The 115,343-nt window shown below is 49.1% G+C and carries 106 protein-coding genes (1 of these 106 running past the window's edge); 20 read left to right on the top strand and 86 right to left on the bottom strand.

What is annotated here, in order from left to right:
- The 31 genes from L6H65_RS10070 to L6H65_RS09925 all read right to left on the bottom strand — a co-directional run.
- Window positions 1–15 carry the beginning of a flavodoxin family protein gene (locus tag L6H65_RS10070; protein WP_236341060.1) on the bottom strand. Its footprint begins 522 nt before the window's first position, so the window shows 15 of its 537 coding nt (coding positions 1–15); the start codon lies at window positions 13–15; the stop codon falls past the left edge of the window.
- A 56-nt stretch (window positions 16–71) separates the two neighbouring features.
- Window positions 72–1,328, bottom strand: coding sequence for an ATP-grasp domain-containing protein (locus tag L6H65_RS10065; protein ID WP_236341058.1), 1,257 nt, complete (start codon window positions 1,326–1,328; stop codon window positions 72–74).
- A gap of 47 nt (window positions 1,329–1,375) precedes the next feature.
- On the bottom strand, window positions 1,376–2,590 hold the full coding sequence (locus L6H65_RS10060) for an MFS transporter (RefSeq protein ID WP_236341056.1): 1,215 nt from the start codon (window positions 2,588–2,590) through the stop codon (window positions 1,376–1,378).
- The gene (locus L6H65_RS10055; protein ID WP_236341054.1) at window positions 2,580–3,518 is read right to left on the bottom strand and encodes a transketolase family protein; all 939 of its coding nucleotides are present in this window, start codon (window positions 3,516–3,518) and stop codon (window positions 2,580–2,582) included. Before L6H65_RS10055 ends, L6H65_RS10060 begins: the two co-directional genes overlap by 11 nt.
- On the bottom strand, window positions 3,515–4,315 hold the full coding sequence (locus L6H65_RS10050; RefSeq protein WP_236341052.1) for a thiamine pyrophosphate-binding protein: 801 nt from the start codon (window positions 4,313–4,315) through the stop codon (window positions 3,515–3,517). The genes L6H65_RS10055 and L6H65_RS10050 overlap by 4 nt, the downstream gene beginning before the upstream one ends.
- Window positions 4,316–6,169: a M20/M25/M40 family metallo-hydrolase gene (locus tag L6H65_RS10045; RefSeq protein ID WP_236341049.1), complete on the bottom strand. Its 1,854-nt coding sequence runs from the start codon at window positions 6,167–6,169 to the stop codon at window positions 4,316–4,318.
- Window positions 6,169–7,209, bottom strand: a complete 1,041-nt coding sequence (gene argC / locus L6H65_RS10040) for an N-acetyl-gamma-glutamyl-phosphate reductase (RefSeq protein WP_236341048.1) — start codon at window positions 7,207–7,209, stop codon at window positions 6,169–6,171. Before argC ends, L6H65_RS10045 begins: the two co-directional genes overlap by 1 nt.
- A gap of 5 nt (window positions 7,210–7,214) precedes the next feature.
- Window positions 7,215–8,537 carry a DegT/DnrJ/EryC1/StrS aminotransferase family protein gene (locus L6H65_RS10035; RefSeq protein ID WP_236341046.1) on the bottom strand — a complete coding sequence of 441 codons (1,323 nt, stop codon included), beginning with the start codon at window positions 8,535–8,537 and terminating at the stop codon, window positions 7,215–7,217.
- The gene (locus tag L6H65_RS10030; RefSeq protein WP_236341044.1) at window positions 8,534–9,196 is read right to left on the bottom strand and encodes a degT/DnrJ/EryC1/StrS aminotransferase; all 663 of its coding nucleotides are present in this window, start codon (window positions 9,194–9,196) and stop codon (window positions 8,534–8,536) included. The genes L6H65_RS10035 and L6H65_RS10030 overlap by 4 nt, the downstream gene beginning before the upstream one ends.
- 24 nt (window positions 9,197–9,220) lie before the next feature.
- Window positions 9,221–10,132, bottom strand: coding sequence for a RimK family alpha-L-glutamate ligase (locus L6H65_RS10025; protein ID WP_236341042.1), 912 nt, complete (start codon window positions 10,130–10,132; stop codon window positions 9,221–9,223).
- 10 nt (window positions 10,133–10,142) lie between these two features.
- A complete protein-coding gene (locus L6H65_RS10020) occupies window positions 10,143–10,316 on the bottom strand; it encodes a lysine biosynthesis protein LysW (RefSeq protein WP_236341033.1) in 174 nt (57 codons plus the stop codon).
- Between the two features lie 64 nt (window positions 10,317–10,380).
- On the bottom strand, window positions 10,381–12,054 hold the full coding sequence (locus tag L6H65_RS10015) for an ABC transporter substrate-binding protein (protein ID WP_236341031.1): 1,674 nt from the start codon (window positions 12,052–12,054) through the stop codon (window positions 10,381–10,383).
- 58 nt (window positions 12,055–12,112) lie between these two features.
- Window positions 12,113–13,033: an oligopeptide ABC transporter permease gene (opp4C, locus tag L6H65_RS10010; protein ID WP_236341029.1), complete on the bottom strand. Its 921-nt coding sequence runs from the start codon at window positions 13,031–13,033 to the stop codon at window positions 12,113–12,115.
- 111 nt (window positions 13,034–13,144) lie between these two features.
- Window positions 13,145–14,095 carry an ABC transporter permease gene (locus L6H65_RS10005; protein ID WP_236341027.1) on the bottom strand — a complete coding sequence of 317 codons (951 nt, stop codon included), beginning with the start codon at window positions 14,093–14,095 and terminating at the stop codon, window positions 13,145–13,147.
- A gap of 29 nt (window positions 14,096–14,124) precedes the next feature.
- On the bottom strand, window positions 14,125–15,180 hold the full coding sequence (locus L6H65_RS10000; RefSeq protein ID WP_236341024.1) for an ABC transporter ATP-binding protein: 1,056 nt from the start codon (window positions 15,178–15,180) through the stop codon (window positions 14,125–14,127).
- A complete protein-coding gene (locus L6H65_RS09995) occupies window positions 15,177–16,190 on the bottom strand; it encodes an ABC transporter ATP-binding protein (RefSeq protein ID WP_236341017.1) in 1,014 nt (337 codons plus the stop codon). The genes L6H65_RS10000 and L6H65_RS09995 overlap by 4 nt, the downstream gene beginning before the upstream one ends.
- 379 nt (window positions 16,191–16,569) lie before the next feature.
- Window positions 16,570–17,898 carry an LLM class flavin-dependent oxidoreductase gene (locus tag L6H65_RS09990; RefSeq protein ID WP_236341015.1) on the bottom strand — a complete coding sequence of 443 codons (1,329 nt, stop codon included), beginning with the start codon at window positions 17,896–17,898 and terminating at the stop codon, window positions 16,570–16,572.
- A 1,062-nt stretch (window positions 17,899–18,960) separates the two neighbouring features.
- Window positions 18,961–19,503 carry a GNAT family N-acetyltransferase gene (locus L6H65_RS09985; RefSeq protein WP_236341006.1) on the bottom strand — a complete coding sequence of 181 codons (543 nt, stop codon included), beginning with the start codon at window positions 19,501–19,503 and terminating at the stop codon, window positions 18,961–18,963.
- 76 nt (window positions 19,504–19,579) lie between these two features.
- Entirely contained in the window at window positions 19,580–20,074 is a 495-nt protein-coding gene (locus L6H65_RS09980; RefSeq protein WP_236341004.1) for a DinB family protein, read from the bottom strand.
- A gap of 16 nt (window positions 20,075–20,090) precedes the next feature.
- Window positions 20,091–21,257 carry an amidohydrolase gene (locus L6H65_RS09975; protein WP_236341002.1) on the bottom strand — a complete coding sequence of 389 codons (1,167 nt, stop codon included), beginning with the start codon at window positions 21,255–21,257 and terminating at the stop codon, window positions 20,091–20,093.
- A gap of 99 nt (window positions 21,258–21,356) precedes the next feature.
- Window positions 21,357–22,361 carry an LLM class flavin-dependent oxidoreductase gene (locus L6H65_RS09970; RefSeq protein ID WP_236341000.1) on the bottom strand — a complete coding sequence of 335 codons (1,005 nt, stop codon included), beginning with the start codon at window positions 22,359–22,361 and terminating at the stop codon, window positions 21,357–21,359.
- A 19-nt stretch (window positions 22,362–22,380) separates the two neighbouring features.
- Entirely contained in the window at window positions 22,381–23,133 is a 753-nt protein-coding gene (locus L6H65_RS09965; RefSeq protein ID WP_236340998.1) for an amino acid ABC transporter ATP-binding protein, read from the bottom strand.
- On the bottom strand, window positions 23,130–23,840 hold the full coding sequence (locus L6H65_RS09960) for an amino acid ABC transporter permease (RefSeq protein ID WP_236340978.1): 711 nt from the start codon (window positions 23,838–23,840) through the stop codon (window positions 23,130–23,132). The genes L6H65_RS09965 and L6H65_RS09960 overlap by 4 nt, the downstream gene beginning before the upstream one ends.
- Window positions 23,837–24,625 (bottom strand): amino acid ABC transporter permease, encoded by a 789-nt coding sequence (locus tag L6H65_RS09955; protein WP_236340976.1) that lies wholly within the window; start codon window positions 24,623–24,625, stop codon window positions 23,837–23,839. Before L6H65_RS09955 ends, L6H65_RS09960 begins: the two co-directional genes overlap by 4 nt.
- A gap of 57 nt (window positions 24,626–24,682) precedes the next feature.
- A complete protein-coding gene (locus L6H65_RS09950) occupies window positions 24,683–25,483 on the bottom strand; it encodes a transporter substrate-binding domain-containing protein (protein WP_236340974.1) in 801 nt (266 codons plus the stop codon).
- Between the two features lie 187 nt (window positions 25,484–25,670).
- Window positions 25,671–26,552 (bottom strand): LysR family transcriptional regulator, encoded by an 882-nt coding sequence (locus L6H65_RS09945; protein ID WP_236340972.1) that lies wholly within the window; start codon window positions 26,550–26,552, stop codon window positions 25,671–25,673.
- 252 nt (window positions 26,553–26,804) lie between these two features.
- The gene (locus L6H65_RS09940; RefSeq protein ID WP_236340963.1) at window positions 26,805–27,326 is read right to left on the bottom strand and encodes a GNAT family N-acetyltransferase; all 522 of its coding nucleotides are present in this window, start codon (window positions 27,324–27,326) and stop codon (window positions 26,805–26,807) included.
- Between the two features lie 30 nt (window positions 27,327–27,356).
- Window positions 27,357–27,818: a GNAT family N-acetyltransferase gene (locus L6H65_RS09935; protein WP_236340961.1), complete on the bottom strand. Its 462-nt coding sequence runs from the start codon at window positions 27,816–27,818 to the stop codon at window positions 27,357–27,359.
- A 17-nt stretch (window positions 27,819–27,835) separates the two neighbouring features.
- Window positions 27,836–27,964: a hypothetical protein gene (locus L6H65_RS26565; RefSeq protein ID WP_290370364.1), complete on the bottom strand. Its 129-nt coding sequence runs from the start codon at window positions 27,962–27,964 to the stop codon at window positions 27,836–27,838.
- Window positions 27,965–28,046: 82 nt separating this feature from the next.
- On the bottom strand, window positions 28,047–28,259 hold the full coding sequence (locus L6H65_RS09930; RefSeq protein WP_236340958.1) for a DUF3006 domain-containing protein: 213 nt from the start codon (window positions 28,257–28,259) through the stop codon (window positions 28,047–28,049).
- A 15-nt stretch (window positions 28,260–28,274) separates the two neighbouring features.
- Window positions 28,275–29,318, bottom strand: a complete 1,044-nt coding sequence (locus L6H65_RS09925) for an MBL fold metallo-hydrolase (RefSeq protein ID WP_236340956.1) — start codon at window positions 29,316–29,318, stop codon at window positions 28,275–28,277.
- A gap of 232 nt (window positions 29,319–29,550) precedes the next feature.
- Here L6H65_RS09925 and L6H65_RS09920 point away from each other — a divergent pair, with 232 nt between their 5' ends.
- Complete coding sequence (locus L6H65_RS09920) at window positions 29,551–30,366, top strand: DUF2935 domain-containing protein (RefSeq protein ID WP_236340949.1); 816 nt, start codon at window positions 29,551–29,553, stop codon at window positions 30,364–30,366.
- A gap of 71 nt (window positions 30,367–30,437) precedes the next feature.
- Here the strand turns inward: L6H65_RS09920 and L6H65_RS09915 are convergent, their stop codons facing one another.
- Together L6H65_RS09915 and L6H65_RS09910 are read right to left on the bottom strand one after the other, a co-directional pair.
- The gene (locus L6H65_RS09915; RefSeq protein ID WP_236341299.1) at window positions 30,438–30,704 is read right to left on the bottom strand and encodes a DUF4132 domain-containing protein; all 267 of its coding nucleotides are present in this window, start codon (window positions 30,702–30,704) and stop codon (window positions 30,438–30,440) included.
- 53 nt (window positions 30,705–30,757) lie between these two features.
- Window positions 30,758–31,279 (bottom strand): hypothetical protein, encoded by a 522-nt coding sequence (locus tag L6H65_RS09910; RefSeq protein WP_236340947.1) that lies wholly within the window; start codon window positions 31,277–31,279, stop codon window positions 30,758–30,760.
- 384 nt (window positions 31,280–31,663) lie between these two features.
- Between L6H65_RS09910 and L6H65_RS09905 the strand changes: the two genes are divergently transcribed.
- The 7 genes from L6H65_RS09905 to arsC all read left to right on the top strand — a co-directional run bounded on the left by L6H65_RS09905 (window position 31,664) and on the right by arsC (window position 38,879).
- Window positions 31,664–32,758 carry an endospore germination permease gene (locus tag L6H65_RS09905; RefSeq protein WP_236340945.1) on the top strand — a complete coding sequence of 365 codons (1,095 nt, stop codon included), beginning with the start codon at window positions 31,664–31,666 and terminating at the stop codon, window positions 32,756–32,758.
- Window positions 32,755–34,227, top strand: coding sequence for a spore germination protein (locus tag L6H65_RS09900; RefSeq protein WP_236340943.1), 1,473 nt, complete (start codon window positions 32,755–32,757; stop codon window positions 34,225–34,227). The genes L6H65_RS09905 and L6H65_RS09900 overlap by 4 nt, the downstream gene beginning before the upstream one ends.
- Entirely contained in the window at window positions 34,224–35,363 is a 1,140-nt protein-coding gene (locus L6H65_RS09895) for a Ger(x)C family spore germination protein (protein ID WP_236340941.1), read from the top strand. The genes L6H65_RS09900 and L6H65_RS09895 overlap by 4 nt, the downstream gene beginning before the upstream one ends.
- A gap of 217 nt (window positions 35,364–35,580) precedes the next feature.
- Complete coding sequence (locus L6H65_RS09890; RefSeq protein WP_236340939.1) at window positions 35,581–36,447, top strand: pentapeptide repeat-containing protein; 867 nt, start codon at window positions 35,581–35,583, stop codon at window positions 36,445–36,447.
- Window positions 36,448–36,793: 346 nt separating this feature from the next.
- On the top strand, window positions 36,794–37,108 hold the full coding sequence (locus tag L6H65_RS09885; protein WP_236340937.1) for an ArsR/SmtB family transcription factor: 315 nt from the start codon (window positions 36,794–36,796) through the stop codon (window positions 37,106–37,108).
- Window positions 37,109–37,128: 20 nt separating this feature from the next.
- Complete coding sequence (locus L6H65_RS09880) at window positions 37,129–38,421, top strand: arsenic transporter (protein WP_236340929.1); 1,293 nt, start codon at window positions 37,129–37,131, stop codon at window positions 38,419–38,421.
- 35 nt (window positions 38,422–38,456) lie between these two features.
- Window positions 38,457–38,879, top strand: coding sequence for an arsenate reductase (thioredoxin) (gene arsC, locus L6H65_RS09875; RefSeq protein WP_236340927.1), 423 nt, complete (start codon window positions 38,457–38,459; stop codon window positions 38,877–38,879).
- Window positions 38,880–38,998: 119 nt separating this feature from the next.
- On the opposite strand, the gene L6H65_RS09870 is transcribed toward arsC, so the two are convergent.
- On the bottom strand, window positions 38,999–39,490 hold the full coding sequence (locus L6H65_RS09870; RefSeq protein ID WP_236340917.1) for a DUF6985 domain-containing protein: 492 nt from the start codon (window positions 39,488–39,490) through the stop codon (window positions 38,999–39,001).
- A gap of 117 nt (window positions 39,491–39,607) precedes the next feature.
- Window positions 39,608–41,161 (bottom strand): hypothetical protein, encoded by a 1,554-nt coding sequence (locus tag L6H65_RS09865; protein WP_236340915.1) that lies wholly within the window; start codon window positions 41,159–41,161, stop codon window positions 39,608–39,610.
- A gap of 196 nt (window positions 41,162–41,357) precedes the next feature.
- Here L6H65_RS09865 and L6H65_RS09860 point away from each other — a divergent pair, with 196 nt between their 5' ends.
- A complete protein-coding gene (locus L6H65_RS09860) occupies window positions 41,358–41,849 on the top strand; it encodes an NUDIX hydrolase (RefSeq protein WP_236340913.1) in 492 nt (163 codons plus the stop codon).
- 184 nt (window positions 41,850–42,033) lie between these two features.
- On the opposite strand, the gene L6H65_RS09855 is transcribed toward L6H65_RS09860, so the two are convergent.
- On the bottom strand, window positions 42,034–42,753 hold the full coding sequence (locus L6H65_RS09855) for an alpha/beta fold hydrolase (protein WP_236340911.1): 720 nt from the start codon (window positions 42,751–42,753) through the stop codon (window positions 42,034–42,036).
- A 498-nt stretch (window positions 42,754–43,251) separates the two neighbouring features.
- Window positions 43,252–44,037, bottom strand: coding sequence for a helix-turn-helix domain-containing protein (locus L6H65_RS09850; RefSeq protein WP_236340905.1), 786 nt, complete (start codon window positions 44,035–44,037; stop codon window positions 43,252–43,254).
- Between the two features lie 213 nt (window positions 44,038–44,250).
- On the opposite strand from L6H65_RS09850, the gene L6H65_RS09845 reads away from it, so the two are divergent.
- The gene (locus L6H65_RS09845) at window positions 44,251–44,751 is read left to right on the top strand and encodes an SMI1/KNR4 family protein (RefSeq protein ID WP_236340899.1); all 501 of its coding nucleotides are present in this window, start codon (window positions 44,251–44,253) and stop codon (window positions 44,749–44,751) included.
- Window positions 44,752–44,882: 131 nt separating this feature from the next.
- On the opposite strand, the gene L6H65_RS09840 is transcribed toward L6H65_RS09845, so the two are convergent.
- From L6H65_RS09840 to L6H65_RS09830, 3 genes are all read right to left on the bottom strand, one after another.
- On the bottom strand, window positions 44,883–50,888 hold the full coding sequence (locus tag L6H65_RS09840; RefSeq protein ID WP_236340897.1) for a toxin TcdB middle/N-terminal domain-containing protein: 6,006 nt from the start codon (window positions 50,886–50,888) through the stop codon (window positions 44,883–44,885).
- A 39-nt stretch (window positions 50,889–50,927) separates the two neighbouring features.
- Window positions 50,928–54,440 carry a Tc toxin subunit A-related protein gene (locus L6H65_RS09835; RefSeq protein ID WP_236340895.1) on the bottom strand — a complete coding sequence of 1,171 codons (3,513 nt, stop codon included), beginning with the start codon at window positions 54,438–54,440 and terminating at the stop codon, window positions 50,928–50,930.
- A 202-nt stretch (window positions 54,441–54,642) separates the two neighbouring features.
- Window positions 54,643–55,599 carry a DMT family transporter gene (locus L6H65_RS09830; protein ID WP_236340893.1) on the bottom strand — a complete coding sequence of 319 codons (957 nt, stop codon included), beginning with the start codon at window positions 55,597–55,599 and terminating at the stop codon, window positions 54,643–54,645.
- 276 nt (window positions 55,600–55,875) lie between these two features.
- On the opposite strand from L6H65_RS09830, the gene L6H65_RS09825 reads away from it, so the two are divergent.
- Entirely contained in the window at window positions 55,876–57,216 is a 1,341-nt protein-coding gene (locus L6H65_RS09825) for an aminotransferase-like domain-containing protein (RefSeq protein WP_236340891.1), read from the top strand.
- Window positions 57,217–57,257: 41 nt separating this feature from the next.
- Here L6H65_RS09825 and L6H65_RS09820 read toward each other — a convergent pair whose 3' ends face one another.
- On the bottom strand, window positions 57,258–57,566 hold the full coding sequence (locus L6H65_RS09820) for an MGMT family protein (RefSeq protein WP_236341297.1): 309 nt from the start codon (window positions 57,564–57,566) through the stop codon (window positions 57,258–57,260).
- Window positions 57,567–57,747: 181 nt separating this feature from the next.
- Window positions 57,748–58,299: a dihydrofolate reductase family protein gene (locus L6H65_RS09815; RefSeq protein ID WP_236340883.1), complete on the bottom strand. Its 552-nt coding sequence runs from the start codon at window positions 58,297–58,299 to the stop codon at window positions 57,748–57,750.
- 77 nt (window positions 58,300–58,376) lie between these two features.
- On the opposite strand from L6H65_RS09815, the gene L6H65_RS09810 reads away from it, so the two are divergent.
- Window positions 58,377–59,285 (top strand): helix-turn-helix transcriptional regulator, encoded by a 909-nt coding sequence (locus L6H65_RS09810; protein WP_236340881.1) that lies wholly within the window; start codon window positions 58,377–58,379, stop codon window positions 59,283–59,285.
- A gap of 133 nt (window positions 59,286–59,418) precedes the next feature.
- Window positions 59,419–60,609, top strand: a complete 1,191-nt coding sequence (locus tag L6H65_RS09805) for an MFS transporter (protein WP_236340879.1) — start codon at window positions 59,419–59,421, stop codon at window positions 60,607–60,609.
- A 79-nt stretch (window positions 60,610–60,688) separates the two neighbouring features.
- Here the strand turns inward: L6H65_RS09805 and L6H65_RS09800 are convergent, their stop codons facing one another.
- The 6 genes from L6H65_RS09800 to L6H65_RS09775 form a co-directional block, all read right to left on the bottom strand.
- Window positions 60,689–61,792: a DUF4179 domain-containing protein gene (locus L6H65_RS09800; RefSeq protein ID WP_236340871.1), complete on the bottom strand. Its 1,104-nt coding sequence runs from the start codon at window positions 61,790–61,792 to the stop codon at window positions 60,689–60,691.
- The gene (locus tag L6H65_RS09795; RefSeq protein ID WP_307728321.1) at window positions 61,789–62,322 is read right to left on the bottom strand and encodes a sigma-70 family RNA polymerase sigma factor; all 534 of its coding nucleotides are present in this window, start codon (window positions 62,320–62,322) and stop codon (window positions 61,789–61,791) included. Before L6H65_RS09795 ends, L6H65_RS09800 begins: the two co-directional genes overlap by 4 nt.
- A gap of 253 nt (window positions 62,323–62,575) precedes the next feature.
- Entirely contained in the window at window positions 62,576–63,370 is a 795-nt protein-coding gene (gene murI / locus L6H65_RS09790; RefSeq protein WP_236340868.1) for a glutamate racemase, read from the bottom strand.
- A gap of 175 nt (window positions 63,371–63,545) precedes the next feature.
- Window positions 63,546–64,256: an MORN repeat-containing protein gene (locus L6H65_RS09785; protein WP_236340866.1), complete on the bottom strand. Its 711-nt coding sequence runs from the start codon at window positions 64,254–64,256 to the stop codon at window positions 63,546–63,548.
- A gap of 115 nt (window positions 64,257–64,371) precedes the next feature.
- A complete protein-coding gene (locus L6H65_RS09780; protein WP_236340864.1) occupies window positions 64,372–64,674 on the bottom strand; it encodes a hypothetical protein in 303 nt (100 codons plus the stop codon).
- A gap of 348 nt (window positions 64,675–65,022) precedes the next feature.
- Window positions 65,023–65,841, bottom strand: a complete 819-nt coding sequence (locus L6H65_RS09775; RefSeq protein ID WP_236340862.1) for an SPL family radical SAM protein — start codon at window positions 65,839–65,841, stop codon at window positions 65,023–65,025.
- A 322-nt stretch (window positions 65,842–66,163) separates the two neighbouring features.
- Between L6H65_RS09775 and L6H65_RS09770 the strand changes: the two genes are divergently transcribed.
- Together L6H65_RS09770 and L6H65_RS09765 are read left to right on the top strand one after the other, a co-directional pair.
- Complete coding sequence (locus L6H65_RS09770; protein ID WP_236340853.1) at window positions 66,164–66,808, top strand: PadR family transcriptional regulator; 645 nt, start codon at window positions 66,164–66,166, stop codon at window positions 66,806–66,808.
- Between the two features lie 6 nt (window positions 66,809–66,814).
- On the top strand, window positions 66,815–68,623 hold the full coding sequence (locus L6H65_RS09765) for an ABC transporter ATP-binding protein (protein WP_236340851.1): 1,809 nt from the start codon (window positions 66,815–66,817) through the stop codon (window positions 68,621–68,623).
- A gap of 365 nt (window positions 68,624–68,988) precedes the next feature.
- Here L6H65_RS09765 and L6H65_RS09760 read toward each other — a convergent pair whose 3' ends face one another.
- The 5 genes from L6H65_RS09760 to L6H65_RS09740 form a co-directional block, all read right to left on the bottom strand.
- Entirely contained in the window at window positions 68,989–70,272 is a 1,284-nt protein-coding gene (locus L6H65_RS09760) for a hemolysin family protein (RefSeq protein ID WP_236340840.1), read from the bottom strand.
- 195 nt (window positions 70,273–70,467) lie between these two features.
- Entirely contained in the window at window positions 70,468–71,112 is a 645-nt protein-coding gene (locus L6H65_RS09755; protein ID WP_236340838.1) for a DUF1266 domain-containing protein, read from the bottom strand.
- A gap of 18 nt (window positions 71,113–71,130) precedes the next feature.
- Window positions 71,131–73,011 (bottom strand): tetratricopeptide repeat protein, encoded by a 1,881-nt coding sequence (locus tag L6H65_RS26775; protein WP_236340836.1) that lies wholly within the window; start codon window positions 73,009–73,011, stop codon window positions 71,131–71,133.
- A gap of 174 nt (window positions 73,012–73,185) precedes the next feature.
- Entirely contained in the window at window positions 73,186–74,886 is a 1,701-nt protein-coding gene (locus L6H65_RS09745; protein WP_236340834.1) for a molecular chaperone HscC, read from the bottom strand.
- Window positions 74,887–75,032: 146 nt separating this feature from the next.
- Complete coding sequence (locus L6H65_RS09740; protein ID WP_236340832.1) at window positions 75,033–75,596, bottom strand: histidine phosphatase family protein; 564 nt, start codon at window positions 75,594–75,596, stop codon at window positions 75,033–75,035.
- A 155-nt stretch (window positions 75,597–75,751) separates the two neighbouring features.
- Here L6H65_RS09740 and L6H65_RS09735 point away from each other — a divergent pair, with 155 nt between their 5' ends.
- On the top strand, window positions 75,752–76,099 hold the full coding sequence (locus tag L6H65_RS09735; RefSeq protein ID WP_236340830.1) for a hypothetical protein: 348 nt from the start codon (window positions 75,752–75,754) through the stop codon (window positions 76,097–76,099).
- 97 nt (window positions 76,100–76,196) lie between these two features.
- Here the strand turns inward: L6H65_RS09735 and L6H65_RS09730 are convergent, their stop codons facing one another.
- The 10 genes from L6H65_RS09730 to L6H65_RS09685 form a co-directional block, all read right to left on the bottom strand.
- Window positions 76,197–76,559: a hypothetical protein gene (locus L6H65_RS09730; RefSeq protein WP_236340828.1), complete on the bottom strand. Its 363-nt coding sequence runs from the start codon at window positions 76,557–76,559 to the stop codon at window positions 76,197–76,199.
- A gap of 72 nt (window positions 76,560–76,631) precedes the next feature.
- Window positions 76,632–77,927, bottom strand: a complete 1,296-nt coding sequence (locus L6H65_RS09725; protein ID WP_236340826.1) for a DUF4129 domain-containing protein — start codon at window positions 77,925–77,927, stop codon at window positions 76,632–76,634.
- Window positions 77,924–79,018, bottom strand: a complete 1,095-nt coding sequence (locus L6H65_RS09720) for a DUF58 domain-containing protein (protein WP_236340823.1) — start codon at window positions 79,016–79,018, stop codon at window positions 77,924–77,926. The genes L6H65_RS09725 and L6H65_RS09720 overlap by 4 nt, the downstream gene beginning before the upstream one ends.
- Window positions 79,019–79,058: 40 nt before the next feature.
- Window positions 79,059–80,021 (bottom strand): AAA family ATPase, encoded by a 963-nt coding sequence (locus L6H65_RS09715; RefSeq protein WP_236340821.1) that lies wholly within the window; start codon window positions 80,019–80,021, stop codon window positions 79,059–79,061.
- 290 nt (window positions 80,022–80,311) lie between these two features.
- Window positions 80,312–80,644, bottom strand: coding sequence for a hypothetical protein (locus L6H65_RS09710; RefSeq protein WP_236340819.1), 333 nt, complete (start codon window positions 80,642–80,644; stop codon window positions 80,312–80,314).
- 142 nt (window positions 80,645–80,786) lie between these two features.
- Window positions 80,787–81,236 (bottom strand): hypothetical protein, encoded by a 450-nt coding sequence (locus L6H65_RS09705; RefSeq protein WP_236340817.1) that lies wholly within the window; start codon window positions 81,234–81,236, stop codon window positions 80,787–80,789.
- Entirely contained in the window at window positions 81,214–82,488 is a 1,275-nt protein-coding gene (gene serS, locus L6H65_RS09700) for a serine--tRNA ligase (RefSeq protein ID WP_236340815.1), read from the bottom strand. The genes L6H65_RS09705 and serS overlap by 23 nt, the downstream gene beginning before the upstream one ends.
- A gap of 350 nt (window positions 82,489–82,838) precedes the next feature.
- The gene (locus L6H65_RS09695) at window positions 82,839–84,647 is read right to left on the bottom strand and encodes an ABC transporter ATP-binding protein (protein ID WP_236340813.1); all 1,809 of its coding nucleotides are present in this window, start codon (window positions 84,645–84,647) and stop codon (window positions 82,839–82,841) included.
- A 44-nt stretch (window positions 84,648–84,691) separates the two neighbouring features.
- A complete protein-coding gene (locus L6H65_RS09690; protein WP_236340811.1) occupies window positions 84,692–86,440 on the bottom strand; it encodes an ABC transporter ATP-binding protein in 1,749 nt (582 codons plus the stop codon).
- Window positions 86,441–86,814: 374 nt separating this feature from the next.
- Window positions 86,815–87,348: an ADP-heptose synthase gene (locus L6H65_RS09685; RefSeq protein WP_236340809.1), complete on the bottom strand. Its 534-nt coding sequence runs from the start codon at window positions 87,346–87,348 to the stop codon at window positions 86,815–86,817.
- Between the two features lie 190 nt (window positions 87,349–87,538).
- Here L6H65_RS09685 and L6H65_RS09680 point away from each other — a divergent pair, with 190 nt between their 5' ends.
- A complete protein-coding gene (locus tag L6H65_RS09680; protein ID WP_236340807.1) occupies window positions 87,539–88,537 on the top strand; it encodes a YpdA family putative bacillithiol disulfide reductase in 999 nt (332 codons plus the stop codon).
- Here L6H65_RS09680 and L6H65_RS09675 read toward each other — a convergent pair.
- From L6H65_RS09675 to L6H65_RS09625, 11 genes are all read right to left on the bottom strand, one after another.
- Window positions 88,513–89,031 carry a hypothetical protein gene (locus L6H65_RS09675; RefSeq protein WP_236340797.1) on the bottom strand — a complete coding sequence of 173 codons (519 nt, stop codon included), beginning with the start codon at window positions 89,029–89,031 and terminating at the stop codon, window positions 88,513–88,515. The genes L6H65_RS09680 and L6H65_RS09675 overlap by 25 nt on opposite strands.
- 52 nt (window positions 89,032–89,083) lie before the next feature.
- Entirely contained in the window at window positions 89,084–89,371 is a 288-nt protein-coding gene (locus L6H65_RS09670; protein ID WP_236340795.1) for a hypothetical protein, read from the bottom strand.
- Window positions 89,372–89,462: 91 nt separating this feature from the next.
- Entirely contained in the window at window positions 89,463–91,769 is a 2,307-nt protein-coding gene (locus tag L6H65_RS09665; protein ID WP_236340793.1) for a thiamine pyrophosphate-dependent enzyme, read from the bottom strand.
- A 34-nt stretch (window positions 91,770–91,803) separates the two neighbouring features.
- Window positions 91,804–92,814, bottom strand: coding sequence for a 2-oxoacid:acceptor oxidoreductase family protein (locus tag L6H65_RS09660; protein WP_236340783.1), 1,011 nt, complete (start codon window positions 92,812–92,814; stop codon window positions 91,804–91,806).
- Window positions 92,815–93,040: 226 nt separating this feature from the next.
- Window positions 93,041–93,478, bottom strand: coding sequence for a ferritin-like domain-containing protein (locus tag L6H65_RS09655; RefSeq protein ID WP_236340774.1), 438 nt, complete (start codon window positions 93,476–93,478; stop codon window positions 93,041–93,043).
- A gap of 195 nt (window positions 93,479–93,673) precedes the next feature.
- Window positions 93,674–94,585, bottom strand: a complete 912-nt coding sequence (locus tag L6H65_RS09650; RefSeq protein WP_236340772.1) for a polysaccharide deacetylase family protein — start codon at window positions 94,583–94,585, stop codon at window positions 93,674–93,676.
- A 218-nt stretch (window positions 94,586–94,803) separates the two neighbouring features.
- Window positions 94,804–95,487 carry an MOSC domain-containing protein gene (locus L6H65_RS09645; protein WP_236340770.1) on the bottom strand — a complete coding sequence of 228 codons (684 nt, stop codon included), beginning with the start codon at window positions 95,485–95,487 and terminating at the stop codon, window positions 94,804–94,806.
- Window positions 95,488–95,721: 234 nt separating this feature from the next.
- A complete protein-coding gene (locus L6H65_RS09640) occupies window positions 95,722–97,380 on the bottom strand; it encodes an amino acid permease (protein ID WP_236340768.1) in 1,659 nt (552 codons plus the stop codon).
- Window positions 97,381–97,450: 70 nt separating this feature from the next.
- Window positions 97,451–98,041 carry a response regulator gene (locus tag L6H65_RS09635; protein ID WP_236340766.1) on the bottom strand — a complete coding sequence of 197 codons (591 nt, stop codon included), beginning with the start codon at window positions 98,039–98,041 and terminating at the stop codon, window positions 97,451–97,453.
- Between the two features lie 90 nt (window positions 98,042–98,131).
- Window positions 98,132–98,743, bottom strand: a complete 612-nt coding sequence (locus L6H65_RS09630; protein WP_236340764.1) for a DUF3298 and DUF4163 domain-containing protein — start codon at window positions 98,741–98,743, stop codon at window positions 98,132–98,134.
- 85 nt (window positions 98,744–98,828) lie between these two features.
- Window positions 98,829–99,554 (bottom strand): phosphonate ABC transporter ATP-binding protein, encoded by a 726-nt coding sequence (locus tag L6H65_RS09625; protein WP_236340762.1) that lies wholly within the window; start codon window positions 99,552–99,554, stop codon window positions 98,829–98,831.
- A 148-nt stretch (window positions 99,555–99,702) separates the two neighbouring features.
- Between L6H65_RS09625 and L6H65_RS09620 the strand changes: the two genes are divergently transcribed.
- Window positions 99,703–99,924: a hypothetical protein gene (locus L6H65_RS09620; RefSeq protein ID WP_236340753.1), complete on the top strand. Its 222-nt coding sequence runs from the start codon at window positions 99,703–99,705 to the stop codon at window positions 99,922–99,924.
- 71 nt (window positions 99,925–99,995) lie between these two features.
- On the opposite strand, the gene L6H65_RS09615 is transcribed toward L6H65_RS09620, so the two are convergent.
- Window positions 99,996–100,133: a hypothetical protein gene (locus L6H65_RS09615; protein WP_236340750.1), complete on the bottom strand. Its 138-nt coding sequence runs from the start codon at window positions 100,131–100,133 to the stop codon at window positions 99,996–99,998.
- 125 nt (window positions 100,134–100,258) lie between these two features.
- Between L6H65_RS09615 and L6H65_RS09610 the strand changes: the two genes are divergently transcribed.
- The gene (locus tag L6H65_RS09610; RefSeq protein WP_236340748.1) at window positions 100,259–101,011 is read left to right on the top strand and encodes an HAD family hydrolase; all 753 of its coding nucleotides are present in this window, start codon (window positions 100,259–100,261) and stop codon (window positions 101,009–101,011) included.
- A 263-nt stretch (window positions 101,012–101,274) separates the two neighbouring features.
- Here L6H65_RS09610 and L6H65_RS09605 read toward each other — a convergent pair whose 3' ends face one another.
- The 11 genes from L6H65_RS09605 to pdhA all read right to left on the bottom strand — a co-directional run bounded on the left by L6H65_RS09605 (window position 101,275) and on the right by pdhA (window position 113,936).
- On the bottom strand, window positions 101,275–103,704 hold the full coding sequence (locus tag L6H65_RS09605) for a DNA topoisomerase 3 (protein ID WP_236340735.1): 2,430 nt from the start codon (window positions 103,702–103,704) through the stop codon (window positions 101,275–101,277).
- 12 nt (window positions 103,705–103,716) lie between these two features.
- The gene (locus tag L6H65_RS09600) at window positions 103,717–104,835 is read right to left on the bottom strand and encodes a hypothetical protein (protein WP_236340733.1); all 1,119 of its coding nucleotides are present in this window, start codon (window positions 104,833–104,835) and stop codon (window positions 103,717–103,719) included.
- Between the two features lie 45 nt (window positions 104,836–104,880).
- Window positions 104,881–105,216 (bottom strand): hypothetical protein, encoded by a 336-nt coding sequence (locus L6H65_RS09595; RefSeq protein WP_236340731.1) that lies wholly within the window; start codon window positions 105,214–105,216, stop codon window positions 104,881–104,883.
- Window positions 105,217–105,316: 100 nt separating this feature from the next.
- Entirely contained in the window at window positions 105,317–106,804 is a 1,488-nt protein-coding gene (locus L6H65_RS09590; RefSeq protein WP_236340729.1) for a glutamate synthase subunit beta, read from the bottom strand.
- Window positions 106,805–107,020: 216 nt separating this feature from the next.
- Window positions 107,021–107,527, bottom strand: a complete 507-nt coding sequence (locus tag L6H65_RS09585; protein WP_236340727.1) for a dihydrofolate reductase — start codon at window positions 107,525–107,527, stop codon at window positions 107,021–107,023.
- Window positions 107,528–107,553: 26 nt separating this feature from the next.
- Entirely contained in the window at window positions 107,554–108,348 is a 795-nt protein-coding gene (thyA, locus tag L6H65_RS09580; protein WP_290370360.1) for a thymidylate synthase, read from the bottom strand.
- Window positions 108,349–108,415: 67 nt separating this feature from the next.
- On the bottom strand, window positions 108,416–108,904 hold the full coding sequence (locus L6H65_RS09575; RefSeq protein ID WP_236340711.1) for an acyl-CoA thioesterase: 489 nt from the start codon (window positions 108,902–108,904) through the stop codon (window positions 108,416–108,418).
- Between the two features lie 99 nt (window positions 108,905–109,003).
- Window positions 109,004–110,419 carry a dihydrolipoyl dehydrogenase gene (gene lpdA / locus L6H65_RS09570; protein ID WP_236340703.1) on the bottom strand — a complete coding sequence of 472 codons (1,416 nt, stop codon included), beginning with the start codon at window positions 110,417–110,419 and terminating at the stop codon, window positions 109,004–109,006.
- A 4-nt stretch (window positions 110,420–110,423) separates the two neighbouring features.
- Window positions 110,424–111,770, bottom strand: coding sequence for a dihydrolipoamide acetyltransferase family protein (locus L6H65_RS09565; RefSeq protein WP_236340701.1), 1,347 nt, complete (start codon window positions 111,768–111,770; stop codon window positions 110,424–110,426).
- Between the two features lie 67 nt (window positions 111,771–111,837).
- Window positions 111,838–112,815, bottom strand: coding sequence for an alpha-ketoacid dehydrogenase subunit beta (locus L6H65_RS09560; protein WP_236340699.1), 978 nt, complete (start codon window positions 112,813–112,815; stop codon window positions 111,838–111,840).
- 53 nt (window positions 112,816–112,868) lie between these two features.
- Window positions 112,869–113,936, bottom strand: coding sequence for a pyruvate dehydrogenase (acetyl-transferring) E1 component subunit alpha (gene pdhA / locus L6H65_RS09555; protein ID WP_236340698.1), 1,068 nt, complete (start codon window positions 113,934–113,936; stop codon window positions 112,869–112,871).
- A 284-nt stretch (window positions 113,937–114,220) separates the two neighbouring features.
- Between pdhA and L6H65_RS09550 the strand changes: the two genes are divergently transcribed.
- On the top strand, window positions 114,221–114,958 hold the full coding sequence (locus L6H65_RS09550) for an alpha/beta hydrolase (RefSeq protein WP_236340697.1): 738 nt from the start codon (window positions 114,221–114,223) through the stop codon (window positions 114,956–114,958).
- Window positions 114,959–115,343 lie beyond the last annotated feature (385 nt).

The raw sequence follows: 115,343 nt of genomic DNA, 5'->3' as shown, positions 1-115,343 counted from the left end.
TACTGCGATTCCCATGTGGTATCAGCCTCTTTTCATCATGTTGAGTCCCTACAAACCTGAGCGTTGCTTAATTAAGCAATCTCCGCTTCATGCTGCTGATAGATTACTTTCAGGCTGTCGACTAGAGCTATTGCCAGAGCTTTCGCTTCCTCAGGAGTTTCACCCTTGGTAATGATATATCCTAACCGGTCATCCGAGCTTCTTGGTATTGAGACAGGATCACCGGGAGAGACAGTGACGTGTGAACGGACGACATTATCGTGAAGACTTAACGCTTCAAGGCCTTCTATACTTTCGAATATCCCATCCCGATCTGCGGTCACATAAGCAATCGATGCCGCCCGATGCTGCCGCTTGTCAATTGCTATCGGATTATCCAAGTAGTAGTTAACCGTTGCCTCAAAAATTTCCACCCCGAACGCTTGCACCAACAAATCCGAAGAAATGTTGTCCCCTCCCGGCCTGCCGTTCACCTCAATAATACGCGGTCCCGTGCTGGAGAGCTTCACCTCCACATGACTCGGACCATTCTTAATCCCAATCGCCGCCAGCGCATCAACAGCCGTACGAACAATATCCTCCTCCTGCTCCGTATAGGAAGGTGTCGGCAGCGTGTGAACAATCTCCACAAAATAAGGCAGTGGCGATGTGATTTTTTCAGTAACAGCCGAAAAAATCGGCTCCCCCTCTCTCAAGAACAGCTCCACGCTAAACTCCGGTCCATCCAAATACTCCTCAATCAAATATTCTTCACGGACCTTAAAATCCATATAAGTCACTTTGAATGCAATGATGATTTCCATCGCTTCCCGCAGCTCGTTAACGTTGTTAATAAAGTACACATTCTGGCTGCTCGCGCAATTCGTTGGCTTTAGCACAATCGGATAACCGATCTCTTCCGCTGCTGCTGCCGCTTCTTCATAGGTTCTCACTTTCTTGAATCTCGCGCTAGGTACACCATGTTCCGCATAAGCTTCCCGAGCCAAATCCTTATTCCTGGCCTTCAGTGCCGCTTCATAGGGCAGTCCTCTGAGTCCAAGCCGTTCGGCTGCCTTCGCCGTCACGTGGGAGGCGTAATCTGTAGCAGGAATGAGCGCATCCAGTTGATTCGCATAGGGAGATTGAATGATCGCTTGATAGAGCGATTCTTCATCCCGGATATCAGCCACAATCAGATCATGATAGATGCCTTCATATCCATATTTCTGCGGATTGTCCTTGGAAGAAACAATCGCAATGACCCGATGTCCTTGCTCAAAAGCGACTCTGGCGAAACTAACGCCATAGAAACTCGGTTCAACAAAAGCGACCGTTTTGACCGTCGTCATATTTTCCCCTCCTAAAAGTTTGTGGAACAAACTTACTTCGTAAGCCTCTACGCTTCCAGCGTTTTCTGTTGCGGTTCCCTGCTGTTCAACACGTAATACACAACAAGTCCGATGAGCATCAAGCCGCTCATACAGACAAACCCCCAGCCTGGAGAGTAGCGATCGATTACTACGCCGAGCCCTGTGGCCGAGACGGTCTGCAGGAGCAGGGAAATCGCCATCCACACTGAAGTTGCCCGCCCCATGTATGTCTTCGAGACTGATTTCATCAGCGTTGTTGTTATTAGAATGCGTAGTGAGGAGTTCGTCAGACCGATCAATACGCTGCCTGCATATAAAATGAGAATCATGGTGTTGAACGCAACCGCCGCCAGAGTCAACACGGAAATCAGGAACACCAAGAGGATCGTTCCGTTCTGCGACAGCTTCTTCGCCAAGGGTGCTGCAATAAACCCGGATAACAGCGCTCCAATGCCATAGAACATATCCGATAATCCGAATACGACCGAATCCCCCTTCACAGCGGTGCTCACATAGCCTGGAAGAACGACGTTGTAAACCATAGTAGAAACTAGCGGAATAATCGATACGATGCCTAGCAGAAAAATATACGGCCTTTCTGCCAAATAGCGAATACCATTCTTAAACGTTTCGAAGAAGGGCTCTCCCTCATTGTCAACCGGAATAGGCGTGTGACGAATCCGACTGAGAAAGAGGCTGCTTATGATAAAAGCGAGCGCATTAAGAAGGAGAATCACCTCGAACCCAACGTATTTGAATAATAGGCCTGAGAGTGCTCCCGCCACGAACATACCCACCTGCAGGCTGATCTCAATTAATGAGTTGCCATGAATGAGATCCTTCTCCGGCAGAATCTCTTGGACCAAGCTTCGCGAGGCTGACATATACACCGTCCAGCCCATCCCGTTAATGACCGCGAAGGCATAAAGGTATTCGATTCGGAATCCCGTCCATAGAAAAGCGCCTGCGATCAGCAGCAGCGTTATGGCCCGAATGCCATTCGCCCAAAGAATGATCGTCCTTCGATTCCACTTGTCAATCAGCGGACCGGCAAATGCGGAGATGAGAAACCCTGCAATAACATTCAATGAAAGCATGAATCCTACGGAGGCAATTGAACCGGTCTGCTCCATCAGATACCAGTTCGCGCCAATCGTACTCATGCCAACGCCGAACCCGGAGACGATATCCGCGATAAAGTAAAAGCGGAATTTATGCGGTTTGAGCACGCTAAAAACCATCCGCAGCACCTCCCAGAATATGCTGGATTTGCTGTTGCAGCGGCTCGTATCCAAAGCCCAGATAGCTCAGTACCTCAGTATGCGTACCCCCATAGATCGGCCATTGTTCACCGCAATGATGCGAATAGATCTCATGCCTTGGCAATAATAGCGCCAGATAGGATGCGGTGCTTCCTGTTGCGCGATGCTCCTCCACAACAAGAAACCGTTCGGATAAGGCGGTTAACTGCCCGATATATGACTTCAGGCTTCCAATATCAACATAGCAGAGATGGGCATGCACAATGGAATCATCCTCTTGAACGATCCGCTTGCATAGCTCTGTCGCCTGCTCGCCCACCGAAATCACGCATAACCGGGAAGGACCGGTACGCTCCCCGCCTTCCACAATCATATCTCGGCAGCTCCCGTCTTCCTCCCGGTAAAGGCTGTTGAACGCATCATTCCTCGAAAGCCGAATATAATAAGGCTCCTCCGACACGGCGGCCTCTTGAATGACCCTTCTCGTCTCCGCTTCGCCATGGGGACAGGCGATTCGTATGTTTTGGAACGATTGGATGACAGCAATGTCCTCCAACGCATGATGCGTCGTCCCGAACCATCCGCCTGATACGCCGCCGTAAGCGGCGATGACCTTCACGTTCTTCTCCATATAACCCATCGTCAGCTTGATGCTTTCGGAGGCGCGCAATGCCGCAAAGGAGGCAAAGGTTGAGAAGAACGGCACGTAGCCCGCTTCGGCAAGACCCGCTGCGATATCAATGCCAGCCAGCTCTGCAATGCCGAGATTAAAGAAACGATGCGGATGCTGCTCTTCAAAAGGATGATTTTTGCCGCCCAAATCGGCTTCAATGCATACAATCTGAGCATTGTGAGCCGCGAGCTTGGTGAGCTCGTCTCTGTACGAATCTCTTCCTGATTTCGTCATGACAGGCTCACCTTCCATTTATGAGCCAGCTTCTCCGGTATCTTCGCATAATGCGCTTCCGCTTTTCCTTCAATCGCAGCAACGCCCTTTCCTTTGATCGTAGTTGCCAGAATGGCGACCGGCCCTTCAGAATGGGGCTCGATTGCAGCAACGATATCTTCCATACGATGCCCATTGATTTCTCTGACCACGAAGCCGAATGCTTGGAATCGCTGCCGCAGGTTGCGAATCGGGGATATGTCCTGGACATACCCGTCATTTTGCCCTCCGTTGCAATCGATAATATACACAAAATTTGTGAGCGATTGTGCTTGAACGATCTGGGCGGTTTCCCAGCACAGCCCTTCCTGCAGCTCCCCATCCCCGCCGATGGCAATGCCTAATCCGTTTGTTCCCTTCAGCTTCTGCGCCAGTGCCCAGCCGGCTGCGTAAGGAATGCCATGTCCCAAGCTCCCTGTCGCGAAGGGAATGCCCGGAAGCTTGTGGTTCGGATGCCCCGTGAACAGGGAGCCTGCCGCCCCATAACTCTCCGCGGGATTATCCGCAATGATTCCATACACATGCAGCGCAGCATACAAAGCTGCAGCCGCATGCCCTTTGCTAAGTATGATGGCTGTATGCGGATCGTGATGATGCTTCGCATACGCGCCGATCAATAGATCAATGACGGAGAGGCTTCCGCCTATATGGCAGCCTGTAGGCGATGCCGCCATATCGATGATCAGCTTCCTCGCTTCTTTGGCTCTTCCGATAAGCAAGGGAATGTCTTCCCTCTGGACAGATAATGTTTGCTCCATCTATTCCTCCGTTCGCAGCCGAAACCATTCCGCTACCGCTTCCTTCAGAATGGTCCGCGACGATTCCACCTCTTTATTGTGCAGATACTCATCATTCGTATGATCCAGACTGGAATCCCCTGGACCGTAGGCCACCATAGGGACGTTGTTCCAAGTGGTTGCCAGCGTGTTCATGTCGCTCGTTCCACGCTTCTTGATATAATGGATGGTCTTCCCTTGCTTGGCAAAGCTGCGAACAAAAGCTTTTACCAAGCTATCCGAGCGCGGATTAGCAAAGCCTGGCGTATCACGTAATATCTCCACCGTCACGCCGTCGCCGAAAGCAAGATCAATCTTGCTCCTGTAATCATGGCCTGCTGCTGGCGAGACTCGAAAATTCAACGTGCCTGTCACTGTTAAGTAACCTCCCTCATTGCGATGCGCAATATCGATGAGAGCGGATAACGATTGCGGATCGACGACCCGTACCCGGAGACGTATGTCCTCCACAACACGGTACAGCTCGTCAATGACGCTTATGCTGTCCTTGGCGGCTGTATGCTCCTGCGCGCGGTGAATCGTAATTTGCAGCTTAAACAGTCCGTAATAGCCAAGGGTCAAGCTCTCTTCCCCGCTTGGCTCCCCGATAATAACCGCATCTGCAGCATAATGGTCCCGAACGTAATAAGCTCCTTTCGAGGACGATATTTCTTCTTCGACAGCTCCAATGACGAGCAGCGATCCCTGCTCGGGCACATCAACCTCCTCCAGCATATGGATAAAGTTAACGAAGCAGCCTTTGGCATCGACAACTCCCCTGCCTGTGACACCGTCTGGATCGGTGCGGACAGGCCACACATGCGGGACTGTATCGATATGGCCTAGCAGCAGGAGCGTATGGGGACCGTTCCCTTTTCGGAAAACGATGTTGCCCGCTTCGTCTATCTTCCCGGAAACCGAGGGGGATCTAACGGAGTCTAATAAAAATTGCGCAAGCTCATGCTCATCCTGCGAAACCGAAGGAATGCGCGCCACCTTGTTCAGCAGGTCGAGGGCGCCTAGCTCCCGCTCAACATGCCAGAACCACGTCTTGCCTCCTTCCTCCAGCGTATGCGGACCGGATATATTGACATCGCAGACACCCTGCTGAACCGCCAATCGGGCTGCCCGCACCTTCTGTTTCATCCGGCCTTGAACAGAGCTCAGCTCATCACCCGTGTAGACATCCCGAATCGTGGAATGTGGGTCCTGTATGTCCTCCAGCAGTCCTGCAGTTCCAGTTACAAAGCGCAAGTGATGCGCCTCCAATTCGACGGCTAAATGTGCAGCCAGCACATCCGCATCGATGTTGATATACGCATCCAGCTCGGGCTCCCAGATTGGCGGCGTCAGACATACGACATCGAAGGTTGCGAGAGCGGATTTCAGAAACGCCGCGTGACTGCCCGTGAACTGGCCAAATAAGGAATCCCGGACGATGACTGTTTTCCCGTCTCTGACCGCCTTAATCGGCTTCGCCTTCTGTCCGTAGACAAGCCCTTGATCCCCGCCGAGCTGGGCATAAACAGAAAGGCCGTAACCCTTCAAATACTCATGAACCCTCGATAGGATGTTCTCATGATACGCCGCACGGATGTAGGGCATCTCCTCTGGTGAACAGTACCGCACCTCATCGCCTGACGGCAGTGTCAGAAAGGGCAACGGACGCGCAATGGATTCATATTTCTGCTTGATCGCCTCCGCCCCGCCTGCCACGAGCAGCACCCTGCTCCCTCGCTTCACAATGCGATTGATCTCTTCGAAAATCCGGGGATGATTCACGATCGTGCTGCTGCCAAGCTTGATGACATATAGACTGCCGCTGCTGCTGCTCATCAAGGCCACGCTCCTTCGCCTTCAAATTGCAGCCCTGCATCCTCAGGGTAGCCGAAATAAAGGTTGGCTGCCTGAATGGCTTGCCCTGCAGCCCCCTTGATCAAATTATCGATTGTTGCCAGAGAAACGCAGTTTCGCCCTTCCACGTATGCGCCAATCTCGGCGTAATTCGTTCCCACAACGGTCTTAATCATCGGGGAGCCGCTGCCTGAGTTGAAATAATGAAGAAAAGGCTTAGATGCGTATGTGCTGTAAAATGCTTTTTTCACATCTACGGCTGTCACCTGCTCCTTTAGCTGCGAATAGGAAGTAGCCATGATTCCCCTTGGAAGATCCAGACTGTAGACCGAGAATTGCAGGCTCACCGAACGGTCCAGATGATAGGTCAGCGCATGCTCGACCTCCGGCTTATGCCGATGCCCATGAACCTTGTAGGCTCTGAAGTTATGGGCTCGTTCTGCATGATGCTCGGTCGTCGATTTGCCGCCGCCGCTGGAGCCTGTCTTGGCATCTGTGACCACTCGATCCTCAATTAAATCATGCGCGACGAGCGGATAGAGCGTGTACAGTGTCGCCACCGCCATGCAGCCGGGCAAATTGACGACCTTCACCGAAGGATCGATCTTGCTGAACTCCGGAATAAAGTAATGCCATCCGCCCTCGAAGGGATGCTCCAATGTCTCAGGATAGTGCTGATTTAAGATATCGGGGTCGGATATGCGATAATCCCCGCTCACATTGAAGATATAGTCCGCATGCTCCGCTACTTGCCCGATAATCCTGGGCAGGGCCCCCGTCGGCAAGCAGGAAAAGATGGCATCGTAATGTCCCTCCAGCTCGGCTGCCCTACCAAACTTCAACGAGCCCGGCTTCTTCTTATGGATCGACCCGATAAAGAACTTATCCACGGGATAGCCCGCCTTTGATTCGGAGGATACAAAATCAACTTCAAAATAGGGATGCTTGCGAAGCAGCCTGTACAGCTCTGCGCCAGTGAACCCGCTGCCGCCAAGAATGGCTACTCGTCTCCGATTGTCCATTATGCTCATCCTAGTCTGGCATCTCTGGCATAAGGAATTGTCGGGTCGCTGCTCTGCTCTACGAGCTCACGAATGATATGCGGGTTCGCATCGATTTTCTTGAATGCCAATGCATACGCTTGAATTCGCTCATATTCAATAGGCGTCCTCAGCTCTCTGCATATCGTTAAGCTGTTCCGCAGCATCTTCAGCGTCTCGGGGAACTGGCTCAGATCGTAGCCAAAGTCCTGCCGATCCGATAGCGTAAACGGATAACCATTCCCGAAGCCCTGCCGATTCTTGAAGGGAAGATGACCTGGAATCGGCACATTTTGCCACTCTCTGGCGTAAACTCCTTCATGATTAATGAGCTGCTGAACAGCATCCTTCACGCGGTAATCCTCCAAATCATCAAGTCCAAGCCGTTCAGGAGACAGCTTAATGCGATACATATTATAGCTGTGCTTATAGCCCTCCGGCACGAATGGTCCGCTGAACAGCCTCGTCTCTGACAGAGCGTTAGTCAAATAAGCGGCATTCCGTGCCCGGATCGCATCATAATACGGCAGGCGGTCGAGCTGGCTGAGGCCAAAGGCGGCTGCGATCCATGACATGCGGTAATCAATGCCCGATGATTCCAGGAATCTTAGCGCGCGCTCGTAATCATCCTGTTCCTTGAAGAAAGCGATGCCGCCTTCTCCGCCTACCGCGAAATTCTTGTCCGCCATCAAGCTTTGACCTGCACTATCCCCAATCGAGCCTGCCAATTGGCCATGAATCGAAGCCGAATGCGCATGAGAGGCATCCTCCACAAGACGCAGCGAGTGGCTGTCCGCCAGACTTCTTAATGCAGGCAAATCAGCTGGCAAGCCATGCACATGCACCGGCATAATCGCTTTCGTCCTGCTGGTGATCGCCCGTTCCGTCTTTACCGGATCAAGGCAATACGTGATGGGATCGATATCGACGAAAATCGGAATCGCTTTGGCAGCCACGACCGCTTGCGCGGTAGCGATGAAGGTAAAGGCGGGCACGATAACCTCATCCCCCGGCTGTACGCCCACACCTGCCAAAGCGAGGTGCAAGCTTGCCGTACCGCTTGCCGTCGCAATCGCGTAGTTGGCTCCTACATATTGGCGATACGCTTCCTTGAACTCATTCACGACGTCCTCTCCATCCTGCTGAACCGAGACAAGCATCTGGAAGACGTCTTCTTTCGTGATAATGGGAAAATTGGTCTTCCGCACATCCTCCGGGATGACTGACGGTCCGCCAAGAAAGGCTAAAGGATCACGAATCCAATCCTCGGAAGGCAGCGAGAGCGGCTTGCGGATAAAGTCTGTCTTCATGATGATGAATTCCTCCTCAGCAGTGATATTTTCACACATGCAGCCACCAGCGGGCTCAGCCTGTAGTTGAACTGAGCCGCCGGCTGCAGGTCCGGCTCGCTTTCCTCCTGGGTCCACATCGTTTGGAGATCGAAGGCGCCGAAAATTTTCAATCGTTCCGCCTTTTTCCATACTTTCTCGTCATTTACGGCAATCGCCGCCGCAGGACCGAAGCCTAGTCCCGTAAAGTCCAGAATGAGTACAGGAGCGCGTCCTCCAGCCTCGGAAACAAGCTGATCCAGTTGATGAAGGTTGTCGCCGTTCACAGCGATAGACACATAAGCCTGCTTCACCTGAGGCTGAGATACGAGCGTAATGCCCAGCCAGTTCAGGAACTTCTTCTCTTGCTCACTGGGATGCTCCAGCCGCGCTGATGCTTGATGTCCAATATCCTGGCCCCACAGCGCGCCATGAATCGCTCCTGTATAGCTGTTAAATAATGAAACGTATGTTGTTTTGGTGAGCTTGGTTATACTTTTCTCCAGTCCTTTTAATTCATGATCATTTTTTTCAATACTCATAATGACGCCTGAATTCAGAACTCGTGATAAGACAAACGAAAGTGAGAAATAGTGTTCCTTCGCAATAACGGCTGCTGGCTTCGTTAACGTTTCTCCCATTCCTATATAGTACCTCCCTGTTTACTAGGATTTAACCAAAAGCTTGGTCTTGTTTTTCTGCTTGACCTTGTTTTTCTGAGTGAGCACATCCTTCACATAGTGGGCGATATGCCAGGCCACATCAACGCCATGGATCTTCCACGATTTCGCAAATTCTGGGTTCTGATTCACTTCACAAACGACGTAACGGAGCTGCTTATAGTCAAAGAACAAGTCCGCGCCGTATATTCCTTCTCCCAGCACCTCAACCAATTGCTCGCTGATAGCAGCAATTTCTTCATTAATAGCAAGCGGCTCAACCTCTGCGCCCAGATGCGTGTTCGTCTTCCAATTCTCTGCTGAAACCCGGCGAAAGGCTGCAATAGGTGTACGGCCGACGATGACCACGCGAATATCATAATCCCCCTTCTCCACATATTCCTGCACCAATACGGGGAACGATTGATGTGCCGGATCTACAGATTCCCGCGCAGCAATCCATCCCTCCAAACATTCCTTGCCTGTAATTCTGGCGATTCCTCTTCCCCACGACGATGTAGCCGGCTTAATAACGCATAGCTCCCCGAATTCCTGCAGCGCATCAAACAGCTTCCGTGGTGTAAAAGCTATTCTAAATTGGGGCTGGGGAACCCCATGCTTCTCAAACACGATGGCTTGATGGATTTTATTCGTACAGATCGTAATCGCCTTGTTGGAATTCAACGTATCCAGTCCGGCCAATTCGAGCAGTTGGGATCGATTGAGCGCGTTTTTCTGAGAAAGACAACGAATGAGGGCCAGGCCCAAGGGCTGCGCATCAGCGAGCCCTAATGGCAAATCCATGGAATCCAGATTCACTTGAACCTGAATTCCCAGATCGGCGAGATGATCAACAATCCGCTGCTCTTCCTCCCGCAGCTTCGTCACACATAACAGAATAGCGTTATTCTGATCCATATTCGTCCCCCTACTCTCCCCAAGTTTCTTCAATCTCTGGAGCTAGAGCTATCGTGACAAGCTGAGCCTCGACTTGAACTTCATGTTCTTGACCGCAAGATTCGCATTCCACGATTTCACCTGTGGTAACACGCTCTTCCACCTCAATTTCCGACTTGCATACGAGACAACTTAAATCTGCCATGTTTCTTGCACCTCCTATAAGTTGGGTCGAACGATTTATTATAATGGAATAAATCCCTTATAACCTATTTTGTTGCCAAGTCCCACTGGTTCACATTGTTGAACGTACCGAGATTGAGCGGCTTGCCCACGAGTATGTTTTTCGATACGACCTGCAAACGTTTTTCCGAATAGACGGCTAATGTCGGCACCTCATCATGCAGCACCTCTTGCAGCTCGTTATAAATCTCGTGGCGCTTGGCCTCATCGATTTCTTGCTCTCCTTTTTGGATCAGCTCATCGACCAACGGATTATTGTATCGAATGACGCTTTCGGGATCATTGCTCTTGTAGGTTGTGAAATAGAGGCTTGGTTCGATATAGTAATCTCTTGTGAAAATCGTAATGTCATGCTCGCCCTTCTCGACTTTATCGATTAACGTAGGGAAATCGAATTTCTGAACATCAATTCCAATCCCTACAGCTTCCAGATTTTGCACCAGAATATCGGCGGCCTGTTCGCGCACCTTATTCCCTACCGGTATGAGAAAGGTAAGCTTGCGGTCTGAATCCCAGCCGGCCTCTTGCAGAAGCTGCTTCGCCTTTTCCGGATCATATTCATAAGGTTGAATGTCCTTGTTGAAATAAGGATGCGAGCTTGGAACGCCGCCGTCAATAATTTCGGCCTGCCCTTTAAGGAGCTGATCTACGATAAGCGGACGATTCAAAGCATGCGCAATCGCTTGACGAACCCGCTTGTCAGGCAGTCTCTCTATATTGAAGAAAAGCTCGGCCGGTTCGGACGCTGTCGCAGAGCTGACATTCACATTGTCAAAGCCGGTCACCTTATCGTAATCCGTGATCGGCACGAGACCGACCGGCAAGGAATTCATTCCGATCTCCCCAGTCTGCAGCTGTGCCACAAGATTGGCAGCCGGAAGCACCTTGATGAATATGCTGTCGATTTTCGGGACGTCGAGATAGTAATTGTCATTCTTCGTCACCTCGACATACTGGCCATTCTCATGGCTAGCGAATTTGTACGGACCAATCGTTACTGTCGGCTTTTGAAAATATTCATGTGTAGACAGCTGCTCCGGGTCAACGCCCTTCAGAATATGCTCCGGCAAGAAATTAACCTTAACGCCGAATCGCTCATTGAACACTAACGGGTCAATTGGCGTTTTGGTCTTAATCTCGAAGGTGGTCGAATCGATAATGCGGAGTCCCGCGATATCCGTCACACCTTCGTCCAGCTTGCCGATATCATTTAATCCCTCTATGAATTGAAGCTTGAACGATGTATCCACTTTAGGGTGCAGGGCGAGCTTCAACGTAAACGCCACATCTGCCGTCGTAAAAGGCGTACCATCATTCCATTTGGCGTTCGATTTGAGCTTGACCAGGTACGTCTGCTTATCCTTTGTCTCGATGGATTCCGCCAGCTTGGGCACGAATTGCGCCGAATCCGTCACATCGAGCAGCGCATCGTTTAGTAAGCTGATCGGGGCCAGCGATGCTGAATTGTCCTGTGTATTGATCTGATTCAAGGTGACAGGGGCATTGACGATTCCGATTGTTAATGTTTTTGAGGCTGCTTGTTCAATGTCTGCCTTGGCATCCACCGATTTGGTTTCCGGCGGTGCTGTCTTGGCCGTTGTTCCAACATTCGTTTCGTTCGATTCGGTGCAGGCTGACAGCAATAGAATGAGCATTGTTAATAGTGCAAAACCGTGTACTACTCGCAGTAATGATTGCATGGTGTTCTCTCCCTTTGTTGTTTAGATTCGTCAATAATCGTTATGATCTGCATGCAGGCTAACGCCTCGCATCAAGCGCATCGCGAAGCCCGTCGCCTACAAAGTTAAACGCTAGAACGGCAATGAGAATAATGAAGCCCGCTGGCAGCCACAGCCACTGCTGATCCGTCAGCACCGTTAACGACTGTGCGTCATGCAGCATATTGCCAAGGCTCGCCTGGGGGGATTTGACCCCCATTCCAAGAAAGCTGAGACCGGCTTCGCTAAGGATCGTACTGGCAACGCCAAACGTTGCATTCACAATGATCGGACTCATGACATTGGGCAGAATATGCCGGAACAAAATGCGCGGGGTGCTGTACCCCAGTGCTATCCCTGCCCGGACATAATCCATTCCTTTAATCGATAGAACACTTCCCCGAACGAGCATAGCAATCGTGGGCCATTTGAACAGGGCAAGGACGATCATAATGGTCGACATATTGGCGCCAAGTATGCTGACAATGACCAGCACGACCATCATGTAGGGAAAGCTTAGAAAGATATCGGTGATGCGCATGAGCAGCATATCGAGCCACCTGCCATAGTAGCCGGCAAGCATGCCGATGAGCGTGCCGAACGTGACATACAAGGCCACCGTAGAAAATCCTATGATCAAGGATACCCTCGTTCCATAGATCAAGCGGCTTAGCACATCTCGCCCTACCTGATCGGTCCCGAGCCAGTGCCCGAGCGATGGAGGGGCTGCGAATACATCGGTAACATCATTCGGAGGATGCGGTGCCAGCCACGGCGCCAAGAGCCCGACAATAAGCAGCAGCAGCGTTGTTGCAAGTCCCCACACCGCCAGCTTGTGCGCGAAGAATCTGCGCGTTACTTGCCGGACATAGCTCTCTATCGGGCTTGTCGGCTGCTCGATCTCTATTGCCCCCTCTGGTGAAAGGGCCTCTTGCCTCCATGTCAGTTTCGTAGTGGACATGCTCTCGCCCTCCTGTCACCTGTATGTAGTCAGTTTCGTAGCGGACATGCTCTCGCCCTCCTGTCAGCTGTATGTAGTCAGTTTCGTAGCGGACATGCTCTCGCCCTCCTGTCAGCTGTATGTAATACGTGGATCGACCGTCGCATAGAGGATGTCCGTGACCAAATTCATCGAGAGCACGATGCAGGCGGCTATGAGGTTTAACCCCATTAACGTTGGATAATCCCGCGACAGAATCGCCTCCATCGTTAATTGACCGATGCCAGGCCATTGGAAGACCTGCTCCATAATGATGCTGCCGCCGAGCAGCAGCGGTATTTCCGCACCGACCACGGTAATAATCGGGATAAGCGCATTGCGAAGCGCATGCTTATTCGTCACCATGAATTCGCTCAGTCCCTTCGCCCTCGCCGTGCGCAAATAATCCTGCTGAAGCACATCCAGCATGCTTGCGCGAACATAGCGCACCTTTTTCCCAGCGATGGTAACGCCTAGCACTGTGACAGGAAGAATCATATGCAGGATGATGTCGCCGATCCCCCCCGTTCCTCCTAGCGTCGTCATCCCGCCTGTCGGCAGCCATCCCAGCTCGATGCCCATCACATAAATCAACCCAAGTCCCAGAAAGAACGGAGGAATTGACGTGCCGAGAAAGGAAAGTGCTGTCATCATATAGTCCAGCCTTGAATTCTGATGGACTGCGCTAATGATACCTGCCGGAATGGCAATTAGGATCCCTAACAGCAGCGATGCGGACGCCAGCAGCAAGGTGGGACCGATCCGCTCGCCGATGAGCTGTGATACCGGGGCGAAGCTGCTGAAGGAATAACCGAGCTCTCCTTGAAGGAATCCGCCGAGCCACTTCAAATACTGAACATGCAGCGGATCATTCAGACCAAGCAGCTCCTTCTTCAGCTCCAGCATTTCTTTGGGCGTATTCGGGTTGATCAGCATATCCACCGGATTGCCAGGCGCCATGTTCATGATGAGAAAGCTCAGCAGCGTAATCCCGAAAAAGACAGGAATGGCGATCAGCAGCCTGCGAACGATATAGCGGCCCATTAGAATTCTCTCCCTTCCCCGCCTTCGCGTTATGCAAGCGGATAGTGACATGCAACAGCATGGCGGCCTGCTGTCATTCGTGGCTCTTCCTTCCGGCATCTCTCTTGCGCGTAAGGACATCGGGTATGAAACCGACAGCCTGCCGGCGGATCGGCCGGACTTGGCATATCGCCGTGAATGATCATTTTTTTGTGCATACGGAGCGTCGGATCAGGCTGAGGATGCGCGTTCAACAGCAGCCTTGTATAAGGGTGCTTGGGATTGCGGAATAATTCCTCTGTTTGAGCGAGCTCCACAATTTGGCCTAGATACATGACAGCGATTGTTGTACTTATCTGTTTCACTGCGCCAATGCCATGCGAGATGAACAAATACGTCAGCTTCAGCTCATCCTGCAAATCCTGCAGCAGATTAAGAATCTGTGCTTGAATCGAGACGTCGAGCGCAGATACGGGCTCATCGCAGACGATCAGCTTCGGCCGGAACAGAATCGCCCTGGCAATGCCGATGCGCTGGCGCTGTCCCCCGGAAAATTCATGCGGATATCGGCTGCCGGACGAGCGAGGCAGACCTACCAGATTCAGCAAGGAATCGACCTCTCGCTGTACTTCGCTGCGCCTTGCCAGCTTGTGAACGATTAACGGCTCGGCAAGTGTATCGTAAATCCGGATTTTTGGATTTAACGAGGCATAGGGGTCTTGGAAGATCATTTGCATGCGTGTCCGTACAGGCTTTAACTGTCGTTGTGAATAACGCGTTATATCCTCGTTGTCAAAAATAATGCGCCCCGATTCTGGATTCTCAAGCCGCATGATCGAACGTCCAATGGTCGACTTGCCGCAGCCGGATTCACCAACCAGACCGACGGTCTCCCCTTCATACATCGTGAGGCTGACATCGTCTACAGCCTTGATGCGGCCCGATCCATTCGAGAATACGCCGCTGCGTATCGGGTAGTACGTCTTCAATCGTTCGACTTGCAAGAGCGGCTGCTTGTTTTGCCTTGTTTCAAGCGACTGCTTGCCGTGCCTTGTTTCTAGCGGCTGTTTGCCGTGCCTTGTTTCTAGCGACTCCAGCTTTGTCATGCTGTAGCCTCGACTGCTGCATAATCAACGCGCTCCTGTTCCGCGCTGGCGGCAATCCAGCATCGCACGCGATGCCCCTCTCCTGCGGACATTAGCTGGGGCTGCTCCTGTTCGCAGCGTTCTGAAGCTGCTGGGCAGCGAGGGTGAAATCGGCATCCTGCCGGCATTTGCTGCAGCGAAGGAACCGCGCCAGGGATAGCCGGCAATCGCGCCCTGTTGTGTTCATCAAGGCGCGGGATCGACTTCAGTAGCGCTTGTGTATAGGGATGCTGCGGAGCTCGAAACAGCGTATATACATCCGTTGCTTCAACCACTTGTCCCGCGTACATGACGATCACTTGATCCGCCATTTCTGCCACAACGCCCAGGTCATGCGTGACTAGCAGGATGGCCGCACCGCTCTCTGCTTGCAGTTGCTTCATCAGCTCCAGAATTTGCGCTTGAATCGTGACATCAAGAGCCGTCGTCGGCTCATCGGCGATGAGCAGTTTAGGCTGGCATACGAGCGCCATCGCAATCATAACCCGTTGACGCATACCGCCTGACAGCGCATGCGGGTATTCCTTACTAATCGCTTCGGGTCTGGGAATGCCAACCTTCCCCAACATTTCCACCGCCAGCGCCTTCGCCTCCTTGCGCGGTAGCTTCAGATGAAGTCGAACGGATTCTTCAATCTGCTCCCCGATCGGGATTACAGGATTCAACGATGACATCGGCTCCTGGAATATCATCGCTATATCGCTGCCGCGAAGCCTGCGAAGCTGATCCTTGGAGCTATCGGTTAATGTCTCACCGTTGAACCTTATATCCCCCTGCTTAACAGAACCATGCGCCCCAAGCAACCCCATAATCGATAGGGAAGTCACGCTTTTCCCACAGCCAGATTCACCAACAATCGCTATGGTCTCGCCTGCTCCCAGCTCAAAGCTTACTTCATCAACGGAAATGAGTTCCCCCTGATCAGTTCGGAAAGCTACCTGTAATCGTTCAACTTCCAACAGCTGTCCCATTCGCACTCACCTGCTTTCACTAGGATATTGACTACGGTTGACGTATCGAGGGACAAGCCGCTGCGGGTTTGGAGAGTTCTTCCGAACTCCAACCCTTCCGCTGTGTTCGCACGTAAAGTGAAAAACTGTAAACCACCACTGATTTTAAAATAGAGCAACTAACAATTCATATAATTCCTATAAAATTAGTGAGTATTGATTACATTCAGCATACATGAACCTGAAAAGTTTGAATAATAGAATAAATCTATTCATGAATAGAATATTTCTCAAACCGCCTATTTCTTCTATAAAATCTTTCAGATGCAGCAATGGCCGCTGATCATATACCATCCGATTCATCAGATATATAATCAGCGGCCATCAGGGCAGCGCTTGTTCAGCTATTCAGTTCAACCGCAGTGTAGCGGTTTGCTGGAATTGACAATCCCAAATTGCCGCGAAGCGTTTTCGCCTCGTAATCCGTTCGGTAGATGCCCCGTTCCTGCAAAATCGGTACAACCAATTCGACAAAATCCTTCAGGGCGCTCGGAACAGGGGCGTGAATAATGAAGCCATCGGCAGCCCCCTCCTCATGCCACTGCTGGATTAGACCGGCGACTTTCTCAGGATTGCCGACGAACTGGCTGCGCGGTGCGGCGGAATCCAGCGCGACCTGACGCAGGGTGAGATTGTTCTCCTTCGCGGTTTTTTTAATTTTATCCGTGTTGCCCCGGAAGCTGTTGCTTCCGAGCTCGCCCAGATCGGGAAACGGCTCATCGAGCGGATATTGGGAGAAATCGTGATGATCGAAGAACCGGCCGAGATATTGCAGCGCAATGTCGATACTGATCAGGCCTGCGAGCTGTTCATACTTCGCATCGGCTTCTTCCTGAGTACGGCCGATAATCGGGCTGATACCCGGCAGGATAACGATGTCGTCGCGCGAGCGGCCAGCGGCTGCTGTGCGATCTTTCACATCCTTATAGAACAGCTTCGCTTCCTCAATGTTGTCGGCTCCCGAGAAGACCGCATCCGCGCTTTTTGCTGCAAGATTCCTGCCGCTTTCGGATGAACCCGCTTGAAAAATAACGGGATGTCCCTGCTTCGAACGTGCGAGATTAAGCGGACCTTCTACCGAAAAATATTTGCCCTTGTGATTCAAGCGATGCAGCTTGGTTGGATCGAAAAAAACGCCAGTTTCCTTGTTGCGAATGAAGGCATCGTCCTCCCAAGAGTCCCATAGGCCGCGAACAACCTCCAGATGCTCTTCTGCGATTTTATAGCGCTCGTCATGTGACGGGTGCTCGGTTTTGCCGTAATTTTTGGCTGATCCTTCTAGTGGTGAGGTAACAACGTTCCAGCCTGACCGGCCTCCGCTGATATGGTCTATAGAACCGAATTGCCTGGCTACAGTGAAAGGCTCGCTATAGGAGCTGGACAATGTGCCGACGAGACCGATATGCGAGGTTGCAGCCGCAAGCGCCGACAGAATCGTAATCGGCTCGAATCGGTTCAGGAAGTGCGGGATCGATTTCTCGTTGATGTACAAGCCATCGGCAATAAAGACGAGGTCGAATTTACCAGCTTCCGCCGTCAAAGCCTGCTCCTTATAAAAAGCAAAATTCACACTCGCATCGACAGGAACCTCCGGATGACGCCATGCCGTAACGTTCCCTCCCACTCCGTGAATCAACGCGCCAAATTTCAATTGTTTGCGGTTACTCATGTCTTTTTCCTCCTAAAAGTTTTGCGGAGCAAAACTAGCCTCGAAAGCGTAAGCTACAAGTTTCGCGGAGCAAACTAGCTTCGAAAGCATAAATTACAATTTTTGCGAAGCAAAACTAGCTTCGAAAGCATAAGCTTAAAGTGTTGCGGAGCAAACTAGCTTCGAAAGCATAAATTACAATTTTTGCGAAGCAAAACTAGCTTCGAAAGCGTAAGCTTAAAGTGTTGCGGAGCAAACTAGCTTCGAAAGCATAAATTACAATTTTTGCGAAGCAAAACTTAATTCCAGGCTTTGGTCTGTTGAAACAGTCCATTCGATGTGGACATTCTCAGTGGATGTGCTGCATTAGCCTTTACCTGTATCTCCAAACTTTAAAATATACAGTAAACAAATCTGAGAGCTAGCGTATCGATCGTCCCTTTCCGTGTTTTACCACGGATTTCCCGGATTTGTGGGCTCACAGTGACAGGTGTAGTAGATTCGATGTAACTCCGTCATCTGTAAGAGGATTTTTCAGTGTTACAGCGCCTCTCGCTCTGCTTTTCCACGCTGTAAAGCGGAATTTCCCGCTTACAGCGATTGCCGAAGCGAATTTCATGCCGCTCCCTCATCTGTAAGAGGATTTTTCAGTGTTACAGCGCCTCTCGCCCTGCTTTTCCATGCTGTAAAGCGGAATTTCCCGCTTACAGCGGTTGCCGAAGCGAATTCCATGCCGCTCCGTCATCTGTAAGAGGATTTTTCAGTGTTACAGCGCCCCTCGCTCCGCTTTTCCAAGCTGTAAAGCGGAATTTCCCGCTTACAGCGATTGCCGAAGCGAATTCCATGCTGCTCCGTCAGCTTTTCAAGCTAGATAAACGAACTTAGAGAACGGACAAGGGAGTGGAGAAGAGAGCGGACAAGGGAGCGGATAAGGAGACAGAGAAAAAATCTGTAGAGCGTCAGCGTTCGCTCGCCTTTGTTCCCGGATTTCAACTCTTTTCATTAGGAAATCCGGGAACAACAGCGATCGGAGGATCATTCTGCCCCCGCAGCGGCTTCTGTTCCTATCTCTCGCCCGTTCTCTCAACGGACTGAGGCTTGCAAAAGTGTCGTATCTTTCAAATGTATACGGTAGCTCCTCACCACTGTATCGCCCTTAATCAAATCCTTATCGATCGCCCGCTCAAAGCCAAGCCGTTCGTAAAGCCTGATTGCAGAATCCATGTAGTCGGTCGTATGCAGATGCAGTGTATCCGCTCCCCAGAGCAGCGACCTATTGACGCTGGCACGGATTAATTCCGTTGCGACTCCGAGTCCTCTAGCATCAATTGCTACGGCAAGCAGACGCATGATCGGAGTATTAATGTTTAATTCCGGGAGCCCATATGCCGCCTCGGACGAAGCGTACAGAAACACGCTGCCGACTATTTTTCCATCCAGCTCGGCAACGATCCGGGCTTTCACCCCTGTATTGCTAACCGAATTCAGAATATCTACTTTGTATTGCTCCCAGCGCTCTGTCGGAAGCACAACCTCGTATTGGCTGTAAGCATTAACAAGTACGGCTTTAATCGCTTCACGGTCCGTATCCGCCGCATCGCGGGTGACGATTGCTCTAGCCGACATGATTTGCACCTGCTTCCCGTGTAAGGTTCATTTATAGTGCGCAGCTCGAATGATGTGACCTGCTATCCCTGCTTAATCATAGTGCGCAGCTCGAATGATGCGACCCGCTCTCTCCCTGCTTGATTCTCGCTATTTGCGCCAGATGGGTTTGGACATGGGCGATGAAAGCATGAATAATGGCTGATAGTGACACGATATCACCCTTCCAATTGACCCCTGTCTTCTCCCAATCGTCCGGCGACAAGCGCTGGAAGAGCAGACTGTTGTAGTGAAGCAGTGCCCCGAATACATTCAGGATGTCTGCAGCGTCCTCTTCGTTCGCTCTCTGACCGTTCACCCATGGGTCCTGATTGAAGGCCGGAAGACGTGCTTCGGAGCGGGATAAAATCTCTCTAATACGGAACGAAACGACTATATTGTGATCTGCAAGATGGGCCAGCACCTCCGTCACGCTCCATTGATTGGGTGCTGCCTTCCATTTCAGCGCTTCGTCCGTCAATCCTTCGACTGCTTGCGCCAGCTGTTCATACGTGTGCAGATACTGTTCAATATTGACTGGCAATTGACTCATTTATTATCCTCCACCTTTACTTTCGGTTGGACTCCTCTGTCAATCCGTTCAGAGCATCTATAGCGAGAGCGGCGAAGAACGTAGCGCCTATCGGCAGTGCCCGCTCATCGACATCGAATGCGGGATGATGCCATTCCCTCGGCCCGGAAGTGCCCAGGAAGACAAATATTCCGGGAATTTCCTGCAAATAGAAAGCGAAATCCTCCCCCGCAGGCGATGGCACTGCTTCTACGACCGTTAACCCAATGTCTTCAGCCGTCCTTCGAGCTTGCAAAGCCCATTTTGCATCGTTGATGACCGGATGTGGTCCTTCGATCCACCTCACTACTGCCTTCGAGTCGAAGGCGTCCGCCACTCCGACGACGATTTTCTCGAATCTATCGCGCACTTTGGACCGCACGCCTTTGTCGAACGTGCGCAATGTTCCGTCAAACACGGCTTTATCAGGAATGACATTCCAGGCCGTGCCGCTATTCAATCTGGTTACACTGACAACGGCGCTGTCTAATGCGCTTATGTTGCGGCTGACAATCGACTGCAAAGCCGTTACGATATGAGCAGAAATTACGATTGGATCAAGACCAGCCTCTGGAACGGCGGCGTGGCTGCCGCGTCCTTCCACCTCGACGGCGAAACCGTCGGCAGCGGCCATGATAGGCCCAGCTTTAATGCCAATGGTCCCTACCGGCAAATCCGGTTTATTGTGCATGCCGAATATGGCTTGAACGCCCTCCAGCGCACCGCTTGCGATGACCTGCAGAGCACCTTGCGCCTTTTCCTCGGCGGGCTGGAACAAGAATCTGACCGTTCCCTGCAGCTCCTGCTCCCTTTCCTTCAATAAAATAGCCGTGCCCACAATAGCTGCCGTATGAAAATCATGGCCGCAGGCATGCATTCTGCCCGGAATGCGGGAAGAGAAAGGCAAGCCCGTTTCTTCCTGTATCGGGAGTGCATCGATATCCGCGCGAATGGCAATAATCGGGCCGTCATGGAATCCGCCAACCTCTGCGATTACACCGGTGCGAAGCGAGTAATCCACAATCCGAATGCCAGCGTCAGAAAGCCATTCTCGAATAGCAGCCGATGTTTCATATTCCTCATGGGACAGCTCTGGATTCTCGTGCAGATACCGCCGGATGGCGAGCAATTGTTGTTCAAATGCTTCTTCTTGAAGTGGACGCATCGTATAAGTCCCTCCCTTCTGTACGCGGGTAATTCTGTGGTTGACTGCCAGCACGTATCGCCCCATCGCGCGCTGGGAGCTGCGCGCGGTGCAGACGTCTTATACGGTCAGCTCCTCGAAAGCTTCCTTAATGAGAGTAAAGGAACGCGCCCTTTTATCGAAATCGCTGATAACCGTTGTGAAAATAAACTCATCGACTCCATAACGATCTCTAAACTCCAATATCCGCTTACGAGCGGTTTCCTTCGTCCCCTTCGTGATGTCGGCGTCGCGCACCTCGGTGGTATAAGACTCCCCGGCCTGTCTGGCGAATTCCTCGGCTTGCTTTACTGATCCGACATTCACGATTTTGCCGCTCTCCAGCGTAACTCGGACGCTCTTGAGATCACCGGCCAGCTCCACCGCCTCCTGCTCCGTATCCGCTGCGATGAACGATAAGGCCAGAATGGTCTTGGGCTCAGTTCCCCGTTCTCCATTGAACCTGCTTCGATACGTCTCGAAAGCTTGAAGCGCCGCTTCAGGATCGTTATTAATGAATAAAGCGAACACATATGGGAGACCTCGCTCAGCTGCCAGCTCCGCGCTTGATACGCTCGTGCCGAGCAAATAGATGTCGGCCGGATGCTCGGGCAGCGGACTCGCCTTCAGTCCGGCGAGCTGATGCCCCTCGCCTGCTGGACCAAGCAGGAACGCCTCCACCTCTGTAAGCTTCTCATCAAGCTTGCCCTGCTCCCCGGGCTGCAGCGCTCTCGTTGAACGCGGTAATCCGCCCGGTGCGCGGCCGATGCCCAGATCGACTCGTCCGGGAGCCAATGAAGCAAGCACATTGAAATTTTCGGCTACTTTGAATGGACTGTAGTGCTGCAGCATAACGCCGCCAGAGCCAATCCGAATATTATCCGTGCGAGCAAGCAGATAAGCGATGAGAACCTCTGGCGATGAGCCTGCATATTGGTCGGAGTCGTGATGCTCTGATACCCAGAATCGCTCATAGCCGAGCGATTCCGCGAGCTGTGCAAGCTTGACCGTGTTGGCTAGCGCTTCTGCAGGAGTCTGTCCAGGGAATGCGATGCTTTGATCCAAAATTCCGAATTTCAATGCCATGTGTATACGCTCCTAACGATTAGATGGAATAAACGCCATCCGGGGTAAACCGCTTCAAAAACTGCTTCGTTCTCTCTTCTTTAGGCGAGCCAAAAAGCTCATTGGGCGTACCCCTCTCCACAATGACGCCATCATCAATGAAAATCACATGTCCCGCCACTTCCTGGGCGAAGCCCATCTCATGCGTGACGATAATCATTGTGATGCCTTCCTTGGCGATTTTGCGGATGACGGACAGCACCTCTCCGACAAGCTCAGGATCGAGTGATGAGGTCGGCTCGTCGAACAAAATAACTTTCGGGTTCAGCGCAAGCGCCCGTGCGATGCCGACCCGCTGCTGCTGCCCGCCGGACAGCTGGCTCGGATAAGAGTCGAGCTTGCTGCCGAGACCTACCTTCTCCAGCAGCTCAATGCTTCGTACACGCGCTTGCTCCTTCGGAACCTTTTGAACAATAACGAGACCTTCCATCACATTTTCCAGCGCTGTTTTATGACGGAAGAGATTGTACTGCTGAAACACCATCGCTGATTTCTTGCGCAGCTCATGAATGTCCGATTTGCTTGGGCGTCTGCAATTAAGGGTGAACTCATCAATCGTGATTTCTCCCTCGCTTGGCCGCTCCAAATAGTTCATGCAGCGAAGCAGTGTCGTTTTGCCGGAGCCGCTCGGTCCCAGAATAGCAACGACCTGCCCTTTCTCGACAGTCAGGTCAATCCCTTTCAACACTTGATGGCGTCCAAAAGATTTCTTGATTTGCGTCAGCTTGATCATGTCACGCCACCTCGGTTATAAATGTTGATTCGCTTCTCCACCATCGCTGTGAGCCGTTCGATCAGAATGGTTAATCCCCAGTAGATGATTGCTGCCGCGATAAAAGCTTCGAAAAATTTCCAATTGGCGGATGCGATGATTTGCGATTTGGCATTAATGTCGACGACAGATACGGTGAACACAAGCGTAGATCCGTGCAGCATGCTGATCGTGCTATTCGACAAACTAGGCAATAGAATCGCAAAGGCTTGAGGAAACACGATTCTCCCCAGCGCTTGCCGGGTCGTCATGCCAATGGAATAAGCGGCCTCGATTTGTCCCTTGTTGACCGCTTGCAAGCCTGACCGAACTACCTCTGACAAATACGCACCGGCCGTAATCGAGAACGAAATATACGCGAATCCGATCATCGGAATGTTCACAGATCGAAATGACCACCCGAACTGATCGGACAAGGCGTCAATAATTACCGGAAGCCCGAAATAGATGAGCAGCAAATGAGTCAGCATTGGCGTACCGCGAATAAAGGTCACATAAGCGGCGGCGATGTGATGAAGAAGGGGCACCTTATACAGCCTGATCAACGCGACAACCGTCCCGATTGCCAGACCGCACAGCATGGATACCGCTGTAATCGCCAGCGTAGTCGGAATGGCGGACAATAACTCAATCAGCGATGACCAGATGAACGGCAGATCAATATTCATAACCTGGCCTCCTTGCCCGGCAATTCCGTAACCGGTCCGAGTTTGCGGAAGAAGCTTCTTCTGCCTCGCCGCGGCTCCCTCTTGGATGCGATTGCATCCGCTTCATGACGGTACAGCCGTCTTTCGAAATGAATGAACAGCTTCTGGAGCGCAAGGCTGATCAATAAATAGAGAATGGCCAGCGCGAGATAAATTTCCACAAATCGTTGTGACAGGGCTCCGATCGTTCGCGCCGTTCCTGACATCTCCATAATGCCCAGCGAGAATGCAAGCGAGGTGTCCTTCAAATTGCCAATGACCAGATTGGCGAACACAGGTATGGAAATAGCCGTCGCTTGAGGCAGTACAATGCGGCTGAACGCCTGGAATCCGCTCATTCCCATCGCATAGGCGGCCTCTACTTGCCCCCGATCCACCGCCGCAACCGCGCCGCGAATCATTTCGGAGATATAAGCACCGCTATGCAGTGCATACGCCAGAATGACAAAGTACAGAGCCGGAATTCTGGAAATATCGATCCCGATCACTTTGAACAGCTCCGGCATTCCGTAGTAGAAGAGAAACAGCTGAATGAGAATCGGAGTCCCTCTGAAAAAAGAAACATAAATCCCCGCGAGCCGCTGTAGAATTGGAATGCGATAGAGCCGGGGAAGCGCGACAAGAAGCCCGACGACAACCCCGATCACAATCGAACTGAACACGATAAGAAGCGTAATCTTCAACGATGGCAGCAGCTTTACGAAGTATTCGAATACATAGGAGATTTCAAATTGATGTTGACCCATCTACCGGTCTCACCTCTCTGGCAGGATAACGACTGTCTCATACCGCCCGCCTGCTGCTTATTTCGAAAAGTCTTGACCGAGCCAATCCGTGCTGAGCTTGGCGAGCGTGCCGTCCGCTTTAAGCTCCTTAATCGTCGCATCGACCGCATCTGCAAGCTTCTGCGACTCCGCATCATCCTTGCGGAATACATACAGGATATTTCCTTCGTTAAGCGCATCGCCTACCGTCTTGAGCTTGCCCTGCGGATCTTTGATCGGGAGAAGAAAGTCGGCCCCAAGCGTTGCGTACACACGACCCGAAGAAACTTGAAGCACCTCATCGTTAGCGTCGTTTTGCTGGTACACGATTTCAATGCTGTCATTGTTCTCTTTGTTATAGTTTTCGAGAATTTGAGCCTGGGCGCTGGTCGGACCTATCAGTACTTTCTTTCCTTTCAAATCGTCCAGCGTTTTGATCGGGTCATTGTTGTCTGACGCTACGAAAATTTTGTTTCTCCAGTAAGCGTAAGGCTCTTTGTTAAACGTAAACTTCTGCTCTCGTTCCGGGTTTTTCTCGAATAGATGAGCGGCAAGATCGATTTTCTTCGTCTCCAGACTAAGAAGAATGTTGGAGAAGTCCATCGTTTGAAACTCAAACTCATACTCGGTCAGCCGCTTGTCAATCTCCTTGATGACCTCAACGTCATAGCCGGTCAGCTTCCCGTCCCCATCGAGAAAAGCGACTTGCTCGAAATCGTTGCCTGTGCCAACAATGACCTTTTTGACCCCTTCCGATGTGCTTGCCGGAGTGTTCGATCCGCAACCCGATGCGATAATTCCAAGGGTAAGTACAAATGCGATTACGGTAGTTTTTTTCAAGATGATTTCCTCCATTTTTTCTGTTTTTTAAATACTCATAATTCCTACTGGATAAGTAAGGATTAAGGTTGAGATAACTTTAGCATTCGACTCTCCATGGGTCAATGCATTCCATAATAAATATATTCTATACGTAAATCCAAAACTTTGATGTGAAGGTTTTGTCTGCAAGGGAAGGCGCAGCCTTCTAGTGGGCGTGTAGTATTTTCCCCAAATCAATGATAGCTTCAATAAACGAATGATGCTTGCCATGGCAGGAGACAATGTTAGTTTGCAGGGAAATGCCATCGGTCTCCGGAAGCCGAATCGGAACTAGTCTGCCATCGCGCGTTTCTTCCTTCACGCTCAGACTGGGAAGAAAACTAATGCCAGCCTTCTGAAGCACCAGCTTCTTGGCCGTTTCCGAGTTGTCGGTAAGGAACTGAATATTGGGCGGTCGATCCAGACTGCCGAATATACGATGGACTCGAAGCCAGTCAAGCGCACCGCATTCAAAGAATACGAGTGGCTGTGCCGCAATGTCCTCGATCGACAGATTGTCTTCGGTAAGAAACGGATGACCTTCATACACATAGAGACAAATCGGGTCCTCGTAAAATTTGATCGATTGAAGGTTGGGATGGTTTACATTGCGGACAAAACCGATATCTACCTCCTTGTTGACGACCTTGCCAATAATGTCATCTGTAGTTCCCGTTAAGAGCTTATAGTGAATATTCGGGAATTTTTGCTTCAATCGCGGAATCAATTCCGGAATCGTGTAATTAGATACAGAAGCGGTACAGCCGATTCGAAGCTCTTCGGGCAGAGATTTATTTTGCGTAATATGCAGCTTCCCCTTCTGATAGGTCATCAGGATTTGCTGTGCATAGGGCAGGAACCGCTTGCCTTCTTCCGTGATCTGTATCCCTTTGCCCAGACGGTCAAACAGCTTGCAATTCAGCTCTCGTTCCAGCGATTGAATTCGGGCGGTGACGGAAGGCTGCGACAAATATAAAACTTCTGCGGCTTTATTGAAGCTTCCGTAATGATTGATATAGACGAACGCCTCGATATTTTCTAGATTCATAGTAACCCTCCCCTTATTGTGATATAAAAAAAGAGACCTCCGATTGAAAGCACTAATCAGGAAGTCTCCGGTGATCCGGTCGATATGCTGGCTGTAAGCTTGAAAACACGTTTTAAACAAGTGAAAACCTTATAATTCCCATGTATTTACTAAAGTATATGATTATGTTACCATCCGTATGCAATCTGTCAATGTATTTATTCATATTTTTCGTAAAAATATGATTTCAAACTTAACGGCTAAGCACGTCATTTACCCAAAAAACACACCTGGATATCGTAATTCGCCCTTAATCGTCATTAATTTATCTTCTTCCAATTCACATACCATGAATACATCATCTGGCACTTCAAATTGAATGAGTTCTAAGCCATATTGTCGAGCTGGTTTGAATCCAAATTTAGTATAGTATGCTGGATGCCCGATTAGCAGAACAATAGAGTAACCAAGCTGCTTGCATCTGTTTATACCTTCATGAATCAATTGTTTTCCAACGCCTTGTTGTTGACAATCAGGTCTGACAGCAATGGGCGCTAGAACAATAACCTCATGGGACTTCTCCCCTTCTATGATTTCTGCCTTGCTCAGCAACAAGTGTCCCACGATCTCTCCCCGTTCCTCAGCAACAATGGAGAGCCGCGGAATAAACTGTTCTGTTGCTCTTATCCGTTCAACTAATTTCGCTTCATCTTCTCGATTGCCAAAAGCAACAAAATTGACATTGTAAACTTCAGCATAATCATTAGTCGTTTCAGTACGAATGATGATACTCATTAAGCACCCCTATCTTTAAAAAACGATCGTTCATACACTTAAATCTCTACGATAAATTTTTGTATACTCTCCATTCACCGTAGGGGCAAGCTCTTTGTAAGTCCATCCTAACCGCTCATAATACCCATTATGGTCCGTAAACAAATACAGCTCCGTGTATCCTAATTTTTTCACTTCTTCAACTGCATGAGCTTGTAATTTCCTGCCGATCCCCAAATTCCGTTTATCTTCGATGACATATAAGCTTGCCATCCATGGATATAAATCCTGTCTGCATTTCAGATCATTCATCCATAACGATACTGTTCCGACAGGTTCCTCTCCTGCAAGAGCAACAAAAGTCATCGGAATTCGATTGCTTTGAGCATTATGAATGGTAGCGTATCTTATATATGCAATAGGCTTGTCACTCGCCCATTCTTGCCAAAGCCATTGACTGACTAAATCAAGAAATTCCATGCGATCTGCAAGGTTTACGATCTCGACATTCATAATCATCATTCCCCCTTTCATGGGTCTGCAGGAATTACTCTTGTTCTAGACTCGCGGGAATAAAAATATTTAGTAATTGGTTCAAATTCTGAAATCATTTCTTTATCTTTCAATAATGATAAACTTCCTGAAGTAAACTCACTCATCGTTATTTCCCCCCTTTTTTAAAAAGAAGGCCACAAAGCCCCTGCAAGACTTTGCAACCCTCGATGCTCACATATTTAACGTCTAATCCTCCCACACATTATCCATCAGCTTTTTGACTTTCCCAGCCCTGTTCTCGGTTTCAGCTTCATCGGTTACCCACTTGCCTTCAATGAAGGCAACACAGTCCCCTGCCTGGGCGCAATCGCTCACAGAAGATCTGGCATAATCCCGCGCAACGCCATCGATCTCGATAACGACGATATCTCCTTCGAACCTATCGATAATTCCTTTCATCCTCACTCTCTCCTCCTACTCGCATGCTACTCCATCCCTGTCTCCATCGAGCTTGGTGCTGTAGCCAGGATCACCCTTATGCAAAGGAGCTTTTCCCGCCGCTCTTACTTCCCTGCAATTTTTGTAAACCACCGTATCTTCCTGCTGCTCGGGAGCAGCAGATGGTTCAGGCGTTGCTGGCAAGGTTGAGAACTGCTTAGGAGAATTCTTCTTCTCATCCTTATTAACCACGTCCTGCTTACTATGGGTTACAGTAATGTCTGTTCCATTAGAAGTAAAGACGATATCACCCTGCTCGTCATTTCGATATACTTGTATCCCATTATCATTTAGCCGTTCTAGAACCGCAGCTTTAGGATGCCCATAGTTATTCTCTTGTCCTACCTGAATCACCGCATAGGAGGGCTGCACTGCTTCCACAAAAGCATCTGTTGTCGATGAATTTGAACCATGATGACCGACCATTAACACATCAGACTTTAGAGCTGCATTCGAATTAATCATCTCTTGCTCTGAACCTGATTCCGCATCTCCTGTCAGTAGGAAGGATGTTGCTCCATACGTGATGTGAATGACAGCACTCATTTCGTTGGTATCGTCATTCTCTGCAACAGGCGCAACCATGGCTACTTTTACATCAGATTCCCAATCTAATAGCAAGCCTGCCTTTGCTGTCGCAACCTTCAGCCCTTTACGTTGGATCGACAATAAAACATCCTCGAACGTCCTCGTATTTGACTGAACTTTAGGCATATAAATTTTGCCGATCTCGAAGTTATCGATTACAGCATCCAAACCGCCGACATGATCTGCATCTGGATGCGTCCCGACGAGAATATCGATTCTGCTAATCCCCTGCCCCTTCAGGTAATCGACGACTACAGATTCTTGATCATTATTACCCGCATCGATCAGCATCGTATGCCCAGACGGTCCTATAATAAGCTGAGAGGCACCTTGTCCAACGTCGAGAAAATGAACCTTCAAATATTCATTCACCCCAGCGCTATTCAGCTCGGACTGATTGTCCGGATTAGCCGTGTTACATCCTACAAGCAAGACTGTGACTGCTGACAGGAATAATAGGATACGCGCAAAACATTTGTTCGTTTTCATATATCGTTTCAATGCTCCTTATGATTGTTCTAGGCTGTCTATACTGTTTCGACGTTCCTTCCGCCAATCCCTTTCCCCAATGAATGTGCGAGCTGCAACATAATCGTCTCCTTGACATATGACCAAGCCAGACATTCATACCTTATAGATAGGAGCTTTCGAAGGAGGAATAATCGTGTCGGATGGGTTTGTTATACGTTCTTTGGAGGAAATAAGATTCTGGTCGCGGATCATGAAGGAACATTCTTTATTCTTAAGATTGGGGTTCCGTTGTGAAGATACCGCATTAATTAATGAGGCGAATCAATTTTACTCCCTATTCGAAAATATTGAAAGCAGAGCCAACGCATTTACGGCAGGAACAGATCCTAACGTAATTAGAAGATTTAACGAAGAAGTGCATGCCGCAGCAGCCCATATATGGGTATTCAAGCGCAAAGTGCTCGGATTGATCCTCACGTGCAAACTTCCTGGGGCCAACAACTTCCCCCTATTAGTTGATCATGTGAGCAGAGAAGCGAATTACTTCAGAAATCGGTTGGCCGAATTAAATTTAGGGAGACTGGAGCCGCTGCCTGATGCCATAATTGACGAGAATGTATTTTTCCTAAGAATAATGGCTGATCACGCCAAATTTATTAGCCATCTGCTGGACCCTTCAGAGAGGAAGCTGGTCGAACAGGCGAATGAATTCAGCCGCGACTTTGACCAATTATTATATCAAGCTAAAGATTTGGATTCTATGCGTCCACAATCGCAAACAGTTCCTCTCCTTGATCAATTTCTTGATCAGAACAAAGTATCGGTTAAATCACTTCGTGACTTCAAAAAGACGGCACGCGATCTAATAGAAGCCTGCCGAATAAAAAGCATAATTCATCCGCTGCTGGCTGATCATGTGTTCCGCGAGGCTGAGCATTTCCTGGTCATCATCAATATGTTTGAAAACAGTCTGACAGCCGCTTCACCCCAAATGAAGATGCCTCACTAGTGCACTCAATCACAGCCAGCTTCAAGCCCAGTAAGGGAACTGCATTCATTCAGTTTAGAAGCCGTTCCCTCCTATTCATCATCTACAATTTCCGTGAATGAAGCCGTTATTTGCTCAAGCTCGTACATGGCTTCGCTGAACAGTAGTTTCTTGTAGTAGCAGAAGTACATGCCTCCATCGACGACATCGCCTCTGGACCATGCGTGCTTGTTCATTTTCCCTTTCAAGGACAAGCCATTCATGACTCTACCTTGATAACGGGCAATAATCGGCAGAATGAATTCGACATCTGTTATCACATATAGAGCACGGGATAGCTGAGCTATCGGCTGGACGATCTCATTATGCTTCAGTTGCTGCTGCCACCTGCTCGATGTTCGTCTCGTAACTTTTAAGGGTTGTCACCGATCCCGATTACAACTGAGAAAACTCCCTGATCGTCGTGCTTCAAAATAACGATGAAAGTGCCGGGCTTGGGTACTTCAAGACCGAGGTCAGTGTCTTCTTCGTAAAACCCTTTCATTCGCTCAGCAATCAGCTTACTTTCGTACTGAACGACATCACGGTTTTCGTCAGCCGCATATTCTTTCACTTTGACAGCATCGGTAGGAATGACCAATGATGCTTCATCCAACGCCTCTTTGGCGCTCCGTCTAGGCTTTTCCGTAGCTTCGAATTGCAGCATGATGTTATAAGCAGCATTCAGCTTTGTTTTTTCGTCGAGGACATATGTGGCTAGAAGTGAATTGTTCTGATAGGAGCTAAATGTCGAATCTTCTTCATTCTCATTGCTTCCACGAACTTTCTCGATGGCCTCTTTCGTATCTCCAAGCCCTCCCGCTTTGGTAATGAGTGGTGTCGAAGGAGCGGCCTCTACTGCGGACAGTTCATTACTGCTGATAACTTCTGGCATTTTGTTGGTATCCGCAGCATTCGGAGTTTCTGCAGGAGCATTCAAAACAGCCTTATTATTGTTAGTGTTGCTTGTGTTTTCTTTTGCTGTATAAGCACCTTTGAACCCCCAATTATTTTTATGATTGACTATTATTTTCTTTTATTATAAGTATCAACATTTCGTTTAGGCAAGAAAATACGAAATGCTGTCCATTCGCAACCTGACTGCTTACATTCATATCGCATGATGCACGTCCTCGCTAGTTCTTCACTCAAGATTACTATGGTCCCTGTGAATTTCATCCTTGATTCCCCTACAATGCCGAACACACTGATTTGCGATCATAATTTTCCTGAGTTGCGGCATATTAACAGAAACCATAACTTCGAGGGGTCATCCATTATGAAAGAGTCAGGCAGTAAACAAATATCCTTTATCCATATTGCAATTATTATGATGCTGTCGAATGGTCTGGTAAGCCATGTCATTATCAATCCTTTGATTATTGGCTCCTCCGCGCGAGACGCTTGGCTGGTTCCTCTATTTACATTCTTCGTGATTATACCGTGGTGCTGGCTCCTTGTTGTTCTAATGAGAAGAACGAGGCAAGCAAAGCTTCAAACATGGCTGACAGAGCGAATTGGACCAGCCTTTACCTGGCTGCTCCTCATCCCCTTCTATTTGCACATCTATGTGATTGGTGCCAATACAACGCTTCAGACTGGCTCTTGGGCGGTGGCTAATTACTTGCCAGATGCGCCAAAGGCGCTGTTTATTGCTCTACTGCTGCTGATCAGCGGCTATATCGCCATGTTTGGCATCCGCACGATCGCGATCTGTTCAGGCGTGCTTCTCCCTTTCGTTATCATTCTCGGTTACTTTGTGATGACGACCAATATGCCGAACAAGGACTTTCAGCTTCTTCTGCCGATTATGGAATACGGATGGAAGCCGGTACTGCAGGGGATGCTCTACTCATGCGGCTGCTTTATGGAGCTCGCCTTTCTGATCCCTTTGCAGCATTACCTGAAGAGCAGGGTCAAGCTATGGCAGCTGCTCATTCTGCTGCTCATATTTATACATATCATGCTTGGTCCGCTGCTTGGCGCTATAACCGAATTCGGTCCAACCGAGGCAGTCAAGCAAATGCTCCCTCCCTTTGAACAATGGCGTCTCGTACATGTTGGCAGCTATTTGGAGCATGTTGATTTTTTTGCCTTATATCAGTGGATGTCTGGTGCGACAGTTCGTATTGGGCTTTCCCTCTTTATGCTGGCAGATCTTATCCCCCTTCATAAAAAAACGGCAAGAAATTGGACTGTAACGGGCATCGGAGTCAGCTATCTTCTTCTTGCGTTATTGCCAATCGGCCGAAATATATTGTATGAATGGCAAAAATATTTCTATCAGGCTACTATCCCCATTATTGCAGGCGTCGTCATCGTCTGGATAGGCATCACTTTATTTAACAAACCAGAGAAGGAGCGGTTAGCGTGACACATCATACTGTATCTCCCCACTGGTCAGAACAGGAATTAAAGCGCCAGTTTGCACATTCGCATGATGTGAAGATCCTCCAGCATTATTTTAGCGAGACACCTGACTCTGCATTGATTCTCATTTACAGCGAGGGGACTTGCGGCAGGGATGCGATCGGCAAAACAGTGATGCCGGCCTTGGAGCAATTATATGCTCGTGCAGGACAATTTCAGGTTTTTAACAATACTTTGTTATCCAGCTTGCCTCTTACTGCATGGGAGGGGGAATGGACAAAGGAAGCAATAGCAGAACATATTTTTGAAGGCATGCTAGTGCTGGTCTTCCCGGTCATCCACTCGGTGTTTTTAATGGACATAGCCAAGATGCCACAACGATCTCCAGAGGAATCAAGCACCGAAATTTCAATCAAAGGTCCTAAGGATGGTTTTGTGGAAAATATCACGACCAATATCGCGCTCATCCGCAAACGGATTCGCAGCGAAACGCTTTGCTGTGAAATCGTCACTCTGGGCACGCGTACCAAAACAAAAATTAGCTTGATGTATATATCGGATATTCTGTCCCCTTCCTTACTGAAAACAATTCGCCACCGCCTTGACCGTATTAAGGTTGATGGCATTTATAGCATCGGACAAGTCGAGGAGTTAATTTCGGACCGCAGGCATGTCTTATTGCCTCTGACTGATTTCACTGGCAGGCCGGACTATACGGTCAACGCTTTGCTGAATGGCCGCTTTGTCCTCATCATCGATGGCAGTCCCATGGTGCTGATAGGCCCTGCTACATTCGGACTGCAAATTAAATCGCCAGAGGATCTGCAATTTCAATTCCAGTATGTATCTTTCGCCCGATCAATCCGATTGATTTGTCTGCTAATTACCCTTTTGCTGCCAGGGCTATGGGTATCGCTTGTCGCTTTCAACCAGGATCAACTGCCCTTTCGGCTGTTGGCAACGATAACCGTTGCGCGGCTGGGGCTTCCATTTCCCGCACAATTAGAGCTGCTAATTATGTTGATTCTGCTGGAAATCTTTCGCGAAGCAGGCAGCCGACTTCCCAATGCGATCGGTCAAACTTTAACAGTCGTTGGCGGGCTGATTATCGGCGATGCTTCTATCCGTGCCGGGTTGGTTTCACCATCGTCCGTCGTTGTTGGCGCCTTAACGTCAGTGAGCGCCGTGACGCTTGTCAATCAAAATTTAAGTGTAGCTGTAAGTCTCATTCGATTCGGCCTCTTTCTCTTCGCCAGCTTTTTCGGCATTTATGGGCTGTTTGTCGGCGCTATCCTGCTAGTGGGCTATATGGCAACGTTGCGCTCTTTCGGCGTGCCGTACTTAATACCGCTGTCTCCTATACAGTTCAGCTCATTTCCTTCCTTGTTTCGGTTGCCTTGGTCCAAGCTTCGACGGCGTCCGAAATACCTGAACACGATAGACTCTGATCATCAAGAGGATGATGCCACATGAAAACTTCCTTGTTGAAGCTGATTGTTCCACTCATTCTTATGCTTGGCCTGACGGGCTGCTGGAACTCTTCAGATATTCAGAACATGGCTTATGCGACCACGATTGGCATGGATTACGACAAAGGCAAATACATCGCTTATGTACAGGTGCTGAATTTCTCCAATATTGCCAAAGTCGAAAGCTTAGAGATTGGAAAGCCCTTAGCCTCCTGGATCGGCAAAGGTGAAGGCAGAACGGTAAGCGAAGCATTGGAAAGCACGATGAGATCGTCACAGCTTCGCATTTTCTGGGGCCATGTCAAAACGGTCATCGTTACCGAGAACGTGATGAAGAATGGAATCGATTACATATATGAGGCATTTAACCGTTACAGAGAGGTGCGTTATACAGTAACGTTTTACGGTACACGTGAAGATATTCCCACCCTTCTTGCCCAGAAATCACTGCTTAATTTCTCGCCGCTCGATTCGCTGCTGGCAATTCCAAAGCAAGGCTATAGGCTTAATGCTGTCATCCCAGCGATCCAAGGTTTCCAATTTATAGCCTATACGAATGAACCAGGGAATTCGACGCTCCTGCCCTCGCTTAGTCTTGATCGCTCCGTATGGAAGGAAGACACGCAACAAAAATCGATGTTCGTTATTGATGGCGCATTCGCGTTCAATGAAGATCGCTATGTTGCCCGACTCTCGCGGCAGGAATTAACTGGCATTCGATGGATAGTGGGCAAGAAGAAGGTTTCTTCCATCCATGTGCCTAATAATGCTCATCCATGGGCTTCGCTTCTGCTAAAGCGAAAGGAAATTGCGATTACACCGCTAATTCAGTCGGGGACTGTTCGTTATCGCATCAGACTGAAATTGGCCGCCGAAATTATTGAGCTTCGCAAAGACAAGCATATTAAAGAGGTGCGAAACGAAGCGGAACAAGCCATCAGGAACGAAATAATGGAGACTTATCGCAATGGAATTTCCAAGAAATGTGATGTCTACCGGCTGAGTCAGGTATTGTATCAACAGCATCCTAAATTGTGGAGGCGAGAATATGCGGACAAGTCATTCCCCCTTCATGAGCAATCATTGGATGTTGAAGTTAATGTCGATATACGGAGCTCTGGCAAATATAAAATGAAATGAGGGATACGAAAGTTCGTGGTTCGTGCGATGTGCGGAGCAATATGATGTGATAGCAGCTCTAGTTTGCAACGGTTATGTATGCTAAAATTACTATCCATCATCTATCTAAGTTGAGCGAGAGAAGACAACGGCGATTGGAAGAACATTCTTCTGGCAGCCACTGTTTGTTCCTTTCAATCGTTCATCTTATTGATCTGCGGGAGGCCATCTATTAGTTATGAACCACGAATATTCGAAGCCTGAACTTTACGGGAGCCACAACAATCTGCAGTCTGACTGCGAGAGCTGCTTCGGCTTGTGCTGTGCTTCACTGCCCTTCGCAGCATCAGTAGATTTTGCAATCGATAAAGCTGCAGGGCAGCCCTGTCACAACCTGCAAGCGGATTTTCGCTGCGGCGTTCACAATAATCTCAGAGAGCTGGGCTTTCGCGGCTGCACCGTTTATGACTGCTTTGGCGCGGGGCAGAAGGTGTCCCATGTCACTTACGGCGGCCGAGATTGGCGGCAAGCGCCAGCGACCGCGAAGCAAATGTTCGAGGTGTTCCCGATCATGCGGCAGCTGCATGAGCTGCTCTGGTATTTGAACGAAGCGCTGACTTTACAGCCTGCACGTCCGATTCATGATAAGCTTCAACTGGCATACGATGAGACCGAACGTCTCACGCTGCTCCGTCCCGACTCTCTTCTTGAGCTCGATGCCGCTGCACATCGCGCAGAAGTCAATACACTGCTCCTGCAGACCAGCGAGCTCGTGCGAGCAGAAGCCCAGCGGCGACATAAAGTCCCACAGGGACGCCAGAAGAAATTCACTCGCGGCGCAGATCTCATAGGCGCCAAGCTGAAGGGCGCGGACATCAGATGCGCCAATTTGAGAGGGGCGTACCTCATTGCCGCTGATCTTAGAGACGCCGACTTGAGATCGGCTGATCTCATCGGCGCTGATTTCAGAGACGCTGACCTAAGAGGCGCAAATCTGACCGAAAGTCTCTTTCTTACCCAATCCCAGCTCAATGCGGCGAAGGGTGATGTCAATACGAAGCTGCCCCATTCCCTCATTCACCCCTCCCATTGGTTAGGGGCATGAAATTCGCTGAGTAACTGCAAAAACTCTCATGACGCCGATGACGTCACCCCCAGAATAAAATAGGAGGTGTGAGCTGAAAACCATCTTACAGATGACAAGACATCGCAGAACTCTCTTCGGCTATCTCCATAAGACGGAAATACTGCGTTACAGCGGAAAAGTAAAGCGCCAAGTGTTAATCCGCAATTGGCGCTTTCTTGCTCCATTACATATCATCATTTACTAATATAATTATTTACTTATATAGATGAGTGTGACTATAATACGAATGAAAGATATTCTGCAAAGTAGATCGTGCTGCATGTGCTTTCGTTTCGTAAGCATGAAAGAATTGAGGTGATATAGAATGGTTCCCTTGGATGCATTGGCCGAAACGTTGAAGCTTCTTTCCGACAAGACCCGCTTGACGATCCTTTCTTTGTTGAAAGAAAAGGAAATGTGTGTATGCGACATCGTCGAATTGCTGCAGACGACACAGCCAAACGCGAGCCAGCATTTGCGGAAGTTGAAAATCGGCGGCCTCGTAAACGAAACACGCCGCAGCCAATGGATTTACTACTCATTGAATATTCAAGACAAGCCTTACCTGCAAGGCATTTTGGATCAGCTTCCATCTATGAAAGAGCAGATCAATGCCAAGCATAAGAACAGCTGTAATTAATCGAATCAACAGGAGGATTTATGCTCGCAGTCGCGTCTCTTATTTTCATCGCAACATTAGTTTTTGTAATATGGCAGCCAAAAGGATTGAGTATCGGCTGGTCTGCAAGCGGCGGAGCGATCGCAGCCTTGATTGCCGGGGTAGTTGCCTTTTCTGATGTATGGGATGTAACCCTAATCGTATGGAATGCCACTCTCGCCTTCGTCGCGATTATCGTCATATCGCTTATATTGGATGAAATCGGCTTTTTCGAATGGGCTGCCTTGCATATCGCACGGTTCTCCCGTGGCAATGGTACGTTTATGTTTGTTTATGTGATTCTATTAGGTGCTGCTGTGGCGGCATTTTTCGCCAATGATGGTGCGGCGCTCATCTTAACGCCTATCGTGCTGGCAATGGTCCAGGCGTTGAAGTTCGATGAGCGCATGATATTGCCCTTTATCATTGCAAGCGGGTTTATCTCGGATACCGCCTCACTTCCACTCGTCATCAGCAATCTGGTCAATATTGTTTCGGCCGATTTTTTTGATATCGGATTTATTGAATATGCAAGCCGGATGATCGTTCCGACACTATTCTCTATTGGCGCAAGCTTGCTAGTCCTGTACCTGTTCTTTCGCCGCAGTATTCCGAAGCGGTATGACTTGACTCAATTAAAAGCGCCAAAAGCTGCTATAAAGGACCCCAAGCTATTTCGAATTTCATGGATCATCCTCACGCTATTATTGCTTGCTTATCTAACGAGTGAATATATCAAACTTCCAGTATCCATTATTGCGGGCATTGCAGCCATCGCATTCATCATGATGGCAAGACGCAGTCCTGAGATCCATACTAGAAAAATCATTAAAGAAGCTCCGTGGGCAATCGTCGTCTTCTCTATCGGGATGTATGTCGTCGTTTACGGGCTTCGCAATGTCGGGCTTACCGACCAGCTTGGCAAAGTCTTTCAATGGCTTGGCGAGGGGGGATTGTTCGCCGCAACAATTGGCGCGGGTTTTATCGCAGCTATTCTATCATCCATTATGAACAACTTGCCAACCGTCATGATTGATGCGCTCGCGATTCAGAGCACGAACCCGACAGGCGCTTTGCGTGAAGCTTTCGTGTATGCCAACGTGATCGGATCTGATCTTGGTCCCAAAATAACGCCGATCGGCTCGCTTGCCACCCTGCTCTGGCTGCATGTTCTCTCTCGCAAAGGCGTGCGAATCACGTGGGGCGCTTACTTTAGAATCGGGATCGTTCTAACCATTCCCGTCCTGTTCATTACGCTCACCAGCCTTTATTTATGGCTCAAAGTGATTAGTTAACCAACAATCAATCCTAAGGAGATTAGCTGACTACTATGGAGAAGAAGCTCATTTATTTCTTATGCACAGGCAACTCTTGCCGCAGTCAAATGGCTGATGGGTTTATGCATGCGCTTGGAGGCGGCCTTTACGAGGTGAAAAGCGCGGGCTTGGAGGCACATGGTCTTAACCCCCGCGCTGTCCAAGTTATGAAAGAAGCAGGTGTGGACATATCAACCCATACATCAAATGTTATTGATCCTGAGCTTCTGGACCGTGCGACATATGTGATCACCTTATGCGGGCACGCTGATGAGCATTGCCCTGTTATTACCAACCCGAATGTAATTAAATGGCATTGGGGCTTCGATGATCCCGCCAAAGCGATGGGAACCGAGGATGAGATCATGGCTCAATTCCGCACGGTGCGAGATGCGATTAAAGCTCGGGTTGAAGTGTTCCTAAAGGAAGGCCAATAAATCCTGACCTACTCGTAACAATAGCTCTGCTATTTTGCTATTCTGCTATTCGTATTACTCTGGAAGCTCAAAGGAAAAGCGCAGGTCTTGTCACAGTAGACAAGAAGCCTGCGCTTTATTTAATCATCATACGTTTTACCGAAGGCAAAATTCGGACACATTTGTTCGTAATACGACAGCTCTTCCCACGGACCAAAGCCCTCAAAAGCACCCACATAAAGAACCTGATCGTCCTTGATCACCCACTGCATTCCATGCTCTATTTCCCAAGAACAATCCAGATCCAGACTGAATGCCAGTATAGATCGGTCCTCCGGCTCCTCAATATGTAGTGATAACGGACGAATATGTTGCAGTATATCTCTCTTGCTGTTGATCGCTGGCGGTTGTACTCCTACATATTCGCAAAAATTGTTGCAGTAGGCGATTGAGAAATCGCAAAGTCTTTCGATTATATCCTCACTGAGATTATTTAGTTTCTTGGCGCAATCATTCGCGTAATCCAAGTATCCTTGATCATTAATCGATACGGGAATCGTTACATTGAATAGACTGAATTCAAGCTTGCCTTCCAAAGATCCATCCGTGTTGCTGCTAATATCAACGATCACAATAATGCCCCCTAGATGTTTGTGAATTGCACGTTTGTTCTATTCTATTATTACATAACATGGATGCAATCACTATTATTTCTTGGTCATCCCAAATGGCGATTCTCTCATGCATATTCACAGCTGACTGTACATATATTTAAGCTTCAGCAGAAATTGGCCAAGCGGGGCCCTTTCGACTGACACTCGCAAAGCGTTATCCTGACAGGTCGAATTGCGAACTGCGTTCATCCGAAAGGTATCGAATCCGAAGCTGCCGCCAGATACGAAATGCTCCTCACGAGGAGCCGAGATGACAAAAGAGTCGATCCACGCCTCATATTCCGCATCCGAACGCAGCCCGGGAAGTTGAATATAAAAGAGCGAACCTATCCAGTGACGACCATCCAGTTCGTATTGGGGAGAAGGCTCCACAGAGCGGTAATAAGCCTCAACCTTCCCCACTCGAACCATATGCCTCAGAAAAGCATCCATCCAATGGGCATTGCGGTTTAATCTGGATAGACGTGCCGTTAACTGATGAAGATCAGGCGTCGGCAGCTGGCGTACAGTAACCGGATCAGCGCCCGCATCCAGAAGCGACAACAGAGCGACCCATTTCGCTCTATGTGATTGGCTTCCCAGCATTCTGCCCAAGGCTGTCAAATAACCTACATTAGCCAAATCAAGACCATACTGCATGTACTTGATTCCGCTCTCCACACTGATCAGCACAACGTGAGGCGGCAGCCGCTCTCCATACCTCTCGAATAATGGATTAGACACACTTGTCAGCGTCCGGTCCACGATCACATACAGCGGTTCGCTTTGCCGGTGGCGGGACAAGCCGTCCAATAATCTCGCAAGATCAACTGCAGGACTGATCGGCCAACACATGCCAGGATCAACGAGCAAACAGCCGATTGGCCTATTTTCGTCCACGATCTTGTAAAGCTCATCCGGCTCCAGCTCCAGCGGAGCGTTCAACAGCAGCTTGGCCAGATCCGCTCCTTCACAGTAAAAACCCTTTTGATAATAAAAAGGATGGGTTTCGCCAGTAAAGCTCTTATAAGCGATCATCGCAAGCTCAAGTGCCTTCATACCCGAGGTCGTCACAAATCCGATGCGCTGCTCGCGCCTTTCCGCTGGCAATGTGTAAAAGGCTTCCAAGGCTGCCTCCTCATATTCCTTGACTGTCTCACTGCCATAGCTGCGCATATACGTCCCCTCCTCTTCCTGAGCAAAACCCGATTCCTCGGGAACAGCCAGAGAGGCTGGATCTGGAGTTGACTGAAGCTTCTTGCAAGGGGATTGCCAGTCGCTTCCCGCAACAGTAGCGCCGAGCTGCTTATATAATGTTCGAATGGCGTATTTTACGGTTAAATAAGCGTTAAGATCACATTGCTCAAGCTTGGTTTCATACTCGGCAACCTGTCTTTCCAGCACATCAGCCTGACGTGCAAAAGCCGATTCCAGCTCGCGTTCGAACCGTCCATCGGGAAAAGCGTTCCGATACATTGCTAGCGCCTCCCGAATTTCTTGAAGCAGCCAGCGAAGCTCGGCCAAGTCTTCCACTCTCTCATCCATCTCTGCAGCCTGCCAAGCTAGTTCCAGCTCAGAATGGTCATCGAGCAGAAAGCTCTTCCAATCAAATTCATCAGGCGCAATCCCGAACTTTAATAGCTCCTTCATCCCGATCCACACCCCGTCACATCGCATTGTATTTGAAAATTCTTACCCGCAGGATGCTCTTATCAAGCATGATAGTACCTACCTCCTGGGGATCGAATCGCAGGTCCTGAAAGGAATGCGACCACAGATTCATACGATTGAAAATCATTTGACATTACGAAAGTTTACAGTATAGTTATCAAATGGGAGGGATACTATGGAAGAGAGATGGCATACGCATTTAGGTGTATATGGGATTTGTACGCTTGAAGGAAAAATCTTATTAATTCATAAGAATGGCGGTCCATACACGAATCGATATGACCTGCCAGGTGGAGCAGTAGACTCGAATGAACCATTGGTCCATGCACTCCGTCGGGAATTTTTAGAAGAAACAGCTACAAGCATCAAGGTGATTCGTAATCTCGGCGTCCTTGATTATGTCATCCCCTTTAAGCTGGAGAAACGCGGGACAACGCATATTCATCAGGTTGCTATCTACTATGAAGTAGAGTATGTTAGCGGTGATTTGACTTATACGATGAATATGCACAACAATGATTCCATCGGATCAGAGTGGGTTGCCATTAACCAACTAACGCCCAATAATAGTTCTCCACTAGTCATGCAAGCTCTTAACTGGCTAAAAGACAAGAACAACCATAGCTTGGAAGCAGCAAGATTAGATAACTGGACAATACAGCAATAAAGCGAAGCTTAACCCTATGCGAAGAACTGTCCCATGAGGGAAGTTTCAAGCTCTAAGGACAGCTTCTGCACGACTACAAGTATCGCTGCATTAGAAAGTGGCCCCACAGGAAGATACTCCCCCCTGCCGCGCCACTTTTTGTTATGCAGTTTATGTACCGTCACTTGTGGCTATAGAATGATCATTAGCCAATAGTATCCAGAAAACGGATGATATCACTGTAAAAGAGCGCCTTCTCGTTCTCTCTTATATCATGGCCGGATTGCGCATACTCTTTAACGATTAAATGGCTGCACAAGTCTTTGTAGCGATCAAGATCGACATCGCTGACCATAGAACCGTCAAGAAGACCTCTAGTTGCCAGAACAGGAATATCCAGCGGATCGTCGAGACTGATCTGGGACGACTCTCTCTGGATGCCATAAACCGCTGAAGGTCGAATATAATCATCAATACGATTGCATGGAATTAAATACTGGTTGATATAATCCTCCGGCCAATTCAGAGGCATTGCTCGATGTTCAGCTGGATAATCGCCGACAATCAAGGAATGAATCTGCTTCTGATGACCTTGCGCATAGCCCAACGCATAGGAGGCTCCGCGAGAATAGCCAAGCAAATGAAAGTGTTCTAATGCTGCGCAGCGAACGACAGAAGCAATATCGTCGATATGATGGGCAAGATTGTATCCGCTATCAGGAGTATCGCTGTGGCCTCGGCCTCGAAAGGACAATAGGATGCTTCTTCTGGGCAGAAGCGCTTCCAGCAAATCCAAATACTCCTCCGCTGTTTCTGATAATCCGGGACACACAATCAGTGGGGTCAAATACGGATGCGCATCTTCGATCGAATCATAATAGTGAATTCTAACCGTATTATTATCCGTTTTCCTGGATAGTGCCATAGTGCCAACGCTCCTTCTGTACGACTGTAGGGTCCTCGTTGCGGCAAATGCTCTTTGACTTGTTATCATTCACATTGAAAAATATCCATTTTGTGTATGAGTATACCCCAATTGCTATCTCGCCGCTATAGTAGAGATTCTATTAACCCGACAGTCAGAAAGCGGTATATATTTAATGATATTAAATATATACCGCTTTCTATGCAAGACAAGTATCAAGCCGTATCTCTCTCTCTCTCACCGCGCGCAGCTCCAAGCGCGCACGGTATATCGCAGCATGACGGCGGTCGGTTGATGCAGGTAGAAATCACCAAACCCACTATATCATTAATGACATTAATAACGCGACTTGTCCCCCTTCTCGTCAAAAAAGGTACATGATCTCCTAGTTCACAAGGCTGCCTTCACAGCATATAATCGCTCCTTGTGGGCAGGTGCACCACCAACTGGCGATGACGCAATATATATCTGAATTGCCCTTGGATACTGCATTTGCTGCTATCTAAGGGCAATGCTGTTCAAGTAATTGTTCATCAATAATGAAAGCGAAATCAGAATAGGTGGATCATCCGGATGAGGCACATGCAGTGTAACTTGCAGATGTGGGACGAAGGAATAAGGACGGACAATAATCGGTTCCTTAGATCGTGTCCGTAAGGTAGTATGAGGAAGCATGAAATCCATCGCCTTCATTCCCCAGGATACCGAGGTAGCCATTAAATAATAGGTGCCCGGTTTGACACCTTTAATACTGAAATCCCCAACAGAAGAAACCAGTGTTCCATATAGGGGAAGTCCTTCCGGGATGGGCTTGGCAAACAATCCGATCAGAATGACACCGTCAAACGGAAGCTCTGCTTGTATCGTACCCGTTATTGTATCCGGCAGACGGAAGCTCGACAGTGAATGGTTCCAGTCTCCAAGCATTTGCAAGGAACGCAGATGCTCGTCCGCTTGCAGCGCTGAGCTCCGAAACTGAGACGGGCTTACCCCTACCCGCTCGGTGAATCGGGTGGTGAACGTTCCCAGACTCTGCTGACCAATCTCCAGTCCGATATCACGCACACTTAGATTCGTTTGCAATAACAAGTCCTTTGCCTTTTGCAATCGTAGAGCAGACACATAATAGAGCGGCGACAAGCCGATTCTTTCTTTAAAAATACGGGTGAAATGAAACTGGCTATATGAGACATGATCCGCTAATCGGGATAGCGGCAGCGGATCATAAAGATTCTGATTAATATATGCAATGATCGCATCAATTTCTGAATAACGAACACTCACTGTTCCTCCACCTTTCAACCGCTGATGTTTTTCGACAAAATGGTCTTACCCCACACAAGAACATAAGTTCGTATTTATATTACCACATCCATCATCATTTTGAAACGTTATCCTTTCAGAATGAACTGAAATGTAAGACTGCCAAAAAACTTTTAAAAACAAGTGGTTAGTCCCTGGCGGGCAAGCTATTAAAGAGGAGCAGTTGATCAATCGATGAACAACACCCAGGTAGTCGAAATCATTAATGGGCTCAAGAGCAGGTTAAGCGAAGCGGGGACGATGCAAGTACAGGGGTCAAGTGGACATGTATGCGAGAATAAATTTGTTTTCCACCCGTCTGCAAGTGAAAAAGATATTGAAAAGTTTGAAAGAGAATCAGGCTGGGTACTGCCGGACTCTTATCATGAATTTCTTATTCTTCACAACGGCGCTCTGTTGTTCGCTGATGATTACGGATCAAGCTACAATCTGCTCGGAACATCGGAAATTGCGATGAATGCACTAAATGTTTATCCCGCCCGATTCTATCCTATTGCCGTATATATCGACGGAGCTTATATCCTTATTGACTCCGATGCAGTCAAGAACGGCGAGCAGCACTACTTGGTATGGTTCGACTCCGGCCAGCTTTATCCACTTGCTCTGAACTTTGAAGAGTGGCTGGACCGCCTCATTATCGCTCAGGGTTACCCCTATTGGTACTGGAATCTGTAAAATACTTAGAGTCGTCATCAGCTGAATAATTGGCGACGACTTTCAAGCGTCGTATCTCTAAGAGAAAGGGCTGAACCAGAAGTAGAAATCCTCTACTCCGGTCCAGCCCTTTTTCGCATACGTTTCAGCTATTAAGGATAATTGAATTTGCCGCTCTTGCTTACTTTAGCCAAGTCATTCTGGAGAATGAACTTCCACAGGTCGTCGGCGTAATCGAGTACGAATACCGCACTGACGCCTTGGGCGAACAATCCGCTTACAGCCCCAGTCAGCGTAGGCTTCAAGAAATCCAGTACCGGCAAGCCGCTGCTGCCGCCGAAGCTCACGAACGCTCCAAGTCCTGCTCCGCCCACTCCTGCACCGAGTATCTTCATCGGATCAAGCCCGTTGCCCGCTGCAGCTTCCCTGCCAAGCTCAGCTAACGAGCCAGCCGCAAAGCCGACCGCCGCTTTGCCCAGAGCAGCAGTGGTTGGCTTAGGAATGGACAGCTTGCCTGTACCCAGCGTGCCTCCTCCGAATAAGTAGCTTCCGAAGCCCATAATGACACCTGTAATCGCTCCTACTAATGCACCCTCCAGCATCTTCTCCCAGATTTCACCGATCGAGCCTTGACCGCCTGCAAATCCAGCCGTGAAGCCCATCGCAGCGCCATTGACCGCACCGGCCAATGCGCCTGTAAGCAGCGTTGCCGCGAGCGTCTTGGCTCCGAATGCTGCCGCCATCCCTGCACCGATGCCCATTCCGCCTAGCGCGGCAGCGCCGCCGACAGCCATGCCGCAGAGCACGCCCAGCAGCACATCGCCTCCGGCAGCAGCAGCAGATACACCCCCTACCACGCCGCCTATCGCCATGCCGATGCCAACTGCAATAATGCCAGCAATGCCAAAGGTCACGATGCTAAGCACAACAGCCAGCACTATGACCGCCACGACAGCAACAGCGGCAACAATCTGCTTCCAGTTGTCCTCGAACCACTGCCCGATTTCCTCCCAGAAATGGCCCGAAGGATCGGTATATCGCAGCGGATTGTTCTGCACATAGCTGAATCGGTTCCAGGCTTGCGGGTTGTACAGCTCAGGAACCATCGTATCCGGTGTCAGAAACCGCCCAATGCGCGGGTCATAATAGCGAGATTGGCAATATAGAAGCTCCGACCATTGATCGTAGTTAGCTCCGGTATACAAATAGGTTGTTCCTTCTGCGCCTGCTTCAATCGTGTTCGCCAGAACCGCGCCGAACGGATCGTAATGCACCCGCTGCAGCACAGCGCCATCCATCCCCGTAACAAGAGCAGTGCTGCCCAAATGATCGCCATGCAGGAAGCTCGCCGTACTAGCCGCCAATGCCAGCTGCGCAACACGCACCGAACCGTCCATAATGTATCCGATTGCCGTTCCATTCTGGATCGTGAGCAGCTCGTCAAGCGTCCATTGGTCGAACTCCTCTGCACCGCCTGTAATGAGCATTCGCACTCGACTGCCCTCATGGTTGTAGGTGCAAGCCATCTGCTCTGCGCCTCTTGCAACTTCCGCAAGCCGCCCGATCGCATCGTAGCTTGCTGTACCCCAAGGTCCTGTCTCCGTCTGGCCGGTGTTCGTATACGTGAATCCATGAGGACCCGCAGCGGTCAATCGACCTGCAGGATCATAGCTGTATGCGCCCACATCAGATTTGTTAGTCAGGTTGCCCGCACTGTCATAATGATACGTCCATTGAGAGCCGGACACCGTACCCGCTTCCACTAAACGGTACAAGTTGTCATACACATAGCTGGCAGCAAGCTTCGGGTCTGGCGAATCGACCTTCAGCAGATTGCCGACTCGATCATACTCGTAATCGAGCTGCTGCAGAACTGTGCCTCCGCCATCGACAGTACGCAGCTGCATAAGCTTCAAGCTAAGGTGATCATAGACGTAGGTTGTCGTCACACCGTTCGCGTATGCGATGCTCTCCCGCAGCCCAGCAGCAGTATAGCTGATTTTCTTCACAAAGCCGGGGATCGCGCTAAGCCTGCCGCGCTGATCATAGCTGTAGCGCACAATGAGTCTGCCGGCGGCAGCGGCTGGCTTCGGATACGTTATCGATTCAATCTGTCCCGTTGCCCGATACGTATAATCGAACTCGAATTTCTGACCGGCAAGCCCGTTTGGATACAGCTCTCTATGCTTCACACGCCCCAGCCCGTCATAAGCCAGCACCTCGGACCCTGCTCCATGCTCGATCCTAACAATTTTCCCTTTACTGTTGCCGTCTCCTTCAGGAGGCGTGGCTTGTCCGGCGTCATCATAGGTAAATGCAGCGGATAGCGCGCCTGTTTCTGGCAATGTTGTTCGGAACAAACGATCGAGCTTATCGAATTCGAACTGTACCCTCGTTCCGGATTCATCACGTTTTTCCACCTGATTGCCGCCTGCATCAAATACAAAAACCGACTTGCCCGTAACCGGATTGCTCGTTAGCAGACGTCTGCCCAGAAAGTCATAGAAGAAGGTCGTTTTGCTCCCTTTCCCATCGGTGACGGCAAGCAAATTGCCTTTAATATCATAGCTGTAAAAGGTCGATATCCAATTCCCGGCATCATTAACTGCAGCCTCCATAATCCGCCCTGATGGATCAAAGGTATGTCTTGTTGGCGTCGAAGCATGCTGCGCCCCTGCTTCCGTACGAGCGTCCTCCTCATCGTACATATAGGCGATGCCCGGCTCGAAAGCTTGCTTCTGCAGCGCGCCGTCAGCATTAATCGCTTCTACAAGCCGGCCTATCGCATCGTAGCGGAACTGCCGATGCGGAATGCCGATAGCATCAGGTCTGCTGTACGCCGGACCCGGACTTAGAAACGGAAGAAATTGTTTCTTGATCAGGTTTCTCACCGAATACAGCTGGCTGGATTCGACCGTCTCCTGATTGCCGGCAACGCTGCGCTGCTCAATCGTTTGTCCGGAGCCGCTTATGAAGGTTTTGCTCATGAGTGTTTCGATTTTACCATTCTCCAGGCGCTGCTCCGTCACGAGACCGACAGGAAGCTGCTGCTGCGCATCGGCAGCAGGATAGCTGTAACGGATCGTTGGCAGCCCAGCGCTGGCACCCGGCTCAATCGTATAGAGCAATCTGCCTAACGGATCATAATGATTCATAATGACGACGCCGCTTGCATCCGTAAGCGTGCTTACCTTGTTCGTGCGGTAATCCAGCAGCGCCGAAGTTTTATTGCCGAGCGCGTCTGTCACATGTACCGGCTGGATGCGATGCGCGTCGAACTCCAGCAGCGTAGCATTGCCGCGCGCATTCGTCGTCGTTCCGCGCAGGACGCCCCCTTCCTCGGTACGCGTGTAACTGACCTGATAGATCCACCAGCCGCTCTCTCCAACGCGGCGATGGTAGCCAAGTGCGGCAAAATCCGGAACCGCCGCGCCATAGACCGCCGCAGCCAGCTCATCTGTCAGAACAAGCGTCTCTTGTCCCGTTAACAACCCCGCTGCGCCGATCTCGGATTCAGGAAGTCCATCATAATAGCTGATCGTTGCCGAGACAATTGAACCGCTTTCATCTCGTTGAACAGTGCGCGAGGGCTTCCCACGGAAGCGCGCGGCGGGATCAACCGCATAAGTCGTTTCTGTAATCAAAGTGCGATTAAGCGCGGGTTGACGGGGGTCTTCCGCCCGCTCCTCTTGTAGGAGAGCATTGCCGTCAGCATCGAATGTCTTGTTCAGGTTCACCGTTATCCGATAAGGCTCTGCTTCCCGTTCGTAATAGGCTGTTCTCCGCTCAACCAAGCGCGGCGAAACCTGCTCCACAACGTCCTGAGCATTCTCAGCGCCTTCCGCTAGCGGTTCCGCATGAACATCCCAGATACTGCTTGTCTTCATGTAAGGCTCATTTTCTTTATCCGTTCCGTCTGCACCATACACCTCAGTTGACAGCAGCTTGCCTCGCAATGCCTTGAGACGTGCGCGCTCCTGCGCAGTAAGCGGACGATCCAATTGATTCGGGTCCAGACCCAAGTGATACCGATTGCAAGTGAGCATAGCCGGGATAGATTCGTCGCCCGTCTCTTCAATCTCCACCCTGCCAAAGCCGCAGAATTCACGGGATATGCCGTCATAATGACCGTCATGATAACGAAACCTTGTCAGCGAAGGGCTGTCGCTCGCCTGATCATGCGTGCTCAAGGACAGGATGACCGGAATTGGAAAAGGCAGAAAAGTCGGCCATGCCTCGCCAATCGACTCGTCGCGCACCGCTTGCGAGGTCGACGTCCCATATTCAATCTCCGTCACCAAGCCCATGCCATTATCGATTCGATTCAACAAATGAGGCTTCACTTGTCCGGCAAAATCAAGATAATAATAATCGGTCGATCTGCCCCCCGACCGATTGATGGACCATAGAACACCTGCTGTTCCCGTGCCATTCATATCCGCAAGCCGGACCTGCCCTGGCAATGCCAGCGGCGTAAAGCGGATTTCCTGCGGATCAGCGAGTCGATAGCCGTTCACATTCATCCAGTACGTAACCCGGTCGGTTCCGACATAGACCAGATCCGCACAGCCATCACCGTCCACATCAGTTAGAAACATCCGCGTCGGGTCATACAATCTGGGGAGCTCCGGCGAATTCGCCATCACGACTGGCTCGTCCCATCTGCCGGAGCCAAGATATGGCCAATAGACAACACCCGCTCCGTCTATTCTGACCAAATCCTGCAGTCCATCTCCTGTCATATCGGCAAGATGAACGCGCTGATCCTGGAGTGAAACAGGCGGCGCTTCAGACCTTGGAATAAGCACTGGTCTGGCCGCCCACCCCCCTCCTGTCTCCCGATAATACAGACTGAAGAAATCCTCGCCTGTCACCAGCAGATCGGCAATGCCATCCGAATTCAAATCGACGAATCTGACATTGGGATCAGAGAGTCGCACGTTAGGCGTATGCCGCCAGAACACGGGCTTCTCGAATCCCCCCTTTGCCTTGTGGGGGTAATAGCCTGCAAGCGGACGATCCAGCATAATGAGATCCGCAGTTCCATTCCCTTCCATATCGGCAAAGGCAGTACCCGGCTGGCCTAGCGACACAGCAACCGGCAGTTCCCCAATCGAACGGGGCCTTCCCCATATCAGGCTGCCTTTGTTGGGCCATACGCGCGCAGAGCCGCCGCCAATCTCCAGCAAATCCGGCAGTCCGTTCCCATTCCAATCGATAAGCTCGCGGGTTCCCTGCTGAATCGCCCCTGGCTGCGCATCAGGCGATTCCGCTCGGACACGCTCCAGCGTTCTTGGCTGGAAGGAGGTGTACGACAGTGTTAATACAGGTACGGAGGCTGATTCACCGGCATTATCGAAGCCGGTCAGCTTCACTTGATGAAGAAACGAATGACCGCTGGCCTGGGCGGGAGCATAGATCAGCTCCCAGCGCCTTGCAACCGGGTTGGCCTCACCCGACACCTCCAGCTCAATATGCGTACAGCGCAGGCGGGTCGTCTCCGCGAAGCCTGCTCGTCTGCTGACAAAGGGGTCTGGACGATCCTCGTAATAGAATCGTACCGAATAGATGCTGTAGTCGATCCTATCTGGATAGAGCACATTCCCGTCATGCAAATACGAATAGCTGACTTTGAAGCCGAGCGGGTCCTCTATTTCCGCTATGGCCCAGCTGTATACCGCCTCACTGCCGCCAATATCAATCGATTGTCTTGTGTCGCCGCTCGTTCCAAGCCGATAGTATTTGCCCCCATTGTCCGTAATGCGGAAGCCTTCGCCCTCACGGGCAATAATCCAGCCGTTCGTATCGGGATTCAGACGGTAAGAGCCATCGCCTGCTCTTGCCAGCTGTCCGCCGCCCGCAACGATTAACGGATCGGCATCCGTGAACGTAGGGATGCGTTTATCAGTGGAGCGTTTGACAGCCAGCTGGCTCAAGCCAAAGCCGTAGCCGAAGGGCCCCTGTCCCCCGGTCGTTTGATAATGCAGAGCGAGCTTGGGCGCAATGTCACCCGGCCCATTCGGAATATCCAGCGGGATCGAATACGAGCCGGTGCCGGTATGAAAGTCCGGCTGGAACGTCTCACCGAGTCCGCTTACAGCCCCGCCGCCCTTGGGCAGCGATAGAATCTGCTCCGCCGTTCCGGTCGTTTTGCTCATGATTCCATCTCCTTTCTCGAAGAACAGACGCCTTCGGCCTTACACCCGCGGCGTGAAATCATATTCCGTGAGCAGGACCAGGTTGCGAATTCGATCAAGCTTCAGCTTGCCGTCTGCGACCCATGCCGGATTGTCCGCCGCAAGGACTTCCAGGCGATAGAAGCCAATTGCCGGACCTGCCGCCAGCGTCTCCCACGGATGACCGGCAGCTGCGACGATCTCGCCCTGCGCGTTCGGATTCGCGCCCAGCGGTTCAGCATGCGCCGGGACACCCAGTCTGACAGTCAGGCTGGATGGATCAACTCCCTCGTCCGTTAATACGAGCAAGCTTAGGCTGCGAAGCTGCGGATTCTCTTCCTGGAAGGGGAAGTCCGTTTTGCCAAGCGTGAATTCAAGAATGCCCGTATCCTGAAAGTGAAAGAATGCATCGGGGTAAGTCCAGCGCAGCGGAAGACTCCGCTGCCGGAGGTTCGCTGCCGCCAGCGTAGCCAGCTGCGCCTTCACACCCTCAGCAAGCGTCTCGTCATAATTCGCATGATAGTAGAACGTGACTCGAATATCCGCAATGGAATAGTAATCCAGATCATTCGTTGCGCGTGGGATGTCCAGCACCCATGAGCTGGCCACTCCCGCACCTTCGAATATTTTTAGCGTGCGGCCATCGGCTGGGAAGATGAAGCTGTCCTCCCGCAGCCGGTATTCCGACAGCAGCAGCGTCTCCTTAGGCTGAATACGGATCTTCAACGCATTAATATCTGCTGTCCGATAACGGCTCACGCCGCCATTGGTCAACGTGCCGCGCACGCCAGCGCTCGGAAGAACGCCGATGATCTCCACCTCAACGCTTTCAATTCTGCGGGCAAATGTGCCCGGGAACGCCGCATCGAAATCCTCGATGCGCGTCTCGAATTCCATTCGTCCACTCTGGCGGAACGAAGTTTCGAACAAGAACGGATAACGATCCAGCAGCGAGATCGTTTGTTTGACCGGAACCCGCTTGCGCCGCACATTGACAATCGCATCGTAGGTGAACGAGTCCACATCCAGCAGGAGCGCATCGGCGGCCAGCATCCCTTTCACCGATTGCGAGGCATAATCGGTCTTGATCGCATGCCGATTCATATCATTCTCGAAATTATAGGCGCGCTGCATCAATCTTGCAGACCTGAGCGCCATATTGAAGTAGCTGGCAGAGATGCCCCTCATGAATTGCCCCATCTGATACCATACATCCTCGGAGAAAAACTGATTCTCGAACGCCTCCAGATTGTCCTTTGCCGCTTGCTTGCGCAGCTTCGCTATTTGTTCATTCTGCTTCGCTACATCGAGCTGGGCAACAGAGGCATTCAATTGGGCTTCCGCCATAACCTGCGCTTTGGCCATCTCCTCCTGCTGGCGCTGCATCGCAGCCAGCTCATAATCACGGGTAATCGATTGCGAGCGCGCGGTCTTCTCGGCGATCACTTCATGAATGTGCTGGCCGCTGCCCTCAATAGAATGCTCAAGCTCCCAAGGATTCTGCGAGGAATACCAGGCAATGCTTCTCTGCAGGCCGATACGTTCCCAGCTCATAGCGGAGTAATCATTAAAGTTTTGTTGGTTGTTGGCTGTTCGTGTCGCCGCATAGTCCTTGCCAGCCTGATAGACCTTCACTTCCATCTCGGCTGCTTCGCGCTGCTGCTTGGCGAGCTCCAGCTCCGAGCTTGCAATGCTGCTGGCCTGCTCCAGCTGCTGCCTTGTCAGCGATTCATTCTCGCCGCGATCATAGAAATCGATAAAACCGCGCTCAGCCTGAATCGCCTGCTGGGCAAAGTACCTTGCAACATTTTGCAAATAATCAAAGGTCCAGATCGGCACAATGTTCGCCATGCCCAGGAAATCCAGATTGGCAGCGAGCTGCGCAAGCCGGTTGCGTATCGTCAATACAATAATCGCCAGCTGTGGATTCATCGCGCCAATGCTTCCGCTCGCCTCGTAATCGACAAGCATGGCCTGGACCTGCGCCCCGATCACCGACAGCTTCGCATGCTTGTACAGCGGCGATTCGGTATTAACCGGCGGCGCAGAGCCTGGCGCAAGGGCAACAATTTGATAAGTGCTTAAAGCTTGTGTAAAATAGTCATTCTTGTACAGCAAATCCCCCCAATGCAGGACATTGTTGGCTATCTTCAGCCATAGTGCGGGCAGCTCGAACGCTGTGTTCAAATATTCATAATTAGCCGCATTCAAATAATAGGATTGCGCGGTTTCATAATCGCCCAGAGCATGATAGCAGTCGCCGAGCGCAACAGGAATGATATAAAAGTAGTGGTGTGGGAGCTGGATGGAGAAGTCGGTGATAAGCTCGTCATGCCAGCGAATATGGCGAAGATCCGCAGCATCAATGCGGTTTTTATAGAGGTCAAGTATGTGAGCAGTGGGAGGTACATCGCCGCTCTTCCACTGGAAATCGATCCGTTTCCTGCCGATTGTCGTACCTAGCGTCTTGATAAAGCTTTTCTCAGCGGCCGTCACTCTGCTCTCTACCTGCTGATTGACCCATCCCCCGCCCGTGCCCGGCATGCGGAATGTGACCGCAAGACCTTGCGCGGCATGCATATCGCTTAACGTTCGCGGCTCAATCGACAGCTTGTCTGACAATGACAGCTGCTCTGTTGTCCCGCCTATCGAAAGTGCGCCTCGTATCGCAACTCTCTCGGTGGCAAGCCCTTGCGCCTGCTTTACCAGCTGCTCGCCCTGCTTGAGCAGTTCGGCCGCTCTTCCTTGAGCGCCTTGTTTAACAAAGGCAGCTGCCGTATTAAAACAATATTGAGCTTGTCCAACAATATCGTCGTGCTGGACAAAGATTCGATTCGCCTGATTCAGCATCTCATGGGCTTCTTCCGTCTGATCCTTGTTTATATACACCGCTGCAAGGTTGATTGCTGCTGCGCCATAAGCAGACTTGGCATCCTCTGAATGCGCATTGGCAGTATGCTCTAACGCCCGCTTGAAATAATATTCGGAGCGATTCCATTGTCCTCTGGCTGCATAGGAAATTCCGAGCTCACTATCCCGTTTGGCCAATTGCAAGCCTTCATCCGCAGACTGAACACCCAAGCCCTCGAAGTCGCCAAGCCTTGACCGGACCTGGGGAACCTCTGTGAATACGGGACCGAATTTGTCCGAGTAATCGGTTAACGGCAGCGCCTCGACGAGATCCAGACCAGCTAGCAGCATCGGACTGAATAGAACATGATCCAGCGGGAATACAGCCTCCGGCCTGCGAGCGACAAGCTTCGGAAAGCTGGGATAGAGCAGCTTGTAGAGAAGCGCTTGGGCTGTCTTGTAGATGTCGATGGCCTCGCGGTAACGCCGCTTGAGGAACAGGGCATTCCCAGTAGCCAATTGCGCTTTTATTTCCTGCAGCTTCTTCTCCGCTTGACTGTTTGCTTGCTGCTGATGAGGATAAAGCACCTCTGATATCAACACATTGTTATCCAGCAAATAGCTTGCAGCCGTCTCCGAAATTTCCCGGGTCGTCAAATAATTTTCCTGAAACTTCACCGTCATCCGATAACCATCTCCTCTTAGTTAGTGGAACTCGGATCGCCAGTATGATTTCTTATGTAGAAAAAGCCGAAGCAATCACCATCAGTATACAGTTCTTCCATATCATCAGGTATAGTTAGTGCGGCTTATTACTCTAGTTCAAATGGTTTAAAATACAGCAGGCTCACTCGACACCTTTCTTGTCTGCAACCCCAAAACAGACCTATTTCGCCAAATTCCTTGCTCCAACACGGCCTGCCCCGGCAGGACGCGCCGCTTTGTATCCGAATAGATTCGTCCCGATCACCCCGGCAATGATGAGAACAGAGCCGATCACATGGTAGATCGTAATTTCCTCGCCTAAAAATATCGCCCCTGCAGCAATAGAAGTAACCGTGGACAGGTTTGAGAATACACTCATTTTCGATGCTTCCATTCTGGCAAGAATGTAGTTCGCCGTAAGCGCAGTAACGAGCGAGGACACGATGCCCAGAAACAGCATAGAACCGATAAAGGTGCTGCTGGCCAGTGGTGTCAGGAAGTTTGCGAGCGTTCCGGCTGCTATATGTTCGGTTAACGAAGCGGTCAGAAAAACAACGAATCCGATCCCCATCATCAAATACGCGATTTCCGCAGGGCTAAAGTGCTTCGAGAGAGAGCGGGCCAGAACACTGTATCCGGCAAAAGCGACGCAGGTTAGAAACAACAGGAATAAGCCGGCAATATTCGACAAATTGATGCTGCTCCCCTTCATAACAAAAATAAATACAACGCCGAACACCGATACGACAATCGACAGCTTCTGCAGCACGGTTGTCGTTTCCCTCAAGAATATGGAGGCGAGCACAGCTGTTACAACAGGTGTGAAGGCGTACAAGATGCCGCCTTCCGCAGAGGTAGCATGCTGAAGTCCGAACGCTTGCAGCGTGAAGAATCCGAGCGGGTACATGGCTGCCAGCAGCAGCGCCTTGAACAACGGCTTGCCGCGGTAATTGAGCTTGATCCACCCTAAAGCGACCGGAATTGACATCGCTGCGAAAGATATGGCAAACCGAAAGGCCAGCGTATCCAGCGGCGGCGCGTATTGCAGTGCTGTTTTGGCAAAGAGGAATGAGAAGCCGATAATAGCTGCACTTAGCAGGGCATACATATAAGCACGTTTCATTTCATTGTGGTTCATAACGCTCACCTCTACACGTTGTATTCGAATAATGACCGTGATCGTGAACAGGTTCGCGACGTCTCCATTCGTAAGATTAAAGGTAATGCAACTTGCAGCGCTGAACAATGCCCTTTTATCGCAACTGTATCGATACAGTTGGCTCAGTATGTATACCCCCGTAGCGGAGAATAGTGGTAACATATAAATCATTCCAGCTATAAAATGACCGCGCGAATTCAGGCACTGGCTTCACTGCCCGCCCGGCTTCTGCGGTGATCCATCAGGAGGACGCGCATGGCGATAAAGTATGTTTCGATCATATCCGATATAGAGCGCAAAATTAACGAGGGACACTATCGATCCGGCCAAAAGCTGCCCTCCATTCGCAGCGCGATGGAGCTGTATGGATGCAGCAACAGTACGGCTGCACGGGCTTATGCAGAGCTGGAGAAGCGCCATGCGATCTACTCCATCCCGAATAGCGGCTTTTACGTGGTTGAGAATCAAGCCGACATGAAGCCTGCTGCAGGGAGTGGAACAATCGACATGGCTTCGGCTTCCCCGGATTTGAATCTGTTCCCGTATCGGGATTTCCAGCACTGTCTCAACAAAGCTATCGACACCTACAAGTACAACCTGTTCACCTACGGCGACTCTCAAGGGCTGGACATGCTCCGCAGAACGCTTGTTTCGCATTTCGCCAATGATCAGGTATTTACTGCCAGTGAGCGAATCTACATCACCTCAGGTATCCAGCAAGCGATAGAAATCCTAGCGAGAATGCCGTTTCCCAATGGAAAGAGGACGGTTCTTATCGAACAGCCTGGATACGATATTTACTTTCGTTATATGGTGACGGAGGGCATGCCGGTACGCGGAATCGCTCGTAGTGCGAATGGGATTGATCTGCTGGAATTGGAGGAGCAGTTCAAGAACGGGGACATTAAATTCTTCTTTACGATGTCGCGATATCATAATCCGCTGGGAACCTCATTCAGTGTCGAGGAAAGGAAAACGATCGCTCGTCTCGCCAGCAAATATGATGTGTATATCGTCGAGGATGATTATATGGGCGACTTAGGTTCGGAGCAGCGGTTTGAACCGATTTATGCTTACAACTCGACCTCTCATGTCGTTTATTTGAAAAGCTTCTCCAAAATCATCTTCCCAGGCTTGAGGCTCGGCGCTGCTGTACTGCCGGACCGGCTGCTCTCGACGTTCAAATCCTATAAGCTATATGCGGATGCCTCCCTTCTATCCCAGGCAGCGCTTGAGGTGTACATCAAAAACGGGATGTTCGAGCGCCATAAGCGGCAGATCAGCAGCCAGTACGAAGCGAGAATAACTGCGTTGAATGAGGCGGTTGAACGGTATAACAAGGCGGGGTTAATCGAAACATCGGGTGTGCGCTCGGGCGTGTATGTGCAGTTCAAGATGCCGCTAACGATCAATTTGGAGCTGCTGATGAAGAGGCTACTGGAGCGGGGAATCAGTGTCAGGTCCGGCAAGGATTTCTACCTGTCGGATTATAAGGAACGGGATAAGTTTCTTCGGATCAGCATATCAAGGGTACAGCCTGAACAGATTGATGAAGGGGTTAAAGCAATTATCGAGGAAATACAGCGCCTCTATTGAGGGCTTTTTCCTTAATAATTGCGCCTTCGTGCGGGGGATTATTAGCGCGGGATGAAGCGGTAGCTTTCCAAATCGACTACGCCATTGTCATCAATCTTAACCCCTTCATTCTCCAAATACAGCTTCTGCATAAAGCGGGCTTCGTCATCCTTTATTGCGATTTCTCCCTTTGCATTGACTACTCTGTGCCAGGGAAGGCCGTGCGCTTCACTTAATGCATGCAGAATACGCACGACCTGTCTGGACGCTCTCCGGCTTCCGGCAAGCTCGGCAATCTGCCCGTAGGTCATGACGGAGCCTTCCGGTATTTCTTTAATAATCCCGATAACCCTTAAAGTAAAAGGTTGCATTCTCTTCACCTCAGAAAGCTTCTTCCGATCTCGCAAACGGTCAGCTTGGAATGTGCAGCATTAGATCCCTATATGGCTATGTTCGCTATTGCCGGCGCCATTTCCTGCGGGATTGTTCCAATTCACTGCAAGCACAAGCTGACCGCTGATCGAAAGCTTATCGGTTTGAGCCCTATTGTCTTCAGATTGGCGGCTGCTCCGGCTCCGATCTCTTGTAGCTCAACATGGCGATCTGGCCGAGCTGCTCCATGCTCAACAGCTTAAAGACAGTCGGCACTGTTCCAGCCGGGAACAGCGGAATGCCCTCCCCAAGCACCTTAGGTATAATCGCAATGTAGAGGTCATCGATAAGCTGAAGTGACAGAAATTGCTGCACAAGCTGCCCCCCGCCTACCAGCCAAATATCGCCTTCCATGGCTTCTTCCTTTAACCCCGCAATAAAGGCTTCAACAGGCTCATTCACGAAAATAACATGCGGAGCCTCGGATTGTTTGGATCTGGACAAGACATAGCAGGGCTTATCCGCATACGGGAACTCTTCCGTGAGGGGCAGCACATCATCATAGGTTTTCTTACCCATGACGACTGCCCCGATACTGCTGTAAAATTTGCTGTACCCGTTGTCTCCCCCGTCGCCTTCAACATCGAAAAGCCAATCTACCGATCCATCCTTCCTTGCGATATACCCATCCAGACTCATTGCAATGTACAGGACAACTTTGTTAGTGGACATTGTTCATCTCGCTCCCTTCTGAAATTCATGATACAGTATAACTACGACAAAATATGACGTAATTAGGTGGAAGCAAAATGAATGATCGAAGAATAGCGATAATGCAAATTATGAATGCACATAAAAAATTCACAGCCCGCGAGCTGGCGGAACGGTTTGATGTGTCTGTACGGACGATTCAGCGCGACCTGGACTACTTGCAGGGGATTGGATTTCCGCTTTATACGGAAGTAGGCGCGCATGGCGGATACCGCGTACTGCCTAATCGGATCATGCCGCCTCTTCAGTTGAATCGCACAGAAGCCATCGGGCTCTTCTTAATGCTCCAAGTGTTGGAGAAGATGCCGGACTTCCCCTATCAGTCGGTTCGCGCTTATTTGGCAGAGCAGTATTATGCCAGTTTGCCGACAGACATTCAAGCTGCCATTGATGGCATGAGAAATCATCTGCTGTTCAATCAGCCGCAGCCGCAGCAGACTGCGCCGTTTACGACGATGCTGCTTGAGGCGGCAATGGACAAGAAGGCGGTCCGCTTTCTATATGATGCCTCCGGGGGGCCTAAGCATGCGACCGCCTATCCGCTCGGCATCTATTGTGATAATGGATTCTGGTACATGCCTGCCAGAAGAGGGCAGCGGATCATTCTATATCGCGTTGATCGCATCCAGCAGCTGGAGATACTAAACTATACCGATGACACCCTTCCAACGCTAACTGAATGGATGGCCTCGGCAGATGAGCGTGAGGGCGTTGAGGTGGTCCTCCAGTTTACTTCAGAGGGGGCCCGTCTCGCGCAATCCGACTATCATTTTCGATTGACATCTCTCGATGACAAGCAATGGCGCGGATTGGTTCCTCCCGAGGAGTTCCCCTTCCTCTCTCGCAAGCTGCTTCATTACGGTCCTGAAGTGAAGGTCATTGCGCCTGCACAGCTGCAAAGGTCTGTCATGACGCTGCTGGAGCATAGCTTAAAGCAGTATTCATGAACAGGTTGGCCGCAGCTAAAAGCCAATTACATCTTATCGTATATTTCTGGCATGGACATCCTTATGGACAATAGCTAGAATGATGAAAGTAAACCTATTACAGGATATCCACCCTATCGGAGGCAACAACAACATGACGCACACAACCAGAATGAAGGAGAAGCTGCCGCTTCTTCCTTTGCTGTCCCTTTCCGTGGCAGCCTTCTCAACCAACCTTACCGAGCTGCTTCCGGCAGGAGTAATGTCGCAGATGGGCGCTGATCTCGGCGAATCGCCTGCGCGAATTGGTCTAATGGTATCCGCCTATGCGATTGCGACCTCCATTGCTGCACTTCCAATCATAACGCTTACACGAAGTGTTCCGCGCAAGTCTCTATTGCAGATGGTGCTGTTCGGCTTTGCGATTGTTAACGTAGTAACCGCCATTTCGTCCAACTTCACGTTGACTATCATTGCGCGTATATTCGGCGGCGTGCTGGCAGGCGTAATGTGGCCGCTTATGGCTGGCTATGCCGCTCGATTGGTCACCAAAGAGAATATCGGCAGAGCAGTCGCAATCGCTCTGGGCGGCAGTACCCTTTCATTAGCGCTAGGTCTGCCCCTTGGCTCACTGCTCGGAAGTCTATTGGGATGGCGAGCCAGCTTCGGACTGCTCTCGCTTATTGCCCTGCTTCTAACCGTATGGATAGCCTGGAAAATGCCATCGTTCCCAGGAGAACGCGCGGATGAACGCATCCCGCTAGCGAAAGTGTTCGTGATTTCGGGTATTCCATTGATCGTAATGGCCAACTTTACGACAATGCTGGCTCATTATATGCTATATACCTATATCGAGCCGCTGATCGAAACGCTTCATATCTATGGAGGAACAAGCGTTGCGCTGCTCATCTTCGGAATTGGCGCAGTGGCGGGAGTTTTGCTGACGGGGAAGTTTGTCGATCGTTATTTGCGCTTGTCTGCATTGACTTCCATCGTTCTAACGATTCTGGTCATGCTAATCATAAGCCTGTTCGGTACGATTCCCGGTGTGATACATATCGCTCTATTCCTATGGGGAACCGCATTCGGCTGCTCACCCGTATTCCAGACAGCTATCAATAAGGTTGCTGACAAGGCCAGAGATGTGGCATCCTCCATACTAACGACGATGTACAATGCCGGTATATTCGGCGGGGCGCTGCTTGGCGGCATTATATTGGACGAAGCCAATATTCTAACCCTGCCCTGGATCGTTGCGATCCTGATGGGGGTCTCCTTCGTTCTTATCTACAGCGGGCACAGGACTGCGTTCCCCAGAATAAGAAGAGACAAACAAGGCTTGTAATGCGGGGAACAGGAGCAGTGTAATATTCTCCCATGCTGCTCCAAATTCCCTTCAACCGTTCAATCAATCTCAACTATCCTTATTGCTGAACAGGGAGCGTGAACTCCAATTCTGGAATATACATCTTTTCCTTGCCCTCAGCGATATAAGGTTTGACTACGATCGACTTTGGAAGAGTCGGGAAAGGTACGAACACTGCAGTACTCAGGGCAGTCGTATTCTCTGTTTCACTGCTGCCACTCATTAGCAGGGCAGATTCTCCTTGTTCATTCCATATATCATACATTAAACTGTCGCTAAACGCTTCGAGATCCTGTCCTGTCTTCCCAGAGATACTCGCTTCCATTCGCATTGTTGCCTTTGTAATTTCAATTTTCTTCATTTTCATGCTGAAATTATTATATTGCTTCAGTTCCTCGGAGGTCAGAACGATATTGTTCTGTGAAGACTTCAAGACTGGAAACTGCATATTGAAATTTTGCTGAATAGTAGCATCATGGACGATGACTTTCAAATTAAATTTGTCCGGCAAATGTAACGAACGGTTATGGACAAGACCAGTATAAGGCTCGGCTGTTATTATCGCAGAATTATTGTGCCGAATATCGGATGACAATGAAATGTCCAGTCTTTGATCGTCAGCCCAAATTTGAACAATGCCACTTCCCTCTTCTCCGTTCTTGATACGATCTATATTTTCTTCACTTGATTGCTCCCACCATTCCTTTAGAGGTTCATTCCTGCCATCGCTTGTTTCTCTTGTCAGCACCATAGATATACGGGTTCCATCATACATATACTCCGAGATGCTGAATGTAACCCCATCATGAGTCATACTCGCATTCACATTTGTTGTCAGTCCTTGTTCACTTGCTATTTGAAGACCTTTATCGCCTCCATAACCGAACAGACTTCCAATAAACGGTAATTTATTAAGCGCATTAGCCATCACAGGAGAAATAAATCCTGAACCTATAATGAGCAATATAGAGGCAGCAGCCCAGGCGAAAATTGTAATTATACGCCGCTGTCTTCGTTTAGGCTGTGTCACTTGGATTTGTGATGAAGCATTCGTCTCCAGTGACAGATACGCAAAGTCCAGACGTGAACGGATCATCTCTGGCAATTCCTCCACCTCATGTTCCTTCAGTCCTTCAAGCTCCCGCTCAACATTTAATTTCATACTTTGATCTTCCTTTCACAGTAATCTGCAAGCCATTCGTACAACGTGTTCCGTGCCCGGTGAAGCCGCGTTTTAACCGCTCCCTCACTCAGATCGAGCATTTCTGCAACTTGCCGCAGGGGCAAATCACGGAAATAATGCAAAATAACGATCGTTCGCGATACTTCCTCCAAACGGTATACTGCATCGTGCAAATCCATGCTCTCACAGACGTTTGGTGTAGAATGATGGATGTCCTGCACATGGTCCACGGTGATAACTTGGCTTCGTCTGCGGAGAATCATATTGCACTCATTAATAAGAATGCGAAACAACCATGTTTTGAAGAAAGCGGGCTGCTCCAAAGTCTCCAGTGATTGATAAGCCTTCAAGATTGTTTCCTGCAAAGCGTCCGCACAGTCCTCATCTTTCTTCACAATTGACCTTGCCGTATTATACAGTTGCAATTCCAGCGGTTTAATGAGATTGACAAAAGCCTCATGACTTCCGCCTTTAGCACGTATAATCTCCGACTTCATTTCATCGTCCAATGACTTCCCCTCCTTCCCTTCCACATTTTCGACTGTTCAATCGCTAAATCCGTAAATTAGATGTCCAGGTCGAACAAAAGGTTACATGAGGAGCAATCTTATGTCCTCTAACCATCGGCCAAGATCCGGTAATGTGTTGAAACGTGCACTTCATGTGGTCGACCGACCTCCATCATGCAGCGAAACACCGCGCGTCAATCCTGCCTCAAAAAAATAGACCTGCGATCTGCAGTTCCAAATGGAACAAACAGATTCACAGGCCAACGCTTACCAAGTCCTCTGATTCTCTAATAATTTGCAGCGCCTTGTCGATCTTCTCCAAATAAACGGGATCATTGCCGGAGCACATCAATCTCACATTGCCGCTTCCGCTGCCCTCCGCGATCCCCATGCGGTAGAGCATCGATTGAAGACGTCTGACCGTTCCGGCGTTGCCATCGATTATTCCGATATGTGGCGGCAGAAGATCACGAAGAATATTTTTATAATAAGAATAATGCGTACAGCCCAGCACGACGATTCCGTAACGACTGAGATCGTAAGGAGCCAGCTTCTCACGGAAATAATCACTCATAATTTCTTTATCAAACTGCAGCGACTCACAGAAATGAACAAGCTCTGGAAGCGGCAGCGAATCGACAATATTCTTCTCATCGACACGAGATACAAGCGCATAATACTTGGGCTGCTGGAGCGTCAGCGGGGTCGCAAATACGAGCACTCTTCTCCCCGTCTCGCGGTTCATCTCCACTGCTGGCTTCACTGCAGGCTCCATGCCGATAACCGGAATCGAATAACGCTCTCTCAGCTCCGCAACCGCAATACTAGTTGCAGTATTGCAGGCTACAACTAATGCATCAATGCCCGCTTGCACGATTAAATCCGTTGTTTCTATAATAAAAGCTTTCACTTCATCCTTAGGCTTCGTTCCATATGGAACATGCAGACGATCTGCGATATAAATATAATCATGTGTAGGCAGCTTGCGCATAGCGTCAGCCATCACTGTTAAACCGCCAATTCCTGAGTCGAAAAATCCAATTGCCATCCCATATCGATTCCTATCGTTATAATCTACTTCATCTAGAATACCGCGACTTGTGCCGCTGTGCAAGGCTTCGATCTTCCAATCCAGAATTGTGCAGCCGCCAACAAGAAAGGCCGCGATTCTCGCGACCCATAGTTGAGAGTATTATATAGTGCTTCGATGCAGCAATATATGCTTATTTGCAAGAAGTGGCGCTCATTTTCTTGCCATTTTTATAGACGACTTGGCATGTTTTCGTCGTCTTGGCGGATTTGTTGGATAACGTTTCAGTGCCCTTGCCATGCTTCAAGCCTTTGATGAAGCCGCCGACATATTTTTCCGTTTTCTCGTTCACGATCCGTGTCAGCGTTCCTTTGCCATCCATGAAGCCCTTCTTCCATTCTCCCTGATAGGTAACCTGTGTCGTTACATTCGTCTCATCATTCGTTAGTAGAAAATTATACTTGCCGCTGCCTTCGCGCTGACCGTTCTTGAATTCACCGTTGTATGTATCATCACTGATATACATGTAATCAACTTCATCATAATTGATATAATGGCTACCACCAAACTTCTCCAATTGATACCCGGAATCGCTTAATTCCCCTTTGCCATGAAAGGTATCATTCTTCCATTGCCCCGTATATTCTGAAATAATCTCTCCAGCTTCCAGACTAGTGGCGAACAACAGATAGCCTTGACCTTGCCTTTGTCCATTCACCCAATCCCCGTCATATCGGAGCGTTCGCTCCCATACACGAGTTCCTTTGCCATGGGGCAGCTTATTCTTCGTATACCCGAAGTAATACCCGTCCTTATATTTGATTGTAACCTTCGCACTAGCGGCAACAGCAGCAGTGCTGAAACATAGTGATAGCGCCAGAATGAACAGGATCGTCTTTTTCATCGAGCAAGTCTCCTTTAATGTGGGTTGCACCGTCCTCTATTCATCTCTGAATCTCTCAGGATGGCATTATTATTCTAATACGGTATGTTAAAGTTTGCAATTTCTCCGCACTGCACTACCCTTCTAAATTGACGACATTATTTTGAACCCTGTAAATGATGTAATTTCTATGCCATATTTTGGCGGTCACTACAACTCTTTGATTGTTCTTTTCAAAAAAATAACCGCTTCCTACTTGTTCGATATGCGTCCACTTATGCTTGTTCATTCGTTCGATGAGCAGTTCTATATCGTTTGAATCTCTTAATGCAAGATATCGATTGTCAAGTCCGTCAGAATCCGACATGCGCACTATTTGCTGATCGGTCGTGTGCAGCTTGTACATGCCGCTGTGCAAGCAGAAGGATCTTCCGATCACTGTTGTTCCCGGATTTCCTGTTGATAGAAGTCAGGGTTGAAATCCGCGATCAAAGGCGAACGCTGACGCTTCTACAGATTCCTCCTTCCTGCCCATGATCAATGCAAAATGTAAATTTATTAGTTAACATATTTATAATTATGTAAACTTATTATTTCGCTGTTTGTATTACCCCGTTAATATTTTATGATATTAACTAAATTGCACATAAGTCCCCATAATGAAGCCTTTACTTTCACTAAAAGTTTGAATATTCTATTTCGTTCCCTCTCATAAACAAAAATGACCACAGACACCCCTGTCTAGGAACGTCATCGGTCATTTGACAGCATCAATAGCCAGCAGCATTTAAGGTGCGAATCCCTTCTGGCTCACATAAATTTGCTCATCGGCGAAAACACTGTTCAATCTTTCAATTACCATCCGATATGCGGAAGGATCGTACCAGTCCTCCAGCCCCAGCTTCTCATACAGTTTGCGAATTCCCAAATTGCGGGTGCGCCTCCCGCCGCTGCCGTCCCCCATGAAGTAGTCGTCAACACAGACACGATTGACCAATTGCTTCAATAGGGATGGAAAAACTTCGCTGCTTGGAAGCATCGGCGCTATTGTCGCCTGTGTTGGAACGCCTGCATCCCGCAGCAGCTCCAATGTTTTCAATCTCGCTTTAATGGGCGGCGCCTGAGGCGTGAAATGCTTGCGAATGTCTTCCAGATCCGTTTCCACAGTCATGCTCACACGGACGTGATCTTTCAACTGCAGCAACAAGTCTATATCTCTGCGAACAAGCGGGCTGCGCGTCTGTACGAATAAGAAATCCGGGGGATTGTCCACCATAACCTCAAGCAGCGATCTCGTCACCTGCTCTTTATATTCTATCGGCTGATACGGATCTGTGCTGGAGGACATGAAGATCGTCACTTTCCCTTTGGACTTTGCTTTATGAAGCTCCCTGCGAAGAATTGCAGCCGCTTCCTTCTTAACATCAACCCATGTCCCCCACTCTGCTTTGCGGAATGTCGATACTGGCATTTGCCGCACATAACAGTAGGAGCAACCGAATGAACAGCCTGTGTATGGATTGAGAGAATGACTGTAATCAATGAGGAAGCCTGTCCCTTTATTCAGTATGGTCTTTGGATTTTTGTACAATAATTCAGTTTGCATCTTGATTGACAACCTTTTGAGAAGCATTCGATTTCGTTGCCGGATTATTTCTTGCCTCCATTATTCAATACCTCCACGATCTGTTTCCTGCTATAAGACCGGATAATTCACTCTATCAGTATACCTTTTTACTGAGCGGAAAGGTGCGTATGCGAATGTAAGAGCAAGATTTCGAAATTAGCATTACTGTTTGAAGGCTTGTTTTTTGGATATAAGGCGGTTTGCTTTTGAAATCCCTCCATCCGCTAATTGACACAATACGATATATCGTTTACTTTTATATTACGATATATCGTATGGATTCCTGAGGAGGAATGAAATCATGATGGAGCACAATCGTTTCGGCACTCGTCCCCCATGTGAGCGCCGCAGAAGAATAGATGATCACGAAGAGCACGGCACTCATGGACATTGTCGCAGTGGCGGCGGCGGCGGCGGAGGGAGTCGAAGATATTTTGGCAGAGGCGGCGTCAAATATGCACTGCTCGCTTTGTTAACGGAGAAGCCGATGCACGGCTATCAGATGATGAAAGCACTGGAGGAGCAGTCGGGCGGATTGTATATCCCGAGCGCTGGAACCATCTACCCTACTCTACAAATGCTGGAGGACCGATCTCTTATTATCGCCCAAGAGCATGAAGGCAAGAAAAGATATGCCATCACCGATGAAGGCAGAATCATGCTGAGTGAGAAGCCTGCGACTGAGCAGCCATGTCTTCATGACCGAAGAGCAGCTGGAGATGTTGTAGCCTCAGATGATCTGTACAGACATGAGCGGATCAGAAGAAAGCTCGGACTTCATTATGATTCTTATTCGATCGTACAGCAAATCATCGCAGCCGAGCAGCTGTCGGAAGACAGCAATCGTTTGAAGCCGCAGTTCAACCAACTCATGAAAGACATCCAACAACAATTGGATTCGTTTCTACTTCATCATGCAGAGCCCGACTCCACGGAAGCGGAGTGATGAATCATGCGCGGAATTCATAATCCTGTCATGCACGAGAATGTGAAACCAAAGTCAGGAAGCATCTGGAGCATGTACAAAAGGATCTTTTTTCAAGTGCGCTCCCAATGGCCCCTGCTCGTAGTCGCGGGCATCTCGATACTGGCCGTTTCACTGCTCGAATTCGTTATTCCACAGCTGTCTCAATACACAATCGACCATCTCATTCCGGACAAGCGTTACGATGCATTGATCTGGATTGCATTAAGCGTGCTCGGTACGGCCGTTCTGCTCGCATTATTCAATTATATGAGCGGCATAGCGATGGCAACGATTGGCCAAAATGCCGTCTACCAGCTGCGGAATCAGCTGTATCGTCATCTTCAAATGCTGGATGTCGGCTTTTTCGACCGCAATCGTACAGGCGACCTGATGTCTCGCGTGACTAGCGATGTCGGCATGCTGCAGCAGCTCGTCTCATCGGGCATGATGTCTATCGTGACAGACCTCTTTACTTTCGTGGCTGTTGCCGCCTATATGATGTGGATGGATTGGCAGCTTACGCTAGTTGTTCTGGCAACCTTCCCGCTTATGATTGTGACGACCCGCTTCTTCACCAAGCGAATTCGCGCTGCCTTCAAGAAGATACAGGAATCCGTTGCTGAGGTTACGAACCATCTTCAGGATACGCTGTCCTCCATTCGTCTTATGAAATCATTCTCCACTGAAGAATATGAGACGGAGCGATTCGCCGTTAGGAGCCGGAATAATATGAGTGCCAATATCGCTGCTGTGAAGCTTCGCTCTGTCTATGAGCCGATCATCGATCTGCTTATTTTCGCGGGACTTGCCGTTGTGCTCATATTAGGCGCAAAAGGGACGATGGACGGTAATTTGACCGTCGGTACGATTGTCGCTTTTCTCGCTTATTTGCGCCTCCTGCAAAACCCTGTTCGAAGATTCAGCCGCACCTTGAACACGATTCAGCAATCAGCAGCAGCATATGAGCGGATTGTGGAGATTTTGGAGACAAAGCCGCAAGTTGTGGAGAAAGCAGATGCGCTGGAATTGCAGCAAGTACAGGGAGATGTCGAATTTCATGAGGTAAGCTTTGCCTATCATAATGGCGTACCTGTTCTGAAGCAGTTCAATTTCAAGCTGGAAGCGGGGAAAATAACGGCGATTGTCGGTTCCTCAGGGGCAGGCAAATCAACGATTACCCATCTGATCACGCGATTCTACGATCCTCAGCAAGGGACGATCACGATAGATGGTCATCCTCTGCCTGATATTAGTCTCACCTCGCTGCGAAAGCAGATGGGCATTGTTTCCCAGGATATCGTGCTGCTTAACGGAACGATTCGCGAGAATATCGTTTATGGCAAGCCTCATGCATCCGATGAGGAGGTTGAAGCTGCCGCACGCGCAGCGCATGCCCATGAATTCATCATGTCATTCCCGCTCGGATACGAATCCCAAATCGGCGAACGCGGTGTGAAGCTCTCCGGCGGTCAGAAGCAGCGGCTGTCCATTGCGAGAGCCATATTGAAGGACCCGCGTCTGATCATTCTCGATGAAGCGACCTCTTCACTGGATACAGAATCAGAGAAAGCGATACAGGATGCGCTGGAGCATCTGTTAGCGAATCGCACATCACTGGTCATTGCGCATCGATTATCGACTATTCAACGTGCGGACCGCATCTATGTGCTTGATAAAGACGGCATATTGGAATTCGGAACTCACGAATCTCTGCTGGCCAAGCAAGGGAAATACAAGCAGCTCTATGATCTGCAATTCCCGCAGAAACAGGTCGAAATTGAGACTGTGAAATAGCAGCTGCCAGCAAGCGATTCTATACGAAAGCAACAAGAAGACCCTCAACGGCCTCAATATTGAATTGTGACCCGCAGGATGACACTTTCTTCAAAGTGTCCATCTTACAGTCACAATTCATATGCAGCCATTCGGGTCTTCTCCTTTTCCTTTAAAACCTGCTATAAAGTTGAACGAAAGAAAGAACAGCAGAGCGGAGCAGGGGAATGTTTCTGGAGAAGCGTCAGCGCTCGCCTTTGTTCCCGGAATTCCACCATAACCAATCTAAATTCAACAATTCCGGGAACAACAGCGATCGCAAGAACATTCCCCAGCGCAGCGGCCTGCATGTTCCTTTCAATCATCAACATATACAGGCTCTCGCATCAATCATGCTTAATAATTTCGATTTTACGAATCCGGTTCTTATCCCGTTCGCGCACGATGAAGGAAAGGGAACCGAAACGCCATTCGTCGCCTTTCTTCAATTCGGGCTGCTGGTTGTACAACCACCCGCCGATTGAATCCACATCCTCATGCTCAATTGACGTTCCAAGCAGATCATTCAGCTGATCAATGAGCAGGATACCCTGTACCAAATAATGATTCTCGCCTAACGTCTCGAACTCTGTCTTCTCATCCTGATCGAATTCATCGCGAATTTCTCCGACGATTTCCTCCAAAATATCCTCAATCGTAATAAGCCCTGACGTCCCGCCGTATTCATCCAGCAGCAGCGCAATATGTACCTGTTCCAGCTGCATCTTCTTGAGCAGCGATTTAACCGGCATAACCTCCGGCACAGTCATAACCGGCTGAAGCAGCGTCTTAAAGTCAAAGTCCGGGTTATTGTCATAACGGAGAAAAAATTGCTTCGTGTTCACGATGCCTACAATATGATCCTTGCTTTCAAGCGCGACGGGAAAACGCGTATACTGCTCCCGCTTAATAATCGCCAAATTCTGTTCCAGCGAATTGTTCGCATAGAGACAGATCATATCCGTACGAGGCACCATAATTTCACGCGCAAGCAGATCATCGAACGTAAAGATTCGATTCACATAGCCGTATTCCGTTTTGTTGATCTTCCCGCTTTGATAGCTCTCTGACAAAATAATACGAATTTCCTCTTCCGAGTGAGCTTCTTCATGCTCGCTTGCCGACTTCATTCCGAACAGCTGCACGAGCTTGTTTGCAGATCCATTGAGCAGCCAAATGAACGGAAACATGATTTTGTAGAAGAAAATGATAAGCGGCGCAGTCAGAATTGATATCCGTTCCGCTTTCTGAATCGCTAACGTTTTAGGCGCGAGCTCCCCAAGAACGACATGCAAATAGGTCATCAGAATAAAGGCGATGCCGAAGGAAAGAATATGTTCCACACTCTCTCCGACATCCAGCTTATCGAACAACGGATGCAGCAGCTTCTCCACCGTAGGCTCACCCAGCCAGCCAAGTCCTAATGCTGTAATCGTAATTCCGAGCTGACAGGCTGATAAATATCCGTCCAGATTCGTGGTTACTTTTTTAACGGCCAGTGCGCTTTTATGTCCCTCCAATACCATTTGATCAACACGGCTTGGACGAATTCGGATAATGGCAAATTCCGTAGCGACGAAAAAAGCAGTAAGAATAATTAATAAAGCAACCAGAACCAAGTTTAAAAGCATAGCTACCTTCCTTCTTATCGTTATCGTGATGTCATGAGACATGATGAATGTATTGTAACGCATTTTCACCTGCAACACGAATTTGGGAAGGATTGTAAACGTTTTGTTGCAGCTCTGATGCAAGTCGTGTAACGATATTTTAACCTAGAGACAGCTTTTCAAACCGCTATAACTGCATGCATTTTATTAATGCAATTAAGAAAAATGCGGAAACGGACTATACTTGGGATTCATCAGCTTATAGATGTCAACCTTGTAATCTCTCACAAAATCATCAGACAGGTTAGAGGCAATATATACCCTTCCAATGACATAGCTAAACACATACTCTTCCCAATTACTAAAGCTTTCCTTGATCAACTGAATGACATCCGCCAAATAAGTCCATTTGTCCTCTTCCGAAATGTGACCAAGCGTATAGCCAGCCCAGCACTTGAATACGATCCACGAATAGTCAAAGGCTGCAATGCCGCCAGCAGGCATCGACTGGGAATAATAATGGACGACATATAAATGATGCCTAAGCTGATCATTGTTCGTGATCGTTGCCGTATATTCGCGATATTCGGCTTCATTCATTCCAGACAGCTTCGTTAAGTGCTGCTGGAATGATTGCCTGTGACCTTCGACAAAAAACTTGTTGATATCGCCTACGGTGTCCTCTTTCTCGTCAAACCCCCATGTTTTAAACAACTTGCGCAACAGTTCCTTGTTATTAAATACGAAGTCCGGATTTATTTTATAATAATTGTTTTTTTGTTCAATAAATATCAAGGAAACAAGCGAATTGATGGAAGATGTTATTTCCGTCCGTTTTATTTGACTCTTAGCATTCACCATACAGCCTCCTCTCGCCGTCTACCTATGGTATTGAAACACTTTCCAGTGTCGCCGAATTTCCTTCGACAACGAAGAATACACCCGGAAAGAAAGGAATAACAGTAGGAATAAATATAACCATACATACCAATCCGCAATAGGATCTGACAGCATGGAGGGAATATTTTTAAAGCCATGATACAACAGAACAAAGAGCACAAGTATGCTGATTAACGAGAACCAAGCACGCGACAGAAGTGAAGTCATGGATCCTATGACATTCCAGCGGAAAGGCATTATTCCAAGCTCTTCATCCAGATCTCTTACCGTTTCTACCATACCGCTTCTCCTTAATTTCTCAACCTCTTGAGCCTTTAGCTTCAATAAAGCGATGTTTGCCATAAAATCATTCTGATTGATGGCCAAAATACGTGTGAAAACTTCCTGCGCTTGGTATATTTCACCCAGCTTCACATAGCATTGTCCGGATAGAGAGAGCGCCTCCCGATTGTTCGGATTGAGCTGAATCATTAATTTGAGGTCCCGAAGCGCTTCAGACGGCTGATCATTATCATAGAAGGCTAACGCGCGAGAATAATAGCCACTTAAAGTGTTGGGATCGATGGATATGCGATGATTGCAACATGCAAGCGTCCGTATTTTGTCCCCTATGCGCCTATAGCAATCAATCTGCATCAGGACCAGTTCCACATCGTCTCTGAAAAGAGCCTCCGCCTGCTGTAAAGACTGTTCTGCTAGCTGCAGCTCATTATTCGCCAGCGCCAAATACGCCTCTTCGCGGTATCGCAGATAGGTATCATAATCAATATCTCCCGCTCGCAGAAGAGCAGCATAATTCATATTGAGATTGGAAGGCTTTGCTGAAATACGGGCATAAGCATTCGGAAACTCTTGGGAGAAGGTTTCATCCCGATCCTCATCATTCTCCACCCAATAAAATGTGTTGTTTAACAGCACCCATATATCATGCGGCAGCCAATAATGCTCTTCCAGATAATCCAGCAAGGTCTCCGAGACACGCTGCTTCATGGAAGCGTTCCATACAATATCGGAATTCAATAGCTCCATCCATTGTTCAATATTTATGCGGCTGCGAAATTCGGAATAGATCGTTGTAACCTTCTCCTTGAATGTCTCCAGTTGACTTTCTGGGTCAGGCTCGTTATCCCATTCCAGATAAAACTGATTTCGGAGGTTGTGAGGAATGCTATATTCTTCTTCGACTTCCACTTCAATCTCAGCCTCGATCTCGTCTTCCACCACACTATTTTCAGGGCTGCTCTCAACCTCTGTATCACGCAGAATGGCTTCCCATTCCTGCTGGGATTGGTCATCGGAGCCTTCAAGGTCACTCTCATTTTCATCAACAGGTTGATTAACGGCGTTAATCTTATTTTTCTCGTCACCGTTTTCTGTCTCGTTTCTATCTTCCTCGTGTTCTTCTTCCTTACGTTTCTCTTGCTTTTCTTCCTTGCGATCTTCTTCCTCACGCTTTTCTTCCTTGCGTTTTTCATCCTCTCGTTTCTCTTGCTCTCGCTTTTCTTTCTCTCGCTTTTCTTGCTCGCGTTTTACTGCCTCATGTTTCTCTTGCTCACGCTTTTCTTCATCATGTCTCTCTTGCTCGCGTTTTTCTTTCTTGCGTTTTTCATCCTCACGCTTTTCTTGCTCGCGTTTCACCTTTTCGCGTTGGCTTTCCTCAGCATCCTTGAGCGTTCGAGTATGATTATTCCCGCTATTGCGCTTTGCCAGCTTCATAGCCAGATCATAAGCTTCTCTTAGCCGCTGATAGCCTTCTGCATCATCCTCCGGATGATAGATTTTCAGCAGCTTCGAATATGCTCTCTTAATTTCATTGATATCATTCGTAGGTTTAATGCCAAGGATATCCCAAATTCTCATCTATCGTCACTTCACCCTCCGGCGGTCGCCCCCATCAATAATAATTAGCTGCCGCAAGCTTGTATGCTTTCCCATATATCTGCTGCTTTCCTAAGCAATCCATTCTAAGCCATCCAATTGACAGCTTATATACCTTAAGCAATCCACGCGACACGAAGATTTTCCAAAACCACATTAATAGTCACGCCATTTCTCAAAATGATCAAGCTGCTTTCTCAGTTCAACGGCAGCTCTCTTAATATCATTCTCATTCTGAGTGGCCAGAACACGCTCGAATTGGAGCAGAATATATTCAATCTCCGCTCTTTTCTCACCTAAAGCCTCTTCATATAGACGTTCACCGGTTGCCAGAAGCAGCCTGTTCTCACTTCGTTCCCTTGGATGAATTTTGATATCCTTTAATTTATTCAGTCGATCCTCAATTTCCTGCTCGGTCAGCTTGCCGGGATTTTGTTCAATAATTATTTTCTTCTTATGACCTGTGCTGGTTGTCGTAACCTCTACTTCAAGAATACCGTTAATATCGTAGGTGAACCTAACATCTATCGACTGCGCTTCAGCCTTATCAGGAACAACATCAACACACAATTCGCCAAGCTTTACATTATTTTCTACCTTGCGGCTTTCACCTTGATAGATAACGACGTTAATTGCCTTCTGCTGGTCGTAAATCGTGCAATAGCTATCAACTTTACTGACTGGAATGGGTGTATTCCGCTCAATAATCGGACTGAAATGACCAGAATCATACTTGCCGTTCGAGAGCTGCTTCGTCGTTGATATCCCAAGGGTAAAAGGACATACATCCGTCAGCACGACCTCCTGCAGCAATTCGTTCCGTTCCTTGAGCGCAACCTGGATCGCCGCCCCGAGTGCAACAGCTTCGTCAGGATTGATGCCTGTATACGGCAGGCGACCGAACATTTTACTAATGATGGACTTGATAACCGGCATGCGGGTAGCTCCACCGATAAGAATAACGGCATCCAGATCATCCGGTGACAAAGCTGCGTCCCGCAGCGCCCGCTCGATCGGATGACGCAGACGAAGAATAAGCGCACCTGCAAGCTTCTCGAAATCTGCACGGTCCATGACCAGCTCGTAGGACTTATTCCCCTTTGTAAAAGTCATCCTGCCTTCATTATCTCGGCCAATCCCGCGTTTGCACACCTCAGCCTGCTTGAAAATCGCCGATTTTTCTTTGAAATCCAGTGTTAATGGATCGATAGCATTCGAATCTATGAAATGGGTAGCCAATAGCTGTGTGAAGTCCTCCCCGCCCAAATAATTATCGCCCGCGATAGATTTCACTTCCATAACGCCCTCGAAAAACTCCAAAATCGACACGTCGAAAGTACCCCCACCCAAATCGAAGACAAGAAATTTCGTATCCGATTTCTGCTGATGCAGTCCGTAAGAGATCGCAGCCGCAGTAGGCTCGCTAATCAGCCGCTCGACCTTCAATCCGGCAATCTCGGCAGCACGTTTAGTCGCTTTGCGCTGGGTATCGTTGAAGTAGGCGGGAACACTAATAACCGCCTCCGTCACCGGAGTGCCCAGATAAGCTTCCGCATCTGCCTTCAATGCTTTCACAACGAAGGATGACAGCTCCTCCGGGGTAAAGGAATGACGGCCGATCCGGTATATTTTTTCAGTTCCCATATATCGCTTGAAGGTGGAGACAGTGACAGCAGGATGAGTAAGCAGACGCTCCTTGGCAATCTGTCCGACAAGAATTTCACCATTATCGTCGATACTTATTACCGAAGGTGTTAAGTGCTCCCCATGCACGTTGGGTATAATAACTGGCCCTTCACTCGTCCAATGAGCAACCAAGCTGTTCGTTGTTCCTAAATCTATGCCAATCATCGCCATATCAGAGCCTCATTTCAGTAAATTATTAGTTCCCTATTAAAAAATAACATTTCCATAATTTATATTATCATCAATTTCACTTCTATTTGTAAAGGAATATTTCGACATATTTCATCACGGTAAAAGCTGACCTCCAGCTCCAGCGATCAGCTTTTACCGTGAGTGGCAGAGAACGTGGCTTCAAAGGTATATAGTTTCCCATTCTCCGGTTTTAAGAATCTTTTGCCACTATAGCCTCTTCGTTTCAATTCATTGGATAATGCCTTCATGAACGCCCCATGACTGACAATCAGCGTATTGTCTGCCCCAAAGGACTCGATTAAATCTACCATTTGCTTTGCTCGAAGCGCCGTATCAACGCGGCCTTCCTCCTGAGATTTGTGCGAGAACAGCCACGCCAGCCGCGCCATCATTATCCATATGATATGAGGAAGCTTCCAGTTGGCACGCATGAATGAGCGCATACTAATCTCACGCAATTGACTGCACGCAATCACATGCCCTTGATAGAGGAGTTCGGCAGTTCTGCTAGCACGATAGAGATCACTGGACAAACAAATCTGCCAACAATTATCCCGCTCAAAAACTCGTTCAGGAACAATCTCGGAGCAATTGTAATCCGCAACCCATTGATCGAATTCTTCGGAAGTCATCCAACTGGAGTCAGGCTTGCAGATCACTTTGAAATGTCTAACTAAACCGACTCTCATAGACTTCCTCCCCCCTCAATTTAATCCAGTTTATCCTTATTAGGCACAGTTTTGAATTGGAAATTGTGTTTCACATTCATAAAAAAGTTGCATAGTGGAAACTTTATTCGTAAATAACAATGCTGGATGCAAGCCATTCGATATTGGAGGTAGAAATGTATTATTTGTGGAGTGTATCCCTGCTGCTTACTGGGCTGTTGATCGTTAATTTGGTGTTCTCCTACCAGAACAAACATATTGACCCGCATTTTTGGACAACTTTGAAGTTCCAGCTCTTCATGCTGCCGCTATTCGTGCTAGCTAATCTGTGTATCGGATATGGCATTAAATTCGGTTATCGGGCGATTGGCAATCTCATTTATGTACTTATCGCATCCAAGGGACTGGAGATGCTCATTTCACTCCTTATGGGATATATTTTCTTTAAAGAAATAACTACCTGGCGGACTTGGGTCGGATTAGCCATAGTCATGATCGGTTTTGCATTGGCAAAAGGAAAGTGAACACATGCAGTAACGACCTGACTAACAGGCGGACGGAGGCATTTCATAGAAAAAGGGAACTCGGACATCCCTGTCCGGCTCCCCGATTGCCACCATACTATTGTACAATTGGTCCTTGCGGCTGAATGCCGGCTGACGACTGTACGGCAGCCGCGTTCGCCCCGAAAGTAGACTGAACAAGTGCTACAGCCTGCTGCAGCCGCTGCTGCAAGCTCTGAATTTGTCGCTTCTGAGCATCCATTTGCATTTGAATCTGGTTCTCTGTGAGCTGCAGCTCGCTTAATATGTTCTGCAGCTCAATGACTACCTTGCTTATTTGCTGTGAATGCGGGTCCAGCCCGACGTTGCGAAGCGCTTGCTGAGCCTGCTGTCTTTGCAGCTCCTGCTGCTGCTGGACCTGCTCCTGAAACTGCTGATACGACAGCTGCTGGCTGTTGATTGGTTGGCCTTGATTTTCCATATCTATCCCTCCAATTGGTCTTTAGCATTCCTTAGGATGACCTCTGTATTGGATAGATATGTATGATGCTTCCTATCGTTTGTTTTTTGATTGAGTATCGATCAGATGTTGAAGCTTATCTTCCTGCGCCTTTTTCTCGCCATACCGAACATCGCTGTATTGATCCAGCAGAGCGTGAGCCCAGACCGCTTCAATCTCATTGCAGTGCGTGATCAGCTCTGCGCCATTCTCCTGCGGAGTAAAATGCGGCTTGAAGATAAAACCTCGCTTCGCGCCAATGGCAAGCCACTGACGGTACAGAAACCGAATACGCGATTCATTGTCTTGCAAATTTGTCCATTTCAATCGATGCTCCTTATTGCGGCCTGAAAGAAATGCCCATATTCGCTTAGGCTTCTGGATATCCTCAATTTCATCCACGTAGCCCTCTTCAACCGTCACCTGCTCACGCTGAATCAGCTGCTTCCATAATTTCAATAAATACCGAATCAGATTCGGCAGATGGCGAATATAGATGATGAACACTAGTATTCCGCCTATGATCAAAACTCTGATCAGCATAAAAATAAAATACATAATGTAATTAAATATATCGTAATCTCTTGCGCTTGAAACCGTTTCCTCTGAAGGTGGACTTACAGGAATGTCAGGTACAAGCGCTTCTCCAGACTCATACTTTTCAAATTCCCAGCTATTCAACCAAGCCGCTATCACTTGCCACAATTCTGTGAATATCCATTGCAGCTGATAGGTAAATACGATGAGGACAGCGACTGCGATGACAATCAAAACGAACATCCGATTCTGTCTCTTAACAACCTTCTCCACTTTCGGAGCCATTTCGCCAGTTAAAGATTCTGCATTGACATAGCTCTTGTTAGTGGTATAGAGAGTCAACACTATCGATACCAAGCCGAAGACGAGAAGCGGCAAAAAGTATGGCTGGAACAGCGGCTTATGCCCAAATAGCAATGAAACAGCGAAATAAGTAAATAATCCTACTCCATATTGCCACGGCAAAAATCTTTCCGACCATGCGAACAAAGCCATCATTTGTCCCCGGTACATGCCAATCGTCGTTGCAATGATCGTCATTATACCTATGTATGACAAGCCGTATACGAGCATCCCATACAAAGCCGCTGGAATAATGCTGAAAAGCAGCACCATTGCAAAGTGATGGAACGACAGCTTCCTGTTCAACCAATATCCCGCAGGATAAGCGATGAGCATCGGAGCTAACCAAAGCCATCCTGACCCTGCCGGCAGCAGGAGAACATGAAACCAAATAAAAATTGGCAAGTAAAGCACCAACTCGATCGTTCCGCGAAGTAGGACGAGCAGACTCCTCCGGATGATTTCCGTCATGCGGCATCACCTGCCTGCTCCGGGATCGATATAAGATCTACGCCATGCCCTTCGCTTCTCAGCTTGTCCAGTGCAGACTCGATTTTCTCAGACATATAGGCGGTCAATACGACGATATCATACCGTTCCGTATTACTCTCGGCAATTTGGTGCAATAAGGCATCGAACTTGATCACGGGTGAAATAACGAGCTTGGCCATTTGCTCATAAATATAAAACATATGATCATTGCCCGTTTCCATCCCCACCTCAATGGTTTGGTTAGGTGTATCCAAGCTGTGTCCATTGGTGGCAAAACCCGCAGCCAAGCCCTGTTCTGTCGCAAATTGTACGAGTGCGGCTGCATAACGAATACCACGTTCAATAAGCTCCGGATTTCGGACGGTTGTACGGACAAGCTCATGATCCTCTACATTTAGCACAATCATCAGCTTATAATCTGCCGTGTAGTCTCTGCGATGAACCTGCAGCTCGCCAACACGCGCGGTAGCGCTCCAATTGATCGATTTCAAAGAATCGCCAGGCATATAATCACGAACACCTGTCACATAGAAGGGATCCTCCACAATCCAGCGACGAACAGAAACATTGCCTTGCCAGCTTCTCGAAGGCAAATTCAGCTCCGCTAATTCAATAGGACTTGGGTAGACAATAAGCTCCTCCGATAGAGGGATTCTGATCCACTTCTTATGTAAGCCGAACAAATCGCCAAAGGTCAATGCCGCACTCGTCAGACGATAACAGCCGCGCTTGCTGCAAAGAACGTTATGGCGGCGCGTCAATTGCTTATAGCCCATCAAGCTGAACAAGCTCTTATGGTTCTGATAAAGAGTCCCGTCACTGACGTCGAAATTCGTGTTGCTATTAAATTTTAGCCCAGAATCCAGCTGGGATTCCACGCGCAGCCAAGGAATTGGCAGCCCCTTGCGATTGGCTATTCGTTCGACCATCTCAACACGATCACCTTCAAAGCAATGCGTTTTATTGAAGGAACGCTCATACGAGAAATTCCTCGTACTGAATCTGCGAAAGATCATAAGCTGAATAATAATAACGAGAACCGCGCTAATAATAAACCAATGTATACTCATACAGCTTCCCTCTGCCTCCTCTCATTAGAATCCTGGTGAATTAATATTTCACTAGAGGGGAGTCGGCGGGCACTACAACCGAACGCAGAACAGATTCAATAACATTCTCAGCCGCGTCAGGGCGAAGTCGCTGTGAGCTGCGAAGGGCGATGCGATGCGCAAGCACCGGCACAGCCATTGCTTTCACATCATCCGGTTTAACATATTCGCGCCCTTGAAGCGCGGCATACACCTGAGACGCGCGGAGCAAGGCTTGACTGCCCCTCGGACTCACCCCAAGTGCAGCATCTGTATGATTGCGTGTTGCCTCTACAATAGACATGATGTAACGCAGAATATCTTCGTTGACCAGCACTTGGAGATACGCCCTTTGCGCTTCCGCGATATCGGCTGCATTGGCAACCGGCGCCAGCTGCTCCAGCGGGTTATCCGACATGAAGCGCTTCATAATATGAAGCCCCTCCTCTGAGGTAGGGTATCCCATTTTGATCTTGAACAAGAAACGGTCAAGCTGTGCTTCAGGCAGTTGGAATGTCCCTTGCTGTTCGATCGGATTTTGCGTGGCGATGACTAGAAATGGCTTGTCCAGACCGTGCGTTGTCCCATCAATCGTCACCTGACGCTCCTCCATACATTCCAGAAGACTGGATTGAGTACGTGGAGTCGCACGATTGATCTCATCCGCAAGTACAATATTGGCAAAAAGAGGCCCAGGGCGGAATTCGAATTCCGAGAGCTTTTGGTTATAGAAATTAATGCCGCTAAGATCTGAAGGAAGTAGATCAGGAGTAAATTGTATGCGCTTAAATGTGCAGTCCAAAGATTTGGAGAGCGCTTTCGCAATAAGCGTCTTCCCCGTGCCCGGAACATCTTCAAGCAAGACATGGCCGGAGGCAATAATTGCAATGAGCAGCTTGTCGATAATATCTTCTTTCCCCACAATAACTTTGCTTACATTGGACCTGATTTGGTCAGCCAACCGTTGTACCGATTCCAAACTCATTTCAAATAACCCCTCTCTAATTTCTCTAAATGGTACTAATTGTAATTACATACACAAAAGTATACATGCTATTAAACTAAAAAACTAGACTTAAAATAAGTGACGGCTTGCAACTCGCCACGACTCAAACTTCTTTGTACTGAAATGCAGAATTTCCGACCTAACAGTAGTATGAGATAACAAAAAGCAGGTCGATTATAGTCGTATCTGACCATAATCGACCTTTTTTAGTGACGGAAAAGTATAGCTAACGGCATCTTTACAAGTGTTGTTGTTTTGTTTCAAAAAATTCATTTAACCTTTAGCGCTTCTATAAATTTTGTAATTTCAGGATATATTTCTGTATCAACATTATCTTGGGCAATACTTAATATCTCTTCTAAGTCTGTCTTCTTTTCATCATCAATCAACCATTTATCTAATTCAATGTCTTTTAAACCAGGGGGCATGTCTTCAAAATCACTCCACCACTCATGGATAGCTTCAAGTAACCATCCAAATTTAATTGGACTGTCAGTAACTTTACTATCCGTCACTTCAAAAATAGCACGCAGAACCCCACCTAAAAGCGAATCCTGAATATATCTTGTATTATCCTTATAACGAATGGCACTATGCGCCAAGTTCAGCCCCCCTACTATTCAAGGTAATTTATCTTCACTTTTTAATTCGTTAGTGCCTCATTTAATTCCGCTACAACCTCCTTACTCAATCCTAGAGTAACTATGGTATGCAATGATTCCTTCTTAGACCGCTTTTAATACCTCACTGCTTGCTTTTGACAGCATAATTAATCGCATACCCTAGTAAAAATCCAATAATACCTGCTCCATAAACAATAGTAATATTGATGAATATTAAGGAGAGATCGTATGTCCCTCCTACAAAATATCGAAGTCCATAGAGAGGCCCAACAAAAATTAGCACAGCAGGTAACGATAAAATAAAATTGTCGATATAATAGGCTACTATCAGGTATGCAGCGCCCACTGCCCAATATAACGTTAAAAACGTGAAGAATACTCGCATTCTCGTATAGCCGGTAAAGTAACCGAAGATCATCCAGCACAAACAATATACGATTGAAGCCGTAATTTGAATCGGACTCGGCTCATTTCCTTTAAAAAACTGCTGAAATTCACCATAATGAACGGTATAACGGCTACCAGGGCGACCATCAAGCTTCTGAATTTCAAATAATTGACTCCCTTCCACTCAAATAGGGTCTGAGCGCTTTCGGAATATAGATGGAACCATCCTCACGCTGATGGTTCTCCAGCAGTGGAATAAGCATGCGCGGGCTTGCGACGATTGTGCAATTCAGCGTATATGCATACTGCAGCTTGCCCTCATTGTCCCGATATCGAATGCCCGCCCGCCTTGCTTGGAAATCCAGAATACTCGACGCTGAATGCGTTTCACCGTAGTTCCCCCGGCTCGGCATCCAGGTTTCAATATCGTATTGTTTGTAATTTTTTTGCGACATATCGCCAGCGCACACAGCAACAATCCGGTATGGCAGCTCCAGCTTCTCGACTAGCATTCTGCCATTCGCCAGAATTCGCTGCAGCCAGCACTCCGCAAGCTCCAAATCCGCACGGCAAATTACGACCTGCTCCACCTTGGAAAATCCATGAACGCGATATAAGCCATGGACATCCCTGCCTGCCGAGCCGACCTCTCTTCTATAGCACGGGCTTGCAGCCGCAAGCAGCTTGGGCTCATTCAGATCGATGGTTTCCCCGCTGTAATAAGAGATTAGCGGAACCTCAGACGTACCGGCCAGCCATTGGTCTTCGCCATCGATAGCGAAGGTTCCTTCGCGATTGCCAGGGAAGAATCCCGAAGCAAACAGCGCCTCCTCCCGAACCATAACTGGAGCATCAAGCAGTGTGAAGCCTTGCTGCTGCGCAATATCCATGGCAAGCTGAATAATCGCACGGTGCAGGAGAGCGCCGTCATTCTTCAGCACGTACTGCCTTGCTCCGCCAATTTTCACACCGCGCCGCAAATCAATCATGTCATGCGCTTCACCAAGCTCAATATGGTTCTTCGGAGTAAATTCGAATGCAGGGGGCTCCAGATATCTCATGACCTCTACATTATCCAAATCCGAAGCTCCTTCGGGCGAATCGGGCGAGATCAGATTCGGAACGAGCAGCATCAGCCGATTATATTCCGATTCCAGCTCTCGCAGCTCTGCTTCCTTTTCCTTGAGTCCCGCAACAAGCGTGCTATTCACCTTCTTTTGAGCTTCCGCGTCATCCGGTCGCCCATCTCTTAACAGTTGCTCAACAAGAGCCGATCCGCGATTTCGCTGTGCACGGATTCCTTCTGTCTCCGCAAGCAACACCTTCCGCTGCTCATCAACCGCTAACAAAACCTTTACATCAAAGTCTAATCCTTTTCGTACTGCAACTTCTCCTATTTCCAACCACTGTTTTCTAATCATAACCATATCAAGCATCGTTTTACAGCCTCCCGAGAAAATAAAAATACGCGCTTCTCACCCCTTGTAAGGGACGAGAAGCGCGCTCGCGGTGCCACCCAAATTAGTTGGCCGTATTGTGCCAACTCTCTTGATCCGCCAATAACGGTGCGGTTCCGGAATACTTAGGGGACATTGCAATTCTCAGTCGCAACAGTCCCGATCGCAACGCCTCCGAGTTGGATTCTCATCATAGGCATGATCGCGTTTTTAATTATTTTTACCATGTTACCAGATAGAAAAATAATTTACAACCCCGAGCAATGTCCAGTTTTCTGGGAAATGCAATTTCTGTTTAAAAGGCAGATACTCGCCTAGCGCATCACTCGCTAAGCACCAGTCTTCGCAGCGAGCGACTGCTGCATCTCGAATTGTGTCATATACAATTTCTTATACATGCCGTCCTTCAGCATCAGCTCATCATGACTTCCCTGCTCGGTAATGCGCCCGTCTCTGACGACGAGAATGACATCGGCATCACGGATTGTTGACAAGCGATGCGCGATAATAAAGGCCGTGCGCCCTTGCAGCACGCTATGAAGAGCGGCCTGAATATGCTGCTCCGTCTCCGTATCCACACTGGAAGTTGCTTCATCAAGAATGAGAATTCTCGGATCAGACAACAATACCCGCCCGAAGGCAAGCAGCTGTCTTTGCCCCACCGAAAGCTTGGAGCCGCGCTCCTCTACCTGGGTATCGTAGCCTTCAGGGAATTGCGATACAAACCCATCAATTCGCACATGCTGCGCTGCCTGTCGCAACGCTTCATCGGAAGCGTCCTCATTGCCATAACGCAAATTATCCTCGATTGTTCCTGAGAAAATAAACGAATCCTGCAGCACAATACCGATCTGCTTTCGCAGAGATTCCAGCGTCACATCCTTAACATCCTGACCGTCAATCAAGATTCGTCCGCCCGTCGCATCGTAGAAGCGCATAAGCAGATTGACAATGGTGCTCTTGCCGGCCCCGGTTGGACCTACAATAGCGACACGCTGGCCAGGCTGAATATGAAGCTGTATTCCCTGCAAAACTTCCGGCTTATCCTCCCCATAACGGAACGACACATCCTCGAAAATAACCTCGCCGCGAATGGACTTCATCACCTTTGCTTCAGCACGATCCTTTATTTCTGGCTCCGTATCCAGCACCTCGAAGATCCGTTCCGCCGAAGCCATTGCTGACAGAAGCTGGCTGTAAACCTTGGATAACGCGCTTATCGGCCCCCAGAACCGCCAGAGGTAATTGATGAACGCCATCACGAAGCCTAACGTCAACACGCCATCCAATACTTTCATTGCGCCGAACCAAACGACGAGGCAAGTACCCAGCATCCCGATCATCTCAACGATCGGCCACACCGTATTCTCCAAAGTTGCAGCACGCATGTAGGCCTGCTTATTGTTCGCATTCAACGTGTCGAACTTGCGATTATTGACCGACTGCCTGGAGAAGGCTTGAATGACGCGGATACCTTGTATCGTCTCATTCAGATTGCCGTTAATCGCTGACATCGTCTTGCGTGAACGCGAATACGCGCCTTCAATTCTGGGCTGCAGCTTGCCAACGACCAGGAACAGCAGCGGCAAGGATGCGAAGGACAACAGCGCAAGCTGCCAATCCATCCACAGCAGAATAGCTACGATACCTACTAAATGAGTGACCTCCATCACCATCGTTATAAGTCCGCCATTGATCAGCTCGCCGATCGCATTCGTATCATTCGTAATGCGCGACATAATTTTGCCTGCTGGCCTTCCGTCGAAGAAACGAAAGGACAATGTTTGCAAATGATTGAATAATTGCTGCCGCAAATCGAACAGAATACGCTGGCCTGTAAAATTAATGAGTCGCGTATGCACATAGCCAAGCAGCCAGCTTATTATTCTGATCGCCAGCAGGCTGAATCCGATCCAATGAATAACGGTATAATCGCCTTTCACAATACCGGCATCGATAATATATCCGAGCAGCAATGGCTCGGCAAGGCTTAGCGCCATATTAATTAAGACGATGATGCCAACGAAGGACAGTATCTTCCTATACGGCAATAAATATCGAAACAGCCGTCTCATATATGCTTTATTAAAGGGCTTCTCCTCTAGCTCATCGTCGGAATCCCATTCCACCTGACTCATTTCTATCCCTCCTGATCCAACCGAACATTCGTACAGCGCTGCTCTTATCTTGCTGCTGCGGCATCCTGCATCTCGAACAGCTTTCGGAAGAAGCCCTCCTCCTCGAACAGCTCCTGATGTGTGCCTTGCTGAACGATGGCGCCTTTGTCGAGAACGATAATGCGGTCCGCTCGTTTCACCGACGACAGCCGTTGCGCAATAATGAACGTTGTGCGCCCTTTCATAACCTCAAGCAGCTCTTCATGAATAGCTGATTCCGTTGCCGTATCCACACTTGCCGTTGCTTCGTCCAGCACCAGAATGGGCGGGTCCATCAGAATCGCCCGAGCAAGCGCAACTCGCTGCCGCTGCCCGCCGGACAGTCCGACACCGCGCTCACCGATCAGTGTTTCATAGCCATGCGGCATCGTTTCGATAAAAGCATGGATATGCGCCTTGCGAGCCGCCCATTCAATCGCCTCTTGCGAGGCTTCGGGCATACCGTAAGCAATATTGTCGCGGATCGACGCCGAGAACAAGAAGGTTTCCTGCGGCACAATGCCGATTCTCTGGCGCAGACCATCCAATTCATAATCGCGCACATCAATCCCGTCGAGCAGCAATCTGCCGCCGCTAACATCGTAGAATCGCGACATCAGAGCAATCAGGCTGCTCTTGCCGGAACCTGTCGCCCCCAGCACAGCGATGATCTCACCTTGGCGAACGTCCAGATTAATATGCTGAAGCACCCCTTTATCCTTCGAAACATCCTGATCGGCAAAATGAAACGACACATCCTCAAAAACGATATTGCCCCCAATGCGCCGGGCGTCTGTCCCCCCTTGATCAGGTGTGGCGATCTCGATGGAAGCATCAATAACCTCCAGCACTCTCGGCGCTGCTTTAATCGCCTGCTGCATAATATTGATCTGCCAGCCCAGCATGTTGAGCGGCCAGATTACACCCCATACATACCATTGAAAGGCCATGAATGTGCCCAAGGTCATCTCGCCCCTCGCTACGAACACAGCGCCAAGCCAAATCATAATCAAGAAGACCAAGCCGCCATAGAAGCCCATGAGGGGAAAAGCATTCGCCTCCAGCTTGGCACGCTGCATATTCGTCTCGAAATTATGCTCATTGCGGTCCCGGAACTTTCCTTCCTCTTCCCTCTCCCGAGCAAACGCCTTCACAACGCGAATACCTGATATATTCTCCTGCAAAGTTGTCGTAAGCCGGCCCATCTGCTCCCGAATCTGCCCCCACGCCGAGCCGACTTTATTGTTGAATCTCCAAAGCACGAACAGCAGCAGCGGTATTGTGGACATGCTGATTAGCGTCACCTTCCACTGCAAATACAGCATGAAGCCAATCGTACCGATGAAGGTCAATAGTCCAAGGAGCATCAACACCGCACCGAAGCCGATAAAATTTTTGACCGCTTCGATATCGCCTGTCATCCGCGACATAAGCTGCCCTGTTTGCGCCTTGTCATAATAGCGGAAGGATAATCGCTGCAAATGGTTGTACAGCTCCTTGCGGAGTGTGAATATAACATTTTGTCCCACAAGCTCCTGTGAGCGTCCCTGAATGAATGACGCGATGCTCTTGATCACCTGTATGCCGATCAGGGATAATGTCAATGCGAGAATTAACGCAATATCCTTGTTCGCAATGCCTGAATCGAATATTTCCTTCAGCAGGATCGGAGCTATCAAATCGATGATCGTCCCCAGCAGCAGCATAACGAAAACAACGGCCATTAATTTAACTTCGGGACGCAAATACTTCGTTAATCGAAGCAATACTTTCATTTTTTCTCCTCCTGAACGTTTTCTGCGCTGCCTCTCAAGAGCTTCTACACAAGCAGAAAACAGACTATGCGAGCATGAGCCACCTTTTCACAACTCGTGAAGAGCGTTCTTCCTGCATTCCTGCAACAAAAAAAAGAAGACTTCAAGCCAAAAGGCTCAAAGTCTCCTTATTCGCTGCACTGCAGCAAGAAGCTGCATCAGTCGCTAGAAGTCGGGCCGATGGATCATGCAAATTTTCAATTGATGCTCAGCAAATGTAAAATGCAACATATCCATCGTCCCTCCTTTCGAATAGTAGTAGTCAGAAACATTCACAGCTTATCACTTTTTCCAATATTTGCGCAAGTGGGTAATCCGAACTTACTTTATACAATCTACAGATCGCGGGATATCTCCAGATCAGTTGCTGGTATTCCTTCCTCGACCGCAAATTCGAAGTCTTCAATATCGTATACTTGAACAGGCACTTCCGCTTCAATCAGCCGATCCTGAAATTCGAATTGATCCGACAGCAACGGAACATGAAGCTTCAAAGCCGTCAGCAGCAATTCAGTCTCTATCGGGTCGAAATATTCTCCGTAATGGGCATTATCTATCGCATGAACAACAGTAAATTGCACCATGTCATTAAGCAGAAGCGGCGAGCTTTCCCGCCAGGGCATTTGCAGCGCTCGCTCAATCTTCTTGCGGTTGAAGGAATCCTCGAAGAAGCCGATCAGCTCCGTAATTTTTTGCTTCACATGCTCGTTTTCCTCCAGATCATCCATTATGGGCTCTGGACCTGCCTGCATTTCGTACAACTCCATAATCGTTGAATACGGCAAGACAAAATCGACAGGACGGCTTGGTACGAGTAAATGTCCATAGGTAGCAACCATAACGGCTTCAATAACAAAACGTCGTCGCATTCTATCTCCCCCTTTATCTTACTAGCAATATCAGCTTATTATACATCATTCTTCCGTATGTACACAGAGCTAATTGCCTGAATGCAAGATCGGGATGACATACTATATGCAGGATTATGTTAAAATAGTGTCGTCTGTCAACATCAATGCGACACACGTTCATAGCTGAAGGAGGCTGGCGTTCATATTCATGAATAACGAACAAGTCATCATAATAGGAGCAGGACCGTGCGGACTTGCCGCAGCCATTGAGCTGCAGGCCATCGGATTGAATCCGCTCATTATAGAGAAGAGAAACGTCGTCCATTCCATCTCTCAATATCCAACCTACATGCATTTCTTCAGTACACCGGAGCTGCTGGAGATTGGCGATATTCCTTTTACAACCGCTAACGATAAGCCTTCAAGGCTGGAGGCGCTTAACTATTATCGCAACGTCGCACAGCGCAAAGGAGTGCGAATTCACGCCTACGAGACCGTAACAAGCATAACACCGCTGAGCGAAGGCGGCTTCGAGCTGATCAGCCAAGACAGATATGGAGATGAATTGACTTACCGCGCTGCAGTCATCATCATATCAACCGGTTATTTTGACCATCCCAACAAGCTTGGCATTCCAGGTGAGCAGTTGGATAAAGTAAGCCACTTTTTCCGCGAAGCCCATCCCTATACCGGCACAAAGGTTGTCATCATCGGCGGCAGCAACTCCGCCATTGACGCTGCGCTTGAGCTTGAACGAGTCGGAGCTAGCGTTACGGTAGTCTATCGCGGCAGCAGCTACTCGCCTGGCATTAAGCCCTGGGTGCTGCCAACGTTCAAGAGCTTGGTGGACAAGGAGAGAATCCAGATGCGATTCGATTCCCGCGTCATAGCGATCGGTCCGCGCACGGTTGCAGTAGAAAAGGCCGCGGTCAGCGAGCAGATCGCTAACGATTTCGTGCTGGCACTGACCGGCTTTCATCCCGATCGCGATTTTCTTACCTCCATCGGAGTAACGATAGAGCCGGAAGGCTATCCGACATTTAATGACGCCACAATGGAAACCAATGTTCCCGGCATCTATCTGGCCGGGGTTGTAGCATCACGACGCGAGGCGAACGAAATCTTCATCGAAACAGGCCGCTTCCACGGCAGAAGGATTGCCGACCATCTGAGAATGACGGGTTATCCTTCCTCTAGCGCCGATTGATCCCCACCGATGATCGTAATAACGGTAGCCACCTTCTGCAGGCGGATATATTCATTGCGGACCAGCTCCGTTCGGAAATAAGCGAACATATAGACCGCCTCGTAGAAGGTCAGGCCGGGGTAGACGGCAATGCTTTGATTGGAGAATTGGTTATCGAGCAGCACCTGCCATTCTCCATTCCGCTGCTCCCTGTCGATCTCGCCGAGAATGCGGCGCTTCGTCGTCATAATGCCCTCGAACTCTTGCCAGATGAAGGTCCATGAAGGGCTGATTCCACCGGGTTCGGGCAGTGCTGCGCGAGCCTTTTGCAGCAATAGCTCCGCCTGCTGGCACTGCTCTTCTTCATAAGTCCTGATGTAAGCGCGGAAATCATCAAGAAATCGGCGAACTGCTGTAAACCCTTCACTGCGCAGCTGCTTCCCTACTGCGGGCGCATCCTGAATGGAATCCAGCATATTTAACTGCATAAAATATTCATTGTGCGTCATTTGCATGTAGATTCCTCCCTTCTCCGCAGGCATTTCTTAAACGTGCCAAGAGGCTGAGCTACTGTTTACGAATGACGATCCCGCCGTCATTCTCCATAATCAACTGGCGTCCGGGATCATTGTTCAGCTTCACATTGAACAGCTTGAGCCGCTCCTCCTTCACCTCCAGCAGGTCCCAGCTCGATTCCTGATCGTAGCCAGCGGATGCCAGTGCCTCACTCATCATTCGTTCTGCTGCTTCCTTATCCTCCCACCCTATCGCGCCATAATACATCAGATCATAAACATTGCGAAGCCTTCCGCAAGCGATCTCCCCTGTCGATCGGTTCCTCAGCACAATTGGCATGGCGCCCTATCCTCCTTCCAAGCTTCACGACATGCAAAGGAAGCGCAGGCATCATGCGCCTGCGCCTCGATTGCCATTCAACGTATGACCTCTAGAGATAAGGATTGTCGTGCTTCGCCTTCAAGCGAAGCCAGCGCCTCTCGACTTCATCCTCGAATGATTGCAGCGCTTCTGCATATTCAGGCCGGGTCATATGCTTCGTTTTGCCCATATTTTTGAGCCAATCTGCCATTGGAATTCGCTTGCCCTTGTCCTCCGGATTATACGTGATATTCGTAACGCCCTCTTCCACCTCATACATCGGGAAGAAGCATGTATTGACAGCCTCATCGATCAGCGTTTGTCCAATCTGCTCCTCAGACAGCCAGTTAAGCGGACAAGAAATCAGAATCTTGCCATAGACAAGCCCGACATTTTGCGCGTAATACTGCGCTTTGGCGGCTTTTCTAAGCAAATCCTGCGGCAATGATTCCGAGCCTGTGAACACATAAGGAATGTTCGTCGCCGCCATAATCTGAGCCGTATCCTTATGATGAAACAGCTTGCCGCCCTGATGCTTGCCGACATTGGAGGTCGATGTGCGGTGTCCGAGCGGTGTGGAATAAGACAATTGCGCTCCTGTATTCATGTAGCCTTCATTATCGTACTCCAGAATGATCATCTTATGATTGCGGAGGGCGCTGCCGATTGCCGGCCCCATCCCGATATCCATTCCGCCGTCGCCTGTAATCATAACGAAGGTGAAGTCATCCTTTAGCCCATAGGCTTCCAGCTCTCCACGTCGCTTGCGCTCCCAGAACATCTCTACAACACCCGATAATGTTGCCGCTCCGTTCTGGAATAAATTATGAATATAGGTTGCCTTATGCGAGGAATACGGGAATCCGGTCGTGACGACCATTGCGCAGCCTGTTTGATAGAGCGCGACAATGTCACCTTCAATGCCCTTGAAGAACAGCTCCAGACCGGAGAAAATGCCGCAGCCCGGACAAGCGCCATGACCAGGAGCCAACCGCTTCGGCTTCTTGGTCAGCTGGCGTATAGGCGGAACCTTCACCTTGAGCTTGCCTGTCGAGGCGTCGCGGTCAACTGTAATAAGCCCTGTCTTCAGATCCTCGTATTTCATCGGCTCCAATACTCTCTTGGGCGCTTTGTCAGGATCGCCCGCCGTATGACCGTAATAATCGAATGGCCGGTCCACCTTCCCGCTCGCAGCAGCCTCAATGGCCAGCTCGAAGAAATGATGGCCATCCTCTGCGTAGAAGTCTTTGCCTCCAAGTCCGAAAACACGGCTGATTACAAGCGTATCTCTCACATTATGCGTGAACAGAGCCGACTTGATCTCATTCGACATATTGCCGCCATGAGCGCCATAAGAATCCGCACGGTCGCCTATCGTAACCGCCTTAACGCCGCGCAGCGCCTCAGCTATTTCCTTCGCTGGGAATGGACGGATCATATTAGGCGCGATTGAGCCTGCCTTGATCCCTTTGGCCCGCAGCTGATCCACAACATCCTTGATGATTTCTGATGCGGAATTCATCAGGAACACCGCGACCTCTGCATCCTCCATTCGGTAGAGATCCAGAATCGGATAATCGCGCCCTGTCAACACCTCATATTCCTTCCGTATTCGGTCGAACACAGCGGAAGCATTGTACATCGCCACCGATTGCTGATAGCAGTTATTAATATAATCCGGTTCATTCATATAAGGACCGACAGTAATAGGGTTATTGCGATCAAGCACATGGGCGAAGCCCTCAGGCGGACGCTCACCGGTAAATGCATGCACATCAGCGCGATGTGCGAAGGTCTGCACGCGGCGTTTCTGGTGAGAGGTGAAATACCCGTCAGAAGCAATGAGAACCGGCAATCTAACCGAAGGGTCCTCCGCCAGCTTGATCGCCATAATATTCATATCGTAAACTGCCTGAGGATCACGACACATCAGAATCGGCCAGCCAGTATTTAGAGCAAAATACAGGTCCGAATGATCGCCATGAATATCCAGAGGCCCCGAGACAGAGCGGCATACCAGATTCAAGACCATCGGGAATCGCGTTCCCGATTGTACAGGCATTTGCTCCAGCATATAGAGATATCCATTGGAGCTCGTCGCATTGAAGACACGCCCGCCCGCAGCCGAAGCGCCGTAGCATATGCCTGCCGACCCGTGCTCGCCATCAGCGGGAATGAGCTTAATGTCATGCTGTCCGTTCGCTTTCATCAAGTCAAGAAATTGCGCAACCTCAGTCGAAGGTGAAATTGGAAAATACCCCATCACATGATAATTGATCTGATGGGCGGCATAAGCTGCCATTTCATTGCCCGATTCATAAACCATGCGCTGCTCGACAGTGCCCTGGCTTACTTCCTTATTGATCTCGATAGCCATCTTTTCTCTCCTCTCATTGCGTTGGCATGACTGATTATGATGAGGTTGCCCATTGGAATCGATGCGGAATGCGATGTGTCTCCCCGTATCCGTCGGTTTCCCTCTCCGAAGAGAGCGCCTCAGTCGGACAGGCGACCACGCATTTCAAGCAGCCCTTGCAGTATTGATAGTCGATCCCCTGCAGGAACATCTGGGGACGGCCCTTCTTGTCCGCCTGCTCATCCCATACGAAGCAGAAGTCTGGACAGGCCGTATCGCAAGCGGCGCAATGGATACATTTCTCCTCATCGAAATGCGGCATCATCCCTTGCCGGGAAATACTGAGATCCTTCAATATGCTATTCCCCGGATTTACAATCATGCCTCCCATTGGCTGCGTAGCATAGCCGAGAGAGGGAATATCCCATCTTGTCGGAAGCGGCATCTCAATGCCCTCCGGCAGACCAAAGGTTTGGAACTGCACTTCATCATAGCCGCGCTGGAAGGTGCGAAGAGCTGGCTCCACTGCCTGCGGATATTTCTTCTCTAGCGACTTGCGGATAATGCCTTTCATATGTTCAAAGTCGAGAAAGCTGCAAAGTCTGAATAAGCCGCCCAGCATCGCCATGTTGACCCGATTCTTCTCCTCCAGCGAGATGCCCGTTGCGTCCACAACAGCCATCGTACCACCGAGAAGCTTCATCTTGTCCTTAAGCTGCTGAGGCGACTTGGATGAATTGACCAGTACTACACTATCTTCATAAATTCCGCTGATAACATTAACCGTTTTAGACAAATTCTCATGAAAAATGCCTACAATATGCGGTCGTTCAACCGGTGTCGTGTCTCGGATGTTCGTCTCCATGTCGCAGAACCGAATATGCGCTTTAACTGGCGAGCCTTTCTTCTCTGAACCGTATGAGGAAAAACTAACACCATTGAAACCGCTTCCAACTACGCCCGCCTCAGCCAGCATCTTGCCGGCCAGGTTAGCGCCCAAGCCACCGATAGATTCCAAGCGAATTTCGAAGAAACCCAGTTCATTCTGTTTCGGAAGCACTGCCAATTCTTCCACTCCCTTCGCAACTTGTCTGAATAATCATTAAATTCACAACTATCAGTATACCATTATGAACCAATGGCGAATAGTGGTTCTTTCGGTGGAATTTCAGAAATATTGGGAGCATAATAAAAAGCACAATCCGCAAAGCGCTTCTGGAATGTGCTCGTTCATCGGGGCTGTTATTCACATAAGTCCGGTGGCAGGCAATAATCCCGCCTGCTTTTACCTTTTACTTATCAATGAGCCTCCTTGTATCCAAATCAAGAATATAATTATATTTGGTCGCGTGCTTCAGCTCATCTGTCAGAATTTCAAACACCATGTCACGGTAATAACGACTCGGAAGCCCTGCACGAATATCGCGGTATCGTTCTACCGCAGCAAGCTCGCCGAACAAAGCCTTTCTAATTCCGTCGATATAAGTTTTGGGCTTCTCAAATTCGACCTGACCCGGCGCCGTTATCATTTGCCCGGTAAGACTCTGGTAGATGCTGCGAAACATTCTGTTATGCTTCCTCTCATCATCACGGATGCTGATTATGATGTCCTTCTCTTCTTGAGACGGAGCTACAGAAATGAGGTAATCATAGAACAATTCGTCCTCACGCTCACCCTCGATCGCCTGCTTAATAAGGCTGAGCGCTTCTTGAAGTGATTTATAGGACATGGGTTGCTGTCTGTTATAAGCATAGTAGTAAGGTGCTTGCATGTTGTTGAAGGTGTAGTACACGTTCTTCCCTTCCCTCCGCTTATTATTAATAAACATCATATTAATAAGCAGGGGTATTTGCACCATGTCCGAAATTACTGATATAGCAAGCTTCCGTACATTTAATGGCATTAATAGTACGGCAAGATCCCGTTATTTTGCGCCCCGCTGGAGATCTTGAAGCTCACGCCAGCGGATTGGAAGGATGCCTTCCCTTCTAATCGTCTCCTGTATGTCTCGGTCGCGGAACAAATCAAGCTCCATCCCTCGTCTTAACGGCGAATCGTGGAATGCCCGCAGCTCATCCGTCACTAACGATGGATGAATAATGATTTCGGAGACACCGGCATGCAGGTTGCTCAGCAGAGCAATCATTTGCGATTTGAGCATCTCGAATGTATCATTTTGTCCCCCGCGAAAAGGAAGACCAAGCAAATAATCGAGCACAACCACGCCTCTGGCATCCGCTGCCTCCGCATGCTTGCGCGCTTGCTGGGCCAGCTCTGCCGGCGCAACCTGACCATTCTCCATCAGCAAATTGCGCGGCAGCCTGAACGGAAGACCATACTTCGCGCATACATCCAACGTTTCATTAAGAAAATGTCTGCCCGTCTGCAGCCCATACAGGCTTCCCATATGATTATCCGCATGCGTAAGCCGCACTCCCAGCCGCAGAGCCATTCTAACCTGTGCTTCCAATTCAGCACGCACCTGCTCTGAGTCTGCTTGACGTTCGAAGGATTTCACATCCTTGGGAAAATAACCTTCCTCGGTAACGAGAGTATCAATCGGACCAATCCGATTAATCGGTCCCCATTTCATCGAATCCCATTCACTTGTAAACGTGAAATGCACACCGATATCCAAGTGAGAATGACGCGCACTCCACAGCGCAGCTTCCCTTGCCCACCCGCAGGGCATCATAATAGTAGCAGATGAAACAACACCGTCGGTCAACAGCTTCTGAATCGCCGCATTAGTGGAATGGCACAGACCATAATCATCCGCATTAACGATAACAAGCCGATCATCTGCAGCATAGCCAAGCCTTTGCGCCAAATTCATTTCAACCGCCCCCAGCCGTTAAGTGTGTGATCTCATCGCTGTCGAAGACTCCGATATTAACGCCTATTTCATTATATGGCGTTATGCCATTTATATAGAGCAAAAACTTCATACATGACATCAGCCGTTATATGGCTATGAAAAAAACGCCGAAATCGACGTTTCTCACTAAAGTCATATCGTTGTTGCAGCTTCGTGTTCTCTCCGCTCAACTGCCGCTAGCTGTTCTCTTCCAGCAATTTAGCCAATCTGCTCTGAAAGGTCTGTCTCCAGCTCTCGGCTAGCTCTTCAACAGCAAGAATTCGCTCTATACGCTCCACATTCGACTTCTCTATGTACATAATCCGATTCGCTTCGGCTACGGTGAGCGCCGCAGAATGCCTTGCTTCGAGATAAAGCTCATCCCCTTCAGCAACTTTGCCTTCTTCTATTACACGGAAATAAAAACCCGTATAACCTTCCTTCTGTACCTGCAGAGGCAGCTCTGGAAGACCGTGCTTGAGGCCAAGCTTGAAGCAAGGCTGGCGAGGTTGGCTCACTTGAACGAGCGCATCCCCTACACGAACCGTATCCCCGATGCACAATGAACCCTCCGTCAGCTCTGACAGTGTGAAATTTTCCCCGAATGCTCCTGGTTCAACCGTTCGTTTCCATTGACTTTCCCAATATGGGAAATGAACGGATGAATAGGCGCAAACCGCTTTATCCGGTCCGCCATGATGGATCAAATCCGCCTGACCATCACCAATCAACCCCGTAAAGGTGAGCATAAGCGGCTCGCCTGACGGCTTCTTGTTGATGCCTGTTTCAACTTCCTTATTCCCATGCATGATCGTAACCGGCTTCGATATATTAAGTGAAACGATTCTGCCCAGCAGCGCCATTCCCATTCCCCATTTCATTATTCTCTCAGGTCATTATATGATGGCTTGGATGTGCGAAGCAATCTTCCCCCTTCTGAGGTTCGTGGAGTCATTCATTTCATTTTATTACCGCCATAAATAATTAATTGAATTAATCAATTTCGATACATTCCACAGCCCTTCTATTCACTCCATTTTTTCGATGTCGAAAGTCTGATTTTTCTGTTGTTTCCTGCGCTTACCTGGGAAATATTTAAGCATGCTTACGGGAAATTATTGTTGCGGAAATTTTCTTTCAATTCGGATCATTTCATCCAGCTTGAGCCTGCTGAATTTTATCGTCTCACTCGTTCGCAATAAACCCTTCTTCTTTCCCCTTTGGTGGATGAATTCAGCATAGGCAGCGATACAGCAGAATACCGCTCCAGCCGTTGACAATGTCGTGCCATCAAGTATCCATATTGCAACCACCGCACTTATCATTAACCACAGAAAGGAGACTCCGTCCACGAACGGCGATAATTTCCCAACCTGCCATGGGCCATGTAGAGCCGGAGGTATCAACCCTCTTCGCGCGTGAATTTTCAATCCGATTGGAATCGCATACGCCAAATGAAGCGCTATCATACCGCTTAGAATTAGTGGAACGAAAGTACTTTCACCGAATGTGCTGAAGAACAGCAGGAAGCTGGAAACAAGACCAGCCGCCAAAGCAATACCAACTGCAGAGCCAATCGGAACGCGAGTCTTCTCCGACACGGCGGACAACCGTCTCGGCAATGGAGAAGCATTGTCTCTTGCCAGGGAGAACAGCATGCGGGCTCCTGTGTTCATAGCTGCCAGACCGCTATTCCATCCAAGCAGCAGAACAACAATACAAACCATCCAACTGGCAGCTCCGCCCCAGCCCAGCCACAGATCTGTCAGCCACCCGCCTAGCGCGCTATAGGAGCCGTACCCTGCTGTGACAGATGGAAACTGCATGAGAAGGATAACAAACAAGACAAAACCAAAGATAAATATATAAACGACAGACAAATATATCGACCAGGGGACATTGATTCTGGGATCAACCGTTTCTTCTGCCAACTGTGCTGCCGCATCGCCCCCAATGAATAACCTTTGCAGGAGCAGCAAGCCTGACAGGAAGGACAGCGATGTACTCGAACCGGCGGAGGTCCCTCCTATATCATACAGCCGGTCAAGCGGCACAACACCTGGCCATGATATCGCGATAAGTGTCCCTGCAACTCCAACGATGAAACCAAGATGCAGCCATGTCATTGAACCCCATATCCGTCTGAGAGATACAGCGCCATTGCAGCTGACAATAGTCTGAGAAAGATACAACCCAACCATAATCGCACACAATGACCATGAGCTTGTATCATAACCGAACAGATTCCCTGCTGTGTCATTCAACCAGCTCGCGCATAACAGATTTGCAGCCACAAGAAGAACCATATTGCCTGATAAATGAAGCCAGCCCGTTATGACTGCCAGTCGTCGCCCGCCGCACGCAACTGCCCAGTGATAACAGCCTCCGGCAAGAGGGAAGGCAGATGCCAGCATCGCTAATGAACAAGCCGTCACAATTCCGAACAGAGCCAGCAGCGGCCACCCTATGCCAACAACAGCAGGGCCACCCGCAGCAGCAGCAGGACCAAGCAGGAATAAAGCGCCCCCAGCAGCGGACAAGGTGGAGAAGGAAGCGCCAAAGGCAGTGAAGGAGCCAAATGAGCGTGATAGCTGCTGCGCGTAGCCGTATCGGTTTAATTCATGCTTATCCTGCATAAAGCGAACATAATCGGAGTGCTGATTCAATGACTGATGGAGCGACTGGCCGGATCTCCCTTGCGCCACTGCGCCGAGATATACCGCTATCACGCCAATGAATAGAAATATCAGCAAACCCGTATAAACCATAAACATAGCTCCACCCCCATACATTGACTGTATGAGGGTGGAGCGGTTGTCAGCACTTGATTATGCGAATGCGAAGCTACGACGATCTAAGGCTGCTCAATACGAGTGATTTTACAATCTCAATGTCAAAAGGCTTTGTGAAAAATGCCAGCGTCCCAAGCTGCTTCGCCAGCTCCAGCTTATCTGAATCGCCGTATGCTGTAATCATAGCAACCTTAACAGTGGAATTGAAACTGCGAATTTCGGTAAGCGTTTCGAAGCCGTCCATATCTGGCATCTTCACATCCATTAATATGAAGTCGATTGGAATCTGTCGCACCAATTCAATAGCCATTCTTCCATTGCTGGCCTCACAGACCTGCAGCCCTTCGAGCTCAAACATCTCGCATAGCAGCATTCTTATCGCCGCTTGATCATCAACGATCAGTATACGAGGGGGCATATCACCCGATTTGGGCGGAGCAGCTTGAATCGGCAGTTCCAATTGACGGTCAGAAGCATCCCGATCTTTCCCGGCATGAGATAATAACTTTTGCATCGGCTCAGCCTGTATCTGTTCTACACGATCATTGTCAGCAGCACTTAGACGTTTAAGTTTCGATTGACGTATAATATAAAAGATTAACGCTGCACCTGCAAAAAGCAGCAGTATGAGAAAATAATTCATGAGAATGCTCCTCTAATCAGCTTTCCCATACCACTTTTCGACATGTCCTCGAAAATTCCTCTATTACGAGTGATAAAACATTTTCATCACCTAATAATTCACAGTCATGGGCGCGAGTGGTCCATTGGGATTAATAATATCTGACAGCTCGTATACAGAAATCGGAAAGTAAGGGAAACCAAAGGCGTATGGCGTCAATTCATATAAAGCAAAATAAATGACAAGCGCACGATCCGCAATATAGAAGGATTGATTAGGACTAATAGTGGTAAAGGGCTCCAATGTAGCAATTCCCCTCGCCTCTATCTGTCCTTTAATAATATCCGATAACCTGCTCACATAAGGGCTTCTCGGCTTGAACAATTCAGACAATGAATAGGACTTGCCTGTTCCGGTATCGAAGGTAAGCGACGCTTGAAGCGTCAATCCATGCGCTCCGCCTGTATAGGCGTAATTAAAAAGCGAGAGGCTCAGCACATTTTTCTCGTTTGTTTTTATTTCAAAGTACCCCTGCATTTCCGCTCTTGGATCATCCAGCGAACCCTGCTCTGCCACGAGCTCTCTAACTTTGTTTCTAATCATCTCGTTCATTGCGTTGCGTGCCGCCGGGTTGTGCAGACCGCTTACTACGGGAACCCAGAGCTCAGCTTTGGGAAAGGTAACGCGTGAAGCATGAATGACGGCTGGAAATTGGAATGCCATATTTGGTCACCTGCCTAATTAGGATGATGCTCCATTATATGCGCCCTTCCATGTTCCCATTGCTAATTCCCGCTTTTTTAATGACTTACAGCAGCTGCTTCTCGCGTTCTGTCAATCTTCTTCCTTTAATATCCAGGACAAGCTTCCCGCTATTAAGGCCAAGAATACGGTCTGCGTAACGTTCCGCCCAATCCCCTTGATGTATGACGGCTATTATGGTTACCCCTTGGGACTGGCACATTCCCTTCAAATCCGTTAATACCTGCTCAGCAGTATGCGGATCCAGGCCAGAGACAGGCTCATCGATGAGAAGTGTCTTGGCGCCGTGCACGAGAGCCCGCGCGATTGCTACCCGCTGCTTCTCACCGCCGCTTAATTTGTCTGCGGTCATTCCGGCCTTGTCAAGCAGGCCGCGTTTCTCAATCATATCCATTGCGCCCATATGATCGTCGCTTCTTATCCTTCCCGTCAGCCTTCTCCATAGCGGAGTTTGGTGAGAAGCGCCAATAAGAACATTTTTCAGAACGGTCCGATTGTGCAGAAGCGTTGGCTTCTCCTCCAAATATGCCATTTCACGACGGAGCTTGAGCTTGCCTGCAAGGCCTTTATCAAAAATAGATATGCCATCAACAACATATGTACCGCTGTTCCATTTCTCACGCAGTGCCAAACAGCGCAGCAGCATCGACTTGCCGCTCCCGCTCGCTCCTTTAATTGCGACGAATTCTCCCCGCTGAATTTCAAAGCTGACATCCGAAAGTACAGTCGGTCCGCCTGGTATTTGCTTCGCTAGTTGAGTTACTTTAATCATCTGCGGCGCTCCTTTTATACTGATATCAGTTACGTCTATCAATCTAGTTTAAGGGATTCAAATAATTGTTTCCATCCGAACAAATGTTTGGTATAATCAAATATAAGAACAGGTGTTCTAAAATTGATTTCTGAGGAGGCTGATCATCATGAGAAACTGTGAAAACTATCGATTCATCGAAAGGCACCGCCCGTGGCGCGATTTGACATTTAAGTTCTACTCCGACGGCGCATTGACTATTATCGACAACGCAGTGGACGAGGTGATCACACCTCGGGAGCTTAAGGGCGAGAGCTATGATTTCTATGTCCGTAGACGGATTGCGTTTATTAAGCAAGATTTGAATGCCAAACAGAGCAAGTATGCTTAATCGTCCCTCCGTGCGCCTCTGGCGAATGCGTGAGGCGCACTTGGGAACACGTTGCTGATCATACTTATAAACTACTGCTGCTGTTTGTTAATATTGTTTAAGCTGGGCGGTCGCTGCCCTGTTTTCTCCGGCTTCGTAGTTATGGCTGGTTCTTCGAAGCTGGCCTCGTTGCGCTGATTGTCCTTCTTCTCGCTTTTGTTGAATGGCATGGTTAGACTCACCTCCGGATAAAGTATTTGTTAATGGCGACAAACTTATTCGATTTGACGGACCGTCCCAATGTGCGGTAAATTGTTCATACAGTCCGCAACCATTGAGGAAGGAGCCGACCCGGATGAAACAGAATATACTATTCGATCTTGATGATACACTCATATATTGCAATCGATATTTCTATTTCGTCATCGATCAATTTATCGATTCCATGACCGATTATTTTCGTGGTTTTGAGCTATCGCCAGAAATCATTCGCAACAAGCAAACAGAGATCGATATCGCCAGAGTCCATGCCATCGGCTTCAAGAGCGACCATTTTCCGCAATCATTCATTGATACTTATCGCCACTTCTCAGACTTTGTCGGCAGGGCAACTTCCGTTGTGGAAGAGGACATGCTGTGGAAGCTTGGCCGAAGCGTATATGAGCATGAGGTTGAGCCTTACCCTTATATGGAGGAAACGCTGCATTCCCTTGCATCCAGCGGTCATGAGCTTCATTTGTATACAGGCGGCGAACTGCTCATTCAACAGCGCAAGATAGAGAAGATGCAGCTCCAGCGTTATTTCGGCAATCGCATCTACATTCGTTCTCATAAGAATAACGAAGCTATGGAGAATATTCTGCAGGAAGGCGGCTTTGACCGCAGCTCGACATGGATGATCGGCAATTCCATACGGACCGATGTCGTCCCTGCCCTCACCTCAGGCATTCATGCTATCCATATGAAGGCAGACTCCGAATGGGTCTACAATATCGTTGGAATTGATATCGTACCCAAGGGCGCTTTCTACACCTTGAATCAGTTGAATGAGATTCCCGATACGATACACAGCTATTTATTCGAACGCTCAAGCAACAGCATGATATAGCTATAAGCTATAGGAAGCGTGCTCGACGAACGATGCTGTCCCAACGAGTAAGCTGCTGCTTGAAGCAGACAACTGCTATATGGGAGCAACACTTCTAGAGCCTTCCTATACATCCGCTTAGAAAGTCATAGTAGTCAAATGCGAAAAAGTGGCTGAACAGAGTTAATTCTCTGTTCAGCCACTTTTTCAACGTGTGCAATAACCCATTTTCGTAATAATCCGGATCTAGAAGCTTTAATCAATCCCTATTAAGGATAAGCCGATTAGTATTCGTCCGCAGGTACGAATTGAACGGTTCCTTTGTCGCGATCCGAGAGGATCAGCTTGCCGGTAGAAGATGATCCGTCTTCCGCTTTCAACGTAATCTTGCGTGTCGTACCATTAGCGGCAATCGCCTTCGCCATAGCTGCTGTAATGATTCTACCCTGCTGCTCCTTCCATATGACGAAAGAACAGCCCTCTCTAAAGCGAATACAGCCATATCCTCGTTTTCCTTCAACGATCTGTCCCCCGCACCCTGGTCGAGGACATGCAGCGATAACGGCCGGGCCTTGGCTTGCGGGTTTCGCCGATACTGCTTCCCCGCCTTCTTCATTCTTCCCAACAGAAGAACCTCTTCTGGTCGAAGTCGTTCCTCCAGTCGTGGAGCCCCTCCTAGTCGAAGTCGTTCCACCAGAGGAGGTATTCCTTCCAGTCGAGCTCTTGTCCCCAGCCGAGCTGCTTCCTCCAGTCGCGGTTTTTTTCCCGCTTGCAGAGGTCCCTTCTTTCTCTTGGCTCCCTTTGCTCCCGCGACCGCGTACCTTCTTCTCTGACTCCGGCTCAGCAAACAGGCTAGCCGCAGCCGGACGCTGCCGCTTCACCTTGCCCACGATCATCTCAGCGAATTGCTTCACCTTCATCATGAACTGCTCATCCGAAGCTTCGCCCTTGGAAATTTGATGGAGCCGCTGCTCCCAGCGTCCCGTCATCTCAGGCGATGCCAGCAGTTCAACACCTGCTCCGCGAATAAGCTCGATAGCGGCGCAGCCCTTTGTCGTAATATCAAGACGCTTGCCATTGGGCTTAATATAACCGACATGCTTAAGCCGCTCTATTGTTGCCGCGCGTGTAGCCGGTGTTCCAAGACCAGTCTGCTTCATCGCTTCCCGCAGCTCATCGTCTTCAATAGACTTTCCCGCGCCTTCCATCGCTTTAAGCAGCGTCCCTTCGGTGAATGGCTTTGGCGGCTTGGTCGCTTTTTCAACAGCAGCAGCTTCTGTACAATGTACAGGCGCAGCGGCGTTCACGGAGAATGGACGGTCCGTCACCATCAATTCGTCCTCTGCATCGCCCTCGCCTTGATCGTCAGACTTCTTCTTGCGTGATTTCTCGGGCGCTGCCTTATTATCATCGGCACTTAACACAACACGCCAGCCAGCATCCAGCTGCTCCTTGGCCCGAGTGCGGAAAGTCTCCCCTTCAACTTCTGTAATAACCTCATGATTGTTGTACACAGCAGGCGGATAATAATGAGACAGGAACCTTCGTACGATCATATCGTATATATTTTGCTCGTCGGCACTAAGCGAGCCTGGCTTCTTGGGTGTTGGAAGAATCGCATGGTGATCCTCTACCTTCGCAGGGTTACATACCGCTTTATTGCCTTTATGTACACGTCCACGGTCTGCTCCACTCGCCAGCTCACCATATGCTGAAGACTGCTTCAAAGTATTCAGCACATTGCCCATAATCGGAATATTCTCTTCAGTCACATAGTTGGAGCTGGTTCTTGGATACGTTATGACTTTGTGCTTCTCATAAAGCGCCTGCGCAATATCAAGCGTCTTCTTGGCAGGATAGCCGAATCTGCCATTCGCCTCCCGTTGCAGCAAGGTCAGATCATACAATCGGAACGGATATTCCTTCGATTCATTTGTTTCATAGCTAACGATTCGCCCCTGCTTGTCGGCTACCTTGGCAGCAAGCGCTTCTGCCTGCTCTCGTTTCGTGATGCGCTCTCCCTGCCAAAGCCCCTTATAGCTGAAATCATCCTGCTGGAACATAGCCTGAACAACAAAGAACGTCTCACTATCGAATGCAGTAATTTCTTTATGTCGATCATATAGCAGCGCCAGAACAGGTGTTTGTACCCTTCCTACAGACAGCAAAGTACGGTGTTTAATTGTAAAAGCTCTGGAAGCATTCATGCCAACAAGCCAATCCGCCTCGCTTCGGGCGCGCGCCGCTCGCGTGAGCGGATCATACTCCTGGTCACTGCGCAGCATATCGAACCCACGACGAATAGTCTCCGGAGTCAAGTCGGAGATCCATAGCCGCTCTGTCGGCTGTGTCATTTTCAAATATTGTCTAATTAAATGGAAGATCAGTTGACCTTCACGCCCGGCATCGCATGCATTGACCAAACGATCGCATCGCTTGGACAGATCGCCGATGACATGAAGCTGATCCTTCGTCTTCGGGTTCGGGAACAAAATGAACCGATCCGGGATAATGGGCAGATCTGCTTCATTCCACCGTTTATACTTCGGATCATAATGATCCGGTTCAGCCAGACTGACCAGATGCCCGATGGCCCATGTAATAATATAGTGCTCGCCTTCCAGATAGGACCGTTTGTTCTGCGCTTTCGGTTCAATGACAGCAGCAATTGTGCGGCCCATATCCGGCTTCTCAGCGATGATTAATGTTTTCAACTGATCGCCTCTTTACTGCTGGTTATGACGTTTCATTGCATTAAAAATACTTCTAACGCCGTTCGACCAATTCGGGTCCTCAGCATATTGTCTGTTGATCCACGTAAAAGCATCTACATTCGAAGGTTTATCCTTGCTAAGACGTGTAATGGTTCGAGCTGCAATCGCAGCGGATTGCTTGATCGTTGTATTATAATCTTCCCAACTATGATAGACGTTGAACGGATTATTCGCAATCTTCTTCGCCTGCTCATGATCTCTTGGTACAAATCCCTGCTCCTGTCCTGTAATCGCAAATAGAAACAAAGGGTTAATGTCAAATTCCTGTGCAACAGCAAGAATCGCATCCATATAAGGAGAATCGGCGAGAATCGAATTTTTGCCCTTCAGATATGCTGTCAGACGAGCACGATCCACTTCGACGTATTGCAGCTCAGAAGGCAGCTCGTTCTTGGCAGCCGGCAAGCTGGTCCTCTCAGGCTTCATTGCGATCGGAGGAGCCTCCGGCTTCGTAATGGCCTGCGGCTCTGCGAGATGCCAGCCATACAGCGTTGTCATCATAACTAGAAGGACGGATAGCGCTGCGTATAGAATCGTACGTTTGACGCTTCGTTGTCCAACAGGAAGCTTAATAACTTGTCCACTGCCACTATCCGCAGTATAGGGCACAGCAGGGCTCTCTTGAACCGCCAGTCCAGCAGCCAACGACTGCACAACACGCCATGCTGAATCGTCCGTCTTACCGGACGTTTGCGCACGAAGAGCTTCCGCTATGAACCCTCTGAACATCTCCTGATCCATCAGCACATTCAGCCGCTGCTCCATCCATGCATGCAAAGGTTCAAACAGCAGCGGGTCCTCATGATCCAGTGTCAGGCATAATGCGAAAATATGCTCAGCACCAACAGGACGCTGCTGAATCGCAACAACGTTGCGCAGGAGGTCTGCTGCCAGCTCGCGCTTGACCTCTTCCGAATAATCAGGAAGTCCTTTGAGCACAACGCGCTGCATCGCATCCGCTACAATCTCTGCATGACGATGACTGGGCAGATCCGCATATTTAATTTTTACATAGCGACGAATGTTTCCAATGTCGGTCGGCGTAAGCATCGTTGCGCCGTCGGTCCGCATCGTTATTCCCCCAACTGAAAAGCAGCTATTCCAATCTCTTCGATTCTACCACAACTTTCCTGCTCTAGGGGAGGATAGATTTGTAATCGCTTCCTTCATTTCAGGACTATCCATGTATCTCGCTATTTGCGCCTTCTCGCTTGCTGTAAATTGAAACTCACAATCACAGCCCTCATCTAGAGGAGCAATTTCTGCAACAGTTCCATTCCACGCACACACTACAAGCACTGTGAGTGATGTTAGTCCCCCCGGCAGCGGTGTGTCAACCGACAGCTCCACTTCAAGTTCGACATCGATCAACTGTCCGTTGCGGGGTTCAATATGCGCATGAAAAGCAGTGAACACAAGCTCCGTTATCGTATCTGACCCATACTGTATCATTCATGACCCTCCTCAACTGCATTGCCTTATCAAATTAAACCACATAATCCAAGCAAAAAAAAGCGCCCGAGGGCGCTTCCTTGTTGTCATGACGACATCATTATGGCAGCATTGTCGTACCCATCAAATAACGGTCAACCTCACGAGCCGCTTCACGACCTTCGTTGATTGCCCATACAACAAGGCTTTGCCCGCGACGCATATCGCCAGCGGCGAATACTTTATCAACACTCGTGCGATAATCTCCGTAAGACGCCTTCACGTTGGAACGGCGATCCTGCTCCAGACCGAGCTGATTGATAATCGTGTTCTCAGGACCATCGAAGCCAATTGCGATCAGTACGATATCAGCAGGCCAGATTTTCTCCGTACCCGGAATTTCTTTATAGATCTTGCGGCCAGTTTCATCGACCGTTCTTTCGATTTGCACCGTGTGCAATTCCTTCAAATTGCCGTTCTCATCGCCAACGAATTTTTTCGTCAGTACAGAGAAGGCACGCGGATCTTCACCGAAGAGAGCCTTAGCTTCCTCCTGCGCGTAGTCCAGTGTGTAAACATTCGGGAATTCCGGCCAAGGATTGCTCACTTGATCGCGCTCCAATGGCGCCTTCGCATGTGTACCGAATTGAGTAACCGATTTACAGCCATGGCGAAGCGCAGTAGCAACACAGTCCGTTCCTGTATCGCCGCCGCCAATAACAATAACATTCTTGTCTTTAGCGGAAATATAATTGCCGTCCTCCAGGTTGGAGTCCAGATAGCTCTTGATTGTGCCGTTCAAATAATCCATCGCCAGATGAACGCCATTCAGATTGCGGCCTTCGATATCAACCTCGCGAGGCTTCGTAGCGCCGCCGCATAATACAACAGCGTCGAACTCATTCATCAGCTGTGCGGCCGGAATATCCTTGCCGATCTCCGTGTTCGTTACGAATGTAATGCCCTCTGCTTCCAGAAGATCAACTCGGCGTTGAACGACATCCTTCTCCAGCTTCATAGTAGGAATACCATATACGAGCAATCCGCCGATGCGGTCTGCACGCTCGTATACTGTTACAGTATGGCCTGCTTTGTTCAATTGGGCTGCTGTAGCCAAACCAGCAGGGCCAGAGCCGACGACAGCGACACGTTTGCCAGTCCGAACCTTAGGTGGATGAGGAACAACCCATCCCTCGTCGAATCCTTTGTCAATGATCGCTTGCTCAATCGTCTTGATCGTAACAGCATCGCCGATCAGACCAACCGTACATGAGCCTTCGCATGGTGCAGGACATACACGTCCTGTGAACTCGGGAAAATTATTCGTTTTGTGCAAGCGCTCAAGCGCTTCATGCCACAATCCGCGATAGATCAGATTGTTCCATTCCGGGATAAGGTTATTGACTGGACAGCCTGATGCCGATCCGTTAAGCTCCATGCCTGTATGACAATAAGGCGTGCCGCAATCCATGCAGCGCGCTCCTTGTGTGCGTAATTGATCATCGCTGAAATGCTTATGAAATTCTCCCCAATCCTTAATCCGTTCAAGCGGATCGCGGTCAGTGGGCAGCTCGCGTTTAAAGTCCATAAAACCAGTAGGTGTTGACATGATCGCTCTCCTCCATCTCTTTATGCAAGGTACGCTCGTTAGTATCTCTCTAGAAAATATATCGAGAAATCCTCGTATATACAATATCAATCCCTGCCAGGCAAAGGATGTGATCTATATAATCGTAGCAATTGCACATCAACCGTTAAATGGATTATCCGTATAATAATTTGCACTTTGCTACATATTGTTCGTCATTTACGAGACGGAAATGATCTAATTTTTCAACGTTTTCCGCAAATAGGTGCAAATTTTGAAGTTATAGCCGTTCTTCTCATCCTTCTCGTAGAAAACCTGGTCTTCAAGCTGCCAATCCTCGGCAGTGAAAGCTGGAAAAAAAGCATCCCCCTCAATATCAGCGGACACTTCAGTCAAGAGCAGCTTATCCGCATGAGCAAGGAATTGCTTATAGATCTCTTCCCCGCCGATAATAACAAGCTCTTCCCCTTCGCCAGCCAGCCTCGATAGCGTTTCCTGAACGGTGTGGACGGTCTCACAGCCCTCTGCGCTCCAGTCCTGATTACGGGTCAGCACAATGTTGCGGCGGTCCTTGAGCGGTCTCCCAAGCGATTCATACGTCTTGCGTCCCATAACCACAGTCTTGCCTATAGTCGAACGGCGAAAATGAGCCATCTCGGCAGGCAGCTTCCACGGCAATTCATTGTTGATGCCGATGACATTGTTGTGAGCCATTGCAGCTATTATTGTGATCGTTGACGCCACACTTCGAGCCTCCCTTTCTAAACCTTCTAAATGGCCACTTCCGCTTTTATTGTAGGATGATGGGCGTAATTAGCAATTTCAAAGTCTTCAAACTTATAATCGAAGATGGTGTCCGGTTTGCGCTTTATAATAAGCTGCGGCAGGGGCAGGGGCTCTCTAGTCAGCTGAAGCTTCACCTGCTCGATGTGATTGCTATAAATATGAACATCCGCTCCAGAATAGATGAAATCCCCGACCTCCAGCTCACACTGCTGTGCAATCATATGAGTCAGAAGCGCATATTGTGCAATATTGAAGGGCAAGCCCAGGAATGTATCGGACGAACGCATCGTCAGCATACAAGATAATTTGCCGCCAGCTACATAGAATTGGAATACAAAATGGCATGGCGGAAGCTTCATATTGTCAATCTCGGCAACATTCCAAGCAGAAACGATGTGCCGCCGCGAATCCGGATTGCGCTTGATGGAATCAACAACCGCTGCGATCTGGTCTATTGTGCGCCCATCCGGCGTCTCCCAGGCACGCCACTGCGAACCATATACAGGACCAAGATCGCCGTTCTCATCAGCCCATTCATTCCAGATACGCACGCCATTTTCTTGCAAATAGCGCACATTCGTCTCGCCCATCAGAAACCAAAGCAGCTCATGAATTATCGATTTCACATGCATCCGTTTCGTTGTAACTAACGGGAAGCCTTTGCTCAGATCGTAACGAAGCTGCCTGCCGAATACGGACAATGTGCCCGTTCCTGTCCGATCCTCCTTTGCTGTTCCGTTCTCCAGCACATCCTGCAGCAAATCCAAATATGATCTCAAAACCGTGATGCCTCCTTCTCGTGCGTTCGCGTCGTTGCTCATGTTCAATGTCCTTATATTCTACCATTTAACGAACATTCTGTCTTTCCTGTTTTCTTTCCATTCGTCCTTCATAGCGACTGACCGCCGATGCGTGGAGGGCTCTCTCTTCAGCCGTTTCAGGAATAACCGCCGGAACCTCTGAGGGTCTGCCGTTCTCATCGAGCGCGACGAAAGAGAAGAAGGCAGTAACGGCTGTCTTTCGCTCTCCCGTATACACATTCTCTGCCTCGACCTTAACGTAGACCTCCATCGAGCTCCTGTGCGTCCAGGTTACATAAGCTTCGACCACGATAACATCACCGACCCGTATAGGAGCCACAAAATCAATGCTGTCCGACGATACGGTTACCGCAGGCTTGCGGGAATGACGCATGCTGGCGATCGCAGCCAGCTTGTCCATATACTCCATTACTTTACCGCCAAACATCGTCCCATGATAATTCGTATCCGACGGAAAAATCAGCTGTGTCATAATCGAACGCGATTCACTTGCAGGTCTGCTCTCTCGCTCCATGCTCACTACCCCCTATTCAAGATTTCGAATCAGAAAAGAGGCCAGCCGCTTCAACAACGGCATGACCTCTTACCTCATAAAGGCTTAACAACGAAAATATTATTTGCTAATGGCGTGTATCGGATGGCCAAGCGCCATTTCGACCGCATCGAGTACGATCTCTCCAAGCGTTGGATGCGCATGAATCGTCAGAGCGATATCCTCAAGCGTAGCACCCATCTCAATAGCCAGACCAAGCTCGGCAATCATGTTGGAAGCTTCGATTCCGGCAATTTGCGCGCCTAGAACAAGACCATTGTCCGCATCTGCGATAACCTTCACGAAGCCCTCTTTGACGCCGAGAGACAATGCGCGGCCATTGATGTTGAAGGGGAATTTGCCAACCTTCACATTGTGGCCTTTATCCTTCGCTTCCTTCTCGCTGTAGCCGACGCTGGAGCACTCGGGATCGGAGAAGACGACAAGCGGAATGCATTTGTAATCGATTTTGCTTGGCTGTCCGGCAATAACCTCGGCTGCAACGCGGCCTTCGTACATCGCCTTATGTGCCAGAGCAGGCCCGTCAATAATATCGCCAATCGCGAAAATATGCGGGACGTTCGTGCGGCATTGCTCATCCACTTCAATCAGACCGCGATCGGTCATTTTGATATTGATCAGATCAAGGCCAAGCTCGCCATCCGTATTCGGACGACGTCCAACCGTAACGAGCAGATAGTCTGCCGTCACTTGCTTGTCTTCTCCACCCACCGTGTACGTAACCGTAACATCGTTGTCGGTCTGTTCCGCGCTTTTTGCTTGTGCGCCGGTCACAATTTCCGCCTGCGAGCCTTTGAGCTTCTTGGCCACAAGAGAAGACATATCTTTGTCGAAGCCCGGAAGAATGGTATCTGAGCCTTCGATAATCGTTACTTTCGTGCCAAAGCGTGCGTACATTTGTCCAAGCTCAACACCGATGTAGCCACCGCCGATAACGATCAGGCTCTTCGGAATTTCCGGCAGCGACAGCGCTTCGGTCGAAGACACGATGCGGCCGCCATAAGGGAATGCTTTGAGCTCAATTGGACGGGAGCCAGTAGCGATAATGCAGTTTTTGAACCGGTAACGAGGCGCTTCCTGATCATTGAAGACACGGGCCTCATTCTCATTGATGAACATAACCTCGCCGCTGAAGTACTCGATCTTGTTCGCCTTGAGCAGCGATGCAACGCCGCCGGTCAGCTTTTTCACAACGCCATTCTTGAACTCCTGAACCTTGCTCCATTCAACCTTCACATCAGAAGCCGTAATACCGAACTGTGAAGCATGGCCAATGGATTCATATTGATGCGATGCGGATATGAGCGCCTTGGAAGGGATGCATCCCACATTCAAGCATACGCCGCCAACATAAGCTTTATCTACAACAAGAACATTCTGGCCGAGCTGAGCAGCGCGAATTGCCGCTACATAACCGCCTGGTCCTGCACCAATGACTAGAGTATCGATATCCAGTGAAGCGTCACCTACTACCATTGGGTTACACCTCCATTACGAGCAATTGTGGGTCTGCAAGCAGTTGCTTGATGTAATTCATGAAATTCTGGGCTGTCGCTCCATCGATCAGACGATGGTCGAAGCTGAGTGACAGAGCCATAACTGGAGCGACTACAATCTCTCCATTCTTGACTACAGGTTTCTCTGTTATACGTCCAGTACCGAGAATCGCAACCTCAGGGAAGTTGATAACCGGCGTGAAGAACATGCCGCCAGCAGAACCGATATTCGATATCGTGATCGTGCTGCCCTTCAGCTCACTGCCTGCCAGCTTGCCGTCGCGTCCGCGCGTAGCCAGATCCTTGATCGTCTCTGCAACCATCCAGACATTTTTGCGGTCCGCATCCTGAATGACGGGAACGATCAGGCCGTTATCCGTATCCGTAGCGATTCCAATATTGTAATATTTCTTGTAAACAATCTCCTGCTTCTCTTCATCCAGCATCGCATTCATGATTGGGAATTGACGACATGCCGCCACAAGTGCTTTCACAATGAACGGCAAGTAAGTCAGCTTGACGCCCTTCTTCTCGGCAAGCGGCTTCGCTTTCGTGCGGAGCGCGACGAGCTCGGTAACGTCAACCTCATCCATAATCGTGACATGCGGAGCGGTGTAGACCGACTTCGACATGGCGTTTGCAATGATTTTGCGGATGCCTTTGAAAGGAACACGCTCTTCAACTCGTTCGCCCGCCTGTGTCGTCACAACAGCTGGTTTGGCATCGCCTGCGCCTCCAGCCGCAACAGCAGCTGTGTCAGCAGGAGCTGCTGCTGCAGTACCGCCGCCTTCAGCGAAAGCATTGATATCTTCGCGGGTAATACGTCCGTTCTTGCCAGTACCAGCTATGCCTGCAAGCTCAACGCCCTTCTCGCGCGCATATTTGCGCACGCTAGGTGTGGCCAGCACGAGACCGCCAGTTGCTTGGGCAGGTGCAGCATCGGATTTCGCAGCCGCCTGAGGGGCAGCATCCTTCGCTGTATCTGCTTGGCTTGTCTTAGGCAGCTCCGATTCAGCCGGCTTGGCAGCCGGGGCTGGAGCGCTTGTGCTGTGGCTGTCGCTGGCTGGAGCTGCTTGCTCAGGAACTTCGCCTTCTGCATCGATAACTGCGACAACTTCCCCAACATGGCAGACTTGTCCGTCCTTCACCAGCACCTCAAGCACTTTGCCGTTTACTGGACAAGGCACTTCAACAATCGCCTTGTCATTCTGCACTTCCATAATGATGTCTTCATCCGTTACCGTATCGCCTGGCTTAATGTGCATTTTAATAATTTCGCCTTCATGCAGACCTTCGCCCAGCTCCGGAAAACGATACTCGAATTTCGCCACGTGACGTGACCTCCCTCATCTCGATCTTGACGACATATCTGTATGATCAAATCAATATTAGAACCAACTAGAATTCCAGAACTTTGTTAACCGCTGCAATTACACGAGCCGGACTTGGCAGCCAAGCATCCTCAACCTGAGCGAACGGATAAACCGTATCCGGACCAGCTACGCGGAGCACTGGCGCTTCCAGATGGAGAATCGCCTTTTCATTAATTTGCGCGATAACCTCAGCAGCAGCACCCGAAGTTTTCTGCGCTTCCTGTACAACAATGGCACGATTCGTCTTCTGAATCGAAGCCACGATGGTATCGATATCAAGCGGCAACAATGTGCGAAGGTCGATAACCTCTGCCTTCACACCGCTCTTCTCCAGCTCTTCAGCCGCTTTAACCGCGGTGTGGACCATCATGCCATAGGCGATGATCGTTACATCGCTGCCTTCGCGAACGACGTTCGCTTTTCCGATAGGCACGGTATAAGCTTCCTCAGGAACATCCTGACGGAACGCGTGGTACAGATTCAAATGCTCCATGAAGAACACAGGATCATTATCACGAATTGCAGATACGAGCAGTCCCTTCGCATCGTAAGGGTTGGAAGGAACGATTACTTTGATGCCTGGTGTTTGAATCGCAAGACCTTCAAGTGAATCCGTATGAAGCTCAGCAGCTTTGACGCCGCCGCCGAACGGGGTGCGGAATACGATTGGCGAATTGTAGCGGCCGCCGGAGCGATAGCGCATACGTGCTGCTTGAATGAACATTTGGTCAAGCGCTTCATAGATGAAGCCGACAAATTGAATTTCAGCTACAGGTCGGAAGCCTTGAATCCCCATCCCTACCGCCATCCCTGCGATTGCAGATTCAGCAAGCGGCGTATCGAACACGCGGTCTTCGCCGAACTCGCCCTGCAGACCTTCCGTTGCGCGGAATACTCCGCCGACCTTACCGACGTCTTCTCCGAAAACAAGAACGTTGGGATCGTTTTTCAACTCGACGCGCATCGCGTCTCGTACCGCTTCTTTCATATTCATTTGAGCCATTGTCGAAGATCCTCCTCCAAGAGTTTTACCCGGCCTTGCTATATGTCAATCCATTATTGAAAATCGGCTTTTTGTTCTTCCAAATGCTGCGGTGTAGCTTCGAACATCGAATCGATCAAGCCAGCAACCGTCATTTTCTCAGTCGCTTCGGCTTTCTTGATATTCTCGTTGACAGCAGCTTTAGCTTCCTCTTTCACACGCGCTGTTTCCTCATCCGACCACAGACCCTTCTTCTCAAGGAACTTGGCGAAGCGAGTCAGCGGATCTTTGAGACTCCATTCAGCTTCCTCGTCTTTCGTCCGGTATTTGGACGTGTCATCCGCCATGGAATGCGGACGGAAACGGTACGTCAGAAGCTCGATCAATGTTGCGCCTTCGCCATTGCGGCCGCGCTCAGCAGCATCGGACACCGCTTTAATAACGGCAAGCACATCCATACCGTCTACCTGTACGCCCTTAATGCCTGCCGCAACCGCTTTATGAGCGATTGACAGCGCAGCTGTCTGCTTCTCGAACGGCGTCGTAATTGCATAGCCGTTATTCTGAACACAGTAGATTACCGGAAGCTTGAAAACGCCTGCAAAATTCAAGCCTTCATAGAAGTCGCCCTCTGAGGAGCCGCCATCGCCTGTATAAGTGATCGCTACGCGCTTCTCATTGCGTTTCTTGAACGCCATTGCAACGCCAGTAGCGTGCAGGATTTGCGCTCCGATGATGATCTGAGGCATCAATACATTAACGCCCTCGGGAATTTGTCCGCCATGCTGGTGACCGCGGGAGTACAGGAATGCTTGGTACAACGGCAAGCCATGCCATACGATTTGCGGCATATCGCGGTAGCCTGGGCATACGAAATCATCCTTATTAAGCGCATACTCGCTACCGATCATGGAAGCTTCCTGACCAGATACCGGAGCATAGAAACCAAGACGGCCTTGTCTGCCAAGATTAACTGCGCGCTCATCCCATGTGCGCGTGAACACCATACGGTACATAACTTCTTTCAGTTGATCGTCTGTCAGGTTCGGCATTAGATCCGGATTGACGATATCACCTTCTGGAGAAAGCACGGATAACGGCAGAACCGGCTCCGTCTGAACTTCGTAAGGCAGCTTACTCATGATCGTTCACCTCAGTAAAATATTTGTAAAACGTCGAGTCTCTGTTATAGAATGATTATAACCCTGTTTACTCTTTACGGTCAAAGCATAAAATAGTAAATCCCGTTGTTTTTTCACACTTTCATTCGTTTTTTACGACATGTTGTATATGTAACAGGTTCATAATTCTTATGTAACAGAATAATACAACAGCCTCACTTCTTGTCGTTTCAGCGCGACAATGTTCTCCCTATTGTTTACCCACAACGCACATAATCATGCAATGCGAAAGGAGATTTTTGCACATGACAGATAGTCGTTATCTGAAACGTATCATTGTGAAAGAGACCGTATCCAGCAGCCACCTGCCGGAAGGCACGAGAGATCTGCGAGTATATCTCCCCCCAGGCTACAATGAAGTGCTTAGCTATCCCATCGTATATTGTCAGGATGGCGAGGATTTCTTCAACTTTGGAAGGATAGCCACTATCGCCAACAAAATGATCCTTGATGATGGTCTTGAACCATTCATTATAGTGGGTGTTGAGGTGGATAAAAGCAAGCGCACTGCCGAATATGCCGCAGATGGCGAACGCCATGCCGCCTATGTTGCTTTTTTCGGCGAGGAGTTGATTCCTTTTGTAGAAGGCAAATACCCTGTTCGGCGTGAAGCGTCTCAGCGCATACTCGCTGGCGATTCATTAGGAGCTACAGTGTCCTTGCACCTCGCTCTCACTTATCCCAAGCTGTTCCAGCAAATCATTTCGCTCTCTGGCGCCTATTACCCCTCATCCTGCTCCATAGCATCGGAGGCCGGTGATCTGAGCTGGTTAACGATGTATATGATTGTAGGTTTGCAGGAGACAGCCTATGAGACCGACCGGGGCGTCTATGATTTTGTCGCTATGAATCGTGAGATGAAACAAATTCTAACGTCCAAAAACGCCTCAATCCGCTATGGCGAGCACGATGGCCAACATGTATGGGGCTTCTGGCAGCGCATGATCCCCGAAGCGCTCCAAACCTTCATCGCTAGTGAGTGATGCAGCCCTTATTACTTGAGAGCAGTTCGGCCCTTGCCTAACCGCATCTGCACACCGGATTCGGCAAGGGCCGAACTGCTCACCGGATTCGGCGCAAGTGACTTAGGTGATGGTTTAGATAGATTTTCCTGCTTACAGCTCACAAACTCCGCACTTTCTGCGCTGTAAGCATGTTTTTCCCTCTTTCACAATCGAATCTCACTTCCGCTACCCCATCACCCGAGCCGTAAGACTGTTTTTCCTGCTTACAGCTCATAAACTCCACACTTTCTGCGCTGTAAGCATGTTTTTCCGTCTTTCACAATTGAATCCCACTCCCACGCCGCCATTTGCCGAGCCGTAAGACTGTTTTTCCTGCTTACAGCTCACAAATTCCACACTTTCT

Origin of the sequence: Paenibacillus plantiphilus (genome assembly GCF_927798095.1) — a bacterium.
GTDB classification, from domain to species: Bacteria; Bacillota; Bacilli; order Paenibacillales; family Paenibacillaceae; genus Paenibacillus_Z; species Paenibacillus_Z plantiphilus.
This window is presented reverse-complemented; position numbering and strand designations above follow the sequence as displayed.

Bases quoted from the DNA above. Each gene is read 5' to 3' on its own strand.
- L6H65_RS09730 (WP_236340828.1), bottom strand. From the start codon at position 76,559: ATGGAAAATCAAGGCCAACCAATCAACAGCCAGCAGCTGTCGTATCAG.
- arsC (WP_236340927.1), top strand. From the start codon at position 38,457: ATGGAGAAGAAGCTCATTTATTTCTTATGCACAGGCAACTCTTGCCGC.
- L6H65_RS09665 (WP_236340793.1), bottom strand. From the start codon at position 91,769: ATGGCTATCGAGATCAATAAGGAAGTAAGCCAGGGCACTGTCGAGCAG.
- L6H65_RS09685 (WP_236340809.1), bottom strand. From the start codon at position 87,348: ATGCGACGACGTTTTGTTATTGAAGCCGTTATGGTTGCTACCTATGGA.
- L6H65_RS26565 (WP_290370364.1), bottom strand. From the start codon at position 27,964: ATGAGTGAGTTTACTTCAGGAAGTTTATCATTATTGAAAGATAAAGAA.
- L6H65_RS09640 (WP_236340768.1), bottom strand. From the start codon at position 97,380: ATGTTTATGGTTTATACGGGTTTGCTGATATTTCTATTCATTGGCGTG.
- L6H65_RS09720 (WP_236340823.1), bottom strand. From the start codon at position 79,018: ATGAGTATACATTGGTTTATTATTAGCGCGGTTCTCGTTATTATTATT.
- argC (WP_236341048.1), bottom strand. From the start codon at position 7,209: ATGGACAATCGGAGACGAGTAGCCATTCTTGGCGGCAGCGGGTTCACT.
- L6H65_RS09940 (WP_236340963.1), bottom strand. From the start codon at position 27,326: ATGAGTATCATCATTCGTACTGAAACGACTAATGATTATGCTGAAGTT.
- L6H65_RS09935 (WP_236340961.1), bottom strand. From the start codon at position 27,818: ATGAATGTCGAGATCGTAAACCTTGCAGATCGCATGGAATTTCTTGAT.
- L6H65_RS10050 (WP_236341052.1), bottom strand. From the start codon at position 4,315: ATGGAGCAAACATTATCTGTCCAGAGGGAAGACATTCCCTTGCTTATC.
- L6H65_RS09620 (WP_236340753.1), top strand. From the start codon at position 99,703: ATGAGAAACTGTGAAAACTATCGATTCATCGAAAGGCACCGCCCGTGG.
- pdhA (WP_236340698.1), bottom strand. From the start codon at position 113,936: ATGAGTAAGCTGCCTTACGAAGTTCAGACGGAGCCGGTTCTGCCGTTA.
- L6H65_RS09650 (WP_236340772.1), bottom strand. From the start codon at position 94,585: ATGAATTTGGCGCAAAGGCTTGGCTATGCTGCAGATGATCGGCTTGTT.
- L6H65_RS09945 (WP_236340972.1), bottom strand. From the start codon at position 26,552: ATGAATCTAGAAAATATCGAGGCGTTCGTCTATATCAATCATTACGGA.
- L6H65_RS09670 (WP_236340795.1), bottom strand. From the start codon at position 89,371: ATGCCAATTGTGCTGAGGAACCGATCGACAGGGGAGATCGCTTGCGGA.
- L6H65_RS09755 (WP_236340838.1), bottom strand. From the start codon at position 71,112: ATGGTGAATGCTAAGAGTCAAATAAAACGGACGGAAATAACATCTTCC.
- L6H65_RS09975 (WP_236341002.1), bottom strand. From the start codon at position 21,257: ATGCGTCCACTTCAAGAAGAAGCATTTGAACAACAATTGCTCGCCATC.
- L6H65_RS09825 (WP_236340891.1), top strand. From the start codon at position 55,876: ATGGCGATAAAGTATGTTTCGATCATATCCGATATAGAGCGCAAAATT.
- L6H65_RS09575 (WP_236340711.1), bottom strand. From the start codon at position 108,904: ATGGAGCGAGAGAGCAGACCTGCAAGTGAATCGCGTTCGATTATGACA.
- L6H65_RS10065 (WP_236341058.1), bottom strand. From the start codon at position 1,328: ATGACGACGGTCAAAACGGTCGCTTTTGTTGAACCGAGTTTCTATGGC.
- L6H65_RS09805 (WP_236340879.1), top strand. From the start codon at position 59,419: ATGACGCACACAACCAGAATGAAGGAGAAGCTGCCGCTTCTTCCTTTG.
- L6H65_RS10025 (WP_236341042.1), bottom strand. From the start codon at position 10,132: ATGGATCAGAATAACGCTATTCTGTTATGTGTGACGAAGCTGCGGGAG.
- L6H65_RS09880 (WP_236340929.1), top strand. From the start codon at position 37,129: ATGCTCGCAGTCGCGTCTCTTATTTTCATCGCAACATTAGTTTTTGTA.
- L6H65_RS09845 (WP_236340899.1), top strand. From the start codon at position 44,251: ATGAACAACACCCAGGTAGTCGAAATCATTAATGGGCTCAAGAGCAGG.
- L6H65_RS09800 (WP_236340871.1), bottom strand. From the start codon at position 61,792: ATGAAATTAAATGTTGAGCGGGAGCTTGAAGGACTGAAGGAACATGAG.
- L6H65_RS09645 (WP_236340770.1), bottom strand. From the start codon at position 95,487: ATGAAATGGGGAATGGGAATGGCGCTGCTGGGCAGAATCGTTTCACTT.
- L6H65_RS09715 (WP_236340821.1), bottom strand. From the start codon at position 80,021: ATGAGTTTGGAATCGGTACAACGGTTGGCTGACCAAATCAGGTCCAAT.
- L6H65_RS09820 (WP_236341297.1), bottom strand. From the start codon at position 57,566: ATGCAACCTTTTACTTTAAGGGTTATCGGGATTATTAAAGAAATACCG.
- L6H65_RS09760 (WP_236340840.1), bottom strand. From the start codon at position 70,272: ATGCTTTTAAACTTGGTTCTGGTTGCTTTATTAATTATTCTTACTGCT.
- L6H65_RS09995 (WP_236341017.1), bottom strand. From the start codon at position 16,190: ATGGGACAGCTGTTGGAAGTTGAACGATTACAGGTAGCTTTCCGAACT.
- L6H65_RS09955 (WP_236340976.1), bottom strand. From the start codon at position 24,625: ATGGGTCAACATCAATTTGAAATCTCCTATGTATTCGAATACTTCGTA.
- L6H65_RS09970 (WP_236341000.1), bottom strand. From the start codon at position 22,361: ATGGCATTGAAATTCGGAATTTTGGATCAAAGCATCGCATTCCCTGGA.
- L6H65_RS09600 (WP_236340733.1), bottom strand. From the start codon at position 104,835: ATGCGGACCGACGGCGCAACGATGCTTACGCCGACCGACATTGGAAAC.
- L6H65_RS09965 (WP_236340998.1), bottom strand. From the start codon at position 23,133: ATGATCAAGCTGACGCAAATCAAGAAATCTTTTGGACGCCATCAAGTG.
- opp4C (WP_236341029.1), bottom strand. From the start codon at position 13,033: ATGTCCACTACGAAACTGACATGGAGGCAAGAGGCCCTTTCACCAGAG.
- L6H65_RS09905 (WP_236340945.1), top strand. From the start codon at position 31,664: ATGAAAGAGTCAGGCAGTAAACAAATATCCTTTATCCATATTGCAATT.
- L6H65_RS10005 (WP_236341027.1), bottom strand. From the start codon at position 14,095: ATGGGCCGCTATATCGTTCGCAGGCTGCTGATCGCCATTCCTGTCTTT.
- L6H65_RS09615 (WP_236340750.1), bottom strand. From the start codon at position 100,133: ATGCCATTCAACAAAAGCGAGAAGAAGGACAATCAGCGCAACGAGGCC.
- L6H65_RS09745 (WP_236340834.1), bottom strand. From the start codon at position 74,886: ATGGCGATGATTGGCATAGATTTAGGAACAACGAACAGCTTGGTTGCT.
- murI (WP_236340868.1), bottom strand. From the start codon at position 63,370: ATGGCAATTGGATTTTTCGACTCAGGAATTGGCGGTTTAACAGTGATG.
- L6H65_RS10020 (WP_236341033.1), bottom strand. From the start codon at position 10,316: ATGGCAGATTTAAGTTGTCTCGTATGCAAGTCGGAAATTGAGGTGGAA.
- L6H65_RS09860 (WP_236340913.1), top strand. From the start codon at position 41,358: ATGGAAGAGAGATGGCATACGCATTTAGGTGTATATGGGATTTGTACG.
- L6H65_RS10030 (WP_236341044.1), bottom strand. From the start codon at position 9,196: ATGGGAGAAACGTTAACGAAGCCAGCAGCCGTTATTGCGAAGGAACAC.
- L6H65_RS26775 (WP_236340836.1), bottom strand. From the start codon at position 73,011: ATGAGAATTTGGGATATCCTTGGCATTAAACCTACGAATGATATCAAT.
- L6H65_RS09865 (WP_236340915.1), bottom strand. From the start codon at position 41,161: ATGAAGGAGCTATTAAAGTTCGGGATTGCGCCTGATGAATTTGATTGG.
- L6H65_RS09910 (WP_236340947.1), bottom strand. From the start codon at position 31,279: ATGCCAGAAGTTATCAGCAGTAATGAACTGTCCGCAGTAGAGGCCGCT.
- L6H65_RS09885 (WP_236340937.1), top strand. From the start codon at position 36,794: ATGGTTCCCTTGGATGCATTGGCCGAAACGTTGAAGCTTCTTTCCGAC.
- L6H65_RS10000 (WP_236341024.1), bottom strand. From the start codon at position 15,180: ATGACAAAGCTGGAGTCGCTAGAAACAAGGCACGGCAAACAGCCGCTA.
- L6H65_RS09785 (WP_236340866.1), bottom strand. From the start codon at position 64,256: ATGAAAAAGACGATCCTGTTCATTCTGGCGCTATCACTATGTTTCAGC.
- L6H65_RS09890 (WP_236340939.1), top strand. From the start codon at position 35,581: ATGAACCACGAATATTCGAAGCCTGAACTTTACGGGAGCCACAACAAT.
- L6H65_RS10015 (WP_236341031.1), bottom strand. From the start codon at position 12,054: ATGCAATCATTACTGCGAGTAGTACACGGTTTTGCACTATTAACAATG.
- L6H65_RS09610 (WP_236340748.1), top strand. From the start codon at position 100,259: ATGAAACAGAATATACTATTCGATCTTGATGATACACTCATATATTGC.
- L6H65_RS09590 (WP_236340729.1), bottom strand. From the start codon at position 106,804: ATGTCAACACCTACTGGTTTTATGGACTTTAAACGCGAGCTGCCCACT.
- L6H65_RS09855 (WP_236340911.1), bottom strand. From the start codon at position 42,753: ATGGCACTATCCAGGAAAACGGATAATAATACGGTTAGAATTCACTAT.
- L6H65_RS09980 (WP_236341004.1), bottom strand. From the start codon at position 20,074: ATGAGTCAATTGCCAGTCAATATTGAACAGTATCTGCACACGTATGAA.
- L6H65_RS09895 (WP_236340941.1), top strand. From the start codon at position 34,224: ATGAAAACTTCCTTGTTGAAGCTGATTGTTCCACTCATTCTTATGCTT.
- L6H65_RS09595 (WP_236340731.1), bottom strand. From the start codon at position 105,216: ATGATACAGTATGGGTCAGATACGATAACGGAGCTTGTGTTCACTGCT.
- L6H65_RS09625 (WP_236340762.1), bottom strand. From the start codon at position 99,554: ATGATTAAAGTAACTCAACTAGCGAAGCAAATACCAGGCGGACCGACT.
- L6H65_RS09725 (WP_236340826.1), bottom strand. From the start codon at position 77,927: ATGACGGAAATCATCCGGAGGAGTCTGCTCGTCCTACTTCGCGGAACG.
- L6H65_RS09815 (WP_236340883.1), bottom strand. From the start codon at position 58,299: ATGTCCACTAACAAAGTTGTCCTGTACATTGCAATGAGTCTGGATGGG.
- L6H65_RS09550 (WP_236340697.1), top strand. From the start codon at position 114,221: ATGACAGATAGTCGTTATCTGAAACGTATCATTGTGAAAGAGACCGTA.
- L6H65_RS09680 (WP_236340807.1), top strand. From the start codon at position 87,539: ATGAATAACGAACAAGTCATCATAATAGGAGCAGGACCGTGCGGACTT.
- L6H65_RS09930 (WP_236340958.1), bottom strand. From the start codon at position 28,259: ATGAAAGGAATTATCGATAGGTTCGAAGGAGATATCGTCGTTATCGAG.
- L6H65_RS09635 (WP_236340766.1), bottom strand. From the start codon at position 98,041: ATGAATTATTTTCTCATACTGCTGCTTTTTGCAGGTGCAGCGTTAATC.
- L6H65_RS09630 (WP_236340764.1), bottom strand. From the start codon at position 98,743: ATGGCATTCCAATTTCCAGCCGTCATTCATGCTTCACGCGTTACCTTT.
- L6H65_RS09690 (WP_236340811.1), bottom strand. From the start codon at position 86,440: ATGAAAGTATTGCTTCGATTAACGAAGTATTTGCGTCCCGAAGTTAAA.
- L6H65_RS09675 (WP_236340797.1), bottom strand. From the start codon at position 89,031: ATGCAAATGACGCACAATGAATATTTTATGCAGTTAAATATGCTGGAT.
- L6H65_RS09835 (WP_236340895.1), bottom strand. From the start codon at position 54,440: ATGACGGTGAAGTTTCAGGAAAATTATTTGACGACCCGGGAAATTTCG.
- L6H65_RS09990 (WP_236341015.1), bottom strand. From the start codon at position 17,898: ATGAGTAACCGCAAACAATTGAAATTTGGCGCGTTGATTCACGGAGTG.
- L6H65_RS09770 (WP_236340853.1), top strand. From the start codon at position 66,164: ATGATGGAGCACAATCGTTTCGGCACTCGTCCCCCATGTGAGCGCCGC.
- L6H65_RS09985 (WP_236341006.1), bottom strand. From the start codon at position 19,503: ATGTCGGCTAGAGCAATCGTCACCCGCGATGCGGCGGATACGGACCGT.
- L6H65_RS10045 (WP_236341049.1), bottom strand. From the start codon at position 6,169: ATGAGCAGCAGCAGCGGCAGTCTATATGTCATCAAGCTTGGCAGCAGC.
- L6H65_RS09735 (WP_236340830.1), top strand. From the start codon at position 75,752: ATGTATTATTTGTGGAGTGTATCCCTGCTGCTTACTGGGCTGTTGATC.
- L6H65_RS09765 (WP_236340851.1), top strand. From the start codon at position 66,815: ATGCGCGGAATTCATAATCCTGTCATGCACGAGAATGTGAAACCAAAG.
- L6H65_RS09810 (WP_236340881.1), top strand. From the start codon at position 58,377: ATGAATGATCGAAGAATAGCGATAATGCAAATTATGAATGCACATAAA.
- L6H65_RS09775 (WP_236340862.1), bottom strand. From the start codon at position 65,841: ATGCAAACTGAATTATTGTACAAAAATCCAAAGACCATACTGAATAAA.
- L6H65_RS09740 (WP_236340832.1), bottom strand. From the start codon at position 75,596: ATGAGAGTCGGTTTAGTTAGACATTTCAAAGTGATCTGCAAGCCTGAC.
- serS (WP_236340815.1), bottom strand. From the start codon at position 82,488: ATGCTTGATATGGTTATGATTAGAAAACAGTGGTTGGAAATAGGAGAA.
- L6H65_RS09695 (WP_236340813.1), bottom strand. From the start codon at position 84,647: ATGAGTCAGGTGGAATGGGATTCCGACGATGAGCTAGAGGAGAAGCCC.
- L6H65_RS10060 (WP_236341056.1), bottom strand. From the start codon at position 2,590: ATGGTTTTTAGCGTGCTCAAACCGCATAAATTCCGCTTTTACTTTATC.
- L6H65_RS09960 (WP_236340978.1), bottom strand. From the start codon at position 23,840: ATGAATATTGATCTGCCGTTCATCTGGTCATCGCTGATTGAGTTATTG.
- L6H65_RS09560 (WP_236340699.1), bottom strand. From the start codon at position 112,815: ATGGCTCAAATGAATATGAAAGAAGCGGTACGAGACGCGATGCGCGTC.
- L6H65_RS10055 (WP_236341054.1), bottom strand. From the start codon at position 3,518: ATGACGAAATCAGGAAGAGATTCGTACAGAGACGAGCTCACCAAGCTC.
- L6H65_RS09655 (WP_236340774.1), bottom strand. From the start codon at position 93,478: ATGTCCTATAAATCACTTCAAGAAGCGCTCAGCCTTATTAAGCAGGCG.
- L6H65_RS10035 (WP_236341046.1), bottom strand. From the start codon at position 8,537: ATGAAGACAGACTTTATCCGCAAGCCGCTCTCGCTGCCTTCCGAGGAT.
- L6H65_RS09830 (WP_236340893.1), bottom strand. From the start codon at position 55,599: ATGAACCACAATGAAATGAAACGTGCTTATATGTATGCCCTGCTAAGT.
- lpdA (WP_236340703.1), bottom strand. From the start codon at position 110,419: ATGGTAGTAGGTGACGCTTCACTGGATATCGATACTCTAGTCATTGGT.
- L6H65_RS09840 (WP_236340897.1), bottom strand. From the start codon at position 50,888: ATGAGCAAAACGACCGGAACGGCGGAGCAGATTCTATCGCTGCCCAAG.